Raw genomic sequence first — 115343 nt, 5'->3', positions numbered from 1 at the left:
GCGACCGGCCGCTCGGCGCGTTCGTGCTCTCCTCCATGAGCCGCCAGATGATCCACCTGGAGCGCCCCGACGACGCCCTGGAGCTCATCCACCTCGCCCAGTACGGCAGCCGCGACTCGGCCGGCGCCGCCACGCAGGCGATGCTCTACACCCTGGAGGCCCGCGCCTACGCCAACATGGGCCAGGTCAACAAGTGCCACCGCGCGGTCCGGATGGCCGAGGACACCTTCGCCGACGCCCGCCCGGGCGAGGAACCGGCCTGGATCAACTTCTTCACCGAGGCCGAGCTGCACGCCGAGAACGCGCACTCCTACCGCGACCTCGCCTACGTCGCCGGTCGCAGCCCCACCTACGCCTCCCTCGCCCAGCCCGAGATGCTCGAAGCCGTCGACGGCTTCCGCGACGACCCGGTCCACCAGCGCGCCTACGCGCTCAACCTGGTCGGCATGGGCACCGTCCAGCTGCTGATGCGCGAGCCCGAGCAGGCCGCGCACTACACCGTCGAGGCGATGGAAGCCGCCAGGCGGGTCCGCTCCGAGCGGGTCAACACCCGCATCCGCAAGACCACCCACGCCGCCGTCCGCGACTTCGGCGACGTGCCCGAGGTGGTCCAGCTCGCCGAGCGGCTTTCCGAGGAACTCCCGGAAGTCGCCGAGTCGGCATAACCGCGAAACCGCCCGGCGCCGTCACCGCGTCGCCCGGCCGGTCGTCTTCTTTCCCACCCGTATACATCCTTCACCGAACACCCGGATGGTTCATCTCCGCGTAACACGGGTGACTTCTTCGTCACGGCGGTGAAACATCCTATGGCATCGGGTGAAACCCGCTTCGGCCAACCTCAAGGCCAATACCGGCCCACCCCTGCACCGCCCGCACGGGCCGTTCGGATGACGAGGAGACGCCGATGGCACCAGCCATCATCACACTGGCCGCGGATGCGCCCAAGCTCGACTCCGGTAATACCGCATTTCTGCTTCTGAGCTCCGCGCTCGTGATGCTGATGACACCGGGGCTGGCGTTCTTCTACGGCGGCATGGTCCGTGTGAAGAGTGCCCTGAACATGCTGATGATGAGTTTCATCAGCCTCGGGATCATAACGCTGTTGTGGACCGGTTACGGATTCAGCTTCGCCTTCGACGGCGACAACGGCGGATTCCTCGGCGGCACGCGCTGGCTGGGCCTTCGGGACATCGCACCGGACGACCTCTGGGGCGCGACCGGCACCCCGATCTTCGCGTTCGCCGCGTTCCAGCTGATGTTCGCGATCATCACCCCCGCACTGATCAGCGGCGCGCTCGCCGACCGGGTCAAGTTCACCGCCTGGTCGCTGTTCATCGCCGTGTGGGCGACCGTCGTGTACTTCCCGGTGGCCCACTGGGTGTGGGGCGGCGGCTGGCTCGGCCAGAAGGGCGTGATCGACTTCGCCGGCGGTACCGCGGTCCACATCAACGCGGGCGCCGCGGCCCTCGGCGTCATCCTCGTCATCGGCAAGCGGGTCGGCTTCAAGCGCGACCCGATGCGCCCGCACAGCATGCCCTGGGTGATGCTCGGCGCCGGCCTGCTGTGGTTCGGCTGGTTCGGCTTCAACGCCGGCTCGGAGATCACCTCCGACGGCGTCGCGTCGACGGTCTTCATCAACACCCAGATCGCCACCGCCGCGGCCATGGTCGGCTGGCTGGCCTACGAGCGGCTGCGGCACGGCTCCTTCACCACCCTGGGCGCCGCCTCCGGCGCGGTCGCCGGCCTGGTCGCGATCACGCCCTCCTGCGCCTCGGTCAGCCCGCTCGGCGCGATAGCGGTCGGCGTCATCGCCGGTGTGATCTGCGCGGCGGCGGTCAGCCTGAAGTACCGCTTCAACTACGACGACTCCCTCGACGTGGTCGGCGTCCACATGGTCGGCGGCATCGTCGGCTCCCTGCTGATCGGCCTGCTGGCCACCGGCGGCGTCGGCCAGGACGTCAAGGGCGTCTTCTACGGCGGCGGCTGGCACCAGTTCGGCATCCAGGCGATCGGGGTCTTCGCGGTCCTCGGCTACTCCCTGGTCTGCTCCGCGATCCTCGCCAAGCTGATCGACATGGCGATGGGCTTCCGGGTCCCGGAGGAGGTCGAGATCAGCGGCATCGACCAGGCCGAGCACGCGGAGACCGCGTACGACTTCACCGGAGTCGGCAGCGTCTCCCACGCGGCCCCCGCCGGCCTCGAGACCGGCCTGACCAAGAAGGTGGACGCGTGAAGCTCATCACCGCCGTCGTCAAGCCGCACCGGCTCGACGAGATCAAGGAAGCCCTCCAGGCGTTCGGCGTCCAGGGCCTGACCGTCACCGAGGCCAGCGGCTACGGCCGCCAGCGCGGCCACACCGAGGTCTACCGGGGCGCCGAGTACACCGTCGACCTCGTGCCGAAGATCAGGATCGAGGTCCTGGTCGAGGACGCCGACGCCGAACAACTCATCGAGGTCGTGGTCAAGGCGGCCAGAACGGGCAAGATCGGAGACGGGAAGGTGTGGAGCCTGCCGGTCGACACGGCCGTCCGGGTCCGTACCGGCGAGCGCGGGCCCGACGCGCTCTGACGACCATCGCACCCCCGGTCGCAAGCCCCGGCCACCCCGAGCCGCGGCTCGACGACAAGACAGCGGAGCACCAGTGACCGAAAGCGTCGAAGCGCAAGGCCACGGTTACGCGGCGGCCCGGCTGCACCTCCTCACCGAGGAGGGGCAGTCCGGGCCGCCGCGCCGTGCCGCCCTGGCCACCCTCACCGACCGGTGGCTGGCCGCGCTGGCCACCGAGGCCGCCCAGGCGGTCGACACCACCGACTGGGCACTGGTCGCGGTCGGCGGTTACGGCCGCGGCGAGCTGTCCCCCCGCAGCGACCTCGACCTGGTGCTGCTGCACGACTCCCCGAAGTCCGTCGCCGCCCTCGCCGACCGGGTCTGGTACCCGGTGTGGGACCTCGGGCTGGCCCTCGACCACTCGGTCCGCACCCCGGCGGAGGCCCGTAAGACCGCCGCGGACGACCTGAAGGTCCAACTCGGCCTGCTGGACGCCCGGCACATCGCCGGCGACGCGGCCCTCACCTCCGGGCTGCGCAGCGCCGTCCTGGCCGACTGGCGCAACCAGGCACCCAAGCGGCTGCCCGCCCTGCACGAACTGTGCGCCGAACGCGCCGAACGCCAGGGCGAGCTGTCCTACCTGCTGGAACCCGACCTCAAGGAGGCCCGCGGCGGGCTGCGCGACGCCACCGCGCTGCGCGCCGTCGCCGCGTCCTGGCTCGCCGACGCCCCCCGCGAAGGGCTCGAAGAGGCCCGCACCCGGCTGCTCGACACCCGCGACGCCCTCCACCTGGTCACCGGCCGCGCCACCGACCGGCTCGCCCTCCAGGAGCAGGACCAGATCGCCGACGCCCTCGGCCTGCTCGACGCCGACGCCCTGCTCCGCCAGGTCTACGAGGCCGCCCGCCGCATCTCCTACGCCGCCGACGTCACCTGGCGCGAGGTCGGCCGGGTGCTGCGCGCCCGCGAGTCCCGCCCGCGCCGCCGCGGCCTGCTCGGCCGCGGCCGTACCCCCGCCCCGCAGACGGCGGCCGAGCGGGTCCCGCTCGCCGAGGGCGTCGTGGAGCAGGAGGGCGAGGCGGTGCTCGCGATGGCCGCCAAGCCCGACCGCGACCCCGTGCTGCCGCTGCGCGCCGCCGCCGCGGCCGCACAGGCCGATCTGCCGCTGTCCCTGCACGCGGTACGGCGGCTGGCGGCCGCGTCCCGGCCGCTGCCCGTGCCGTGGCCCGCGGAGGCCCGCGAACAGCTGCTCACGCTGCTCGGCGCGGGCGAGTCCACCGTGCCGGTCTGGGAGGCCCTGGAGGCCGAGGGGCTGGTCACCCGGCTCATCCCCGACTGGGAGCGGGTGCGCTGCCGCCCGCAGCGCAACGCCGTGCACCGCTTCACCGTCGACCGGCACCTGGTGGAGACGGCCGTCCAGGCGTCCGGCCTCACCCGCCGGGTCGGCCGCCCCGACCTGCTGCTGACCGCGGCCCTCCTGCACGACATCGGCAAGGGCTGGCCCGGCGACCACAGCGCGGCCGGCGAGGTGATCGCCCGCGACGTCGCCGCCCGGATCGGCTTCGGCGCCGCCGACGTGGACACCCTCGCCCTGCTGGTCCGCCACCACCTGCTGCTGATCGACACCGCCACCCGCCGCGACCTCGACGACCCGGAGACCGTCCGCATGGTCGCCGAGGCCGTCCGGGACACCTCCACCCTCGAACTGCTCGCCGCCCTCACCGAGGCCGACGCCCTGGCCACCGGCCCCGCCGCCTGGAGCACCTGGCGTGCCTCGCTCCTGGCCGACCTCGTGGACCGCGTCGCCGGCGCCCTGGACACCGGCGACCTGCCCGACAACGGCGACCGCGAGTCCACCGCCGAGGAGGAGCGGCTGGCGATCGAGGCCGCCCGCACCCGCGGCCCCGTACTGGCCCTGCACGCCAAGGCCGAGCCGCAGCCGGAGGGCGACGCCCAGGACGAGGCGCTGGGCGTCGAACTGCTCGTCGCGGTGCCCGACCGGCCCGGTCTGCTCGCCCACGCCGCCGGGGTGCTCGCGCTGCACCGGCTCACCGTGCGCGCCGCCGACCTGCGCTCGGTCGACCCGGTGGGGGAGGGCCCGGTGGCCCTGCTGAGCTGGCGGGTGTCCGCGGAATACGGTGCGCTGCCCGAGGCGGCCCGGCTGCGCGCCGACCTGGCCCGCGCCTTCGACGGCTCCCTCGACATCGAGGCGCGGCTGGCCGAGCGCGAGTCCGCCTACCCGCGCCGCCGCGGCATCGTGCCGCCGCCGGCCCGGGCCACCATCGCCCCCGGGCACACCTCGCACACCGCCACCGTGCTGGAGGTCCGCGCGCACGACGCTCCCGGGCTGCTGCACCGGATCGGCCTCGCGCTGACCGCGACCGCCGTCACCGTCCGCTCGGCGCGTATCTCCACCCTGGGCGCCAACGCGGTCGACGCCTTCTACCTCGTCGGCAAGGACGGCAACCCGCTGCCGCCGGCCCGCGCGGCCGAGGTGGCGAAACAGGTGGAGGCCGCCCTGCGGTGAGCGCCGATTCCGGCAGCTTCCGCCCGGGGCATCCGGCTCGGCGCGCGGGCCGGATACCCTGGAAGGCGACTGTCTCCGCCCCCGACCCCTGAGGACCTGCGACCACCGTGTTCGACACTCTGTCTGATCGCCTCGCGAATACCTTCAAGAGCCTCCGGGGCAAGGGCCGCCTGAGCGAGGCGGACATCGACGCCACCGCGCGCGACATCCGTATCGCGCTGCTGGAAGCTGACGTCGCGCTCCCCGCGGTGCGGGCCTTCATCGCCAACGTCAAGCAGCGTGCGCTCGGCGCCGAGGTCTCCCAGGCGCTGAACCCGGCGCAACAGGTGATCAAGATCGTCAATGACGAGCTGGTCACCATCCTGGGCGGTGAGACCCGGCGGCTGCGCTTCGCCAAGCAGCCGCCGACCGTGATCATGCTGGCCGGCCTCCAGGGCGCCGGCAAGACCACGCTCGCCGGCAAGCTGGGCCAGTGGCTGAAGAAGGAGGGCCACACCCCGCTGCTGGTCGCCTGTGACCTCCAGCGCCCGAACGCGGTGAACCAGCTCTCCGTCGTCGGCGAACGCGCCGGCGTCGCGGTCTACGCGCCCGAGCCGGGCAACGGCGTCGGCGACCCGGTCAAGGTCGCCCAGGACTCCATCGAGTTCGCCAAGACGCAGCAGTACGACATCGTCGTGATCGACACCGCCGGCCGGCTCGGCGTCGACCAGGAGATGATGCGGCAGGCCGCGGACATCCGCGACGTCACGCACCCCGACGAGATCCTGTTCGTGGTCGACGCGATGATCGGCCAGGACGCGGTGAACACCGCGGAGGCCTTCCGCGACGGCGTCGGCTTCGACGGCGTGGTGCTCTCCAAGCTCGACGGCGACGCCCGCGGCGGCGCCGCCCTGTCGATCGCGCACGTGACCGGCAAGCAGATCATGTTCGCCTCCAACGGCGAGAAGCTGGACGACTTCGACACCTTCCACCCGGACCGCATGGCGTCGCGGATTCTGGGCATGGGCGACGTCCTGTCGCTGATCGAGAGGGCCGAACAGACCTTCAGCCAGCAGCAGGCCGAGGAGATGGCCGCCAAGCTGGCGAAGGGCCCCAAGGAGTTCACGCTCGACGACTTCCTGGCGCAGATGGAGCAGGTCCGCAAGATGGGCTCCATCTCCAAGCTGCTCGGCATGCTGCCGGGCATGGGCCAGATCAAGGACCAGATCAACAACCTGGACGAGAAGGACGTCGACCGCACCGCCGCGATCATCAAGTCGATGACGCGCGCCGAGCGGGCCGACCCGCACATCATCAACGGCTCGCGCCGGGCCCGGATCGCCAAGGGTTCGGGCGTCGAGGTCAGCGCGGTCAAGAGCCTGGTGGAGCGGTTCTTCGAGGCGCGCAAGATGATGTCGCGGATGGCGCAGGGCGGCGGCATGCCGGGGATGCCCGGGATGCCGGGCATGGGCGGCGGTCCCGGCCGGCAGAAGAAGCAGCAGAAGCAGGCCAAGGGCAAGCGGCAGTCGGGCAACCCGATGAAGCGCAAGGCCGAGGCGGCCGCGGCCGCCGCCAAGCGCGAGCAGCAGCAACAGGGCGGCGAGGACGGTGGGCTCGGCCTGCCCGGCGGCAAGGACTTCGAGCTGCCGGACGAGTTCAAGAAGTTCATGGGCTGACGCCGCTCGCCTCCAGGGCGCGCGGCCGTGGCCGGCCGGGCCCCTGGCGAGCGCCCGGCCGGCGTGTCCGGCCGGGCGGGCGGGGCTGCGGTGGGCGGCTCTGCGCACGTGGACGGCGCGCGGCGTCAGGGGGCTTCCTGCGATGATGTGACCATGCGTATTTCGATCCGCGAGCCCCGGGCAGGTGACGCCGAGGCCCACCGCGCCGCCGTCCTGCGGTCGGACCGGCACCTGCGGCCGTGGAACCCGGTCGAGCCGGACGCGCTGCCCGAGCTGCTGCGGCGGCAGGGCGCCGGCCTGCGGACGTACCTGATCGTCGATGACGACGACGCGGCCGGGAACCCGGACGGGGCCGGGGGCGCCGGCGCGGCCCGTGGGACCGGCGGGCTGGTGGGCACCTGCAACGTCGCCAACATCGTGCTGGGCCGCTTCCGCAACGCCGCGCTCGGCTACGACAGCTACCTGCCGTACGCGGGCACCGGGCGGATGACGCTCGGTCTGCGGCTGGTGGTCGACCGCTGCTTCAGGGCGCGGCCCGACGGGCTCGGGCTGCACCGGCTGGAGATCAACGTCCAGCCGGACAACACCCGTTCACTCGCGATGGCCCGCCGGCTCGGCTTCCGCCACGAGGGCTTCTCGCCGCGGATGCTGTTCATCAACGACGCCTGGCGGGACCACGAGCGCTTCGCGCTGACCGCTGAGGAGTGGCAGGGCCCGACCGCCTAGCGCGGCAAGGCAGCCGGTCAGTGCGGCAAGTCAGCGCGGCAAGGCAGGGCGGCAAGGGCGCCTGGTTCGGCGCGGCAAGGGCGCCGGCCGGCTCACAGCAGGGACGCGAGCCCGGCGTCGGTGGCCACCCGCTCCAGCTCGTCCAGGGCGCGCACCGCCGCCTCGGCGGCCGCCGGGTCCCGCCCGGCCAGCCCGCTCGCCTCGAACTCGTCCTCGTCCAGGCGCAGGACGTCGCCGCCGTCGGCGGACACCCACAGGTCGAGGTCCAGGTCCTCGGAGAGCAGCGTGGCCTCCTCGACGGCGACCGGGCGGGTGATGTCGCAGTACCAGCCCTTCAGGGCGCCGGCCGGGTCGCGCACCTCCTTGATCGCGTACCAGCGGTCGCGCCAGTAGTGCTCGGTGAAGACGTCGCCGGGTTCGAAGCGGACGAAGCCGAAGTCGCGGACGGTGGGCAGCGACCAGGGCGCGGTGACGGTCACGCGGACTCCGTCGTCGGAGCGCACGGTGGCGTCGTAGCGGACCTTCTCCCGTCCGGCCTTGACCAGGCGGACGACGGCGGGGGTGTCGGGAGACAGGGGAGCGGGGTGCGTCGGCATGCGGCCACTCTCGCCCGAAGGACCCGGGAGCGGCCAGCCGTTTTCCGGGTGGCGGGCGGTGGTGCGGAGCTGCCGTGCCGCGGCTGGGCGTTCCCGGATTCGGGGTCAGGTGCGGGCGATCAGGTAGCGGAAGACGTTCTCCATCCGTACCGACCCGTCGGGCCGGCGGTAGGGGTGCAGGGCCTCGGCGAGTTCCTTGTCGACCTGCTGGTGGTCGGTGGCGGCGACGGCCGCGTCGAACAGCCCGGTGGACAGCAGGCCGCGGACCGCGCTGGGCAGGTCGGGGTAGCCGAAGGGGCACGAGACGCGCCCCGAGCCGTCGGGCCGCAGTCCGGCCGTACGCGCCAGGTCCTCCAGGTCGTCGCGGCCGCTGAGCCGCAGGGCGGGGGCCGCGGCGCCGCGCGGTTCGGCCAGCCGTGTGGCGACCTTGAGCACGTGGGAGGTCGCGCAGCGCTCGGGCGGGCCCCAGCCGGCCAGCACGACGGTGCTGCCGCGCCGCGCGGTGCGTGCCACCGCGGCGAGCGCGGGCCCGAGTTCGGCGGCGGGCGCGGCCGGTTCGAAGGCGGTGACGACGTCGTAGCCGCGGCCGGGCCAGGAGCCGGACCGGTCCGCGGCGGGCTCTCCCGCGCCGCTGGGGGCGTCGGGCGCGGGCGGCGGTGTCCTGCCGTTTCCGGCGCTCGCGGCCCCGCTGAGCGCGGGGGTCCTGGCCGCCAGGGCGGCCGTGCCGCGCGGTCGGTCGGTGCGCGGGTCCGCCGTGCGCAGGTCCGCGAGGCGCAGGTCGCCGGCGAGCAGTCGCGTACGGTGCTCCGGCGGGCGGTCGCGCTCCCTCGCCGCCAGGCGCTCGCGGGCCAGGGCCAGCCGTTCGGCGTCACGGTCGTGGCCGATGACGGCGGCGCCCCGCGCGGAGGCGAGCATCAGTGCCAGACCGCTGCCGCACCCGAGGCCGAGCAGCCGGGTGCCGGCCCCGACCTCCAGCCGGTCGTACACCGTCTCGTAGAGCGGAACGAGCATCCGTTCCTGGATTTCCGCCCAGTCCCGCGCCCTGCCCCGCGTGCCGGGCCTGGAGCCGCGATAGAGCGTAGCCGTCATGGAAGAGCTCCCATCAGCCGACCGGAACCGCTTTCTGCTCCCCGTGCTGTGGTGCCAGGGGCCGTACTCGTCCCTGCATGCCAGACAACTGCCGTTTCGCGCCCCCGTCCAGAGGGCGGGGGACGCGTTCTCGTGAACTTCCGGCGACGCCCGTGTTTCACGCGGCTCGCGTGCGCCGGCGTGCGCTCGGCGATGGCCGATTCACGCTGGGGTGGCACGGGGCCTTACCATCGGCCCATGGCTAAGGCTCCCGTTCTCACCCCTCAGGCGGACGACTTCCCGCGCTGGTACCAGGACCTGATCAACAAGGCCGAGCTGGCCGACAACGGACCGGTGCGCGGCACCATGGTGATCAGGCCGTACGGCTACGGTCTGTGGGAGCGGATGCAGGCCGACATGGACGCGCGGATCAAGGCGGTCGGCGCGCAGAACGCGTACTTCCCGCTCTTCATCCCGCAGTCCTACCTCACCCGCGAGGCCGAGCACGTGGAGGGCTTCGCGCCGGAGTTGGCGGTGGTGACGCACGGCGGCGGCAAGGAGCTGGAGGAGCCGATCGTCGTCCGGCCGACGTCCGAGACGATCATCAACGAGTACTTCTCCAAGTGGGTGCAGAGCTACCGCGACCTGCCGCTGCTGATCAACCAGTGGGCGAACGTGGTGCGTTGGGAGCTGCGGCCGCGGCTGTTCCTGCGCACCACGGAGTTCCTGTGGCAGGAGGGGCACACCGCGCACGCCACCCAGGACGACGCCCGCGAGTTCGCCTCCCGTATCCAGTACGACGTGTACGGCGACTTCATGGAGAACGTCCTGGCGATGGACGTGGTGCCGGGCCGCAAGACCGTCAAGGAGCGGTTCGCGGGCGCGATCAACACCCTCACCCTGGAGGGGATGATGGGTGACGGCAAGGCGCTCCAGCTGGGCACCAGCCACGAGTTGGGGCAGAACTTCGCGAAGGCGTTCAACACGTCGTACCTGTCCAAGGAGGGCACCCAGGAGCACGTCTGGCAGACGTCCTGGGGGAGCACCACGCGGATGATCGGCGCGCTGGTGATGATGCACGGCGACGACAACGGGCTGCGGGTGCCGCCGCGGCTGGCGCACGTGCAGGTCGTGGTGATGGCGATCAAGGACGACGAGGCCGTCGTGGCGAAGGTGCACGAGGTCGGCGAGAAGCTGCGCGCGGCCGGGATGCGGGTGGTCGTGGACGACCGCACCGACACCCCCTTCGGGCGCCGCGCGGTCGACTGGGAGCTCAAGGGCGTGCCGCTGCGGGTCGAGATCGGCCCGCGCGACCTGGCCGGCGGCACCGCGATGGTCGCCCGCCGCATCCCCGGCGGCAAGGAGCCGGTCTCCCTGGACGCGCTGGAGACCCTGCTGCCCAAGGCGATGGAAGAGGACCAGGCGCGGCTGCTCCAGGAGTCCCGCGACCGCCGGCTGTCCCGGACCGTGGACGTGGCCACGGTCGCCGAGGCCGCCGAGGCCGCGGCCACCGGCTGGGCCCGCATCCCGTGGGCGGACCTGGGGCCGGAGGGCGAGGCGAAGCTGGCCGAGCAGGGCGTCTCGGTGCGCTGCCTGGTCGCCGAGGACGGATCGGTGCCCGTCGCCGACGACGCACCCGGGACCGTGGCCATCGTGGCCCGCGCCTACTAGGTCCGCGGTAACCAGGCCGGCGCCACCGGGCCCGCCAGGCCCGCGTCGGGCCCCGGGTCGGGCGTCGGGCCTCGGGCTCATCCGCGCCGGCCGGTTCCCTCCGGCGTCCGCTGACCGATCAGCGGTGTACGGAATATGTTCATACGTCCGCGCTTGGGGCGGGTGCGCAGGTTCACCGGTGTTACTCCGGTCCCTCCGCACCCGCCCTGCGTCATGCGTATCCATGCGCAACATCCGGAACTGACCGATCAGTGCAAATTAATTGGGCTAGCCCGGAATCGGAACACCGGGGGCGCCCGGCTCGTTGTCACGGCGTGAGCACGACACCACCTGTTCTCGCCGCCGAGCTGGCAGTCGCCTGGGCCGATATTCAACGGCACCATCCCGAGCTGCCCGATCTGGCCGCGCCCGAGTCCCTGATCGGAGAGTCCTCGTCCGCCTGCGGCACCGAGCTCTCCTTCGAAAGGCTGCTGCACGAGGCTGTGCACGGGATCGCCGCGGCCCGCGGCATCCGCGACACCTCACGCGCCGGCCGCTACCACAACCGCAGATTCCTCGCCATCGCCGACGAGATGGGCCTGGACCACGCCGACGAGCCGCATCCCAGCAGCGGCTTCTCGCTCGTGGTGATGCGCCCCGACACCCGTAAGCGCTACCGGGGCACCATCGAGCGGCTGCAGCGCGCTCTGAAGGCGCACACCGTGGCCACCACCGCCGACACCGCCCGCTCCTTCCGTGGACCTGCCGCCCGGCACGGCTCCTCGGGCGGCGGCGTGCGCGTCAAGGCCGTCTGCGACTGCGGGCGGAATGTCCGGGTGGTGCCCTCGGTGCTGGCCCAGGCCCCGATCATGTGCGGAGCGTGCGGGCAGCCGTTCCGTATCCCGGAGGTCGTTGGGGTCGGCTGACTGTGGCACAATGTTTAGCTGAGAACTCGACAGCCGTGCAGGAACCCTCTCTCCTTCGGCTGACGCGTCCGTCGGGCGCACGACTTCCACAACCCCACGTGGGCCGTCCGTGTGCCCAAACACGTCAACTTCAGGAGAACCCACTCCCGTGGCAGTCAAGATCAAGCTGAAGCGCCTGGGCAAGATCCGCGCGCCTCACTACCGCATCGTCGTCGCCGACTCCCGTACCCGCCGTGACGGCCGGGCCATCGAGGAGATCGGTCTGTACCACCCCGTGCAGAACCCGTCGCGCATCGAGGTCGACTCGGAGCGCGCGCAGCACTGGCTCTCCGTCGGCGCGCAGCCGACCGAGCCCGTGCTCGCCATCCTGAAGCTGACCGGCGACTGGCAGAAGTTCAAGGGCGAGCCCGCCCCGGCCCCGCTGCTCCAGCCGGAGCCGAAGGCCGACAAGCGCGCGCTGTTCGAGGCCGCCGCCAAGGACACCGCCGACGAGCCGAAGGGTGAGGCGATCACCCCCAAGGCCAAGAAGGCCGACAAGGCTGACAAGAAGGCCGACGACGCCGAGGCCACCGCCTCTGCCGAGTCCACCGGGGCCTGAGCGTGCTTGAGGAGGCCCTTGAGCACCTCGTGAAGGGCATCGTCGACAACCCCGACGATGTGCAGGTCGGCATGCGGACCCTGCGCCGAGGCAGTGTGCTGGAGGTCCGGGTGCACCCCGACGACCTCGGCAAGGTCATCGGGCGCAACGGCCGCACGGCCCGCGCGCTGCGCACCGTCGTCGGCGCTCTCGGCGGCCGTGGTGTCCGCGTCGACCTCGTCGACGTGGACCAGGTGCGCTGAGCGCGCCCTGCCGTGCCCCGCACGTGCCGGCGTTCGCCGCGGGCACATCGGGTTTTCGTTGCACCGGGCCGGAGGCGGCTACACCGCCTCCGGCCCGGTGCGTTTCCGCCGCGCCCCTCAGGTGCGGTTCCCACCGTTCCCACAGCGGGAGTTGAGCAGGACGTGCAGCTCGTAGTCGGCCGGATCGGACGCGCCCACGGCATCAAGGGCGAGGTGAGCGTCGAAGTGCGCACCGACGAGCCGGAACTGCGGCTCGCGCCCGGCGCCGTACTGGCCACCGACCCGGCCGCCACCGGGCCGCTCACCATCGCCACCGGCCGGGTGCACAGCGGCCGCCTGATGCTGCGCTTCGAGGGCGTCAGCGACCGCAACGGCGCGGAGGCGCTGCGCGGCACCATGCTGATCGCCGAGGTCGACCCGGAGCAGACCCCGGAGGACCCCGAGGAGTTCTACGACCACCAGCTCATCGACCTCGACGTGGTGACCGTGGACGGCCGCGAGGTCGGCCGGATCACCGAGGTCTCGCACCTGCCGTACCAGGACCTGCTGGTGGTCGCGCGCACCGGCGGCGGCGAGGTGCTGGTGCCGTTCGTCATGGAGATCGTGCCCGAGATCGACCTGGACGCGCAGCGGGCCGTGATCGACCCGCCGCCCGGGCTGCTGGACGAGGCGGACGCCCAGGTGGCCAGTGCTCAGGCCGATGCCGATGCCGAGGTCGAAGCCGGTGAAGGTGCCGGTGCCGGCACCGAGAACGCCGCCAGGGACGAGGGTGACGCGTCCGGTGCGGACGACGCGCGGCGCGAGAGCGACGGCGCCTGACATGCGGATCGACGTCGTCACGATCTTCCCCGAGTACCTCGAACCGCTGGACGTCTCCCTGGTCGGCAAGGCCCGCGCGGCCGGCCGCCTCGACGTCCGCGTGCACGACCTGCGCGGCTGGGCGGGCGACCGCCACCACACCGTGGACGACACCCCGTACGGCGGCGGCCCCGGCATGGTGATGATGACCGGCCCCTGGGGCGAGGCCCTCGACCAGACCATCGCCGACGGGTACGAACAAGGCGCCCACGAGCCCGTGCTGGTCGTCCCCACCCCCAGCGGCCGCCCCTTCACCCAGGCGACCGCCGTGGCGCTGTCCCGGCGCCCCTGGCTCATCTTCACCCCGGCCCGCTACGAGGGCATCGACAGCCGCGTCACCGCCGAGTACGCCACCAGGATGCCGGTCCACGAGGTCTCCATCGGCGACTACGTCCTGGCCGGCGGCGAGGCCGCCGTCCTGGTCGTCACCGAGGCCGTCGCCCGGCTGCTGCCCGGCGTCCTCGGCAACGCGCAGTCGCACGCCGACGACTCCTTCGCCCCCGGCGCCATGGCCGACCTGCTGGAGGGCCCGGTCTTCACCAAGCCGCCGGCCTGGCGCGGCCGCGGCATCCCCGAGGTGCTGCTCAGCGGCCACCACGGGAAGATCGCCCGCTGGCGCCGCGACGAGGCGCTGCGCCGTACGGTCGCGCACCGGCCCGACCTGATCGAGCGCGCCGACCCCGCGGCCTTCGACAAGAAGGACCGCGAGATGCTCAGCATCCTGGGCTGGCAGCCGGGTCCCGACGGCCGATTTGGGCGCAACCCCGACGCCGTGGAAGAATGACCCGCTGTTGCCTGCCCGGCGCGCGCCCCTGCCACAGGGGGACAGCCGCCGCCCGGTGCCGGGCGACCGCACCGTAGGACAACCCGAACATCCAAGACGACATGCCGTCGATGACCTGTGGCATCGGCGAGGAAGCGACGAACGACCATGACCAACCTCATCGAGAGCGTCAACAGCGCCAGCGTGCGCACCGACGTGCCGGCCTTCCGCCCCGGCGACACCGTCAACGTCCACGTGCGCGTCATCGAGGGCAACCGCTCCCGTGTGCAGCAGTTCAAGGGCGTCGTCATCCGCCGCCAGGGCGCGGGCATCAGCGAGACCTTCACGGTCCGCAAGGTCAGCTTCTCCGTCGGCGTCGAGCGCACCTTCCCGGTGCACACCCCGATCGTCGAGAAGATCGAGGTCGTCACCCGCGGCGACGTGCGCCGCGCGAAGCTGTACTACCTCCGTGAGCTGCGCGGCAAGGCCGCGAAGATCAAGGAGAAGCGCGACAACTGATCGTTTGACTCTCCCTTGGGGCGGGCCGGATAAGCTTCCGCCCCGATGGACAGCGAAGCAGTGACCCCGGAGCGCGACCGTTCCCCCACCGCCGACGAGGCGGACTTGGAGGAGCGGTCGCGTTCCGTCATGAGGGAGCGCCTCGCCGACTGGTGGGACGACTGGAACCGCACGCTGCTGCTCGCTCTCGCCTGCTGCGCGGCGCTGCTGCTGGTCAGCCACTTCGTGGTGGAGCCTTTCGAAGTGCCCAGCTCCTCCATGGAGAACACGCTGCGGATCGGCGACCGGGTGCTGGTCGACAAGCTGGCGTACCGTTTCGGCGGCACGCCCCGCCGGGGAGACGTGATCGTGTTCGACGGCAAGGACTCCTTCTCCACCACCAGCGGCACTGACTACGTCAAACGCGTGATCGGTGTCGGCGGCGACCGCGTCACCTGCTGCGACGCCCAGGGCCGGGTCAGCGTCAACGGCCACGCGCTCGACGAGACCTACCTGCACCCCGGGAACGCGCCCTCCAGCGAGCCGTTCGACATCGTGGTGCCCCCGGGCCGGCTGTGGGTGATGGGCGACCACCGCGCGGACTCCGCCGACTCCCGCGAGCACCTCGGCGACCCTGGCGGCGGCACCGTACCGGTCGGCGAGGTGATCGGCCGCGCCGAGTGGATCGCCTGGCCGCCCGGCCACTGGACCCGGGTGCGCCGCCCCGCCGTCTTCTCCGACGTGCCCGCGCCGGCCGGCTCGCATGGGTAACCGGGGGCGGCCGCGTGGCACCGACGCGCCGCCCGCGCCGCCGGTCAGCGGCAGCCGGGTGGAGCGGCGCAAGCTGGCCCGCAAGGTCAAGCGCAAGAGGCGCCGTTCGATGGCCCGCGAGGTGCCGCTGCTGATCGTGGTGGCGCTGGTGATCGCGCTGGTGCTGAAGACCTTCCTGCTCCAGGCGTTCGTGATCCCGTCCGGCTCGATGGAGCAGACCATCCGGATCGGCGACCGGGTGCTGGTGGACAAGCTGACCCCGTGGTTCGGCGCCGAGCCACACCGCGGTGACGTGGTGGTCTTCAAGGACCCCGGCGGCTGGCTCCAGGGCGAGCCCGCGCCCAAGCCGGACCCGGTGGTGATCAAGCAGGTCAAGCAGGTGTTCACCTTCATCGGGCTGCTGCCGGCCTCCGGCGAGCAGGACCTGATCAAGCGGGTGATCGGCGTCGGCGGCGACACGGTGAGCTGCTGCGACGCCCAGGGGCGGCTGACGGTCAACGGCAAACCGCTGGACGAGCCGTATCTGTATCCGGGCAACCCGCCGTCGATGATCAAGTTCACCGTGCACGTACCGCTCGGTCGGTTGTGGGTGATGGGCGACCACCGCTCGGACTCGGCGGACTCGCGCTACCACATGCAGCAGGTCATCGACGGCAAGCGCACCGAGGGCACCATCGCGCAGAACCTGGTGGTCGGACGGGCCTTCGTGATCGGCTGGCCGATCGGCCACTGGGGGCGGCTGAAGGAGCCCTCGACCTTCGGTTCGGTGCCGCAGGCGGACGCGGCGATCCCCGCCCGCACAGCCGGCACCACTATGGTGGATGGGGCCGGCGGCTCGGCCAACAATGCTCAAAGGACCGACCCGCTCCCGACTCCTGCGGAACTCCCGCTCGTTATGGGAATGGTGGGCCTGCGCCGGTTCCGGGGCAGGCGTCGATATCGAATGAGGAGTGGATGTGGGGGACCTGGTGGTCGGTGCGCGGTCCGGTTCCGGCGAGCCCGAGAAGGGGGACGGCCCGGTGCCCCCTGCGGACGGCACGGAGGCCGATGGCGTGGTCCCCGAGGAGACGACTCGGAACGGTGCGCATGGCGTCCCGTCCGCCGGCAGGGTCCCCGGACCTTCCGACGGCGGCTACGCCGGCGGCTATGACCCCGGCCGGGACGCCGGGGCGGAGGGCGGATACCAGGCCGGCTACGACCAGGGCCCGGACTACGGCCAGGGCGCGGGGTACGAACCCGGGTACGTCCCGGTGGCGGGCACCAGGCCGGAGGACGTGGGCGGCGTGAGCGGCGACGGCGCGCGGCGCCACGACTCCGGCGGCCCCGACGAGCCCGGCGCCGCAGGTGGCGGCGGCGACTCGTCCGGCGGCGAGCCCGCACACGCCGCCGAGCGCAAGCCCCGCTCCTTCTGGAAGGAGCTGCCGCTGCTGATCGGCATCGCGCTGGTGCTGGCGCTGATCATCAAGACCTTCCTGGTGCAGGCGTTCTCCATCCCGTCCGACTCCATGAACAACACCCTGCTCAAGGGCGACCGGGTGCTGGTCGACAAGCTGACGCCGTGGTTCGGCTCCACGCCGAGCCGTGGCGAGGTCGTGGTCTTCCACGACCCCGGCGGCTGGCTGCCGGAGAACCCGCCGCCGAGCAGCAACCCGGCGGTGCGCGGCCTGCAGAAGACCCTCAGCTTCGTCGGCCTGATGCCGTCGGCCGAGGAGAAGGACCTGATCAAGCGGGTGATCGGGGTCGGCGGCGACACCGTCAGCTGCAAGGGCACCGGCCCGGTGATGGTCAACGGCAAGCCGCTGAACGAGCCCTACGTCTTCCCGGGCAACACCCCGTGCACCCCGGACATGCCGTTCACCGTCCACGTGCCCAAGGGCCGGATCTGGGTGATGGGCGACCACCGCCAGGACTCGCTCGACTCCCGCTACCACGTGGGCATGTACAAGGGAAAGCACACCGACGGCACCGTCTCGACCAAGCAGGTCGTCGGCCGCGCGGTCGTGGTCGCCTGGCCGATCAACCGCTGGGACTGGCTGGGCATCCCCGGCACCTTCTCCCAGTCGGGGATCAACGCGGCCGGCACCGCGGGCCCGGCCGCGGTCGGCGTGGCGGGTGCGATCCCGCTGGTGATGCTGCGGCGGCGCAGGCTGCTGCGCAAGCACGAGGCGGCGGGCGCGTCCGAGGGCGCGGAGGGCTGACCGGGGCGCGTACCGACGGGTAGGGTGCGGCTCCATGAGCGCGACACGTACGAGCAGCGGCAGAGCGATAGCCCAGGGCCGCGGCGGGACCGGGCACAGACTGTCCGGGATCGCCGTGGCCCTGGGCTGCGTGCTCTTCCTGGGCGGTTTCGGCTGGGCCGCGGTCGTCTACCGCCCCTACACGGTGCCGACCAGCTCGATGGAGCCCACGGTCAGCCCTGGCGACAAGGTGCTGGCCCAGCGGATCTCCGGCGACCAGGTGCACCGCGGCGACATCGTGGTCTTCAAGGACAAGCTGTGGGGAGACCTGCCCGAGGTCAAGCGGGTGGTCGGGGTCGGCGGTGACACGGTCTCCTGCTGCGACGCGCGCGGGCGGCTGATGGTCGACGGCAAGGCCGTCGACGAGACCTATCTGGCCGCGCCCGGCCTGGCGTCGGCGTCGAAGTTCGACACGAAGGTGCCCAAGGGCGAGCTGTTCCTCGTCGGCGACAACCGCGCCGTCTCCGAGGACTCCCGGCTGCGGCTGGACGACGCCCAGCGCGGCTCGGTGCCGGCCTCCGACGTGAAGGCCCGGGTGGAGGCCACCGCGTGGCCGCTGAGCCGGGTGGGGACGGTGCAGCGCACCTCCGCCTTCGACGGGCTCTCCGGCGGCGGAGCGTCCCCTCACGGCCCGCTGCGCTGGCTGGCGGCGGCGATCGTGGCCGGGGTGCTGCTGATCCTGGGCGGGGCCGCGTACACCCCGCTGGCCGGCCTCGTCCGGCGGCGGGCGGGCTGACGCTCCCACAGCGATACGGCGGTGTGCGGCTCCGGTGGTCTTCCGGTAGCGCACAATGGGGTCACGTACGGCTGAAGGGGAACATGCCATGAGCGCCGAGGACCTCGAAAAATACGAGACCGAGATGGAGCTGAAGCTCTACCGGGAGTACCGCGACGTCGTCGGCCTGTTCAAGTACGTGATCGAGACCGAGCGGCGTTTCTACCTCACCAACGACTACGAGATGCAGGTGCACTCGGTCCAGGGCGAGGTGTTCTTCGAAGTGTCGATGGCCGACGCGTGGGTCTGGGACATGTACCGGCCGGCTCGCTTCGTCAAGCAGGTCCGGGTGCTGACGTTCAAGGACGTGAACATCGAGGAGCTGAACAAGGCGGACCTCGATCTGCCGTCGGACGACTCGGGATTCAACAGCTGAGGATGGGATGGGCTCGGGTTGAGCCGGGACGGCCGGGGCGGGGTGGGCCGGCCGTCCCGGGTGGGTCGGGCCAGGGTGGGCCGGCTGTCCGGGGTGGGTCGGGTCGGCCCGGTGGGAGCGTCGTGGCGCGGCGCGGAAAGTTATCCACAGGCTGAGGTTCGAGATCATCTTCGTGAGGCCGCCTTCTGTCACAGTGAGTGACGGAGGTGGTACTCATGAACGCACGAGGTGCGCTGGGGCGGTACGGAGAGGGTGTGGCCGCCAGGACGCTGCGGGACGCCGGGCTGGACATCCTGGAGCGGAACTGGCGGTGGGGCCGGCGGGGCGAGATCGACATCGTCGCCGCCGACGGCGACGCGGTGGTGGTGTGCGAGGTGAAGACCCGCCGGGAGGGCGGCCACCAGCACCCCATGGCGGGGATCACCCCCGGTAAGGCGGCCAGACTGCGGTCGCTCGCCGAGCGATGGACCGCCGAGCACGGCGGGGCGCCGCCGGGCGGCGTCCGGATCGACCTGGTCGGAGTCGTGCTGCCCGCGCGCGGCGCGCCCCGGGTCGAGCATGTGCGGGGGGTGGCGTGATGGGCTTCGCCCGCACCTGCTCGGTCGCCCTGATCGGCGTGGAAGGCGTCGTCGTCGAGGTCCAGGCCGATCTGGAGCCGGGTGTGGCCGCCTTCGCCCTGGTCGGGCTGCCGGACAAGAGCCTGGTGGAAAGCCGCGACCGGGTGCGCGCGGCGATCGTGAACAGCGGCGAGACCTGGCCGCAGAAGAAGCTCACCGTGGGGCTGAGCCCGGCGTCGGTGCCCAAGGGCGGCTCCGGTTTCGATCTGGCCGTTGCCTGTGCCGTGCTGGCCGCGAGCGGCCGGATCGCGCCGAGCGCCATCGCCGACCTGATGATGATCGGCGAGCTGGGGCTCGACGGGCGGGTCCGCCCGGTGCGCGGCGTGCTGCCGGCCGTGCTCGCCGCCGCCGACGCGGGATACCGGCAGGTGGTGGTGCCCGAGCGCACCACCTCCGAGGCGGCCCTGGTGCCCGGCGTCTCGGTGCTGGGCGTGCGCAGCCTGCGCCAGCTTGTCGCGGTGCTCAACGACGAGGCGGTGCCCGAGGAGCCGGACGAGAGTGCCGGGCGGGAGCGGCCCGACCCGATGCTGGCGGGTCTGGCGGTGCCCGGCGGAGGTGCCGGCGCGGGGCTGGGCGCCGGCGGCGGACCGGGCGCGTTCGCCGGGACCGGGTTCGGCGGCGGTGGATTCGGCAGCGCGGAGTTCGCGGCCGCGGGAGGCGGCGGCCCCGGCGGGGACCAGCACCGTCCCGACCTGGCCGACGTCGCCGGGCAGCGGGCGGCCCGGCTCGCCCTGGAGGTCGCCGCGGCCGGTGGCCACCACCTCTATCTGAACGGTCCACCGGGCGCGGGCAAGACGATGCTCGCCGAGCGGCTCCCGGGCATCCTGCCGCCGCTGACCCGCCAGGAGTCGCTGGAGGTCACCGCGGTGCACTCGGTGGCGGGCATCCTCCCGACCGGCCGTCCCATGGTCGACGCCCCGCCCTACTGCGCGCCGCACCACTCGGCGACCATGCCCTCGCTCGTCGGCGGCGGCAGCGGCCTGCCGAGGCCGGGCGCGGTCTCGCTCGCCCATCGCGGAGTGCTGTTTCTGGACGAGGCGCCGGAGTTCAGCTCGCAGTCGCTCGACGCGCTGCGGCAACCGCTGGAATCGGGCCATGTCATCGTGGCCCGGGCCGCCGGGGTGATACGGCTTCCGGCCCGCTTCATGCTGGTGCTGGCCGCGAACCCCTGCCCGTGCGGGCGGTATTCGGTGCTCGGCGGGGGCTGCGACTGCTCGCCGAGCGCGGTGCGGCGTTATCAGGCCCGGCTGTCCGGCCCGCTGCTGGACCGGGTCGACCTGCGGGTGGACGTCGAGCCGGTCAGCCGCGCCGAGCTCATCGGACCGGGTGGCGTGGGCACATCCGGGGAGTCCTCGGCCGCGGTCGGCGCGCGGGTCCTCGAAGCCCGGGCCCGCGCCGCCGTCCGCTACCAGGACACCCCCTGGCGGCTGAACAGCGAGGTGCCGGGACATGAGCTGCGCACCCGCTGGCATGTCGCCGCGGGCGCCCTGCGCGCGGTCGAGCGGGACATGGAGCGTGGCCTGCTCACCGCCCGCGGCCTTGACCGGGTGCTGCGCGTGGCGTGGACGGTCGCGGACCTCGCGGGCGCGGACTGCCCGACTCCCGAACACGTGCTGCTGGCACTCCAGTTGCGCACCGGGGTGAACAGGGGAGTGCCGGCCGTGGCGGGAGGGGTGTGATGGCGGAGGAGGAGGGTGCCGAGGCGGAGTGGGCCGGGCGGTTGGGTGCGGCCGCGGAGCCGCCGGAGGCGGGCGCGGGGGCCGATGCGGAAGCCGGTGCGGTGGCCGCGGGCGCCGGCGCGGATACCGGTGGAGGCGGTGCCGGAGACAGCGGGAGCGGTGGCGGGGTCGGTGTGGCCGGCGGGGGTGGTGCGGCTGGTGTCCGGGGCCGTGCCGGCGGGCGGGCGGCTGCCGAGGAGGAACTGCGGGCGGCTTACGGGAGCGGTGAGTTGACGGGGGCCGGCGGCGCGGGTGCGGCGGTGGGGTGGCAGGAGCGGCTCGCCCGGGTCGCGCTGACCCGGGTGGCCGATCCCGGTGACAAGGTGATGGGCCGGGCGGTGCGGGATCTGGGTCCGCGGGCGGCGTTGCGGGCCGCACTCGGCGGGCGGCGGCTGCCCGGGGCCGGTGTCGGGCGGACGGAGAGCTACGGGATCAGGGCCGCGCGGGCCGACCCGGTGGCGGACCTGGCCGCGGCGCACCGGGCGGGTGGCCGGTTCCTGTGCCCGGGCGACGGCGACTGGCCCGGCCAGCTCGACGACCTGGACGTGCAGCGGCCGTACGGACTGTGGGTGCGGGGGAGACCGTCGCTGCGGCTGTGGGCCCTGCGTTCGGTCGCGGTGGTCGGCGCCCGGGCCTGCACGGACTACGGCAGGCACATGGCGGTCCGGCTCGGTGCGGGGCTCGCGGGCGCGGGATGGGCGGTGGTGTCGGGGGCGGCGTACGGCGTGGACGGAGCCGTGCACCGCGCCGCACTGGAGGCCGACGGTGCCACGATCGGCGTGGTGGCCAGCGGGATCGACGTGGCGTACCCGCGGGGGAACACCGACCTGATCGCGGGGATCGCCGAACGGGGCCTGCTGGTCGGTGAGTTGCCGCCGGGCGAGCATCCGACCAGGTCGAGGTTCGTGCAGCGCAACCGCGTCATCGCCGCGCTGACCCGGGGCACGGTGGTGGTCGAGGCCCGCTACCGCAGCGGGTCCCTGATCACCGCTCGGCGGGCGGCGGAGCTGGGCCGGATCACCATGGGCGTGCCGGGGCCGTGCACCAGCGCCATGTCGGAAGGGGTGCACGAACTGCTGCGCGGCGGCGCGGTGATGGTCACCGACGCGGCCGAAGTGGTCGAGCTGGTCGGGGAGATCGGTGCCGACCTCGCCCCGGTGCGGCGCGGACCCGTGCTGCCCAGGGACCTCCTGCGACCAGGCGCCGCGCGGGTGTTGGAGGCGCTGCCCGGCCGCGGGGACGCCGCGGAGCAGGACATCGCCGACACGCTGGGCATCTCGGCCGCCGACACGCTGAGCGGGTTGCACGAGTTGCGGGCCCTCGGGTTCGTCGTACGCGAGTGCGGGCGCTGGAGGTTGGTCCGTACCGCGCGTGACAACCCGGGAAGTGGGGCAGGTTGACGCGGCCGACACCCCATCAGGTGACAGGAAACCTCGCTGACCTGCGGTGTTCGCAGGGCGGACGGCGCGGCGGCGGGATGCGGCGCATTATTGCCCTCACGCCCCCACACGGTCCGGTGCGTTACCCCGCGCCCTTTCCGGACCACCCGCACCCGTAGAGGAACGTATCTGCGCATGTCCCACACGGATGCCGTAGCAATCAGCGACACTATGGTCACGCTACGCTCGCGGAGGTTTGATCTCCCGCCCACGCCAAGGCAGAACGGCTCACGACAACGTATGCCCCAGCACACCCCCGGGTCCGAACAGGCGACGGCAGTGGCCACCGCCCGGGCCACCCCCCGGCCCGCCGCACCCACCTCGCTCGACGCGTTGTGGCGGACCTACAAGTCCACGGGGGACGCGCGGCTGCGGGAACAGCTCATCCTGCACTACTCGCCGCTGGTCAAGTACGTGGCCGGCCGGGTCAGCGTGGGGCTCCCCGCCAACGTGGAACAGGCCGACTTCGTGTCCTCCGGGGTCTTCGGGCTGATCGACGCGATCGAGAAGTTCGATCCGGACCGGGCGATCAAGTTCGAGACCTACGCCATCACCCGCATCCGCGGCGCCATGATCGACGAACTGCGTGCCCTGGACTGGATTCCCCGTTCGGTCCGGCAGAAGGCCCGCGCGGTGGAGCGCGCCTACGCCACCCTTGAGGCGAAGCTGCGCCGTACCCCCAGCGAGCCCGAGGTCGCCGCCGAGATGGGCGTCGGCCTGGAGGAGCTGCACGGCGTGTTCAGCGCGCTCTCCCTCGCCAACGTGGTCGCCCTCGAAGAGCTGCTGCACGTCGGCGCCGAGAGCGGCGACCGGCTCAGCCTGGTCGACACCCTGGAGGACACCGGCGCGGACAACCCGTCCGAGGTCGCCGAGGACAGAGAGCTGCGCCGCCTGCTCGCCCGCGCGGTCAGCACCCTCCCCGACCGGGAGAAGACCGTGGTCACCCTCTACTACTACGAGGGGCTCACACTCGCGGAGATCGGTCAGGTACTGGGCGTCACCGAAAGCCGGGTCAGCCAGATCCACACCAAGTCCGTGCTCCAACTACGGGCGAAGCTCGCCGACATGGGAGCACGCTGAGCCGGACTGTCTACAGTGGGGTAATGCCGAGAATTCGAGCGGCCTCGGTGGCCGAGCACCGGACGATGCAGCGCCGCGCCCTGCTGGACGCCGCCCGCACCCTGCTGACCGAGGGCGGCACCGAAGCCCTCACCTTCCCCGCGCTCGCCGAGCGGACCGGGCTGGCCCGTTCGTCGGTCTACGAGTACTTCCGTTCGCGGGCCGCCGTCGTGGAGGAGCTGTGCGCGGTCGACTTCCCGGTCTGGGCCGCCGAGGTCGAGGCCGCGATGCAGGCCGCCGAGACCCCCGCGGACAAGATCGAGGCGTACGTCCGCAGCCAGCTCACCCTGGTCGGCGACCGCAGGCACCGCGCGGTCGTGGCGATCTCCGCCGGTGAGCTGGACGCCGGCGCGCGGGAGAAGATCCGCGCGGCGCACGGCGGCCTGGTCGCCATGGTGGTGGCCGCGCTGTCCTGCCTCGGCCACCCCGAGCCGCGGCTGACCGCCATGCTGCTGCAGGGCGTGGTCGACGCCGCCGTCCGCCGGATCGAGCTGGGCGCCGCCGAGCTGCCCACCGAGATCGTCGAGGCCGCCGTCGCCATGGCCCTGCACGGAGTCACCCGGTCGGCGGACAGCCCGGAATAGCCTGCCCGCACTGCCCTGTTGCCGCAGCTATGACTTCAGGAGCACAGCAACAGGACATCGGCCGGGTCGGCGTGTGGAACATGCGGCTGGGCCAAGGCGACAGCGAGTTCCAGGGTGAGAACCGCGAGGCCGCCGCCGAGCTGGACGAACTCGGCTACGGCGCGATCTGGCTCGGCGGCTCGCCGCCCGTCGCCAGTGCGGTGCCGCTGCTCGCCGCCACCCGCCGCATCACCGTGGCCACCGGCATCCTCAGCGTCTGGAACCAGCCCGCCGCGGAGGTCGCCCAGAACATCGCCGACCTGGAGGCCGGCACGGCCGAGCGGTTCCTGCTCGGCCTCGGGGTCAGCCACGCCCCGATCACCGAGGGCTACGCGCACCCGTACGCGAAGATGGTCGAGTTCCTCGACGGCCTCGACTCGGCCCCCGCCCCGGTCCCGGCCGGACGGCGGGTGCTCGCCGCGCTCGGTCCGCGGATGCTCAAGCTCGCCGCCGACCGCTCCGCCGGCGCGCACCCCTACCTGGTCACGGTCGAGCACGTCGCCCAGGCGCGCGCCGCCCTCGGCCCCGGCAAGCTGCTCGCGCCCGAGCTGGGCGTCGTCCTCGACTCCGACCTGGGCCGCGCCCGCGCGACGGCCCGCGGCGCCCTGTCGATGTACCTCCAGCTCCCCAACTACGTCAACAACTGGCGGCGGCTCGGCTTCACCGACGAGGACTTCGCGGACGGCGGCAGCAACCAACTGCTCGACGCGCTCTTCGCCATCGGGGACGCCGCCGATGTCCGCACCCGGGTCGCCGCCTACCACGAGGCCGGCGCCGACCACGTGGCGATCCAGGTGCTGCGCCCCGACACCGCCCTCCCGCGTGCCGAATGGCGCGAACTGGCCGCCGCGATGCCCCTGGACTGACCTCTGGACCGACCGGTTCCGCTACGCCCGGGCCGCCCCGTCCACCGGCAGCAGCCGCGACGGTCCGGCCCGGCGCAGCGCTGGCGGGAGCAGGGTGAGCGGGTCGAGGTAGACGTCGCCGCGCAGCAGCCCCCAGTGCACGCAGGCCGCCGGGCAGTGCGCCGGCATCTCGGCGGCGGCCTCGCCCAGCCGGTCCCCGGCGGCCACCCGCGCGCCCACCGCGACCGCGGCCCGTACCGGTTCGTAGGTGGTGCGCAGGCCGCCGGGCAGCGCGACGACCACCACCGGGACCCCGGCGACCGATCCGGCGAAGGCGACCTCGCCCGCGGCCGCCGCCCGCACCTCCGCGCCCGGCGCGGCCGACAGATCGACACCGCGATGCCCCGCCGCCCACGCGGTCGCCGGCGGCTCGAAGCCGCGCAGCACCAGCGGCCGCCCCCGCGCCCCCGGCCCCGCCACCGGCCAGCACCGCGCCGCCGGCCCGGGCGGCCCGGTGCAGCCCGCGCGCACCCGCGCCCCGGCGCCGTACCCCGACCGGACCGGAGCGGGGGCACCACCACCGGCGGCCCCACCGCCGGGCCGGCCGCCGTCCCCAACTCCCGAGCCGGCCCCGGGCCCCACGCCTCCGCCCGCCGCCAGTACCGCCACCATCACCGTCAACCACGCCGCCGTGTACGCCATGTCCCCACGATGACGCACCGCGCCCACCCCGCGATGATCTTGGTCCGCGGCCTGTGGACAAGTCGAGTGTCGCCTGCGACTCCAGCGGTCCCGTACACTTTCTCTGGCGACTCGGGTCACCGGGTCGACTTCGCACGCCCCGCCACCAACCCCGGACCTTGATGGTCACGGGCGGTGGCCGCGCCCCTCGGTCCCTTGTGGCACGGCGCGTCGGGACGTCAGGCGTGGCCGCCGTCCGGTGGCCGCGGTAACCGAGCACATCAAGGAGTACGGCCATGGCCGTCGTCACGATGCGGGAGCTGCTGGAGAGCGGCGTCCACTTCGGGCACCAGACCCGCCGCTGGAACCCGAAGATGAAGCGCTTCATCTTCACCGAGCGCAACGGCATCTACATCATCGACCTGCTCCAGTCGCTGTCGTACATCGACCGCGCCTACGAGTTCGTCAAGGAGACCGTCGCGCACGGCGGCTCCATCATGTTCGTCGGCACCAAGAAGCAGGCGCAGGAGGCAATCGCCGAGCAGGCGTCCCGCGTCGGCATGCCGTACGTCAACCAGCGCTGGCTGGGCGGCATGCTCACCAACTTCTCGACCGTCTACAAGCGCCTCCAGCGCCTGAAGGAGCTCGAGGAGATCGACTTCTCGGACGTGGCCGCCTCCGGCCTCACCAAGAAGGAGCTGCTGGTCCTCTCCCGCGAGAAGGACAAGCTGGAGAAGACCCTCGGCGGTATCCGCGAGATGCAGAAGGTGCCGAGCGCCGTCTGGATCGTGGACACCAAGAAGGAGCACATCGCCGTCGGTGAGGCGCGCAAGCTCCGTATCCCGGTGGTCGCGATCCTCGACACCAACTGCGACCCCGACGAGGTCGACTACAAGATCCCGGGCAACGACGACGCGATCCGCTCCGTCACGCTGCTCACCCGCGTGATCGCCGACGCCGTCGCCGAGGGCCTCATCGCCCGCTCCGGCGCCGCCACCGGCGACAAGAAGGCCGAAGGCGTCGCCGAGCCGCTCGCCGAGTGGGAGCGCGACCTGCTCGAGGGCGAGAAGAAGGCCGACTCCGAGCCGGCCACCGAGGCCGCCGCCCCGGCTGCCGAGGCCCCCGCTGCCGACGCCGCCGAGGCCGCTGCCCCGGCCGACGAGGCGCCCGCGGCTCCGGCCGCCGACGCCGCGCCCGCGGCCACCGAGGGCGACGACTCCACCGGAGCCTGATCACCCGCGGACGCGAGCGTCCGGGAACAGCACCACGCGTGACGACGGCGGGGGCCCAGCGCCCCCGCCGTTCACCCGTAGATCCACCGACCATCCGGGAAGAGACTCACACCCATGGCGAACTTCACCGCCGCCGACGTCAAGAAGCTCCGCGAGCTCACCGCCGCGGGCATGATGGACTGCAAGAACGCCCTCACCGAGGCCGAAGGCGACCTGGACAAGGCCGTCGAGATCCTCCGTGTGAAGGGCCAGAAGGGCGTCACCAAGCGCGAGGGCCGCTCGGCCTCCAACGGCGCGGTCGTCTCCCTCATCGCCGCTGACAACTCCGAGGGCGTCCTCGTCGAGCTGAAGTGCGAGACCGACTTCGTCGCCAAGGGCGACAAGTTCGTCGCGGTCGCCGACGCGATCGCCGCGCACGTCGCCGCCACCAAGCCGGCCGGCATCGACGCGCTGCTCAACTCCGAGATCAAGGACGGCCAGACCGTCCAGGCGTTCGTCGACGAGGCCAACGCCACCCTCGGCGAGAAGATCGTGCTGGACCGCTTCGCGCAGTTCACCGACGGCTACGTCGCCTCCTACCTGCACCGCACCAGCCCGGACCTGCCCCCGCAGGTCGGCGTGCTGGTCGAGCTGGACAAGGCCGACCCGCAGACCGCCAAGGACGTCGCGCAGCACATCGCCGCGTTCGCCCCGAAGTTCCTCAGCCGCGACGAGATCGACGAGGAGACCGTGGCGAACGAGCGCCGGGTCGCCGAGGCCACCGCGCGCGAGGAGGGCAAGCCGGAGGCCGCCCTGGCGCGTATCGTCGAAGGACGGGTGAACGGCTTCTTCAAGGAGAACGTCGTCCTGGAGCAGGCGTTCGCCAAGGACTCCAAGAAGACCGTGCAGAAGGTGCTCGACGAGGCCGGGGTCACGCTGAAGCACTTCGCGCGCTTCCGCGTCGGCGTCTGACGTCCGCTCGCACCGGCACCCGCCGGTCCGGCCGCGGACACCACTCGGCCGCGGCGGGCTGCCACCCACGTCCGCACGGTCGCCCCGCGGCCGCGCGGCGCAAGACAGACGGTCCCGCTGGGGCCGTACGCGGCCGGTCGCCCGCCGGCCGGCCGCAGAGGTGACGAGGAGGCCATTGCCGTACCGGGAACCGACAAGGACCCACGGCAATGGCCTCCTCGGTACGTGCACGAGGAGACCTCCCATGGATGATGGTGCCGAAGGCGCCGGCAAGGCCCGCGACCACACCCCCACCCACGACGACGACGGCGGACGGCGTCACGAAGGCCGCGACGGGTCCACTCCCCGCCGCTACCTGCTCAAGCTCTCCGGTGAGGCGTTCGCCGGAGGCGGCGGTCTCGGCGTCGACCCCGACGTCGTGCACGCCATCGCCCGGGAGATCGCCGCGGTGGTCCGCGAGGGCTACGAGATCGCGGTCGTGCTCGGCGGCGGCAACTTCTTCCGCGGCGCCGAACTCCAGCAGCGCGGCATGGACCGGGCCCGCTCCGACTACATGGGCATGCTCGGCACCGTGATGAACTGCCTCGCGCTCCAGGACTTCCTGGAGAAGGAGGGCATCGAGACCCGGGTGCAGACCGCCATCACCATGGGCCAGGTCGCCGAGCCGTACATCCCGCTGCGGGCCGTCCGGCACCTGGAGAAGGGCCGCGTGGTGATCTTCGGCGCGGGCATGGGCATGCCCTACTTCTCCACCGACACCACCGCCGCCCAGCGCGCCCTGGAGATCGACGCGGTGGCGATGCTGATGGGCAAGAACGGGGTGGACGGGGTCTACGACTCCGACCCCAAGCACAATCCGAACGCCGTCCGCTTCGACGCCCTGGAGTACGGCGAGCTGATCGCCCGCGACCTGCGGGTCGCCGACCTCACGGCGATCACCCTCTGCCAGGACAACAAACTGCCCATCCTGGTCTTCGAACTGCTCGCCGAGGGCAACATCGCCCGCGCCGTCAAGGGTGAGAAGATCGGCACGCTGGTCAACGACCAGGGCACCAGGGCGTGACCGGCGCGGCCGGTATGGACAACAGGCTGCCCGGTCCGAGACCGTGCAGGAACACGTGCGCAGGGGCCCCGACCCGACGGCTCTGCCTTCTGAATACCAGGAGCACATGGTGATTGAAGAGACCCTCCTCGAGGCCGAGGAGAAGATGGAGAAGGCCGTCGTCGTCGCCAAGGACGACTTCGCGGCGATCCGCACCGGCCGTGCGCACCCGGCGATGTTCAACAAGATCGTCGCCGAGTACTACGGCGCGGTCACCCCGATCAACCAGCTCGCCTCCTTCGCGGTGCCCGAGCCGCGGATGGCCGTGATCACCCCCTTCGACAGCAGCAGCCTGCGCAACATCGAAGAGGCGATCCGCAACTCCGACCTCGGTGTGAACCCCAGCAACGACGGCCGGATCATCCGGGTGGTGTTCCCGCAGCTCACCGAGGAGCGCCGGCGCGAGTACATCAAGGTCGCCAAGACCAAGGGCGAGGACGCGAAGATCTCCATCCGCAGCGTCCGGCGCAAGGCCAAGGAGACCCTGGACAAGCTCGTCAAGGACGGCGAGACCGGCGAGGACGAGGTGCGCCGCGCGGAGAAGGAGCTCGACGACACCACGTCGAAGTACGTGGCGCAGATCGACGAGCTGCTCAAGCACAAGGAAGCGGAGCTGCTGGAGGTCTGACCTCCGCGCGGCACACCGCGTGGAGATTCGCTTCTCCGCGCACACTGCCCCCTGCCCGGGTCGCACACCGGGGCGCGCATCTCCCGGCCGACCGCACCCGCCGACCACCACGCCGACCACCACCCTGACGACGACGCGAGGCGACGCTCCGTGAACGATTCTTCCTGGGGCGTTTCGCCACGTGCAGGTCACGCGGCGGGTTCCGCCACGGAGCCCGGGGTCAGGAGGAAGATCTCCACCATGCCGCCGCCACCCCCTTCGCCGCCCCAGGACCCGCCGCCACCGGGCCGGGGCCCCGGACCCGGCTCCGAGCCGCCGGCCGCCCCCGCGAAGAAGTCCGCCGGCCGGGACCTGCGGGCGGCGATAGGGGTCGGCGTCGGCCTCGGCGCGGTGGTGGTCGCGGCGCTCTTCGTCGTCAAGGCGGTGTTCGTCGGCATCGTGGTGGTCGCGGTGGTGATCGGCCTGTGGGAGCTGACCTCCCGGCTCGCCGAGCGCAAGCAGATCCAGGCGCCGCTGATCCCGCTGGCGATCGGCGGCACCGCCATGGTGATCGCGGGGTACCTGAAGGGCGCCGACGGCGCGTGGATCGCGATGGCGCTGACCGCGCTCGCCGTCCTGGTCTGGCGGATGGCCCAGCCGCCGGAGGACTACCTGCGCGACGTGACCGCGGCCGTCTTCGCCGCGTTCTACGTGCCCTTCCTGGCCACCTTCGTCGTCATGATGCTCGCCGCCGACGACGGCCCGCGCCGGGTGCTGGTCTTCCTCCTGCTCACCGTGATCAGCGACACCGGCGCCTACGCGGTCGGCTGGCGCTTCGGCAGCCACAAGCTCGCCCCCCGGATCAGCCCCGGCAAGACCCGGGAGGGGCTCTTCGGCGCGATCTCCTTCGCCATGGTGGCCGGCGCCCTGCTCATGCAGTTCTTCGTGGACGACGGCCGCTGGTGGCAGGGCCTGCTGCTCGGCCTCGCCGCCGCCGTCAGCGCCACCCTCGGGGACCTCGGCGAGTCCATGATCAAGCGCGACCTCGGCATCAAGGACATGGGCACCCTCCTCCCGGGCCACGGCGGCATCATGGACCGCCTCGACTCCCTCCTCCCCACCGCCCCGGTCGTCTGGCTCCTCCTCGTAGCCTTCGTCGGCCAGGGCTGACCACCCACCTGCGCCCGGCCCTGGCACGGCGCCGGCCGTACGAACAGGGCACTGCGCGGAGTCTGCGACACTGGTAGGCATCATGCCTGTACCCGGAGAACTGACGTTTGCCGTGCCGCGCGGGGCCAAGAAGCCGCCGCGGCATCTTGCCGACCTGTCGCCCGCGGAGCGGAGGGAGGCGGTGGCGGAGCTGGGGGAGAAGCCGTTCCGGGCCAAGCAGTTGTCGCAGCACTACTTCGCGCGCTACGCGGACGACCCGGCGGCCTGGACGGACATTCCGGCCGGGGCGCGGGGGAAGCTGGCCGGGGATCTGCTGCCGGAGCTGATGACGGTGGTGCGGCACGCGTCGTGCGATGACGGGGAGACCCGCAAGACGCTGTGGCGGCTGTTCGACGGGACCCTGGTCGAGTCGGTGCTGATGCGGTACCCGGACCGGGTGACGATGTGCATCTCGTCGCAGGCGGGCTGCGGGATGAACTGCCCGTTCTGCGCCACCGGCCAGGCGGGTCTGGACCGCAACCTGTCGACCGCGGAGATCGTGCACCAGATCGTCGCCGGGATGCGCGCGCTGCGCGACGGCGAGGTGCCCGGCGCGGGCCCCGGCGCCCCGGACCGGCTGTCGAACATCGTCTTCATGGGCATGGGCGAGCCGCTGGCGAACTACCGCCGGGTCATCGACGCGATCCGCCGCCTCACCGACCCGGCGCCCGACGGCCTCGGGCTCTCCCAGCGCGGCATCACCGTCTCCACGGTCGGCCTGGTCCCCGCGATGCACCGGTTCGCCGACGAGGGCTTCAAGTGCCGCCTCGCGGTGTCCCTGCACGCCCCCGACGACGAACTGCGCGACACCCTCGTGCCGGTCAACACCCGCTGGAAGGTCCGCGAGGTGCTGGACGCCGCCTGGCACTACGCCGACGTCTCCGGCCGCCGCGTCTCCGTCGAGTACGCCCTGATCCGCGACGTGAACGACCAGGCGTGGCGTGCCGACCGGCTCGGCAAGCTGCTCAAGAACCACCGGGTGCACGTCAACCTGATCCCGCTCAACCCCACCCCGGGCTCGAAGTGGACCGCCTCCCGCCCGGAGGACGAGCGGGCGTTCGTGGCCGCCCTCCAGGCGAACGGCGTGCCCGTGACCGTACGGGACACCCGCGGTCAGGAGATCGACGGGGCCTGCGGTCAGCTGGCCGCGTCCGCGCGCTGATACGGTGCGCAGGTGCGCTGGTCGCACCGCTTGAATGAACATCTGGACAAATGAACATCCGACAGGGGAGCGCCTGAGACGGCGCTGAGAGTGCGGCTGGGGCGACGGCGAGACCGTCGAGAAGCCCAGGCCGCAGACCCTCCCACCTGATCCGGGTCATACCGGCGTAGGGAGTCAGCACAGTGAAGAGCACCATTCGTCGGCGTGCCGTGGGCGCGCTCGTCCTCGCCACCGCGGGCGCCACCGTCCTCGCCGGCTGCGGCGGCTCGGGGTCCGGCTCCGGTTCCGGCTCCGGCAAGGCGTCCGGCGGCAAGCCGTCGAAGACCGTCACCCTGGTCAGCCACGACTCGTTCGCGGCATCCAAGTCGGTGATGGCGGAGTTCACCAAGGAGACCGGCTACACCGTCAAGGTGCTGCGCGGCGGCGACGCGGGCGCCGCGGTCAACCAGGCCATCCTCACCAAGGACCACCCGCGCGGCGACGTCTTCTTCGGCGTCGACAACACCCTGCTCTCCCGCGCCCTCGGCAACGGCCTGTTCGACTCCTACACCGCCAAGGGCCTGGACCAGGTGCCCGCCGACGTCCAACTCGACGCGGGCAAGCACCGGGTGACGCCGATCGACTCCGGCGACGTCTGCGTCAACTACGACCGCGCCTACTTCACCTCCCACCACCTCGCGCCGCCGCAGACCTTCGCCGACCTGATCAAGCCGCAGTACAAGAACCTGCTGGTCACCGAGAACGTCTCCACCTCATCGCCGGGCCTGGCCTTCCTGCTGGGCACCGCCGCCACCTACGGCGACGCGGGATGGCAGGCGTACTGGAAGAAGCTGAAGGCCAACGGCGTCCAGGTCGTCGACAGTTGGGAGCAGGCGTACGACAGCGCCTTCTCCGGGTCGGCCGCCGGGAAGAAGGCCAAGGGCGACAAGCCGCTGGTGGTCTCCTACGCCTCCAGCCCGCCCGCGGAGGTGGTCGGCGTCAACCCGCCGCCCGCGCAGTCACCCGTCGGGGTGGCCACTGGCACCTGCTTCCGCCAGATCGAGTTCGCCGGAGTGCTGCACGGCGCGAAGAACCCGGCGGGCGCCGAGGCGTTCATCGACTTCATGCTCAGCAGGACCTTCCAGCAGGACATGCCGCTCCAGATGTACGTCGACCCGGTGGTGAAGGGCGCCACCGAGCCGGAGGTGTTCATCAAGTACGGCGCGAAGGTCCCGCACCCGACGACGCTCGCGCCCGACAAGATCGCCGCGAAGCGGGACGACTGGGTGAAGTCGTGGAACTCGATCGTCCTGTAGCCGTCCGGAAGGCGGGGCCCGGCAACCTGGAGGCGGGGTCCGGCGCGCTGGAGGCGGGACCCGCCAAGCCTGAGGCGGGACCCGCCAAGCCTGAGGCGGGACCCGCCAAGCCTGAGGCGGGGCCCGCCGATCGGAGGGCGGGGCGCCGCCGCACCGCGACCGGGCTCGCCCTGGCCGCCCTGCCGCTGGCGTTCTTCGCCGCCTTCTTCGCCTACCCGGTGGCGTCCATCGTCGGCCGGGGCCTGCACCCGGGCGGCCACTGGCGGCTGGGCCGGATCGGCGACGTGCTCGGCGACGGCTCGGTACGGCACGTGCTGTGGTTCACCTGCTGGCAGGCCGGCGCGTCCACCGCGCTGACCCTCGCGGTCGCGCTGCCCGGCGCGTACGCCTTCGCCCGGCTGGACTTCCCCGGCAAGCGGCTGCTGCGGGCGGTGGTCACCGTGCCGTTCGTGCTGCCGACCGTCGTCGCCGGCTCGGCGTTCCTCGCGCTGCTCGGGCAGGGCGGCTTCACCGACAGCCTCTTCGGCGTACGCCTGGACACCTCCGTGTGGGCGATCCTGATCGCGCACGTCTTCTTCAACTACGCCGTGGTCGTCCGCACCGTCGGCGGCCTGTGGGCGCAACTCGACCCGCGCCAGGAGGAGGCCGCCCGCATGCTCGGCGCGGGCCGCCTCGCCGCCTGGCGCCGCGTCACCCTGCCGGCCCTCGCCCCCTCCGTCGCGTCGGCCGCGGTGATGGTCTTCCTGTTCACCTTCACCTCCTTCGGCGTGATCCAGATCCTCGGCGGCCCCACCCGCGCCACCCTGGAGGTCGAGATCTACCGGGAGACCGCCGAGATCTTCGACCTGCCCACCGCGGCCGTGCTCACCCTGCTCCAACTCGTCGCGGTCGTCGCGATCCTGGCCGTGCATGCCTGGACGGCCCGCCGCCGCGAGTCCGCGCTGCGGCTGGTCGACCCGGCCGGCACCGCGCACCGCCCGCGCGGCGCGGGCGAACGGATGCTGCTCGCCGCCGTCCTCGGGTCGATCGCGCTGCTGATCCTGCTGCCGCTCGGCGTGCTCGCGGCCCGCTCCCTCGACGGCCCGAACGGCTACGGCTTCGCCTTCTACCGCGCGCTCGGCTCCACCAGCGCCGACGGGACCTTCCTCGTCTCACCGCTGCACACGGTCTGGAACTCGCTGCGCTTCGCCGCCGCCGCGACCGTCATCGCCCTGCTGGTCGGCGGGCTGGCCGCAGCCGCGCTCACCCGCCGCAGCGGGCGGCTGATGCGCGGCTTCGACGGGCTGCTGATGCTGCCGCTGGGCACCTCCGCGGTCACGGTCGGCTTCGGCTTCCTGATCACGCTCGACAAGCCGCCGCTCGACCTGCGCGACTCCTGGCTGCTGGTGCCGCTCGCACAGGCGCTGGTCGGCGCGCCGTTCGTGGTACGGGTGATGCTGCCGGTGCTGCGGGCGGTCGACGAGCGGCTGCGGGAGGCCGCCGCGGTGCTCGGCGCGTCCCCGCTACGGGTCTGGCGCGAGGTCGAACTGCCCCTGGTCGGACGGGCGCTGGGCATCGCGGCCGGGTTCGCGTTCGCGGTGTCGCTCGGCGAGTTCGGCGCCACGGTCTTCATCGCCCGGCCCGACAGCCCCACCCTCCCGGTGGCCGTCTCCCGCCTGCTCGGCCGGGCCGGCGAGATGAACTACGGCCAGGCGATGGCCCTGAGCACCATCCTGATGGTGGTCTGCGCGGCCAGCCTGCTGATCCTGGAGTACCCGCTGTCCGGGCGTACGACGCCGCGCCGTAAGGACGCGCCGCGCCGTAAGGACGTGCCGGGCGGTAAGGACGTAACGGCCGCCGCGCAGGGCCTGGCTGCGGCTCCGCGGGCCACCGCATCCCGCACGGCGCCCGAAGCTCCCGCCGTGCTCGAGGCCCCCGCTACCCCTGCCCGCTCGGAGAGCCCACGATGACCGATGCCCTGCTGAGCCTGGACGCCGCCACCGTACGGTTCGGGGCGCGCACCGCACTGGACGCGGTGAGCCTGGACGCGGCCGCGCACGAGATCGTCTGCGTGCTCGGGCCCAGCGGCAGCGGCAAGTCCACGCTGCTGCGCGCGGTCGCCGGGCTGCAGCCGCTCGACGGGGGCCGGGTGCTGCTGGACGGCGCCGACCAGGCGGGTGTGCCCGCGCACCGCCGCGGGGTCGGGCTGATGTTCCAGGACCACCAGCTCTTCCCGCAGCGCGACGTCGGCGGCAACGTGGCGTTCGGGCCGCGCATGCACAAGATGCCGCGCGAGGCCCGGGACCGGCGGACCGCCGAACTCCTCGACCTGGTCGGCCTGCCCGGGGCCGCCACCCGCCCGGTCGCCACGCTCTCCGGTGGCGAGCAGCAGCGGGTCGCCCTGGCCCGTGCGCTCGCGCCCGAGCCGCGCCTGCTGATGCTCGACGAGCCGCTGGGCCAGCTCGACCGTTCCCTGCGCGAGCGACTCGTGGTCGAACTGCGCCGTTTGTTCGGGCAGTTGGGCACCACCGTGCTGGCCGTCACCCACGACCAGGGTGAGGCGTTCGCGCTCGCCGACCGGGTGGTGGTGATGCGGGACGGGCGGATCGAGCGCAGCGGCACCCCGCTGGAGGTGTGGCAGCGGCCCGGCTCCGAGTTCGTGGCCCGCTTCCTCGGGTTCGACAACATCACCGGGGGCACGGTCAGCGGCGCCGTCGCCGTCACCGCCTGGGGCGAACTGCCCGTCCCGGACGGGACCCCCGACGGCGAGCACCTGATCCTCGTCCGGCCCTCCGGGGTGCGGCTCGGCCCGCCCGACACCGCCGGGCTGCCCTGCGAGGTCACCTCCCGGACCTTCCGGGGCGGCCACGTCGGCGTCATGCTCCGGCCCGAGCGCGGCCCCGCCCTCGAAGCGGAGTGCGCCCTGCGCGAGGCCCCGGAACTCGGGGCGTCCGTGGGTGCCTCGTTCGAGGCCGCGGACGTCGTCGTGCTCAGCCCTGCGGGAGGCTGAGCCGGTCCGCCCGTCCTGCCCGGTCCCGTAGGTTCCCGGACCGTCCGCCGGTGGTGGGCCGGTCGCGCAGTTCCCCGGGCCCCCGTTGACGGCTGCTCGCCATCGTGGTCCGCACGGACAGGGGCGCTGGGGGCACCTTCCAGGCGAAGCTCTGGCGGGCCGGGTGCTCTTACGCGGAACCCAGGCGTTCCAGGGCCGCCGGGACATCGTCCACGCTGTCCACGAGGGCGACCCGTCCCCCCATCGAACGGCCCGCCGCCAAGGCGTTGAGCAGCGGCCAGACCGGCAACTCGTCCGTCCAGTACGCATGGTCCACCAGCACCATCGGCGCGGGCTCGCCGTGCGAACCGTAGTAGTTCGCGGTGGCCGCGTCGAAGACCTCCTGGACGGTGCCGGCGGCGCCCGGGAGGAAGACCGCGCCGGCCGAGCAGCGCGAGAGCAGGCCGTCCTCACGGGTGGCGTTCGCGAAGAACTTCGCGATGTGCGCGGCGAAGGCGTTGGGCGGCTCGTGTCCGTAGAACCAGGTCGGCAGGCCGTAGGACGGCCCGCCGTCCGGCCAGCGGTCGCGTACCTCGAAGGCCGTCGACGCCCAGGCGTCGACGGACGGGCTGAAGGAGGGGGTGCCGGCCAGCACGTCGAGCGCCTTGCCGAGCATGACGTCGTCGTACGCGGCCGCGTACGCCCCGAAGTTGGCCGCCTCCATCGCGCCGGGCCCGCCACCGGTCGCCACCGTCAGCCCGGACTCCGCCAGCGACCGGCCCAGCCGCGCGGCGCCCGCGTACGCCTCCGTGCCGCGCTCCATCGCGTGCCCGCCCATCACCCCCACGACCCGCGCGCCGCCGAGCCGTTCGTCCAGCACGTCGGAGACCGCGTCGTCGTGGATGGAGCGCAGCATCGAGGCGAACACGTCGCCCTCCGCGGAGGTCCGCAGCCACCACTCGTACGTCAGCGCGTCCGGCGTCGCGGCGTACCCGCCCTCGGCGAGGTCCGCGTACAGCTCCTCGGGCCGGTAGGGCGCCGCGCGGTACGGGTCGAACGGCAGGCCGGGCACCGGCGGGAAGACCAGCGCGCCGCCGGCCCGTACGTGCGCCAGGGCCTGCGGCTCCATCGGGCAGCCGAGGAACACCGCCTCCGACGTGTCGGTCACCAGCAGCGCGAAGGTCCGCGAGGTGAGGTCCACGGCCCGCACCCGGCAGTCCGCGAACGACCCGCCGAGCGCGACCGCGTCGAACTCCTCCAGCGTCTCCACCCCGCGGGCCCGGTGGATGGGCTCGGGTGCCGCGTCCGAGGGCTCCTTCGGCGGCTCCGGCGGGCCCGGCGGACGGCGGGCGCCGCGCGTGGGGCGGGGCAGCCGCGGATGGGGCGGATGGGGCGAATCGGGGGGAGTAGGCGCTGGCACGCGAGCACGATAGCGCGCTCAGGTGTGCGCCGGGCCGTGGCGAAGGAGGACCTCTGCGTCGCGCTGTTGACGCGGCGCCGCGCGGATGACCGCAGGCGGCGCCGCGTCATGTGCCCGGCGATCCGGGATACGGCGCTACGGCGTCGGGGACAGCGCCGCGACCAGCAGCGTGGGCACCAGGAAGGCGACCACCAGGGCGCCCGTGCGCACGGCCGCCGAGGCGCGCAGCATGGTGGCGGGCACCGCCAGCTCGCGGAGCGCGGCGGTGGTGGAGGCGCGCTCGGTGCGGGACTCCATGGCGGCCACCGCGGTCGAGGCCAGCACGCACACGCAGACCAGCGTCGCCGCGAACGTGGTCACCGGGCCCAGCGTCCGGCCGTTGTGCTGGTGCAGGCCGTATCCGGACAGCGCCACGGCCGCGGTCGCCGAGAGCAGGCCGAGCGGGCGGCCGAGCCGGCGCGCCTCGTGCTGGAGGCCGCGGCCGGACAGCAGCCGCAGCCCGCCCGGCCGGTACGCGGCGATCAGCCGCCCGCAGCCGTAGACCAGTCCCGGTCCCGCCAGCACCAGGCCCGCCGCGGTCAGCACCCAGCCGCCGACCGCGGCCGGGGCCATCGAGCCGAGCCCGCTGGGCAGCGGGAAGCTGTGCCCGTCGGGCGCCGTCACCTCGATCGCCAGACCCACGGCGACCAGCGCGACCCCCCACGGCAGCCCGCCCGGCATGTCCTCGGCGGACTTGCCTTCGGCCCGCAGCCGCGCCGCGCTCGCGACACCGGCGGTCAGCGGGACCAGCGCGAGCAGCGTCACCGCGCCGGCCGGCGGCAGGCTCCGGCCCGCCGCGAGCAGCCCGGGCCCGACGCCGTGGTACGGCACGCCCGTCACGTCGCCGCGCAGTTGGAGGAAGGCGAGCAGGGCCAGCACGCTGCCGAACGCGCTCACCACGGTCACCGTCGCCGCGGTCAGCAGCACCACGCCGTTGCGGCCGAGACCGACCGCGGCGAGGCCGGCCCGGGGCCACCCGCCGGACTGCGCGCGGCCCACCGCGACCGCGAGCTGCACGGTGACCACGAGGGGGACGACGCACCAGCCGAGCCGCGCGACCGCGTCCGACGTCCCGCCCTTCGGGTGGGCCAGCGCCCAGCCGAGGGCTGCCAGCAGGAGCAGGCCGCTGCCGCACGACGCGAGCGCCACCAGGGCCCATCGGCCCAGCGCGGCGGGCCGGGCCCCGCGCAGCAGCCGCAGGCTCAGCACGAGCCGCTCCGCGCCGCGACGCCGCCGTGCCCGCCCGGGTGTGCGCCGGGGGCGCTCATACGGTCGCCGGGCGGGGCGCGGACAGGTCCTGGTCCTGATCCTGGGCAGCAGTTCCGGCGCGGCCGTCGGCGAAGGGGATGACGCGGTCGGCGTGCGCGGCGATGTCGGGGTCGCTGGTGGCCAGGACGACGGTGATGCCGTGCGTGCGGGCCGCGCTGGTGAGGGTGCGCAGGACGTGGGCGCGGTCGTTGCGGTGCAGCGGGGCGGTCGGCTCGTCGGCGAAGACCACCGCCGGTCCGGTGACCAACGCCCTTGCCACGGCGACCCGTTGGCGCTTCGCGGCGGGCAGCCCGGTCGGGCGCCGGCGGGCGATGTCGCCGATGTCCAAGCGGTCCAGCCACTCACAGGCGGCGGCCCGGGCGGTCCTGCTGCTCTCGCCGCGCAGCAGCAGCGGCAGCGCGGCGTTCTCCCAGACGTTCAGCTCGGGCAGCAGCTGCGGGTCGGCGCCGATCCAGCCGAAGCGGTCGCGGCGCAGCCGCTCCCGGGCGGTCTCGGGCAGCGTGTGCACGGGGCCGCTGTTGAACCACACCTCGCCCTCGTCCGGGACGAGCTGCCCGGAAAGGCAGCGCAGCAGGGTCGACTTCCCCGAGCCGCGCGGACCGGCGAGCGCGAGGATCTCCCCGGCCCGCACGCTCACGGACACGCCGAGCAGCGCGGGCGAGCCCTGGTAGGAGTGGCGCAGGGCGCGAGCCCAGAGCACGTCGTTGTCGGGCGGGGCCTCCATGCCGTACCTCCGCGGATTGCGAGTTCACTCGGCCAACGAGCCCGGCGCCTGTCCGGTCACTCCCCGGCACGGTATGCATCCGACCCCAGCGAATCCTTGCAGGCGCAGCGGCGAACCCCCCGATCGGCCGAGCGCCCCCCGCCCGGCCCTGCGGCCCCCTACCGGAAGCAGGGCGCCCTACAGGGGCGCGGGGAACTGCGCGATCAGCCACCGCCGTGCCGCGCCGGGCCCGCGGGCCCAGCCCTCGCGGCGGGGCGCCCTACAGGGGCGCGGGGAACTGCGCGACCAGCCACCGCCGTGGCGCGCCAGGCCCGCAGGTCCAGCCCTCGCGGCGGGATCGCCGGACCACCGGCTGGTCGCGCAGTTCCTCCCCAAGAGCCTCGCCTGGGAGTCCCCAGGGCCCCTCACGGGTGAACGTCCTCCGCGAAAGTGCCCAGCGCCCCTGGGCACCGCCGCCCGCCAGGGCACCCCCGCCCCGGGGAGGGGGCGCCGTCAGAGTTTGGTCCAGGCCGTCCGCAGGACATCGCGGAGGATGTCCTCGATCTCATCGAAAAGCGGCTGCTCCGAGATGAGCGGCGGGGCGAGCTGGATGACGGGGTCACCACGGTCGTCCGCGCGGCAGTAGAGCCCGTTGTCGAAGAGCGCCTTGGACAGGAAGCCGTACAGGACGCGCTCGGTCTCCTCGTCGGTGAACGTCTCCTTCGTCGCCTTGTCCTTGACGAGTTCGATGCCGTAGAAGAAGCCGTTGCCGCGTACGTCGCCGACGATCGGGAGGTCGCTCAGCTTGTCGAGGGTGGCGCGGAAGGCGGCCTCGTGGTCGAGCACGTGCTGGTTGAGCCCTTCGCGCTCGAAGATGTCGAGGTTGGTGAGGGCCACGGCGGCGGAGACCGGGTGGCCGGCGAAGGTGTAGCCGTGCAGGAAGGTGTTGTCGCCGCGGTAGAACGGCTCGGCCAGCCGGTCGGAGATGATGCACGCGCCGATCGGGGAGTACCCGGAGGTCATGCCCTTGGCGCAGGTGATCATGTCGGGGACGTAGTCGAACTTGTCGCAGGCGAACATCGTGCCCAGCCGCCCGAACGCGCAGATCACCTCGTCGGAGACGAGCAGGACGTCGTACCGGTCGCAGATCTCGCGGACCCGCTGGAAGTAGCCGGGCGGCGGCGGGAAGCAGCCGCCGGCGTTCTGCACCGGTTCGAGGAAGACCGCGGCGACCGTCTCGGGGCCTTCGAAGACGATCTCCTGCTCGATCTGGTCGGCGGCCCAGCGGCCGAACGCCTCCGGGTCGTCGCCGTGGATCGGGGCGCGGTAGATGTTGGTGTTGGGCACCTTGCGGGCGCCGGGCACCAGCGGTTCGAACGGGGCCTTGAGCGCGGGCAGTCCGGTGATCGACAGCGCGCCCTGCGGGGTGCCGTGGTAGGCGACCGCACGCGAGATCACCTTGTACTTGGTGTGGTTGCCGGTGAGCTTGTGGTACTGCTTCGCCAGCTTCCAGGCGGTCTCCACCGCCTCGCCGCCGCCGGTGGTGAAGAAGACCTTGTTGAGGTCCCCGGGGGCGTATCCGGCCAGCCGCTCGGCGAGTTCGACCGCCTTGGGGTGGGCGTAGCTCCAGATCGGGAAGAAGGCCAGCTCCTGCGCCTGCTTGTAGGCGGTCTCGGCCAGTTCGTGCCGCCCGTGCCCGGCCTGCACCACGAACAGCCCGGACAGGCCGTCGATGTAGCGCTTGCCGTGCGCGTCGTAGATGGAGGAGCCCTCGCCGCGGACGATGGTCGGCACCGGGGCGTCCTGGTAGTCCGACATGCGGGTGAAGTGCATCCACAGGTGGTCGTACGCGGACTTCGACAGATCAGGCTGATCGGCGTTCGGAGCGGTCATGGCTATCTGGTTCCCCAGGTGTAGGTCTGCTTGCGGAGCTTGAGGTAGACGAAGGTCTCGGTGGAGCGGACGCCCGGCAGCGCGCGGATGCGCTTGTTGATCATCTCCAGCAGGTGGTCGTCGTCCTCGCAGACGATCTCCACCAGCAGGTCGAAGGAGCCGGCGGTGAGCACGACGTACTCGACCTCGTCGAGGGCCGCGAGCGCGTCGGCGACCGGTTCGAGGTCGCCCTCGACGTTGACGCCGACCATCGCCTGGCGGCGGAAGCCCACGGTGAGCGGGTCGGTCACCGCGACGATCTGCATCACGCCCTGGTCGAGCAGTTTCTGCACCCGCTGGCGCACCGCGGCCTCCGACAGCCCCACGGCCTTGCCGATCGCCGCGTACGGGCGGCGCCCGTCCTCCTGGAGCTGTTCGATGATCGCCTTCGACACCGCGTCGATCGAGGCGGAAGCGCCGTTCATGTCACGAGTGGCCACGCGCACCACTGTGCAGGAGAGGTCGACGGTCCCGCAAGCCCTTCACGATGAATTCCGTTGTGTTAAGCCTTCTGTAACACCGAATCGGTTGTTCTGGCCGGGCGGGTGTGTCGAATACGGCAGTTCTGGCGCTAAGCTGGGCAGCGTCTCACCCCATGGACATGGACCAGAAGGACCAGGGAGCAAGCGCCGTGACCGAACTCCGTACTCTGCGCAACCACATCGACGGAGAATTCCGCGACGCCGCCGACGGGCGTACCACCGAGGTGGTCAGCCCGGTCACCGGGCGGGCGTACGCGACCGCTCCGCTGTCCGGCCAGGCCGACGTCGACGCGGCGATGGCCGCCGCCAAGGCCGCCTTCCCGGGCTGGCGCGACACCACTCCCGCCGAGCGGCAGAAGGCGCTGCTCAAGATCGCCGACGCGATCGAGGCGCGCGCCGACGAGCTGGTCGCGGTGGAGAGCGAGAACACCGGCAAGCCGCTCGCGCTGACCGCGAGCGAGGAGGTCCCGCCGATGGTGGACCAGATCCGGTTCTTCGCCGGCGCCGCCCGGATGCTGGAGGGCCGCTCGGCCGGCGAGTACATGGAGGGCCTGACCTCCATCGTGCGGCGCGAGCCGGTCGGGGTGTGCGCGCAGGTCGCGCCCTGGAACTACCCGATGATGATGGCGGTGTGGAAGTTCGCCCCGGCGATCGCGGCGGGCAACACCGTGGTGCTCAAGCCGTCCGACACCACCCCGGCCTCCACGGTGCTGCTCGCCGAGATCATCGCCGGCGTCCTGCCCAAGGGCGTCTTCAACGTGGTGTGCGGCGACCGTGACACCGGCCGGCTGATGGTCGAGCACCCGGTGCCGGCGATGGCGTCCATCACCGGCTCGGTACGGGCCGGCATCGAGGTCGCCGGGTCCGCCGCCAAGGACGTCAAGCGGGTGCACCTGGAGCTGGGCGGCAAGGCCCCCGTGGTGGTCTTCGACGACCTCGACAGCGCGGCGCTGGCCAAGGCCGCCGAGGACATCGCGGTCGCCGGCTTCTTCAACGCCGGCCAGGACTGCACCGCCGCCTGCCGGGTGCTGGTGCAGGAAGGCGTGCGCGAGGAGTTCACCGCGGCGCTGGCCAAGGCCGCCGCCGGCACCAGGACCGGCCTGCCCGACGACGAGGACGTGCTCTTCGGCCCGCTCAACAACGCCAACCAGCTCGCGCAGGTCACCGGCTTCATCGAGCGGCTGCCCGCGCACGCCAAGGTCGAGGCGGGCGGCCACCGGGTCGGTGAGGAGGGCTACTTCTACGCGCCCACCGTCGTCTCCGGGCTGCTGCAGGACGACGAGGCCGTGCAGCGCGAGGTGTTCGGCCCGGTCATCACCGTGCAGTCGTTCACCGACGAGGAGCAGGCCGTCACCTGGGCCAACGACGTGGACTACGGCCTGGCCTCCTCGGTGTGGACCAAGGACCACGGCCGGGCGATGCGGATGTCCAAGAAGCTGGACTTCGGCTGCGTGTGGATCAACACCCACATCCCGCTGGTCGCCGAGATGCCGCACGGCGGGTTCAAGCAGTCCGGCTACGGCAAGGACCTGTCCGCGTACGGCTTCGAGGACTACACCCGGATCAAGCACGTCATGACGTCGCTGGAGGCGTGAGCAGGCGGTAGTGCCGTGACCGCACCGGTCCGGCCGTCATCCCGGTAATACGGGGGGCCGGGCCGGGGCGGGCCGAGGAAGGCCGCCCGCTCGGGCACCGGCCCGCGTTCACCCGGCCCGCGTTCACCCGTTCCGCGCCCCCGGCGGGCCGCCGACCACCCCGGTCCTGGCGGCGGCCCGTCGCAGGTGCGGCAGCACCCGCGCCAGGGGCACCGTGGACGGCACGGTGACGCCCAGCGCGGCGGCCACCCTGCCCTCCTCCGTACGCAGCGGCACCGCCGCGGCCACCTCGCCGAGCCGGAACTCCTCCTTGGCCAGCGCGAATCCGGCCTGCCGTATCCGCCGCAACTCCCGCTCCAGCGGCCCACCCGCCGGACGGGTGTGGGCGGTGAAGCGCTCCGTCGGGCCGACCGGGGCCGGCGGGCCCCAGGCGAGCAGCACCTTGCCGAGCGCGGTGGCGTGCAGCGGCAACCGGTCCGCCCCGCCGCCCGCGCCCGGGCCCGCGCCCTCCAGCACCAGCGCGGTGCCGCGCTCCAGCACGGCCACCTCGGCCCGGCCGCCGGTGGCGGTGGCGAGGTCCCGCAGCGGCTCGCGGGTCACCGCGCGCAGGCGGTGCGGGCACGGTGAGGTCCCGCCGATCGCCCACAGCCGGGTGCCGAGCCGGTACGAACCGTCGGCGAACCGCTCCAGGCCGCCCCACGCCACGAGTTCGCGCACCAGACGCAGGGCGGTGGGCGCGGGCAGGTCCGCGCGCCGCGCGATCTCGCTGAGCCGCAGACCGCCGTCGGGTGCCCGGCCGGTCCCCGTCCGCTGCGTGAACGCGTCGAGCACCGCCAGCAGCTTCGCGGACACGGTGCGCCCCGGGGTACGGGAGTTGCCGGACATCTCATTCGCCCTTCGCCGACTCGGCCGGGGGTACCCCCGCTTCCAGGGCGGAAGCGGCTTCCACCAGGCGGCCTCCACCAAGCGGCCTCCACCGGGCGGACCTCCCCCCGGGCAAGGCTTCCACCGGCCGCCTTCCACTGGGTGGAATGCGGCGCTGGCCGCCGAGCGCGCCCGCCCGCCACCCTCAACACCATGAACCTGGACCTGACTTCCGACCAGCTGCTGTCCACCACCCGCGCGGTACGGCTGCGGCTCGACCTCGACCGCCCGGTGCCGCGGCACCTGCTGGAGGAGTGCGTCGACCTGGCCGTCCAGGCGCCGACCGGCCGAAACCGGCAGCGCTGGCACTTCGTGATCGTCACCGACGAGGACAAGCGCCGCGAGGTCGCCGACATCTGGCGGGCCAGCGCGGCCGCGCCCGGCGACGCCGAGCCGCTGACCGCCCGCGACGTCCGGCGCGCCAACGTGGCGTCCGGCCGGATGGCGCGGGTCGGCGCCGGCTTCGCCCACCTCCACGCGAACCTGCACCGGGTGCCGGCACTGGTCGTCCCGTACGTGGAAGGACGCACCGACGGCGCCTCCGTGGAACGCCAGGCCGGCACCTGGGGCTCGATCCTCCCCGCCGTGTGGAGCTTCATGCTCGCCGCCCGGGAACGCGGCCTCGGCTCCTGCTGGACCACTGGCGGCCTGGCGTACGAGCGCGAGCTGTCCCGGGCGCTGGGCGTGCCGTACGAGCGGCTGATGCAGGCGGCGTTCATCCCCGTCGCCTACACGATCGGCACCGAATTCCGGCCGGCCCGGCGGGTGCCGCGTGCGGAGGTGCTGCACTGGCAGGGGTGGTGAGGCCGGGCGGTCAGGCGGGCCGGGACGCCACGCGCAGCAGCGCGTCCAGCCGGTTGCTGGTGATGGCGTCCACCCCGGCCGCGACCAGGCGGGACATCGAGCGCTGCCAGTCCGCGGTCCAGGCGGCGACCAGCAGGCCGCGGTCGTGCGCCCAGGCGACGGTGGCCGGATTCGCCAGCCCGAAGCGGAGGTTGAGCCAGCGCGGGCCGAGGCCGTCGATCAGCGAGTCGGCGGGGCGCGCGGAGGTCGTCCAGGTCATGGCGACCTCGGCCGACGGCTCCAGGGCGCGCACCTCGCGCATCGCGGCCAGCTCGCCGCAGTAGTAGACCCGGTCGGCCGCGCCCGCCTCCCGCACCGCGGTGATCGCCGCGGCCGCCTGCGGGACCTCGGTGAGGTCGATCAGCATCCGGGCCGGACCGGGCCGCCGAAGGAGTTCGGCGAGCGCGTCCGCGAAGGCCGGCACGCCGCCGCCGGTGGCCTCGGCCACCTCGTCGTAGGTCAGCGAGGTCACCGGCGCAGGGCGCCCCCACAGCCGCTCCAGGGTCGCGTCGTGCAGCAGCACCGGCACGCCGTCCCGGGTGAGGCGGACGTCCACCTCGACGACGTCGGCGCCCTTGTGCAGGGCGGAGCGCACCGAGGGCAGGGTGTTCTCGCGGTGTACGTAAGGGTCGCCCCTATGGGCGACGACCGTTACCCGGTGTCCAGGGCGCGGGGCCATGGCGTCAGCTCCGCGCGGCGGGGACGCCGGTGCCGCCGGTGGCGGCGTCGCCGGACGCGGCGGTGTACGCGTCGATCTCCGCCGCCAGCCGCGCCTTGCCCGCCGGGTCGAGGAACGACGCGTGCACCGCGTTCTTCGCCAGGTCCGCGAGGCCCGCCCGGTCCAGCTCCAGCAGCCGGGCGGCGACCGCGTACTCCGTGTTCAGGTCGGTGCCGAACATCGGCGGGTCGTCGCTGTTGACGGTGACCAGGACACCGGCCTCGACCATCCGCCGGATCGGGTGCTCCTCCAGCGTGGGCACCACCCGGGTGGCGATGTTGGAGGTCGGGCAGACCTCCAGCGGGATGCGGTGCTCGGCGAGGTGGTCCAGCAGCCGGGGGTCCTGAACCGCGCTGGTGCCGTGGCCGATCCGCTCCGCGCCCAGGACGTCCAGCGCGTCCCAGATCGTCTGCGGGCCGGTGGCCTCCCCGGCGTGCGGCACGCTGTGCAGCCCGGCCGCCCTGGCCCGGTCGAAGTACGGCTTGAACTGCGGCCGCGGCACCCCGATCTCGGGCCCGCCGAGCCCGAAGGAGACCAGGCCCTCCGGCCGCAGGTCCACCGCCAGGTGCGCGGTCTCCTCGGCCGACTCCAGGCCCGCCTCGCCGGGGATGTCGAAGCACCAGCGCAGCACCACGCCCAACTCCGCCTCCGCGGCCTTGCGGGCGTCCTCGATCGCCTCCATGAACGCCTGCGCGGGGATGCCCCGACGGGTCGAGGAGTACGGCGTCACGGTCAGCTCGGCGTAGCGGATCTGCTGCCGGGACATGTCCCGCGCCACCTCGTAGGTCAGCAGCCGCACGTCCTCGGCGTCCCTGATCAGGTCCACCACGGACAGGTAGACCTGGATGAAGTGCGCGAAGTCCTTGAAGGTGAAGTACTCGGCGAGCGCGGCCGGGTCGGAGGGCACCTTGGAGTCCGGGTGCCGGGCGGCCAGTTCGGAGACGATCCGCGGCGAGGCGGAGCCCACGTGGTGGACGTGCAGCTCGGCCTTCGGCAGCCCGGCGATGAAGGAGTCAAGACCGGCGCCGGCGGCGGGGACGGCGGCGGGGGAGGGGCCGGGGACGGTCTCGGGCATGCGGGGTTCCTCCGGAGGGGCGTGCGGGACGGGCCGGCGCGCGGCCGGTGCCGTTCATCGTAATGCGCCCCGCCCCCGGGTACGGGTCCGGCCGGCGCGGGGCGCAGCGAAAGGTCGGAGCACAGATTTCGTCGATTAACCAAAAGGCAACAACGGAATCCCTTGTTGGAGGCGGTCGGCTCTGCCAGGATCAGCCATCAATCCAGGCTTTGACCACGCTGGTACATGGATTCGCGACCCCGGCGGGGCGCCCCGGCCACCCCTGGCCGGTCCTCCCGGCCGGCCCCCGGCCACCCGCCCGGCGCCACCCGGCCGATCCCTCGGAAGGGCACCACCCATGGAGCTGTTCGAGACCCTCACACCGCCCCAGCGCGCCGCCATGGCGCGCAGCATGACCAGCGGACGAGGAGCGCTCGCCCGCCGTTCGCTGCTGCGGGCCGCCGGGCTCGGCGCGGTCGCCACCGTCGGCCTCACCGGCTGCGGCATCCCCGCGGCCGGCCGCAAGGGCGACACCGTCTCCACCGACCACTCGGCGCAGGAGAAGGTGGTCGACTTCTCCAACTGGACCGAGTACATCGACGTCACCGACGACGGCAAGCACCATCCGACCCTCGACGCCTTCACCAAGCGCACCGGGATCAAGGTCAAGTACACCGAGGACATCAACGACAACGTCGAGTTCTTCGGCAAGATCAAGCCGCAGCTCGCCGCGGGCCAGGACACCGGCCGCGACCTGATGGTGCTCACCGACTGGCTGGCCGGCCGGATGATCCGGCTCGGCTGGGTGCAGCAACTCGACTCCGCGAACCTGCCGCACGCCTACGCCAACCTGGAACAGCGCTTCCGCAGCCCCGAGTGGGACCCCGGCCGTGCCTACTCCTATCCCTGGCAGGGCATCGCCACCTGTATCGCCTACAACAAGAAGGCCACCGGCGGGCGGAAGATCAGCTCCGTCTCCCAACTCCTCGACGACAGCTCGCTCAAGGGCAAGGTCGCCATGCTCTCCGAGATGCGCGACACCATCGGGATGACCCTGCTCGACATGGGCGAGCTGCCCGAGAAGGTCACCGACGACACCTTCGACGCGGCCGTCGCCCGCATCCAGAAGGCCGTCGACAGCCAGCAGATCCGGAAGTTCACCGGCAACGACTACACCGACGGCCTCAGCAAGGGCGACATCGCCGCCTGCCTGGCCTGGGCCGGCGACCTGGTCCAACTGCGCCTCGACGACCCCGACATCGAGTACGTCTTCCCCGACTCGGGCTTCCTGTCGTCCACCGACAACCTGCTGATCCCCGACAAGGCCCGGCACAAGACGAACGCGGAACGGCTGATCGACTACTACTACGAGCCCGCGGTCGCCGCGCAGGTCTCGGCGTACATCAACTACGTGTGCCCGGTCGCCGGGGTGAAGCCGTACCTGGCGAAGATCGACCCGAAGCTGGCGAGCAACCCGCTGATCATCCCCGACGCGGCCATGGACGCCAAGGGCCACGACTTCCGCTCGCTCACCGACGCCCAGGACGCGCGGTACGAGGACAAGTTCTCCAAGCTCATCGGCGCCTGACCCCGGCCTGCTCCCGCACCCCCCGAGGACAACCCATGACGACCCCCAGCACGAGCACAGCGAAGTCCGCCGACGCCGCCGTCCGCCTCACCGGGATCAGCAAGTCCTACGGCGCCTTCACCGCCGTCCACCCGCTCGAACTGGCGGTGCCGGCCGGCTCGTTCTTCGCGCTGCTCGGCGCGTCCGGCTGCGGCAAGACCACCACCCTGCGGATGATCGCCGGCCTGGAGACGCCCAGCACCGGCGCGGTGCACCTGGGCGGCCAGGACGTCACCGCGCTGCCGCCGTACAAGCGCCCGGTCAACACCGTCTTCCAGAACTACGCGCTCTTCCCGCACCTGGACGTCTACGAGAACGTGGCGTTCGGGCTGCGCCGGCGCGGCATCAAGCCGGTGAAGAAGCAGGTCGGCGAGATGCTCGAACTGGTGCAGCTCGGCCCGCTGGCCCGGCGCCGGCCGCACCAGCTCTCCGGCGGCCAGCAGCAGCGCGTCGCGGTGGCCCGCGCGCTGATCAACCAGCCGAAGGTGCTGCTGCTCGACGAGCCGCTCGGCGCGCTCGACCTGAAGCTGCGCCGCCAGATGCAGCTCGAACTCAAGCGCATCCAGACCGAGGTGGGCATCACCTTCATCCACGTCACCCACGACCAGGAGGAGGCCATGACGATGGCCGACACCGTCGCGGTGATGAACGCCGGCCGGGTCGAGCAGATGGGCGCGCCCGCCGACCTCTACGAGAACCCCTCCTCCACCTTCGTGGCGAACTTCCTCGGCACCTCCAACCTGATCGAGGCCGAGGTCACCGGCGTCGCCGACGGCACCCTCACGCTCACCCGCGCCGGGCAGGAACTGGCGCTGCCCGCCGCCCGCTGCCGTACCGAGGCGGCCCGCGGCGACCGGGTGCTGGCCGGGGTCCGCCCGGAGAAGATCACCCTCGTGCACCGCGACGACGCGGCCGGCGTGCCCGCCGGCCGGAACCGGATATCCGGCCGGATCGTGGACTCCAGCTTCATCGGCGTGTCCACCCAGTACGTGGTCGACAGCCCGGTCGGCGCCGACCTGGAAGTCTTCGTGCCGAACGTGGAGCGCGACGCCCGGCTGGTGCCCGGCGCGCCGGTCGTCCTGCACTGGAACCCCGAGCACACCTTCGGTCTCGACGCGGGACAGGACATCGGCGCCGGCCTGGACGCGGGGCTGGACGACGCGGCCGGCGACGGCAGGACCGGCGGCGCCGAGTCGCGGGCCGGCGGCACCGACCGCACCGAGTCCGCCGAGGGGGCCGCCGTATGACCGCCGCCACCGAACCCCTGCCGCCGCCCGCCGCCGCGGCGCCCCGGCCGCCCAAGGCGCTGCGCCGGGCCGCCGCCCGCCGGCGCCGGGTTCCGTACCTGCTGCTGCTGGCCGGGGTGGCCTGGCTGCTGGTCTTCTTCGTCGCCCCGATGGTCTACCAGGCGTCCACCTCGGTGCAGACCGGCACCCTGGAGGACGGCTTCAAGGTCACCTGGCACTTCGCCACCTACTGGGACGCGCTGAGCGAGTACTGGCCGCACTTCGTGCGCTCCCTGGTCTACGCCGGCATCGCCACCGTGCTGTGCCTGGTGATCGGCTACCCGCTGGCGTACACCATCGCCTTCCGGGCCGGGCGGTGGCGCAACGTGCTGCTGATCCTGGTGATCGCGCCGTTCTTCACCAGCTTCCTGATCCGCACCCTCGCCTGGGAGACGATCCTCGCCGACCAGGGGCCGGTGGTGTCCTTCCTCAACGACGTCCACCTGCTCGACGTGACGTCCTGGCTGCGGATCACCCAGGGCGACCGGGTGCTGGCCACCCCGCTTGCCGTGGTGTGCGGCCTGACCTACAACTTCCTGCCGTTCATGATCCTGCCGCTGTACACCTCGCTCGAGCGGGTCGACGGCCGGCTGCACGAAGCGGCCGGCGACCTGTACGCCACCCCGTTCACCGTCTTCCGCAAGGTGACCTTCCCGCTGTCGATGCCCGGGGTGGTGGCGGGCACCCTGCTGACCTTCATCCCCGCCTCCGGGGACTACATCAACGCCGAGTTGCTGGGCTCCACCAACCAGCAGATGATCGGCAACGTCATCGAGTCGCAGTTCCTGCGGGTGCTCGACTACCCGACGGCCGCCGCCCTCTCGTTCCTCCTGATGGCCGTCATCCTCGCCGTCGTCACCCTCTACATCCGCCGGGCCGGAACGGAGGAGCTGGTCTGATGCGCCTGATCCGCCGGCTGCGCGCCAACCTCGTGGTGATCGCGGGCGTCCTCGCCCTCGGCTACCTCATCCTGCCGAACCTGGTGGTGCTCGCCTTCTCCTTCAACAAGCCCAAGAGCCGCTTCAACTACACCTGGAACCAGTTCTCCACCGACGCCTGGCAGCACCCCTGCGGCGTCGCCGGCATGTGCGGCTCGCTCACCCTCAGCCTGAAGATCGCGGTCTACGCCACCCTCGCCGCCACCGTGCTCGGCACCATGACCGCCTTCGCGCTCGCCCGCTACCGCTTCCGCGGCCGGGCCGCCACCAACATGCTGATCTTCCTGCCGATGGCGATGCCCGAGGTGGTGATGGGCGCCTCGCTCGGCACCCTCTTCCTCAACATGCGCATCCAGTTCGGCTTCTGGACCATCCTCATCGCGCACATCATGTTCTGCCTGAGCTTCGTGGTGACCGCGGTCAAGGCCCGCGTGATGAGCATGGACCCGCGGCTGGAGCAGGCCGCGCAGGACCTCTACGCCACCCCGACGCAGACCTTCCTGCGGGTCACGCTGCCGCTGGCCGCACCCGGCATCGCGGCCGGCGCGCTGCTGTCGTTCGCGCTGTCCTTCGACGACTACATCATCACCAGCTTCAACGCCGGCAACAGCGTCACCTTCCCGATGTTCGTCTGGGGCTCGGCGCAGCGCGGCACCCCGGTGCAGGTCAACGTGATCGGCACCGCCATGTTCGTGCTCGCGGTGCTGCTGGTGCTGGCCGGGCAGCTGGTCGGGGGCCGCAGGAAGGCGCGTGGCTGACATGGACCCGGCCCGCGCGCTCGCCGCCGCCCGCCCGCTGCCGTACTGGCTCGACGACCCGGCCCGGCCGGACGCCGAACCGGCCCTGGCCGGCGCCGAGCACTGCGACCTGCTGGTGATCGGCGGCGGCTACAGCGGGCTGTGGACGGCGCTGCTGGCGAAGGAGCGCGACCCGGACCGGGACGTGGTGCTGGTCGAGGGCGGCCGGATCGGCGCGGCCGCCTCCGGCCGCAACGGCGGCTTCTGCGCGGCCAGCCTCACCCACGGCACCGCCAACGGACTGGCGCGCTGGCCCGAGGAGTTCGCGACCCTCCAGGCGCTCGGCGAGCGCAACCTCGACGCCATCGAGGCCGCCGTCGCACGCTACGGCCTGGACTGCGAGTTCGAGCGGACCGGCGAGATCGACGTGGCCACCGCCGACCACCAGGTCGAGGAGTTGCGCGAGGCCCACGCCACCGCCGTGCGGCACGGCCTGGACCTGGAACTGCTCGACCGCGACCAGGTGCGCGCCGAGGTCGACTCGCCCACCTTCCGCGCCGGCCTGTACGACCGGAGCGGCGTCGCGCTGGTCCACCCGGCCAAGCTCGCCTGGGGCCTGAAGCGCGCCGCCACCCGGGCGGGCGTGCGGATTCACGAGCACACCCCCGCCACGGCCCTGGTCCGGCACGGCGCCGCGCTCGCCGTGCGCACCCCGTACGGCAGGGTGCTCGCCCACCATGTGGCCCTGGGCTCCGGCGTGTTCCCCTCCCTGCTGCGCCGCACCCGGCACCACACCGTGCCGGTCTACGACTACGCCCTGACCACCGAACCCCTCACCGCCGACCAGCGCGCCGCGATCGGCTGGCGCGGTCGGCAGGGCCTGGGCGACAGCGCCAACCGCTTCCACTACTTCCGGCTGACCGCCGACGGCCGCGTGCTGTGGGGCGGTTACGACGCGATCTACCCGCGCGGCGGCCGGATGAGCGCCGCGTACGACCACCGCCCGGAGACGTACCTGCGGCTGGCCCGGCACTTCTTCGCCTGCTTCCCGCAGTTGGAGGGGGTGCGGTTCAGCCACGCCTGGGGCGGCGCGATCGACACCTGCACCCGCTTCTCGGCGTTCTTCGGCACGGCGTACGGCGGGCGGGTCGCGTACGCGGCCGGGTACACCGGACTCGGCGTCGGCGCCACGCGGTTCGGCGCCGAGGTGATGCTCGACCTGCTGGCCGGGCGGCCCACCGAGCGCACCGCGCTCACCATGGTGCGCGAGCGCCCGCTGCCCTTCCCGCCCGAGCCGCTGGCCACCGCTGGGATCGGGCTGACCCAGTGGTCGCTGGCCCGCGCCGACCGCGCGCGGGGGCGGCGCAACCTGTGGCTGCGCGCCCTGGACCGGGCCGGTCTTGGCTTCGACTCGTGAGCGGCCCGCACCCGGCCCGCGCCGCCCCGGCTGTGAGCCGGATCACTACCAATGGGTAGCGAAACCCGCGTAATGATCCGGCCCCACCCCTGTCTCTCGTGTGACGGCAGACGCGTCACACGAGAGACGGAGGGGGCCCACGATGGCCGACACGGGCGCGAAGAGCGCGGTGGAGTGGCTGGCTTCGGTAGCGGACGACCCGCGGGGGTGCAGGTGGGAGTGGGAGCGCAGCGCGCTCGGGGTGGCGCTGCTGCCCGCCGGGCGGCAGTGGGACGTGCTGATCCTGCCCGGCAGGATCGGCTACCCCACGCTCGACGTGCTGACCCGGCTGATGGGCCGGACCGGCCCGGTGCTCGCCGACTTCGGCGACGCCCGGATGGGGTTCTTCGTGCCGCCGGGCACCGCCGCCCGCTGGCTCGGCACCGGGGTGCGGGGGGCCGGGCGCGGCACCTGGATCGTGGTGCCCTACCCCGGCCGGCCGACCGGGGGAGTGCGCTGGCTGGTCCCCCCGGACGGCTCCGGGCACCTCACCGACCCGGTGGTGCTGGAACTGGCGATGCACGAGGCGGCCGCCCAGCTCGCCGGCGGGTAGGTCCCGGGCCCTCCGGCCCGGCCCGGGTGCTTGTGGCACCCCGCCGCCCGTGGCGACACTGGCGGCAGACGACGACGGAAGGGTTCACCCCGTGACGACCTCGCACCTCACCCACTGGATCGCCGGCCGCGCCTGGACGGGCACCGCCGAGCGGCACGGCGACGTCTACGACCCGGCCACCGGCCGCATCACCGCGCAGGTGGACTTCGCCGGACCCGAGGTCGTGGACGAGGCGGTCGGCGCCGCCGTCGACGCCTTCCGCGAGTGGCGGAACACCTCCGTGGCCAAGCGCACCGGAGTGCTCTTCGCCTTCCGCGAGCTGCTCAACGCCCGGCGTGACGAACTGGCCGCGCTGATCGTCTCCGAGCACGGCAAGGTGCACTCCGACGCGCTCGGCGAGGTGGCCCGCGGCCTCGAAGTCGTCGAGTACGCCTGCGGCATCCCGCAACTGGCCAAGGGCAGCTACACCGAGCAGGCGTCCACCGGCGTCGACGTCTACTCGCTGCGCCAGCCGCTCGGCCCGGTCGCGATCATCTCGCCCTTCAACTTCCCCGCCATGGTGCCGATGTGGTTCTTCCCGCTCGCCATCGCCACCGGCAACACCGTGGTCGTCAAGCCGTCGGAGAAGGACCCGTCCGCCGCGAACTTCCTCGCCGGGCTGTGGCGCGAAGCCGGGCTGCCCGACGGGGTGTTCAACGTCGTGCACGGCGACAAGGCGGCCGTCGACCGGCTGCTGGAGCACCCCGACATCAAGGCGGTCTCCTTCGTCGGCTCCACCCCCGTGGCCCGCCACGTCTACGAGACCGGCACCCGCCACGGCAAGCGCGTCCAGGCCCTGGGCGGCGCCAAGAACCACATGCTGGTGCTGCCCGACGCCGACCTGGACCTCGCCGCCGACGCGGCCGTCAACGCCGGCTACGGCGCCGCGGGCGAGCGCTGCATGGCGGTGTCCGTGCTGGTCGCGGTCGACCCGGTCGGCGACGACCTGGTGGCGCGGATCAAGCAGCGCATCGCCACCCTCACCGTCGGCCCCGGCTCGGCGCCCGGCTCGGCGATGGGCCCGCTCGTCACCGGCGCGCACCGCGACAAGGTCACCGCCTACCTCGACGCCGGCACCGCCGACGGCGCCGTCCTCGCCACCGACGGCCGCAAGCACGCGATCGACGGCGACCCCGGCGGCTTCTGGCTCGGCCCGACCCTCTTCGACCACGTCCGCCCGGGCATGTCCGTGTACGACGACGAGATCTTCGGCCCGGTGCTCTCCGTGGTCCGCGTGCCCAGCTACGACGCGGGCCTGGCTCTGATCAACGCCAACCCGTACGGGAACGGCACCGCGCTGTTCACCTGCGACGGCGGCGCCGCCCGGCGCTTCCAGCACGAGGTGGAGGTGGGCATGGTCGGCATCAACGTGCCGATCCCGGTGCCGGTCGCGTACTACTCCTTCGGCGGATGGAAGTCCTCGCTGTTCGGCGACGCGCACGCCTACGGCGAGGACGGGGTGCGGTTCTTCACCCGCGGCAAGGCGGTCACGCAGCGGTGGCCCGACCCTTCGCACGCGGGCCTGAACCTGGGCTTCCCGACCAACTCCTGACCCCCCACCGACCCCGCGGGCGACGCTCAGACCCCGTCGTGGCCCGCGCGGGCGCCGTCCTCCGTGGCGTCGCCGCCCGTGCCGTCCCCGTCCGCATCCCCGTCCGCCTCCTCGTCCCTGCCGCCGCCGCGGCCGGCCGCCCCCGGCACCAGCCGCGCGGCCGCCGCGGCCGACAGCAGCGCCACCGCCAGGCACCAGCTCGCCAGCACGTCCAGCGGCCAGTGGAAGTCGCACCACACCAGCGCCACGCCCACCAGCAGCGCCAGCAGCACGGTGCCCGCGGCCAGCAGCGCGCGCACCGCCGTACGCCGGACGAACGGCAGCAGCACCAGCGCGGCCAGTCCGAACGCCATGGAGGACGTCGCGGTGTGCCCGGAGGGGAAGTAGCCGTAGTTCGGGTCGGCGTGCACCCGGCCGGGCGCCGGGCGGTCCACCCCCGACTTCACCGCACCCACCAGCACCGGCAGCAGGCACATCGCCAGCGCCGCCGCGCCCGGCGGCACCCACCAGCGCGGCAGCCCCGCCCGGCGCCCCAGACGGGCGGCCAGGACCAGCGCGACCAGCAGCACCGGCACGGCCACCGCGATGTCGCCGAGGTCGCACAGCAGGTGGGCGAGCCGGTCGTAGCCGGGATGCGCGGCGGCCGTGCGCCGTACGTCGCGCAGTAGCCGCCCGTCGTCGGTGACCAGCCGGCCGCCGGCCGACACCTGCCAGGTCAGCAGGCAGAAGGCGGTGACGGCGAGCGTGAAGACGGTGAGCAGCGCGAAGAGCGCCCGGAAAGGAGTCAGCCGCCCCGGAACAGGGGGGAGAGTTCCGGGGCGGCCAGGGCGATCGCCGTACCGTCCGTCCCGGGGGGTTTGGGACGAACGGCCAGCCGATCGGCGAGGATTGCCGGAGCCAAAGGTTCCGGCTGCTTCGTGCGCGAGGGCACTGCTGCGCCGGTGATGGGGATTCATCGGCGCGGTGTCGCCCGCGGCCTCCTCGCTGGGATTCGGCCACGTGCGGGGTGTTCCTCGGAAACCGTACGTCACAGGCGGCTCATCAGGGTCGTCGATCACCCGTCCGCCATCAGGCTCGCACACCTTCTTCACGACCCCGTCCCCCGTGTCGCACGGTTCACATCCGTCACACGGCCCGCCTGGTGTTCACACGCCGGCGAGGGCCTCCTCGATGATGTCCAGGCCCTCGTTCAACAGATCCTCGCCGATCACCAGGGGCGGCAGGAAGCGCAACACGTTTCCGTAGGTGCCGCACGTCAGCACGACCAGGCCGGCCGCGTGGCACGCCTTGGCGACCGCGCCGGTCACCGCCGGGTTCGGCTCCTTCGTGCCCGGCTGCACCAGCTCGACCGCGATCATCGCACCCCGGCCGCGCACCTCCCCGATCACCGGGAACTTCTCCTGCATCGCCCGCAGCCGCGGCGTCATCACCTCGCCGATCCGCCGCGCCCGCGCCGGCAGGTCCAGCTCCCGCATCGTCTCGATCGCGCCGAGCGCGGCCGCGCACGCCACCGGGTTGCCGCCGTAGGTGCCGCCCAGGCCACCGGAGTGCGCCGCGTCCATGATCTCCGCGCGGCCGGTCACCGCCGCCAGCGGCAGCCCGCCCGCGATGCCCTTCGCTGTGGTGATCAGGTCCGGCACCACGCCCTCGTCCTCGCACGCGAACCACTGCCCGGTCCGGCAGAAGCCGGTCTGGATCTCGTCCGCCACGAACACGATGCCGTTGTCCTTCGCGAACTGCGCCATCCGCGGCAGGAAGCCCTTCGCCGGCTCGATGAAACCGCCCTCGCCCGCGATCGGCTCGATCACGATCGCGGCCACGTGGTCGGCGCCGATCTGCTTGGTGATCATGTCGATCGCCTGCGCCGCGGCCTCCTCCGCCGCGTGCTCGGGCCCGGTCAGCCAGCGGTACCCGTACGCCAGCGGCACCCGGTACACCTCCGGCGCGAACGGCCCGAAGCCCTCCTTGTACGGCATGTTCTTCGCGGTCAGCGCCATCGTGAGGTTGGTCCGGCCGTGGTAGCCGTGGTCGAACACCACCACCGCGGGGCGCTTGGTGTACGACCGGGCGATCTTCACCGCGTTCTCCACCGCCTCGGCGCCGGAGTTGAACAGCGCGGACTTCTTCGCGTGGTCGCCCGGCGTGAGCCGCGCCAGCTCCTCGCACACCTCCACGTAACCCTCGTACGGGGTGACCATGAAGCAGGTGTGGGTGAAGTCGGCGAGCTGCGCCGAGGCGCGCCGCACCACGGCTTCCGCGCTGTTGCCGACCGACGTCACGGCGATGCCGGAGCCGAAGTCGATCAGCCGGTTGCCGTCCACGTCCTCCACGACGCCGCCGCCCGCGCGGGCCACGAACACCGGCAGCGTCACCCCCACCCCGTCGGCCACCGCGGCCGACTTCCGGGCCGCCAACTCCCGCGACTTCGGTCCTGGTACTTCCGTGACGAGCCTGCGCTCCTGCGGCACTTCGGTCATGACGGGCGCTCTCCTTACTTACGCTCTGACGCTGTTACGGCAACGTGGCGACGTCTTCCGTGGTCTTCTGTGGTCTTCCGAGTCCTCCCGGAGGGTAGGCCGGGCCCCGGCGCACCCGCATACGCCGATAGGTAACACTGCCGCCCGCGGTTTCGCCGGTTCGGACAGTGCGGGCGGCGGTGCCGTAATACGCCAAGATCCTTTTGCCGGCGTAGCGGCTCGACTACATTGTGCGCATCGGCGGTGATGGAGGGGCGAGGGGCAGGCACGCGATGGATGCCAAGGACCGCAACACCCAGGGCGCCCCCTACGGCCCGCCCCCTCCGCCGAGGCCCCCGAACACCCCGGTCCGGCGGCCGGCCGTGCCGCCGCCCGCACCCGCGCAGGCGCCGCCGCTGTCGGCGGTCGAACGCTGGCTGCGCACCCCGAGGGTGTCCGACGCGCCCGGCATCTACGCCTACGGGCACGTGCCCCGGCCGCCGGACGACCCCGACCGGATGACCGATCGCCGGCTGATCGGGGGAGCGGTGCTGGCGCTGGTGTGCGGGTTACTGCTGTGGTCGCTGATGCGCGACGGCTACATCCCGCTCTGGAAACGCCCGCTGACCCTTCTCACCCCGGGCACGTGGTGGCACAGCACCCCCCCGTCCCGGCTGGGCCAGTTCGCCGCGGCCTTTTACCAGTGCCTCTGGCTGGCGCTGCTCACCCACTACTTCGCCCGGATCGGCAGCTGGCGGGAGGTGGGCAGGCGCTATCTGCACGAGCCCCGTGCCAGAGCGGCGGCGGCCGCGGTGATCGGCGTGTGCGTATGGGTGCTGAGCGACAAGAAGTTCCTGCCGCTGATGTCGCTGATCCTGCCGTTCTATCCGCCCTCGTCGTTCCAGCACGGCGAGCAGGCGGCCCTGCGGGTGGAGTACGAGGTCGACGTGATCGTCGCGGTGCTCGTCGCGGTGGTCGCCGCCAGGTACGGGCGCTGGATCGAGCTGCTGCGCGGTCGCGGTGCCGCGAGCGGGCAGCAGCCGTACGGCGCCGGGGCCGTGCCGAAGCAGGGCCCCGGTGGCCCCGCGGCGCTCCCCGGCCCCGCCGAGTGGTCCGAGTTGCGCCAGGCGGGGTACGGCCTGGTGGCCGACCGGCTGGCGCAGGAGGTGCGGACCGGGCGGATGAACGACGTGGACTGCGTGCGGGTGCGGCAGTCGTGGCAGGCGGTGCACGGGCGGCCCGAGGGCGCGCGGGAGTTCGCGGACGTGGTGCTGCAACTCGGCGGGGCGGCGATGGCGCACCCGTCCGGCCATCGGGACCTGCCGCGGCGGACCGCGGACCACGACCTGCTCGCCGGCCAGGTGCGGATCGGCCGGGGCGTGGAGGACCCGCGCAACGGCTACCAGTACCGCGGCGCGGGTGTCGCCCTCGACCCGGGCGTGCTGGGCACCGGGCTGCTGGCCGTCGGGCCGCCTGGCGCGGACAAGGGCCGGCTGCTCATGCGCCCCGTCGTGGAGTCGCTGTGCCTGCAGGCGCTCGCCGGCCGCGCCGCGGTGGTGGCCGTCGCGGGCGCCGACGTCGACCTCGGCCCGACCGAGTCGTACGACATGGTGGTCTCGCTGGCCGACCCCGGCTCGCCGTGCGGCCTCGATCTGTACGGCGGCACCACCGACCCCGACCTGGCGGCCTGGGTGCTCGCCGAAGCGCTCACCGACGGGCCGGAGAACGAGCAGCGCCGGGCGGCCACGGCGCTCGGCCAACTGCTCGCCCCGTACGCCGCCGCGTACGGCCGGTTCCCCACCGTGCCCGTGCTGCGCGAACTGCTGGAGGGCCTGCCGCACGCCGTCGCCGAGCTGCGCGAGGCGGTCGACGCGGTGGGCATGCCGGGCCTGGTGCGTGAACTCGACGCGCGGGTGCGGCAGAGTGCCCGGTCCGGTGACGTCGGCACCGAACTCGCGGACCGGGTCGGGCTGCTCGACCGGCCCGCGTTCGCCGGGTTCTTCGACGGGTCGGGGCAGCGCCCGTCGTTCTCGATGCCCGCGCTGGCCCGGTCGGTGCGGGTCCGGGTCGTGCTGCCCGAGCACGGCCACACCGAGGCGTCCCGGATACTCGTCCGGCTGCTCCTCGCCCAGTTCACCGCCGCGGTCGCCGCGCGCCGGGACCGCTCGCTGTTCGCCTGCATCGTGGTCGACGACGCCACGCACGCGCTGTCGGAGGGCACGTTGCGCGCGCTGCCGTCGCTGCGCGGCCTGAACGCGGGCGCGATGTTCGGGCTCAGCTCGCTGGACGCGCTGCCGGAGGGGCTGCGCGGCGCCGTGGTCGGCGCGGTGGGCTGCCGGATGGTGTTCGCCGGGGTCTCACCCCGCGACGGCCGGTTCTTCTCCGAGACGTGGGGCACCATGCGGGTGCAGACCCGCGACATCACCCGGACCCCCGACCAGTCGGGCGGGCTGCCCCGGCGGCTGAGCCGGGGCGTGCGGCGGCTGTTCACCGGCGAGGTCGTCACCACCGAGTCGGTGACCGTCCGCGAGGTGGAGCGGGAGCGCTGGAGCGCCGCCGACCTGGCCCAGCAGGTGCCCGTGGGACACGCGGTGGTGTCGTTGACGACCACCTCGGGAGAGCACGCGCCGCCGGTTCTGGTCGATCTGCGAGCCTGAGCGAGGGTTGAGGTACGGTGCGGGGGAATCCAGGGTGTCGGCGACCGGTCGGCAGATCTCCGTCTCTGAACGGCACCAGGTAGGCATGCCTCTCACGCTCGCGTCGCTCGCGCACCACACGTCCCTCAAGCTCACCGTGCTCGCCGCGGGCGGCCGGCTGGGCGCCGAGGTGCGCTGGGTGCACACCAGCGAGCTGGAGGACCCGGCGCCGTATCTGGAGGGCGGGGAACTGCTGCTCACCACCGGGCTGAAGCTGGACACGGCCGACCCCGCGGCGGTGGCCGGATACGTCCGGCGGCTGGCGGCGGCGGGCGTGGTCGGGCTGGGCTTCGGCGTCGGGGTGGGACACGACGAGGTGCCGCGGGCCCTGGTCGCGGCGGCGGACGAAGTGGGGCTGCCGCTGCTGGAAGTGCCGCGGGCGACCCCGTTCATCGCGATCAGCAAGGCGGTGTCGGCGGCGGTGGCCGCGGACCAGTACCAGGCGGTGACGGCCGGGTTCGAGGCGCAGCGCGAGCTGACCAGGGCCGCGCTGGCCTCCGACGGCACCGGCGCCCTGCTGGCACGGCTGGCGGCGCACCTGAACGGCTGGGCGGCGCTGTACGACGCGTCCGGCGCGGTGCTGGCCGTGGCGCCGGAGTGGGCGGGCCGCAGGGCCGCGCGGTTGGGCGGCGAGATCGACCGGCTGCGGGCCGTCGCCGCGCCGGCGAGCGCGGCGGTGGCGGGTCCGGCCGGCAGCGAGGACCGGGTCGAGCTTCAGTCGCTGGGCACCGGGCGGCGCCCGCGCGGCTTCCTCGCGGTCGGCACCGAGGAGCGCCTCGACACCGCCGCGCGCTACGTGGTGCACGCGGCCGTCGCGCTGCTGACGCTCTCGCTGGAACAGTCCCGCGCCCTGGTCGCCGCGCAGGGCCGGCTCTCCGCGGCGCTGCTGCGGATGCTGCTGGCAGGCGAGGCGGCGCACGCCCGGGACACCGCGGGGCCGCTGTACGGCACGCTCCTGGACGCGCCGGTGCGGATGCTCATCGCCGAGCCGAGCGGAGCCTCCGCGGCCGCCGGGCCCGGGCCGGAGACGCCGGAGGTGCCGGACGCGCTGGCCCTGCTCGCGGAGCGCGCGGAGGCCGCGGCGGTCCGCGCCGCCGAGCCCCTGCTGGTCGTCTCCGAGGGCGAGCGGCTGATCGTGCTCGCCGCCGAGGGCGCCGCGGCGCTCACCGCGGCCACCGACCTGGCCGAGGCCGAGGACGGGCTCGCGGCCGGCCTGTCCGCGCCGCTGGACCCCGCCGACGCGCCCACCGCCCGCGGCCAGGCCGAGCGCGCCCTCGCGGTCGCCCGGCGGCGCGGGGTGAACCTGGTCGAGCACGGCGAGGTCGGCGTCGGCTCGGTCGTCCCGCTGCTCGCCGACGACGCGGTGCGGGCCTTCGCCGAGGGGCTGCTGCGGCCGTTGCGGGAGCACGACGCGACGTCGCGCGGGGACCTGGTGGCCTCGCTCGCCGCGTGGCTCGCCCACCACGGCCAGTGGGATGCCGCCGCCGCGGACCTCGGCGTGCACCGGCACACCTTGCGGTACCGGATGCGGCGGGTCGAGGAGATCCTCGGGCGCTCGCTGGACGACCCGGACGTCCGCATGGAGCTGTGGCTCGCCCTCAAAGCGGAAGCGTAGCCAGGGCGCCCTGACCCTTTGGGGTGCCCGGCCTCGTGGTCGCGGGGCCGTGCGGCGGGTGGCCGGGCTCGCTGCGGCAGACGGTCCCCGACCGGCGGGCCGAGGCACCCCGGCGGATCGGGGGCCCTGGCCAAGTTGTAGCGGAGGGTGGCGGGCGTGCTCCGCCGTGGACAAGGGAGGGGCGCGACGGCGCCGACTACTTTGGTCGCGCATCCGACGAAAGGGCGGGAACACCGTGACCACCACAGGCGCAGCCCCGTACGCGTTCTGGCTTGCCGGCCGCCCGGCCCGCGGCGAGGAGACGTTCGACGTGACCAGCTCGTGGGACGGCGGCCTGGTCGGCCGGGTCAGCGTGCCGGACGAGGACCAGGTCGAGCAGGCCGTCGCGGCGGCGGCCGGGGCGACCGACGCGTTCGCGGCGACCCCCGCCCACGTACGGGCCGCGGCGCTGGACCACGTGGCGAAGCAGCTGGCGGAGCGGGCCGAGGAACTGGCCGCCTTGATCACCGCGGAGAACGGCAAGCCGCTGAAGTGGGCGCGCGGCGAGGTCGGCCGCGCGGTGTCGGTGTTCCGCTGGGCCGCGGAGGAGGCGCGCCGCTTCAACGGCGGCGAGGCGCAGCGGCTGGACACCGACCCGGGCGGCGTCGGCCGGCTCGCGCTGACCCGCCGGTTCCCGCGCGGCCCGGTGCTGGGCATCGCGCCGTTCAACTTCCCGCTGAACCTGGTCGCGCACAAGGTCGCCCCGGCGCTCGCGGTCGGCGCGCCCATCATCCTCAAGCCCGCACCGGCCACCCCGCTGTCGGCGCTGCTGCTCGGCGAACTGCTCGCCGAGACCGAGGGACTGCCCGAGGGCGCCTGGAGCGTGCTGCCGGTGCCGAACGACAGGATGCCCGAGCTGGTGCGCGACCCGCGGCTGCCGGTGATCTCGTTCACCGGCTCCGACACCGTCGGGTACCAGATCATGGACTCCGTGCCGCGCAAGCACGTCACGCTGGAACTGGGCGGGAACGCCGCGGCGGTCGTGCTCGCGGACTGGTCGAGCGAACAGGACCTGGAGTGGGCGGCCACCCGGATCGCCACCTTCGCCAACTACCAGGCCGGCCAGTCCTGCATCTCGGTGCAGCGGGTCATCGCCGACGCGGCCGTGTACGACGCGCTCGCCGAGAAGGTCGTCGCCAAGGTGCGCGCCCAGGTCACCGGCGACCCCAACGACGCCGCCACCGACGTCGGCCCGCTGGTCAGCGAGGCCGCGGCCGAGCGCGTCGAGCAGTGGGTGGACGACGCCGTCGGCAAGGGCGCGAAGCTGCTCACCGGCGGCACCCGGGACGGGGCGACCTACGCGCCGACCGTCCTGGCGGACCTGCCGGGCGACGCGGTGCTGGCCACCGCGGAGGCGTTCGGGCCGGTGCTGTCACTGCACCGGGTCAACGGTGCCGAGGAGGCGTTCGCGGCCGTCAACGACTCCCGGTTCGGCCTGCAGACCGGCGTGTTCACCCATGACCTCCAGATCGCCTTCCGGGCCCACCGGGTCCTGGAGGTCGGCGGTGTGATCATCGGCGACGCGCCGTCCTACCGCGCCGACCAGATGCCGTACGGCGGGGTGAAGGACTCCGGGCACGGCCGCGAGGGCGTGAAGTACGCGATGGACGACTACACCTACGAGCGGGTGCTGGTGCTGACCGGGCTCGACCTGTAGGGCCCCGGGCGCCACCGCGGTAGGGCCGGGCCGTTGACAGCACGTCAGCGGCCCGGCCGTCCTTCTGTGGCTGGTATGCCGGACATGGGGTAGTACGGACACGGAGCACCGGTTCGAAGCCGGCCTACCCGGAGGTGACACACACCGTGTCCGCACCCACCGCAACACGCAACGTCTCAGAACGCGAAGCCCGACAGGTGGCCGAGGCCGCCCGCGAGCAGGACTGGCACAAGCCCAGCTTCGCCAAGGAGCTGTTCCTCGGCCGGCTCCGGCTCGACCTGATCCACCCGCACCCGCTGCCCGCGCCCGAGGCGGTGGCCAAGGGCGAGGCGTTCCTGGCGCAGCTCGGCGACTTCCTGCGCGCCGAGGTGGACAGCGCCCGGATCGAGCGCGACGCGCTGATCCCCGACGAGGTGGTGCGCGGCCTGAAGGAACTGGGCGCGTTCGGCATGAAGATCGACGAGTCCTACGGCGGTCTCGGCCTCACCCAGGTGTACTACAACAAGGCGCTGGCCATGGTCGGCTCGGTGAGCCCCGCGGTCGGCGCGCTGCTGTCGGCCCACCAGTCGATCGGCGTGCCGCAGCCGCTGAAGATGTTCGGCACCCAGGAGCAGAAGGACGCGTTCCTGCCGCGCTGCGCCCGTACCGACATCAGCGCCTTCCTGCTCACCGAGCCGGACGTCGGCTCGGACCCGGCCCGGCTGGCCACCACCGCAGTGCCCGACGGCGACGACTACCTGCTCGACGGCGTCAAGCTGTGGACCACCAACGGGGTCGTCGCCGACCTGCTGGTGGTGATGGCCCGGGTGCCGCGCTCCGAGGGCCACCCGGGCGGCATCAGCGCCTTCGTGGTCGAGGCGGACTCCGAGGGCATCACCGTGGAGAACCGCAACGCCTTCATGGGGCTGCGCGGCATCGAGAACGGCGTCACCCGGCTCCACCAGGTGCGGGTGCCCGCGGCCAACCGGATCGGCCCCGAGGGCGCCGGCCTGAAGATCGCGCTGACCACCCTCAACACCGGCCGGCTCTCGCTGCCCGCGGCCTGTGTCGGTGCGGCCAAGTGGTGCCTGAAGGTGGCCCGTCAGTGGTCGGCGGCCCGCGAGCAGTGGGGCAAGCCGATCGCCGAGCACGAGGCGGTCGGCTCGAAGATCGCGTACATGGCGGCCACCACCTTCGCGCTGGAGGCCGTGGTCGACCTGTCCTCGCAGATGGCCGACGAGGACCGCAACGACATCCGGATCGAGGCCGCGCTCGCCAAGCTCTTCGGCTCCGAGGCGTCCTGGAAGATGGCCGACGAGCTGGTGCAGATCCGCGGCGGCCGCGGCTTCGAGACCGCCGACTCGCTCGCCGCCCGCGGCGAGCGCGCGATTCCCGCCGAGCAGATGCTCCGCGACCTGAGGATCAACCGGATCTTCGAGGGCTCCACCGAGATCATGCACTTGCTGATCGCCCGCGAAGCCGTCGACGCCCACCTGTCGGTCGCCGGCGACCTCATCGACCCCGACAGCACGCTCGCCGACAAGGCCAGGGCGGGCGCCAAGGCCGGCGGGTTCTACGCCCGCTGGCTGCCGAAGCTCGTCGCGGGCCCCGGCCAACTTCCCACCTCCTACGCCGAGTTCGGCGACCTCGCCGGGCATCTGCGGTACATCGAGCGCACCTCCCGCAAGCTCGCCCGCAGCACCTTCTACGCCATGTCCCGCTGGCAGGGCCGGATGGAGCTGAAGCAGAACTTCCTGGCCAGGATCGTGGACATCGGCGCCGAGCTGTTCGCGATGAGCGCGGTGTGCGTGCGCGCCGAGTACCTGGCCGCCGAGGGCGAGCACGGCCCGGCCGCCCGGGGCCTGGCCGACGCGTTCTGCCGCCAGTCCCGGGTCCGGGTGGAGGAGCTCTTCGCCCTCCTGTGGGCCAACACCGACGGCCCCGACCGGCACCTGGCCAAGGCCGTCCTCGACGGCAAGGTCGAGTGGCTGGAGGAGGGCATCGTGGACCCCGTCCGGGACGGCGCGTGGATCGCCGACGCGACCCCCGGGCCGTCCACGGCCGACAACGTACGGCGCCCGGTGCGCTGAACCCCCGCGGGTCGGCTCGCCCGCGTGGCGGGCCGGCCGCGGCGGGCGCCGGCGCGGGCAGGGGCGTCAACCCGCCGCCCGGGCCCGCACCCCCCACCGGTTCCCACCGGCCCCCCGCGCGTCCGGCGCTCTCCACAGCCGCCGGGCGTACCCTGACCACCGCCCCGTGCGGACCGCCGCACCGGCCCGCGCACCGGGGCGCACACCGACCACCCGCCGTACACCGCCCGCCACCCGCCGCGACCCCGCCCGACCCGGGCCCGTGCGTGGACAAGGGGCCGGGCAGGACAGAATGACCCCATGACGGACGCTCTCGCAGACCCCCACTACCGCCCGCACGTCCCCGCCGGACCCGACGACGGGCCCCGGGACATCGTGATCCTCGGTTCGACCGGGTCGATCGGCACCCAGGCGATCGACGTGGTGCTGCGCAACCCCGACCGGTTCCGCGTGGTCGCGCTGTCGGCCGCGGGCGGGCGGGTCGCGCTGCTGGCCGAGCAGGCGCACCGGTTGGAGGTGCGCGCCGTCGCCGTCGCCGACGAGAAGGCGGTGCCCGCGCTGCGCGAGGCGCTGGCCGAGCGGTACGGCAGCCGGCCGCTGCCGGAGATCCTCGCCGGGCCGCAGGCCGCCACCGAGCTCGCCGGCCTGGAGTGCCACTCCGTGCTCAACGGCATCACCGGCTCCATCGGCCTGCGTCCCACGCTCGCCGCGCTGGCCGCCGGCCGGGTGCTGATTCTCGCCAACAAGGAGTCGCTGATCGTCGGCGGCCCGCTGGTGAAGGCGCTCGCCAGGCCCGGCCAGGTGGTGCCGGTGGACTCCGAGCACTCCGCGCTCTTCCAGGCGCTGCTGGGCGGCAGCCGGGCCGAGGTCCGCAAGCTGGTGGTCACCGCCTCCGGCGGGCCGTTCCGCGGCCGCACCCGCGCCGAGTTGGCCGGCGTCACCGTCGAGCAGGCCATGGCCCACCCGACCTGGGACATGGGGCCGGTGGTGACGATCAACTCCGCGACCCTGGTCAACAAGGGCCTCGAGGTGATCGAGGCGCACCTGCTCTTCGACGTGCCGTTCGACCGGATCGAGGTCGTCGTCCACCCGCAGTCCTACATCCACTCGATGGTGGAGTTCGCCGACGGCTCCACCCTCGCGCAGGCCAGCCCGCCGGACATGCGGATGCCGATCGCGCTGGGCCTGGGCTGGCCGCACCGGGTGCCGGACGCCGCGCCGGGCGTCGACTGGACGAAAGCGGCCACCTGGGAGTTCTTCCCGCTCGACAACGACGCGTTCCCTTCCGTCGCACTGGCCCGACATGTCGGTAGCCTCGGAGGCACCGCGCCCGCGGTGTTCAACGCGGCCAACGAGGAATGCGTCGAAGCCTTCCGCACCGGCCGGCTGCCGTTCACCGGGATCGTGGACACCGTGGCCAGGGTCGTCGAGGAGCACGGCACGCCGGCGTCGGGAACTCGACTGACGGTCGAGGACGTCCTCGAAGCGGAGACCTGGGCGCGGGCCCGGGCCGGTGAACTGGCGCAAGCAACGGAGGCAGCAGGCGTATGACGGCTCTCATGACGGTCCTCGGCATAGTCGTCTTCGCCGTCGGTCTGATGATCTCCATCGCGTGGCACGAGTTGGGCCACCTGACCTGGGCCAAGATCTTCAAGATCCGCGTACCGCAGTACATGGTCGGCTTCGGCCCCACCTTGTGGTCGCGCAAGAAGGGCGACACCGAGTACGGCTTCAAGGCGATCCCGCTGGGCGGCTACATCCGGATGATCGGCATGTTCCCGCCCGGTGAGGACGGCCGGATCACCGCCCGCTCCACCTCGCCGTGGCGCAGCATGATCGAGGACGCCAGGACCGCCGCGTACGAGGAGCTCCAACCGGGCGACGAGACGCGGATGTTCTACACGCGCAAGCCCTGGAAGCGCGTCATCGTCATGTTCGCCGGGCCGTTCATGAACCTCGTGCTCGCCGTCGCGCTGTTCCTCACCGTCTTCATGGGCTTCGGCATCAGCATGTCGACCACCGTGGTCGGCCAGGTCAGCGACTGCGTGATCTCGCAGGCTGACACCTCCCACCGCGACGCGAACAACCCGTGCCGCGCGTCCGACCCGGTGGCGCCGGCCAAGACCGCCGGGCTCAAGGCGGGCGACAAGTTCGTGGAGTTCAACGGCAAGCCGGTGAAGAACTGGTCGGAGCTGTCCGAGGACATCCGCAAGGGCGCGGGACCGGCCACCATCGTGGTGCTGCGGCACGGCCAGCGGGTCACCCTGCACCCGGACATCACCACCAACACGGTGGCCAAGACCGACAGCGACGGCAACCCGACCGACGGCAACCCGGTGAAGGCCGGCTTCCTCGGCTTCAGCCCGGCCAGCCACATCCAGCCGCTCGGCTTCGCCGACTCCGTCGACCACATGGGCGACATGGCCAAGCAGGGCGTCGACTCGCTGGTCTCGCTGCCCAAGCGCATCCCCGACCTGTGGAACGCGGCCTTCCACCACGCGCCGCGCAAGGCGGACTCGCCGATGGGCGTGGTCGGCGCGGCCCGGGTCGGCGGCGAGGTCTTCGCGATGAAGGCGCCCGCCATCGACCGGGTGGTGACGATGGTCATGCTCGTGGCCGGCTTCAACCTGTCGCTGTTCCTGTTCAACATGCTCCCGCTGCTGCCGCTGGACGGCGGCCACATCGCGGGCGCGCTGTGGGAGGCGATCCGGCGACACGCCGCCCGGGTCTTCCGCCGTCCCGACCCCGGACCGTTCGACGTGGCCAAGCTCATGCCGATCGCCTATGTCGTGGCCGGAATCTTCGTGTGCTTCACACTGCTGGTTCTGATCGCGGATGTGGTCAACCCGGTCAAACTGAGTTCGTAATGGCCCGAGCCGGGTGAGAGTCGTGGGCGGGGTGTCGTAATCTCGATGCTGGAGCCCGCCCACGACGGGACCTCGTTCCACACCTTGGGGATGCCACGCAGATGACCGCGATTTCGCTCGGTATGCCGGATGTTCCGACCAAACTCGCCGACCGCCGCAAAAGCCGTCAGATCCAGGTCGGGAGCGTCGCGGTGGGCGGCGACGCGCCGGTCTCCGTGCAGTCGATGACCACCACCCGCACTTCCGATATCGGCGCCACCCTCCAGCAGATCGCCGAGCTGACCGCGTCCGGCTGCCAGATCGTCCGGGTCGCCTGCCCCACCCAGGACGACGCCGACGCGCTCGCCACCATCGCCCGGAAGTCCCAGATCCCGGTCATCGCCGACATCCACTTCCAGCCGAAGTACGTCTTCGCGGCGATCGACGCGGGCTGCGCGGCGGTCCGGGTCAACCCCGGCAACATCAAGCAGTTCGACGACAAGGTCAAGGAGATCGCCAAGGCCGCCTCGGCGGCGGGCGTGCCGATCCGGATCGGCGTCAACGCCGGCTCGCTGGACCGCCGGCTGCTGGAGAAGTACGGCAAGGCCACCCCCGAGGCGCTGGTCGAGTCCGCGCTGTGGGAGGCGTCGCTCTTCGAGGAGCACGACTTCCGCGACATCAAGATCTCCGTGAAGCACAACGACCCGGTGGTCATGGTCAACGCCTACCGGCAGCTCGCGCAGCAGTGCGACTACCCCCTGCACCTCGGCGTCACCGAGGCGGGGCCGGCCTTCCAGGGCACCATCAAGTCCGCGGTGGCCTTCGGCGCGCTGCTCGCCGAGGGCATCGGCGACACCATCCGGGTCTCGCTGTCCGCGCCGCCCGCCGAGGAGGTCAAGGTCGGCATCCAGATCCTGGAGTCGCTGAACCTGCGCCAGCGCCGCCTGGAGATCGTCTCCTGCCCGTCCTGCGGCCGCGCCCAGGTCGACGTCTACAAGCTCGCCGACCAGGTCTCCGCCGGCCTGGACGGCATGGAGGTCCCGCTGCGGGTCGCCGTGATGGGCTGCGTCGTCAACGGCCCCGGCGAGGCCCGCGAGGCCGACCTCGGTGTCGCCTCCGGCAACGGCAAGGGGCAGATCTTCGTCAAGGGCGAGGTCATCAAGACCGTGCCCGAGTCGCAGATCGTCGAGACCCTGATCGAGGAGGCCATGAAGCTGGCCGAGCAGATGGAGGCGGCCGGTGCCGCGTCCGGTGAGCCGCAGGTGAGCGTCTCCTGACCGCACGTCTCCGGCCGGGTGCCGCGTTCGGGGCACCGAACGCGGCACCCGGCGCACCCGACCGCAGCCGCCCGCGGTGCCCGCTGACCTCGTCCGCCGAGGAGCGCGGACCGTACGGTCAGGCGCGCCCGTGCTGACCCAACCGACCGCCCGCGTCCTCGAACCGGGCGATCTCGACGCCGCCCTCGCGGTCCTGGACCGGGACCCGGTCGCCAACGCGTTCGTCACCTCGCGGGTCAACATCGCCGGCCTCGACCCCTGGCGGCTCGGCGGCGAGATGTGGGGCTGGTACTCCGCCGGCCGCCTCACCTCGCTCTGCTACGCGGGCGCAAACCTCGTGCCGATCTGCGCCACCCCCGAGGCCGTCAGCGCGTTCGCCGACCGCGCCCGCAGGGCCGGCCGCCGCTGCTCGTCGATCGTCGGCCCGGTCGACGCCACCGCCGACCTGTGGGCACGGCTCGAACCGTACTGGGGTCCCGCCCGCGAGGTGCGCGCCCGGCAGCCCCTGATGACCACCCGCGCGCTGCCCGCCGACGTGGCCCCCGACCCGCTCGTCCGCCGGGTGCAGCGCAACGAGATGGAGGTGATCATGCCCGCCTGCGTGGCCATGTTCACCGAGGAGGTCGGCGTCTCGCCGATGGCCGGCGACGGTGGGCTGCTCTACCAGGCGCGGGTCGCCGAACTCGTCTCCGCGGGGCGGGCGTTCGCCCGGATCGAGGACGGCGAGGTGGTGTTCAAGGCCGAGATCGGCGCTGTCACCCGGCACACCTGCCAGATCCAGGGCGTCTGGGTCGCCCCCTCGCACCGCGGCCGCGGCCTGTCCGAGACCGGCATGGCCGCGGTCCTGCACTACGCCCTGCGCGACGTCGCCCCGGTCGCCAGCCTCTACGTCAACGACTTCAACACCCCCGCCCGCGCCGCCTACCACCGCGTCGGCTTCACGGAAGTCGGCGCCCTGATGTCCGTGTTGTTCTGAGCCCCGGAGCAGAGCTCGCCCGGTGCCCGGGAGGAGGGGGCGGGCGGGAGGCGATAGGGTCGCGCGTCATGGAGAACGTGGTGGTCGGCCCGTGTGCGCTCAGCGAGCACGTGGACGAGGCGCTGGGCGTGCAGGCGGTGGCGTTCGGGCTCGGGCCGGAGGAGGTCGCGATCCGCCGGCAGATCGTGCTGCGCCACCTGGCGTGCAGGGGCGCGCGGGCGCTGGCCGCACACAGCACATCCGACGGCCGGATGGTCGGCTTCGTCTACGGCCTGCCCAACGACCGCGCGCACTGGTGGTCGAGCGTGGTCCAGCCGTACCTGCGCGCGCAGGGCAACGACGGCTGGCTCGACGACTCCTTCGTGATCACCGAACTGCATGTGCTGCCCGACTTCCAGTCCCGCGGCATCGGCCGCCGGCTGATCACCGAGATCACCGACACCGCCACCGAGCCGCGCAGCATCCTCTCCGCGATCGACGGCGAGAGCCCCGCCCGCCATCTGTACCGCGCGCTCGGCTACCGCGACCTGGCCCGCCCCGTGCACTTCCCCAGCGCGCCCCGCCCCTACGCCGTGATGGGCGCCCCGCTGCCGCTGTCGCGCCGCCCGGAATAACCGCTACGGCCCCCGCCCGCCCGCTGGATATCCTCGCCGGACCTTCGAGGAACACGGAGAACACGATGGTCCTGCGCATGTCCAGGCTGCTGCTCAAGACGTTGCGTGACGACCCGGCCGACGCGGAGACCACCAGCCACAAGCTGCTGGTCCGGGCCGGGTACGTACGCCGCTCGTCGGCGGGAGTGTGGAGCTGGCTGCCGCTGGGCAAGCGCGTGCTGGACAACGTGTCCCGGATCGTCCGCGAGGAGATGGACGCGATCGGCGGCCAGGAGGTGCTGCTGCCCGCGCTGCTGCCCCGCGAGACGTACGACGCCACCGGCCGCGCCGACGAGTACGGTGACCTGCTCTTCACGCTCACCGACCGCAAGGGGACCGACTACGTCCTCGGGCCCACCCACGAGGAGAGCTTCACCCTGTTGGTGAAGGACCAGGTCACCTCCTACCGCGACCTGCCGGTGATCCTCTACCAGATCCAGACCAAGTACCGCGACGAGGCCCGGCCCCGCTCCGGGGTGCTGCGCGGCCGCGAGTTCCAGATGAAGGACGCCTACTCCTTCGACCTCGCGGCGGAGGGGCTCGCCGAGGCGTACCGGCTGCACCGGGAGGCGTACACCCGGATCTTCCGCCGGCTCGGCCTGGACTTCCGGATCGTCTCCGCGGTGTCCGGGGCGATGGGCGGCTCGGCGTCCGAGGAGTTCCTGGCGCCCGCCGCGGCCGGCGAGGACACCTTCGCGGACTGCCCGGAGTGCGACTACGCCGCCAACACCGAAGCGGTCGTCTTCACCGCGCAGGTCCCCGCGGCGGCCGACCCCGGCCCGGTCGAGGAACTGGACACCCCCGGCACCGCCACCGTCGAGGCGCTGGCCGCCGCGGTGTCGGTGCCCGCCGCCGCGATCCTGAAGAACCTGCTGGTGAAGGTCGACGGCGAGATCACCGCGGTCGGCGTGCCCGGCGACCGCGAGGTGGACCTCGGCAAGCTCGCCGAGCACCTCGCCCCCGCCACCGTCGAGATCGTCACTGCCGAGGACTTCGCCGCCCGGCCCGACCTGGTACGCGGCTACGTCGGCCCGCAGGGCCTGAGCACGCTGGGCATCCGCTACCTCGCCGATCCCCGGGTCGCCGCCGGCACCGCCTGGGTCACCGGCGCCAACAAGCCCGGCCGGCACGCCGCCAACGTGGTGTGCGGCCGTGACTTCACCGTCGACCGCCACCTCGATGTCGTCACCGTCGAGGCCGGCGACCCCTGTCCCCGCTGCGGCGCCGGGCTGCGGCTGGACCGCGCCATCGAGATCGGCCACATCTTCCAGCTCGGCCGCAAGTACGCCGACGTCTTCCGCCTCGACGTCCTCGGCCCCGACGGCAAGCCGGCCCGCGTCACCATGGGCTGCTACGGCATCGGGGTCTCCCGCGCCGTCGCCGCCCTCGCCGAGCAGACCGCCGACGCCCACGGGTTGTGCTGGCCCGCCGAGGTCGCCCCCGCCGACGTCCACGTGGTCGCCGCGGGCAAGGGGGGCGCGGCCGAGCTTGCCGCCCGCGCGGCCGACGAACTCGACGCCGCCGGGCTGCGGGTCCTCCTCGACGACCGCGACGGGGTCTCGCCGGGGGCGAAGTTCACGGACGCCGAGTTGATCGGGGTGCCCCGTGTGCTCGTTGCCGGCCGCCGCGCGGCCGACGACGTCCTCGAACTCCGCGACCGCCGCACCGGCACCCGTGAGGACCTCCCCCTGACCGACGCGGTCGCCCGTCTCCGGGGTGCCTGACCCCCGGGGTCCGGTGTCCTGTCGGTTCAGGGACCACCCCCCGGTGGCGAGCCGGCCGCGCAGTTCCCCGCGCCCCTGGGTGATTGCCCCTTGCGGTCGGGCCTTCGCCATCCCTCCAGTGGGTGGCCTGGCGCTCAGCTCTCCCCCCGGCTTCGCCGGGAAGTACCCCCTGCCCCTGGGCCGGTGACGCTCTTTTCGCGGAAAAGCCGCGGAAATCCAGGGGCGCGGGGAACTGCGCGGGTAACCGGTCACCGGGTGGTACTCGGGAGCGGCGCGCGGCACGGCGCGGCGGGGAGCCGCGCGGGCGGCCACTGACCGGCCTGTGGCCGGGGACTGGCGTCGGCCAGGATGGCGTGTGGCCGAAGGGGCGCGGGGAACTGCGCGGGCAACGGGCCACCGGGTGGTACTCGGGAGCGGCGCGCGGCATGCCGTGGCGGGGAGCCGCGCGGGCGGCCACTGACCGGCCTGTGGCCGGGGACTGGCGTTGGCCAGGATGGCGTGTAGCCGAAGGGGCGCGGGGAACTGCGCGGGTAACCGGTCACCGGGTGGTACTCGGGAGCGGCGCGCGGCATGCCGCGGCGGGGAGCCGCGCGGGCGGCCACTGACCGGCCTGTGGCCGGGGACTGGCGTCGGCCAGGATGGCGTGTAGCCGAAGGGGCGCGGGGAACTGCGCGGCCTGCCACCGGCCGGCCTGTGGTCGGGGACTGGCGTCGGCCAGGATGGCGTGTAGCCGAAGGGGCGCGGGGAACTGCGCGGGCAACCGGTCACCGGGTGGCACCCGGGAGCGGCGCCCGGCACGCCTTGGCGGGGAGCCGTACCGTACGCGCGGCGCAGCGCGGCGGGGAGCCGAAACGGCTACAACCAGGTCGCGAACTCCAGGAGGAGTTCGCCGTCTTCGCGGCCACCGACCGCCAACCCCCACACGCCCGCCTCGACCGCACGGAAGAACGCCCAGCCGCGGAGCCGTTCCGGGTCCACCTCGAGGGAATCCGCCAGCTTCGCCAGGCGCCGCCGGGCCGCCGCCCGGGAACCCGGCTGCGCGGCGAGCGTGGAGAGCCGGTCCCGTACCAGCCACGCCAGGTCGTACGCCCGCTCGCCGACGAGCGGCTTGGGGTCGATCGCCAGCCATGGCATGCGGTCCCCGGCCAGCACGTTCCCGTGGTGGTAGTCGCCGTGCAGCAGCACCGCCTCGGGGGCGGTGCCGACCAGGCTCTCCCAGCGGGCCAGCGCCTCGTCGATCAGCGGCCGCGCGTCCTCGGCGTACGGCTGCCCGCGCCGCTCCCGCAGCAGCGGCACCAGCGCGCCGGTGTACTCCTCGACCGTGGTGAACGGGTGCGCGTCGGCGGGTGCCACCCACAGCCGCTGGAGCACCCCGGCGGCTTCGAGCATCGCCTTCGGTTCGGCGAGCGAGCGCAGCGACACGTCGGCGTGCAGCCGCTCCAGCAGCATCGCGCCCTGCTCCGGATCGGCCCGCAGCAGGCGTACGGCGCCGCGCCCGCCCCAGTGCGCGAGCGCCGCGTGCTCCTGCGCGGTCTCCCGGTTGACCATGCCGACCTTGAGCACCGCCGGCGTGCCGTCGTCCGTGCGGACCAGCACGATCATGCTGATCTGGCCGCCCGCGGCGAAGACCCGCTCCGCGGTGAGCCCCCACCGGTCGAGGTAGCCGGCGACAGTCTCCGGCAGCCGGGCCAGCCACGCGCGACCGGCCTCGCCCTCCCAGGCGGTGACGGTGCGGGTGAGCCGCTCGGGCGGTTCGAGGGCCAGGTCCGCCGACCGGTCGCCCTCGCCGCCGCCCTCGTGCGCCGCTGCGCTCATCGTGTCGCGTTCCCTCCGTCGTACGCCCCCTGCGGCCCGCCGGTCAGCGCTCCTCGGTCAACCCCGGGAAGGCTACGCCGCCGCCGGTCCAGCGCACGGCACGCACCGCCGCCTCGCGCAGCGCGCCCGCCGCGTCCTGCCGTATCCCGCCTATCGCCGCCGCCACCAGGTCGCCGTAGGCGCCCGCGACGTGCTCCTCCAGGTACCCGGCCAGCCGCAGCGCGTCGGCGGACCCGGTCACCGCGAAGGGGAGCCGGTAGCCGGCGGCCGCGGCCACCGGGACGGCGCCCAGGTCCGCCACGGTGCGGGCCATCGAGTCCCGGCGGGCGCGGTGCGCGTCGTACGCCTGCCGCGCCTCGGCCTTGCGGGAGTCGGCCACCTTGCCGCCGACCACGCTGTAGCCGTAGACGGCCGCGTGTTCTGCCGCGAGGGCGGCCTGCGCGGCGTCGACGATCGTGCTCACCGTGCGCTCACTTTCCGGCCGGGCGGCCGAGCAGGACGACATGGCCCGCGCCGGCCGCGGCCACCGAGGCCAGCAGCCGGGCGAGGGCGCCCGGCGCGTCGAGCAGTGTGGCGGACCGGCGGTCGGCGAGCGCGCGCTCGGCGGCGGCGAGCGCGGCCAGGGCCTTGTCGGCGGTGGCGGGCACGGCGGACGCCGAGCCCGTGGAGGTGGGAGTCGCCGGAGACCCCGTGCTGTTGCTGTTGCTGTTGCTGTTGCCGTTGCCGTTGCCGGACGCCGGAGACGACGGGGCGGCGGGGGCCCGGCCGCCGAAGGCCCGCACATGCGCGGCGGTGTCCGCCCGCAGCGGTGCCAGCCGCGCGGCCAGTGTCGGGTACGCCGCGATCACCGCGTCGTACCGCGCGACCAGTGCGGTGCTGTCCCGGGCCTCGCGTGCCTGCCGCGCCGCGTCCGGCGCGTCGTCGGCCCGCACGGCGGTGGAGGCACTGCCCCGGCCGCCGGAGCACCCCGCCACCACACCGACGGTTGCCATGGCCACGGCGCTACGCCGGGTCAGCTTCGGGATCATGACAGGGAGTGTAGGGGTGACGCGGCGGCGTCCGGGCGGCCGCCCCGCAGCGCGTTCGGGGGGTGGTCGAACTCGGGTAAAGTGCGGTCCAACACGCGACCTTCCATGACAACAGCAGACGCGGCCGAGGAGTCACCCGGATGAGCACCACCCACAGCGAGAGGCTGCGCGCACTGCTTGAGCCGCTGGTCGGCGAGGCGGGACTGGAGCTGGAAGAGGTCACGGTGTCGGCGGCGGGCAAGCGCCGGCAGCTGATGGTCGTCGTGGACGCGGAGGACGGCGTGCAGCTCGACGCCGTGGCCGAGCTGAGCCGCGCGATGTCGCAGGCCCTCGACGCGTCCGACGCCATGGGCGAGACCGAGTACGTCCTCGAGGTGAGCTCACCCGGCACCGATCGTCCGCTGACCGAGCCGCGGCACTTCCGCCGCAACGCCGGCCGCCTGGTCAAGCTCCAGCTCAAGGAGCGCGGAGAGCTGATCGCGCGGATCATGGCGGTGGACGACGAGGGCCTCGACCTGGAGGTCCCGGGCGTCAAGGGCCGCAAGCCCAAGCCGGCCCGGGCGGACTTCGGCGAGATCGCCAGGGCGCGGGTCGAGGTCGAGTTCAACCGCAAGAGCGGCGGCGCCGACGACAGCGCCGACGACGAGGTGGACGACGAGACGGACGGCGGCGACGAGACCGTCGAAGACGAAGACGACGAGAGCACTGAGGAGGCGTAGCCGTGGACATCGACATGAAGGCCCTGCGGGGCTTGGTGACCGAACGGCAGATCTCGTTCGACCTGCTGGTCGAGGCGATCGAGTCGGCACTCCTCATCGCGTACCACCGCGAGCCGGGCAGCCACCGCCGGGCCCGGGTCGAGCTGGACCGGACCAGCGGTCAGATCACCGTATGGGCGACCGAGGACCAGGAGGAGGCGGGGGAGGGCGCCGAGCCGCGCGAGTTCGACGACACCCCCAGCGGCTTCGGCCGGATCGCCGCCTCCACCGCCAAGCAGGTGATCCTGCAGCGGCTGCGCGACGCGGAGGACGACGTCACCTTCGGGGAGTACGCCGGCCGGGAGGGCGACATCGTCACCGGCGTCGTCCAGCAGGGCAAGGACCCCAAGAACGTGCTGGTCGACATCGGCAAGCTGGAGGCGATCCTGCCGGTGCAGGAGCAGGTCCCCGGCGAGGACTACGCCCACGGCACCCGGCTGCGCGCCTACGTGGTGCGCGTCGCCAAGGGCACCCGCGGCCCCTCCGTGACCCTCTCGCGCACCCACCCGAACCTGGTGAAGAAGCTCTTCGCCCTGGAGGTGCCCGAGATCGCCGACAACTCGGTGCTGATCGAGGCGATCGCCCGCGAGGCCGGGCACCGTACGAAGATCGCGGTGCGCTCCACCCGCTCCGGGCTGAACGCCAAGGGCGCGTGCATCGGCCCGATGGGCGCCCGGGTGCGCGCGGTGATGGCCGAGTTGCACGGTGAGAAGATCGACATCGTGGACTGGTCGGATGACCCCGCGGACATGGTGGCGAACGCGTTGTCGCCGGCCCGGGTCTCCCACGTCGAGGTGGTGGATGCCGCCGCCCGGTCCGCCCGGGTGACCGTGCCCGACTACCAGCTCTCGCTGGCGATCGGCAAGGAGGGCCAGAACGCCCGGCTCGCCGCGCGGCTGACCGGGTGGCGGATCGACATCAGGCCGGACACCGAGCAGCAGGACTGAGCCGGCGGCCTCCGCCGGACCGGCGAGGCTGTGAGTTCCGGACGAACAAGCGTCCGTTGACCCACTCGAAGGAGTGAGGTTGGCGCGGGGAGGTAGACTAAAGGGTGTCTGGTCGGACGCTGACGTCAGCATGCCCGGAGCGAACGTGCATCGGTTGCCGTCAACGCGCGGCCAAGAGCGATCTGCTGCGTGTGGCGGTGAGCGGGGGCGCGTGCGTTCCCGATCTTCGCGGTACGCTGCCCGGTCGGGGTGCGTATCTGCATCCTGCCCTTGCCTGCCTCGACCTGGCGGTCCGCCGTCGGGCGTTCGCCCGGGCCTTCAAAGGACCGGTCGCGCCGGACACCGCGGAGTTGCGCCGGTGCGTCGAGCAGGCAGCCCCGTAGGAACCGGTAGAACCCGTAAGAAGCAGAACGGCACGGATGCACCGTGCGGTCAGGTACCTCGCGAGATGGAAGTAGGTCGAGATTGCGATGAGCACTCGATGAGTACGCGATGAGTACGCCCATGAAGTAGCGACGGTCCGGCGGACGATCACCCCGGACCTAAAAGGAGCGAAGTGGCTAAGGTCCGGGTATACGAACTCGCCAAGGAGATGGGAGTCGAGAGCAAGGTCGTCATGGCCAAGCTCCAGGAACTCGGCGAATTCGTCCGTTCGGCGTCCTCGACGATCGAGGCGCCGGTTGTCCGCAAACTGACTGACGCTTTCCAGGGACCCGGCGGCGGTAGCGCCGGCAAGTCCGCTGCGAAGCCGTCCGCGCCGCGCAAGACGGCGCCCTCCCCGGCGGCGGGCCGCCCGGGAGGCACCCCCAAGCCGGCCGGCCCCACCCCGGGTACGCCGGCCCGTCCGGCTGCCCCGGCGGCGCCCAAGCCGGCCGGCGGTCCGGTGACCCCGGCCGCCCCGAGCGGTGGCGCCACGCCGCCGTCCGGTTCCGGCCCGCGCCCCGGCCCCAAGCCGGCCCCGGCGCCCAAGCCCGCGCCGGCCGCACCCGTGCCCGCCGCGGAGTTCCAGGCACCCCCGTCCGCGCCCACGACCCCGGCCGCAGGCCAGGGCCAGGGTCAGGGCCAGGCAGCCCAGGGCCAGCGTCCCGGTGGCGCCGCGCCCGGTCCGCGCCCGGCCCGTCCGGCCCCGGCCGGCGGTCAGCGCGACGCCGGTCAGCGTGACGGCGGCCGCCCCGGCGGCAACCGCCCCGCGTCCGGGCAGGGCGGCCAGGGCGGTGCCCGTCCCGGCGCTCCGCGCCCGGCCGGTCCGCGTCCCGGCAACAACCCGTTCACGTCCGGCTCCACCGGCATGCCGCGCCCCGGTGGCGCGTCGCGTCCCGGCGGCGGCCAGGGCGGTGCCCCGCGTCCCGCGGGTCCCGGCGGCGGCGCCCCGCGCCCCGGCGGCACCCCGCGTCCCGGTGGCGGTCAGGGCGGCCCCGGCGGCTCCCGTCCGTCCCCGGGCGGCATGCCCCGCCCGCAGTCCTCGGGCCCGCGCCCGAACCCGGGCATGATGCCGCAGCGTCCCGCGCCCTCCACGGGCGGCCGTCCCGGCGGTCCCGGTGGGCGTCCCGGCGGCGGCCCCGGTGGCCGTTCCGGCGGTCCCGGTGGGCGTCCCGGCGGCGGCGGCTTCGCCGGCCGTCCGGCCGGTCCCGGCGGCGGCGGTCGTCCCGGTGGCGGCGGTGGCGGCTTCGGCGGTCCCCGTCCCGGTGGCGGTGCCCCCGGCGGCGGTGGCGGCTTCGGTCCGCGCCCCGGCGGCTTCGGCGGACGTCCGGGCGGCCCGGGTGGCCGTGGCGGAACGCAGGGCGCCTTCGGTCGCGGCCCCGGTGGCCGTCCGGCCCGAGGCCGTAAGAGCAAGCGTCAGCGGCGCCAGGAGTACGAGGCCATGCAGGCCCCGTCCGTGGGCGGCGTGCTGCTGCCCCGCGGCAACGGCCAGACCGTGCGCCTGTCGCGCGGTGCCTCGCTCACCGACTTCGCCGAGAAGATCAACGCCAACCCGGCGTCGCTCGTCCAGGTGATGTTGAACCTCGGCGAGATGGTCACCGCCACCCAGTCGGTGTCCGACTCCACCCTGGAGCTGCTCGCCGGCGAGATGAACTACGTGCTGGAGATCGTCAGCCCGGAGGAGGAGGACCGCGAGCTGCTCGAGTCGTTCTCCATCGAGTTCGGCGAGGACGAGGGCGGCGAGGACGCCCTGGTCTCCCGTCCGCCGGTGGTGACCGTCATGGGTCACGTCGACCACGGTAAGACCCGCCTGCTCGACGCGATCCGCAAGACCAACGTGGTCGCGGGCGAGGCCGGTGGCATCACCCAGCACATCGGTGCCTACCAGGTCGCCACCGAGGTCAACGGCGAAGAGCGCGCGATCACCTTCATCGACACCCCTGGTCACGAGGCGTTCACCGCCATGCGTGCCCGTGGTGCGAAGTCCACCGACATCGCGATCCTCGTGGTCGCGGCGAACGACGGTGTGATGCCGCAGACGATCGAGGCGCTCAACCACGCCAAGGCCGCGGACGTACCGATCGTGGTCGCGGTCAACAAGATCGACGTCGAGGGCGCCGACCCGACGAAGGTGCGCGGTCAGCTCACCGAGTTCGGCCTGGTCGCCGAGGAGTACGGCGGCGACACCATGTTCGTCGACATCTCCGCCAAGCAGGGCCTGCACATCGACAGCCTGCTGGAGGCCGTGGTCCTGACCGCGGACGCCTCGCTCGACCTGCGGGCCAACCCGAAGCAGGACGCGCAGGGCATCGCGATCGAGGCCCACCTCGACCGCGGCCGCGGCGCCGTGGCGACCGTCCTGGTCCAGCGCGGCACCCTGCGGGTCGGCGACACCATGGTGGTCGGCGACGCGTACGGCCGGGTCCGGGCCCTGCTCGACGACAGCGGTGCCAGCGTGGAGGAGGCGGCTCCGTCGACTCCGGTGCTGGTGCTCGGTCTGACCAACGTGCCCGGCGCGGGCGACAACTTCCTCGTCGTCGACGAGGACCGCACCGCCCGGCAGATCGCCGAGAAGCGTGCCGCCCGCGAGCGGAACGCGGCGTTCGCCCGCAAGGGCCGCAGGTTCTCGCTGGAGAACCTGGACGAGGCGCTCAAGGCCGGTGAGGTGCAGGAACTCAACCTCATCATCAAGGGCGACGCGTCCGGTTCGGTCGAGGCGCTGGAATCGGCACTGCTCCAGCTCGACGTCGGCGAGGAGGTCGACATCCGCGTGCTGCACCGTGGCGTGGGTGCGGTCACCGAGTCCGACATCAACCTGGCGACCGGCTCCGACGCCATCGTCATCGGCTTCAACGTGCGCGCCGCCGGGCGTGCCACCCAGATGGCCGAACGCGAAGGCGTCGACGTCCGCTACTACTCGGTGATCTACCAGGCCATCGAGGAGATCGAGGCGGCGCTCAAGGGCATGCTCAAGCCCGAGTACGAGGAGGTGGAGCTCGGCACCGCCGAGATCCGCGAGGTCTTCCGCTCCTCCAAGCTCGGCAACATCGCCGGTGTGCTGGTGCGCTCCGGCGAGGTCCGGCGCAACACCAAGGCCCGCCTGCTGCGCGACGGCAAGGTCATCGCGGAGAACCTCAACATCGAGGGCCTGCGCCGCTTCAAGGACGACGTCACCGAGATTCGTGAGGGTTACGAGGGCGGTATCAACCTCGGCAACTACAACGACATCAAGATCGACGACGTCATCGCCACCTACGAGATGCGGGAGAAGCCGCGCGGCTGATCCCACGGCTCGCCGACGGCGGGCAGCACCACCGGTCCGGGGCCGGTCGACGGCAGAAAAGCCGTCGATCGGCCCCGGCCGTCGCCTGTACCGTTCACAGTCATGTATGTAGGAACGCTCCGCTTCGACCTGCTGCTCGGTGACGTACGGTCGCTGAAGGAGAAGAGGTCCGTCATCCGCCCGATCGTCGCCGAGCTGCACCGCAAGTTCGCGGTGAGCGTGGCCGAGACCGGCGACCAGGACCTCTACCGCAGGGCCGAGATAGGGATCGCGACGGTGTCCGGCGACCTCGGGCACGTCAAGGACGTACTCGACCGGTGCGAGCGCTGGATGGTCGCCCGCCCGGAGGTGGATCTGCTGTCGACACGGCAGCGTATCCACGGCGGCGACGACGACTGACCGGACGACGGACCGAACCAACCGAGTGAAGAGAGAAGAACACGATGACCGACACCGCGCGGGCGCGAAAGCTGGCGGACCGCATCCGGGTCGTGGTCGCGGAGACCCTTCAGCGGCGGATCAAGGACCCGCGGCTGGGGTATGTGACGATCACCGACACCCGGGTCACCGGTGACCTGCGGGAGGCGACGGTCTTCTACACGGTCTACGGGGACGACGAGGAGCGCGCCGCCTCCGCCGCCGCCCTGGAGAGCGCCAAGGGAGTGCTGCGCTCCGAGGTCGGCCGGCAGACCGGGGTGCGGTTCACCCCGAGCCTGGCGTTCGTCGCCGACGCGCTGCCCGACAACGCCCGCACCATCGACGACCTGCTGGCCAAGGCCCGCGCGGCCGACGAAGAGGTGCGCAAGACCGCCACCGACGCCCAGTACGCCGGCGAGGCGGACCCGTACCGCAAGCCGGCCGAGGACGACGACCTCGACGACGAGGCCGGCACCGAGGGCGCGGAAGCCGCCTCGGACGACGACGGCCCGGCCGCCGCGGCCGGCGACGAGGACGGTCGCACCCAGGCATGAGTCCCAGGAAGGAAGGCCCGTCGGGCTTGGTCGTCGTCGACAAGCCCGGCGGGCTCACCTCGCACGGCGTGGTGTCCCGGATGCGCCGGCTGGCCGGCACCCGGCGGGTCGGCCACGCGGGCACCCTCGACCCGATGGCGACCGGTGTGCTGGTGATCGGCGTGGAGCGCGCCACCCGGCTGCTCGGCCACCTCGCGCTCACCGAGAAGGAGTACGCCGCCACCATCCGGCTCGGCCAGTCCACGGTCACCGACGACGCCGAGGGCGACGTCACCTCCGAGGCGTCCGCCGCCGAGGTGACCCGGGCCGCCGTGGACGCGGGGGTCGCCGCGCTCACCGGGGCGATCCTCCAGGTGCCGTCCAAGGTCAGCGCCATCAAGGTCAACGGGGTGCGGTCCTACACCCGGGTGCGCGAGGGCGAGGAGTTCGAGCTGGCCGCCCGGCCGGTGACGGTCAGCGCCTTCACCGTGCGGGAGATGCGGGTGCCCGACGGCGCGCCCGGCCTGCTGGACCTCGACGTCACCGTGACCTGCTCCTCCGGCACGTACATCCGCGCGCTCGCCCGCGACCTGGGCGCCGGCCTCGGCGTCGGCGGCCACCTCACGGCGCTGCGCCGCACCCGGGTCGGGCCGTACGACCTGACGGGGGCGCGCACGCTGGAGCAGCTGGAGGAGACCTTCGAGGTGCTGCCGATCGAGCGGGCCGCGGCTGCCGCCTTCCCCCGCTGGGACGTCGACGCCGACCAGGCCCGGCTGCTCGGCAACGGGGTCAGGATCGGCACTCCGGCGCTCGGCGCGGGCACCCACGCGGCCTTCGGGCCCGACGGCCGCTTCCTCGCGCTGGTCGAGGAGCAGCAGGGCCACGCGAAGATCGTGGCGGGCTTCGCGCAGTAGCCGGCAGGGTGCGGGCGGGTACGGGGACGCCTTCCCGTACGCCTGCCCTGCCGTGCGCGGGGAGGTCCCGCCGTACACCGGCCCTGACGCGTGCGGGAGGTCCCGCCGTACGTCTACGTCGACGCCTGCCCTGCCGTGCGACGGGACCGCCTGTCCCCTTGGCGGCCCCGCCCCACGACCCCCTCCAACCCCCCTGAGCTGTCCTTGTCCACCCGAGCCCCCGAAATCACCCGGATGGCCGGGCGCTCGGAGTGAACGGAGGGTCGCACGGGGGGCGCGTTCTTCCGGCGATCTTGGCGCCGGATCTTCCGCCACCTACCGTCGATAGCGGGACGAAACGGGGCGCAGGGGGGCGCGGGCGGAGTGGGGGAGAGCCGGTCATGGCAGCGGTGCGCAGTGGTGGCAGGACCCGGGCGTGGGCCGGGTGGGCCGGGCATGCCGGCGAACAGGCCGGCGGACGAACCGGCGCGCAGGACGGCGCGGGCGGCGCGGGCGGTGGCGCGGGCGCGCTGATCCGGGTCTGCGACCTGGCCGGACGGCCGCGCGGCACCGGCTTTCTCGCCGACCGCGACGGCACGCTGATCACCAGTCACGAGGCGGTCGACGGCCTCGCGCGACTGGTGCTGCACGCCCCCGGCGAGCAGGTGTGCCTGGTCGAGGCCGAGGCGGTCACCCCGCTGCCCGGGTACGGGCTCGCGCTGGTCGCCACCGAGGGCCTCGACGTACGCCCCCTGCCGATCGCGCCCACGGGTCCCGGGCACCCCGAGCGGCGGGCCGTGCTGCGGCTGCCGCAGGCCGCCGCGGCGACCGTGCTGGGCACCACCGCGGTCACGTACACCGCCACCGACCGCTTCCATCTGATCGAGGGCGTCTACGAGTTGGCGCTCGACGGCGCCGACCTGGCCGAGGCGGGCCCGCAGGCGTCCGGCACCCCGGTGGTCGACGCGGCGACCGGCGCCGTCCTCGCGGTGGTGGTGACCGCCCTGCACGCCGGGCACCGCGCCGGCGGCTTCGCGGTGCCGCTGCACGCCGCGTCTTCGCCCCCTCCGCTGGCCGAACTGGTCGCCCGGGCCGCCGCGACCGTGCCGGCGTACGGCCCGCACCTGAACCTCGCGGGCGCCCTGCACCTGGCCGCCACCAGCGTCGGCTCGGCCGGCAGCGCCTCGGAACCCTGGCGCGACCCGGTGGCCAGACCCCGGATCACCGCCGCGCTCGACGACTTCCTCGGCCGCCGCGGCGAGGCCGCGCCGCTCGCCCTCGGCCTGGTCGGCGAGCCCGGCACCGGCCGCAGCACCGAACTCGCCGCGCTGGCCGCCCGCCGCCACGAAGCCGCCCACCCGGCCCCGACGGTCTGGCTGCGCGGCGCGGAGCTGCGCCCGGGCGACGGCAGCGTCAAGGACGCCGTGGAACGCGCGTTGCGCACCGCAGCCCGGGTGGTCAGCGCGGCCGGCCACGCCCCCGGCGAGCCGCAGCACGCCCCGCTCGCGTACGGCATGGCCGATCCCACCGAGGATGTCGCCCTCCTCGCGCGCACCGCCGGCCGCCCCCTGGTCGTCCTGCTCGACGCACCCGAGGAGATGCCGCCCGTCCTCGCCCACGAACTCGCCGGGTGGGCCGCCGCCACCGCCGGCTGGCTGCGGACCAGCCGGGCCCGGCTGGTCGTGGCGTGCCGACCGGAGTTCTGGGAACAGGCCGGCGCGATGCTGCCGGCCGAGCTGCTGTACGTGCCGGGGGCGCGCGGGGGCGAGGGCGCGGAGGCCGAACCCGGCGCGCCCGTACGGCCGTTGCCGCCCTGCGTGCGGCTGGGGGACCTGGCCGGGACGGAGGCGGCCGAGGCCCGCGAGCGGCACGGCCTGCCCGACGCCGCCCTGCGCCCCCGGGACGCCGGGCACCCGCTCACGCTGCGGCTGCTGTCCCAGGTGCGGGCCGCGCTCGGCGAACTCGCCGAGGAGGGGCCGGCGCCGAGCCGCGCGGAGGTGTTCGCCGCGTACCTGGACGCGGCGTGCCTGCGGATCGCGGTGCGGCTGGGCGCCGCGACACCGACCTCGCCGCCGGTACGCGGCCGGGGGCTGCGCCGGCTGGCCGCCCGGGTGGCCGGGCAGGCCCACGAAGCGGCCCGGCGCTGCCTGGGCCCGGGGCAGGGGGAGCTGGACCGGGAGGCGTTCGAGGAACTGTTCCCGTGGCGTACGGGGTGGGCGTCCGCGGTGCTCGCCGAGGGCCTGCTGGTGCCGGCCGGGGCGGGATACCGCTTCGCACACGAGGAGTTCGGCGACTGGGTCCAGTCCCTCCACCTGGACCTGGCGACGGCACTGAACGCCCTGGTGCACCGCTGGTCGCCGTCCGCCGGGCACCCCGTGCCGCCGCTCGTGCCCGGGGACGCGCCGGTGCGGCTCCCGTCGCGGGCGGGTGGGCGGTCCGCCGGGGCCGGCGGCGGCTCGGGGGCCGGCGTTGGGGTGTACGGCGGGGCGTACGGCCGGTCGGTGCCGGTGCCGCCGGTGCCGCCCGCGCCGCCGGTCGGCCCCTCCGGCCGCCCCCGCTCGCTGCCCGTGCCGAGGCACCGGGCCGGGCCGGTGGTGGACGCGCTGCTGCTCGCCTCGCCGGAGTCGCGCGCGGCGCATCTCGGGGCGCTGGTCGAGGTGCTGGACGACGGGCGGCCCGGGTGGGCGGGACCGGCTCACCCGGTGCGGCCGGTGGGCCCGCCGGCAGCGGCCGCGACTGCGGCCTGGGGCCGCCATCCGGCCGGACCGGAGCCGGAAGGCACGGACCTGGACGCGGACACGGTGCCCAACGTGCGGGGCCGGGCGCTCGTCCCCGCGCGGGTGGCGGAGCCGGCGCCGGGGGAGCCCTGGGGGGCCGGGCGGGCGTCGCTGGTGCCCGCGGTGGCGCCCGGCGCGGACCGGCGCCGGACCGAGGCCCAGTGGTGGGCCGCGCACCTGCTGCGGGAGGCGCTGCTGCGGGTGGAGGACGCCGGGCCCCTGCTGCCCGTACTGCGCGCGCTGGCCGGGCGGATCGTGGTGCGCTCGATCGCGGCCGGCGGTTTCGTCCCCGAACGCCTGGGCGTTCTGGGCGAGTTCGGGCCGTGGTTCTGGCGGGCGGTGCCGCTGGCGGAGCCGGACCGGCTGGAACTGCTGAGGGTGCTGCTCCCGGCGGACGGGCCGCCCGGCGCCGGGCGGGAGGACCGCTTCCTGGGCGTGGTGTCGGATCTGGTGCGCGAGCAGGGCGGGCAGGCGGTGCCCGAGGTGTGCGGGTGGTTCGACGACGACCGGCCGCTCCAGGCGGCGCACCCGTTCGCGGTCGGCGGGCGCCTCACCGTCGCCTCCGCCGCGCAGGCGCTCCTGCACACCCACAGCCGCCGCGCCCCCGACGCGCTGACCGAGGCGCTGGTGGACGCCGGGCACCCCGGCGCCGACGCGGTGCTCGTCGCGCTCGCCGAGGACCATCCGGGAGCGATCTGCCGGGCCGTCGACCGCTGGGCGCACGACCCGCGCCCGGACCGCCGGGTCGCCGCCGCCACGTACGGCGCCCGGGTCGCGCGCTTCGCCCGCGGGCCCGCCGATCGCGAACTGCTCCGGTACGCGGCGCTCGCGCTGCTCGCCCGGGCCGACGAAACCGGTCTGCACGGCGCGGCGTTGGGAGTGCTGGTCCGGGACCCCGCGACGCGGGTGCGCTATCTGCCGGCGGCGCTGCGCGGGTTCGCCGCAGGCGATCCGGGTCTCGCGCCCGACGCGCTGGTCGAAGCGATGGACACGCACCCCGAGATGGTGCTCGACGCGTTTCGGACGAGGTTGCGCGCCGCGGGCGGTGACGGGGGCGAGAGCGAGGGCGGGTGCGAGGGCGTCGGGGAGGGTTCGGCGGGCGCAGCGGCCGGGCGTCGTACGGCGTTGCGTGCGGCCGAGGTGCTGGCCGCGCTCGCCGCCGTCAGGGAACCAGTGCTCGCGCGCAGGGCCGCCGTCCTCGTCCAGGACCACCTCCAGCAGCACCCGGAGGCCGCGCCCGACGTCGCCCGCTACCTCGACCTGCGGCTCGAACACGGCCCCGGCGCAAGGCCGTTGCTGCGCACCCTCACCGCCGCCCTGCTGCGCGACCACCCCGCACCGATCAGGTCGGCCCTGCTGCCGGTCTTCGCCACCCCCGGCACCCACCTGTCCCAGCCGCTGCGCCACGAACTGCTCGACGCCGCCCTGGAGACCGAGCGCGACCCCGACGTGCTCGCCGCGCTCCTCTCCGCCGCCGCCCTCGCCGCCCCCACGCAACACCCCCTGCTCACCCGCGACCTCGTCCACCGCCTCGCCCTGCTGCTCACCCGCACCCCCCAGGGCGCCGCCCGCTTCGACCGCACCGTGGTCGCCCTCGCCGCCGAGCACCCCTCCTTCGCCCACCTGCTGCGCACCTGGCTGACCGACACCACCTGGGACACCCTGCTGGGCCCGAGCGCCCGCCATGACCTCCTCGTCGCCTCCTGAGCCCGCCCGGCCACCGCGTCCACCGTTGCCCTCGCGCGCCCAACTACCCGCGCCGGCCGCCGGGTTCTCCGTCCCGACGGTGGGGATGGCCGGAACGGATCGGTCGGAGGGCGCCGGAGGCGACACGTCGGCGACGGCGGAAGGTCTGGGCGGTGAAGAAGCGTTGCCCTTACGGGTAGGGGCCGTTGAGGGCGGTCGCGCGACCCGCGACCGGTTCCCGGAGCAACCCCCCAGGGGGTGGCGGCCGCCGGAAGGAGCTGGCAATGGGCATGGGGATCGAGGGGATTGACGGGAACGACGGGATCGACGCCATGGCGCTGGCGGTGGCGCCGCTGGACAGCGCCGTGGCCGCCGATCCGTCCGTGGCCGGGGCGAAGGCGGCGAACCTCGCGCGGGCGGCCGCCGCGGGCCTGCCGGTGCTGCCGGGCTTCGTCCTGGTCGCCGCCGACCGGGCGCCGGGTGCCCCGGCGGGGACCGACGCGCTGCGGGCGGCCTGGGAACTGCTGGTGGCGGGCGAGGCGAGCGGGGACCGTACGGGCGGCCCGGGCGGTGCGCGCCGCACGGGCAGCGCCGGCCGCGCAGCCATCGACACGGCGCCCACGGCGGGCGGCGGCGGCCCGGGACCTCACGACCCGGCCGCGCTGGTGGTCCGCTCCTCCTCCGCGCACGAGGACACCGAGGACTCCTCGATGGCGGGCCGGTTCGACTCGGTGCTCGACGTACGCGGCTGGGAGGCGTTCACGCGGGCGGTCCGGCAGGTGCTGGACTCCGCGCTGCGGGCGGCGCCGGACGGCGGCGCGGGCGCTGCCGACCCGCTGCACGGGATGGCGGTGCTGGTGCAGCCGATGCTCAGGGCGGCCGCAGGCGGCGTGATGTTCGGCGCCGACCCGGTGGAGGGCAGGTACGACCACATCCTGGTCAGCGCGGTCACCGGCGGCCCCGACCGGCTCGTGGACGGCAGCACCCAGGGCGTGCGCTACCAGCTCACCCGCCGCGGAAGTCTGTTGCACACCGAGCCGGCCGCACCGCACGGCACCGGCCCGCTCGGCCGCCGCCGGCTGGCCCAGCTCGTCCGGCTGGCCCGCCGTACCGAGAAGGTCTACGGCGGCCCGCAGGACGTCGAGTTCGGCTTCGACGACGGCGGGCGGCTGTGGCTCTTCCAGGCCCGGCCGATCACGGCGATGGCGGCCCGCCCGGCCAGGGGAGCGCGGCTGCTGGGCCCCGGACCGGTCGCCGAGACGCTGCCGGGTGTCCTCCAACCCCTGGAGGAGGACCTGTGGCTGGCCCCGATGAACCAGGGCCTGACCCTCGCCCTGGACATCGCGGGCGCCGCGCCCCGCCGCAAGTTGCGCAGGCTGCCGGTCGCCACCGCCGTGGACGGCCGGGCCGCCGCCGACCTGCTGCTGCTCGGCGCGGTGCCCGCCGCCCACCCGGTGCTGAACTTCATCAACCCCGCTCCCGGCGCCCGGCGGGCCGCCGCGGCCTGGCGGGTCGGCCGGTTGCGTACGGCGCTGCCGCTGCTCGCCCGCGACCTGATGGCCGACGTCGACCGCCAGTTGCACCACTTCACCGCGCCCCGGCAGATGCTCAGCGGCGAGCTGCTGACCGCGGTCGCCTGGGGCCGTACGGTGCTCGCGTCGCTGCACGCGCAGGAGTCGCTGACCGGCGCCCTGCTGGACACCGACACCGGGAGCACCGCCGCGGGCGAGGCGCTCGCCGTGCTCGCCGAGGGCCGTGAGAGCGGCCGCTCCGACCTCGAACTGGTCCGCCGGCACCCGGTGTTGCTGACGCTGCTGCCACCCTCTCTCGGCAAGCGCCCCGGCCTGCCGGAGCACGTCGGCTGGAACGGCGTGCCGCGAGGCGTCGGTTTCCTGTCCGTACGGGAGGGGCTGCGGCTGCGCATCCGGTGGGTGCAGGAGATGCAGACGTCGATGGTGCGCGAGATCGGCAGCCGGATCGACACGCACTGCGCGCCCGAAGAGCGGGGCCGGATCGCCCGGCTGCGCTGGCGTGAGCTCATGGCCGTGGCCGACGGCGGCGCCCGCCCCACCGGCCTCGCCGAGCGCTCGCCGCGGCCGGAGACCGCGCCCTTGCCCGCGGCCTTCCGGATCGCCGCCGACGGGAGTCCGCAGGCGGTGCGCATCGGTCGCGGCGGCGGGGGTCGCGGTGCCGACGGCGGCGGTCAGGGCGCGGGCGGCGGCCACGGCACCGGTACGGCGTGGGACGGCGAGGGCCCGCGCCCGCCGCACCCGGTCCTGGTGGTCCGCACGCTCGACCCCGCGCTCGCGCCGCTGCTGCCCGGCCTCGCCGGGCTGGTCGCCGAGACCGGCAGCGTGCTGTCCCATCTGGCGGTGCTGGCCCGCGAGTATCACGTGCCGACCGCCGTGGGGGTCCCGCGGGCCGTCGAGCGCCTCACCCCGGGCACGGTTCTCACGGTGGACGGGGGGACCGGTGCGGTGGGGACGGTCGAGGCGCCGTACGCCAGGCCGGCCGCACCCGAACCCGCAGCTGATCCCACACCCGAACCCGCACCCGCACCCGAACCCCTCGCCGTATCCGAGCCGCCGGCCGAGCGGGCCGCCGAACCCGTTCCCGTGGCCGCACGGACCGCCCCACCGCCGGACTCCGAAGGGCCCACCGGTCCCGACGGCGACGCGCGGGGCAAGGGCGAGGGAGCGGCGGCATGAAGTACGTCAGCTACCTGTTCGGCGGCCTGTCCACCCTCGCCGCCGCGATCTACCTCGTCGTCTACCTCTACCGGTGGGAGTGGCAGCGCGCCGTGCTCTGCGGGGTGCTGCTGCTGGCCGTGGAGGGCTTCCTGGTGTGCGTGATCCTGCTCGGCCGGATGGGACGGCTGGAGCGCCGGCTGAACGACTCGGACGCCCGTGCCGAGGAGATAAGGCGGCGGCTGGAGCACTCCCGGGAGCAGTCCGCCACGCACCCCTTCCGCTGGCTGGGCGCGGACCAGCGGGACGGCGCCGGGCGCGGCGACGGCAGCACGGGGACGTTCGTCTTCGTGCCGATCCTGATGGTGACCGGTGCCGCGCTGTCCGGCGTGGCCTGGGTGATCCAGCGGATCGCGGCCGCCACCGCCCGGCCGGGGGCCGAGCGCCGCCTCGCCGGGCGGCTGGCGCCGCTGGCCGCGCCCGCGGGCGGAGTGCACGGCGCCGTCCCGCAGTTGGAGGACCAGCCCGCGGTGCCGCCCGCGCGCAGACTGCGCGTGCTGCTGTCCGTGGTCGGCGCGGTGGCCGCGGTGGCCCTGCTGATCTGGGGCGTCCACGCGCTCGCCGACGCCACCGAGACGCGGGAGGAGGCGCGGCCGAGCGCGGCGGCCACCACCGTCGTCTTCCAGGTCAAGGTGCATGGCAGTTCCGGCGCCGCCGCCCGCGAACTGGCCGCCCGCGACCTGTGGGAGGGCTGCCGGCGCTCCACTTCCGCGCCGAGCCCCGACGCGAGCCTGGGCGTGCTCTCCGACGGCGTCTACGCGGGCGTGATCCGCCCGGCCCTGAGCCCGCACGACGTGATGCGGCTGCGCGGCTGCCTGACCGACGCGACCGCGAACCGCGCCACCGCGAAGATCCTGGGTGACGGCCAGGCCGCCCTCCCGCACTGACGCCTCCTCACCTGGGCACGGCCGCGCGCCGGTACAGCCCTCCGGCACGGTTTCTCCGGCACGGTTCTCCGGCACAGCCCGGCTCGGACACGGCCGTCCCGGGCCGGCAGCGGGTAGCCTGCTCGTACGGCGTCGCCCCTGGGGAGGGACGGCGGCCACCGTCCCCCGTTTTCCACCCAGGTGGTGAACAGCGCCTTGTCCCAGGCCCCTCCTTCGCCTTCCCCGTCATCTTTCGCCTCGCCGTCGCCGTCGTCGGCGCCCCCGTCTCCGTCGTCGGGTCCACCGCTCGCGGCCGCTCCCGCGCTGCCGGTCCCGGCGGTCGCGGCGGTCCCGGTCGTCTGGTCCGGGCGTGTGCTGGTCCGCCGCGCCGCCAAGGTGCTGGTCTGCTGCCTGCTCGGCTACGGCGTGCTGTGGGCGGGCGCGGCCGGGGGCATGCTCGCGCTGACCGCGTGGGCCCGCCAGGACGCGTCCGGCGGTCGGCACACTCCCGCCGGGATCAACCACTTCCTCAAGGTCGACGGCAAGGTCTACCGCGGGTCCGCGCCCACCGCGGCCGGCTACCGCGAACTCGCCGCCGACGGCATCCGTACGGTGGTGGACCTGCGCGCCGAGGACCTGTCCGCCCGGGAGGTGACGCTCCCCGCCCGGGCCGGGCTGACCGCCGTCCGGTTGCCGGTCCGCGACGGCCAGACCCCCACCGAGCGGCAGGTCGACGACTTCCTGCGGATCGTGAAGGCGTCCGACGGACCGGTCTACGTGCACTGCGGCGCGGGCGTCGGCCGAACCGGTGTGATGATCGCCGCCTACCTGGTGCGTACCGGGCAGGCCACCGCGGAGCAGGCCGCGGTGCGGACGGTGGCGGTCGGCCCGCCCTCCGTCGAGCAGGTCTACTACGTCCTGCACGCGGGGCGGCACGGCAGCCGTCAGCCGCCCGCCCTGGTCAGCGGGATCAGCCGGCTGCTCGACGCGCCCCGCCGGATCAAGGCGTCGCTGTGAGGCGGCGCCCGGCGGCATGGCAGGCTTGTCCGTAGCGCGGGCGCGTGCCGCGTGGGCCGCGGGCACGCGGTGACGGAAGACAGCGCGAAGAGCAGGGCGAAGACAAGCGCGCGAACCAGCGTGCAGACAGCGAAGACACGGCCGGACAGCAGTCGAACAGCAGAAGCGGAGCGTCAAGGTGCAGCGGTGGCGGGGCTTGGAGGACGTTCCCGGTGACTGGGGCCGCAGCGTCGTCACCATCGGGTCGTACGACGGTGTGCACCGCGGCCACCAGCTCATCATGGGGCGGGCGGTGCAGCGGGCCCGCGAGCTGGGGCTGCCGTCGGTCGTGGTCACCTTCGACCCGCACCCCAGCGAGGTGGTCCGCCCCGGCAGCCACCCGCCACTGCTGTCCGCGCACCACCGCCGGGCCGAACTCGTCGCGGAACTCGGCGTGGACGCGCTGCTGATCCTCCCGTTCACCAGCGAGTTCTCCAAGCTGACGCCGAGCGAGTTCGTCCGCACGGTGCTGGTCGACGGCCTCCACGCCAAACTCGTCGTGGAGGGGCCCAACTTCCGCTTCGGCCACAAGGCCGCCGGCGACGTGGACTTCCTGTCCGCGCTCGGCCTGAAGTACGACTACGACCTCGAAGTGGTGGACCTGTTCGTGCGCGGTACGGCCGGCGGCGGCGAGCCGTTCTCCTCCTCGCTGACCCGGCGGCTGATCGCCGAGGGCGACGTCGCGGGCGCCGCCGAGGTGCTGGGCCGCCCGCACCGGGTGGAGGGCGTGGTGGTGCGCGGCGCCCAGCGCGGCCGCGAACTCGGCTTCCCCACCGCCAACGTGGAGACGCTCCCGCACACCGCGATCCCCGCCGACGGCGTCTACGCGGGCTGGCTGCACGTCGAGGGCGAGCCGATGCCCGCCGCGATCTCGGTCGGCACCAACCCCACCTTCGACGGCACCGCCCGCACCGTGGAGGCGTACGCCATCGACCGGGTCGGGCTCGACCTCTACGGCCTGCACGTCGCCGTCGACTTCCTCGCCTACCTGCGCGGCATGGAGAAGTTCGACACCGTCGAAGCGCTGCTGGAACGCATGGCCGACGACGTCAAGCGCGCCCGCGAACTGGTCGAGGCGGCGGAACCGCCCCGCGCCTGAGGGCGGCGCGGCCGGCAACCGGTCGCAGTACGGCCGGCAACCGGTGGGAGCGCGGCCGGCAACCGGTCGCAGTACGGCCGGCAACCGGTGGGGGCAGGGCAGGCGTTGACGCTCCTGTCGGCTGTCAGTGGTCGTTGCGAGACTTCGGGTATGACCGCGAAGGACTACACGCCGCTCGCCCGGCACATCCAGCTCGCGTCGGCGTCGGAGCGCACCGGCCGCCCCGAGCTGCCCCGGACGGGTGGCGAGCGCGCGACGCTGACCGCCTTCCTGGACTGGCACCGGGAGACCTTCGCGCTGAAGTGCGCCGGCGTCGCCGCCGACCGGATGTCCGAGAAGGCGGTCCCGCCGTCGGGGCTGAGCCTGCACGGCCTGGTCCGGCACCTCGCCGGGGTCGAGCGCTGGTGGTTCTGGCAGCACTTCGCCGGTGAGGACCTGCCGACGCTGCACTACTCCGACGACGCGCCCGACCAGGACTTCGAGTGGCTCGACGGCGACGTGGCCGAGGCGCTCGCGCTCTGGCGCGGCGAGTGCGAGCACGCCCGCCGGATCGTGGCCGCCGCGCCCTCGCTCGACGCGACCTGCCGTTCCCTGGTGACGGGCAAGGAGATGTCGCTGCGCTTCATCCTGGTCGACCTCATCGCCGAATACGCCCGGCACAACGGCCACGCGGACCTGCTGCGCGAGCGGATAGACGGTGCGATGGGCTTCTGACCGGGGGCCGGGGCCGGGGCCGAGGGCGGGGGCCGAGAGCGGGACCCGGAGGCCGGGGCCACCGGTCGGGGTAGGAGCCGGGGCCGGGGGAGTGGTCAGGCCGGGCGGACGAGGCGGGCCTCGTAGGCGTAGACGACGGCCTGCACGCGGTCGCGCAGTTCGAGCTTGACCAGGATGCGGCTCAGGTGGGTCTTGACCGTGGCCTCGGCCAGGTGCAGGGTGCCCGCGATCTCCGTGTTGGACAGGCCGCGGCCGACCTCGACCAGGACCTCGCGCTCGCGGGCGGTCAGCCGTGCCAGCCGGTCGTCGCCCGACGGGTGGCCGGTGCGGTCGTCCGCCGACGGCAGCTGGTGGGCGAAGCGCTCCAGCAGCCGCCGGGTGATCCGCGGCGCCACCACCGCGTCGCCCGCGGCCACCGCGCGGATCGCGGCGAGCAGTTCCTCGGGCAGCGCGTTCTTCAGCAGGAAACCCGAGGCGCCCGCCTTGAGCCCGGCGAAGGCATACGCGTCCAGGTCGAAGGTGGTGAGGATCAGCACCCGTGACCGCGGGCAGCTCTCCACGATCCGCGTCGTCGCCTCGATGCCGTCCATGCCCGGCATCCGTACGTCCATCAGCACCACGTCCGGCCGCAGCGCCCGTACCTGGCGTACCGCCTGCGCGCCGTCCCCCGCCTCGCCGACCGGCGTCATGTCCGGCTGCGCGTCGAGCACCATCGTGAACGCCATCCGCAGCAGCGGTTCGTCGTCCACGAGCAGCACCCGGATCGGCGCCGACGCCGTACCCGTGGCATCCCCGCTGCTGCCGTTGCCGCTGCTGTTGTCCGGGTGGCCCGTGCCCACGCCGGTGCCGCCTGCGCCGGTGCCGCCCAGGCCGGTATCGCCGGTACCGCCCGCGCCGCCTGTTGCGCCCGGCCCGTTCACAGCGCCTCGGGTGTGGCCAGCGCGAGCACCGTCGTGACCTGCCAGCCGCCGCCGGGGCGTGGGCCCGCGGTCAGCTGCCCGCCGTAGGCCGCGGCCCGCTCGCGCATGCCGGCCAGGCCGTGACCGGCGGCCCGGGCGGGGGCGGACGGCGATTCCGGCTGGGGCGACCGGCCCGGCCGGTCAGGTCCGTACGGTTCGTGTGGCCCGTACGGTTCGTGCGGGTCGGAAGAGCCGGGCGGCGTTACGGGAGGCGTCGTGCCCGCGCCGTCGTCCATGACGCTGACCGCCAGCGCGTGGGGCTCGCAGGACAGCCGCACCTCCGCCCGGGCACCCGAGGGCGCGTGCTTCAGGGTGTTCGTCAACGCCTCCTGCACCAGCCGGAAGGCGGTCAGCTGCGCCGCGGCCGGCACCACGGCGGGCTCGCCCGCGACCTCCAGCCGGGTCGGCAGCCCCGCCGCCCGCACCTGCTCGGCGAGCGCCTCGAGTTGGGCGATCCCGGGCATCGGGTGCCGCAGCGCGTCCGGCTCGTCGGCCCGCAGCACTCCCAGGAAGCGGCGCATGTCGGTCATCGCCTGCCGGCCGGTCGACGACGTCTGCCGCATCGCCGCCGCGGCCCGGTCCGGTGACCGCTCCATGGCGAACGCGGCGCCGTCCGCGAGGGCCACCATCACCGACAGGTTGTGCGTCACGATGTCGTGCATCTCCCTGGCGATCCTGGCGCGTTCGCCGGCCACCGCGAGCTGGGCGCGCTGGTCCCGCTCCCGTTCCAGCCGCACCGCGCGATCCTCGAGGAACTCCATGTGCTGCCGCCGGGAGCGCATGTTGGTACCGATCACCGAGGCCGCGACGGCCATCGCCGACAGCGAGACGAAGCTCGCCACCGCGCGGTCGTGCATCGACCACCGCACGGTCGCCAGCACGATGCCCGACTCCAGGACCGCGAACGCGGCCAGCAGGCGGGCCAGGCTGCCGACCTGGGCGGCCACCGTGTAGAGCGCGACCAGCAGTACCCCGTCCGCCGGTGTCTTCACGCCGGCCAGCCACTGCGCGAACGCCACCGTGGCCACCGCGCCGAACACGACCATCGGTGCCCGCCGCCGCCACGCCAGCGGTACGACCAGTCCGCTCTGCACGAGCAGCGTCGGTACCGGGGCGTGGCGCAGCACGCCGTGCTGGAGCGCGGTGAAGAACAGGAACATCCCGAGCGCGAACAGCGCGTCCACCGGCAGGTGTTCGGCCGGCCTCCGCCGCTCCGCCGGACCCCACCCGAACCGGTCCGCGACGGCCCGCACCGCACGGGACACGCCTCCCGCACGGGACACGCCTCCCGCACCGGACACGCGTCCCGCACCGGACACGCGTCCCGCACCGGACACGCGTCCCGCACCCGACGCGTGTCCGGCACCCGATGAGCGTCCGGCACCCGTCAGCCGCTTCGCACCGCGCAGCCGTCCCCGGCCGGGCGGGCGTATCGTCGGGACCGATTCGGTCGGCAGGCTCATCGGGCACTCCGGGGACGGGACTTCCGGGGGTGATACTGCGGCGGAGCGGGCACGGAGGAGGCCGGGCCTACGCGTCGCGGCGCTTCAGCAGGACCGCCGCACCGGCCAGCGCGGCGGCGGCGTACGCACAGAAGACCACGAAACCCGGCCACGGGGCGAGCGTGTGACTTTCCTGATGGATGGCGAACACCGACTGCCCGGCCGTACTGGGCAGCCACTGGCTGACATGGTCGCTCCACGAGGTCGGCAGCGCCTCGGCGAGCACCGGGAGGATCATCAGCACCCCGAAGAGGGTGGCGATGCCGCCCGCCGTGTTGCGGATCAGCGCGCCGATCGCCACCCCGAGCAGCCCGACGACCGTCAGGTACAGGGCCGTGCCCAGCACCGCCCGCGGCACGCCCGGATCGGTGAGCGACACCCCGACGTGCCGGGAGGTCAGCAGGGACTGGCCGGCGAGGAACGCCACCAGCGCGGCCACCGTCATGAGCGCCCACACCACGGCCGCGAACACTGCCGCCTTCGCCCACAGCACCGGCAGCCGGCGCGGCACCGCCGACAGCGACGAGCGGATCATCCCGGTCGAGTACTCGCCGCTGACGGTGAGCACACCGAGCACGCCGACCGCGAGCTGCGCGAGGAAGAAGCCGCGCAGGCTGGTCGCCACCGGGTCGAACGTGGCCCGCTCGTGTGGCGCCAGGTGCGGCCAGCGGCTCGCGGTGATCGCCGTGAAGAGCATCCCGAAGCCGATCAGCGCCACCATCGCACCGATCAGCGTCCAGAACGTGGACCGCAGTGTCCGGAGCTTGATCCACTCCGAGTACAGCACCCGTGCCTGCGTGACGCCGGTGCCGCCGCCGGACCGGTCAGGTCCGAGGGCCGCCCCCTCGCCGCTCCCGCCCCGGCCCGCCGGGGCCGCGATCGTGCCCGTACCCGTACTCATGCCGGCTGCCTCTCGGTCTCGTGCCGCGGAGTCTGGTACTCCACGGCGTCCTTCGTCAGCTCCATGAACGCGTCCTCCAACGAGGCCTGCTGCGGGGTGAGTTCGGCCAGTGCGATGCCCGCGTCGGCCGCGATCCGGCCGATCCGGTCGCTGGTCAGCCCGGACACCTCCAGCACCTGCCGGGTGTCGGAGGCCACTGACACGCCCGGTCCGCCCAGCAGGCCGCGCAGCCGCTCGGCCTCGTCCGACCGGACCCGTACCGACCCGCCGCCCGCGCCCGCGACGAACTCCGTCACCGAGGTGTCCGCGATGAGGCGGCCGCGGCCGATGACGATGAGGTGCTCCGCGGTGAGCGCCATCTCGGACATCAGGTGGGAGGAGAGCAGGACCGTACGGCCCTCGGCGGCGAGGTTCTTCAGGAGGGTGCGAATCCACAGCACGCCCTCGGGGTCGAGCCCGTTGACGGGTTCGTCCAGCACGAGCGTGGCCGGGTCGCCGAGCAACGCGCTGGCGATGCCGAGGCGTTGGCCCATGCCCAGGGAGAAGCTGCCGACGCGCTTGCGGGCCACCGCGCTCAGACCGACGGTGTCGAGCACCTCGTCCACCCGGCTGCGGGGGATGCCGGTGGTCACGGCGAGGGCGAGCAGGTGGTGGTAGGCGCTGCGGCCGGTGTGGATGGCGCGGGCCTCCAGCATCGCGCCCACCTCGCGCAGCGGTGCCGGATGGTCGGCGTACGCCTTGCCGTTGACGGTCACCCGGCCTGAGGTCGGCGAGTCCAGCCCGAGGATCATCCGCATCGTGGTGGACTTCCCCGCGCCGTTCGGGCCGAGGAAGCCGGTCACCGCGCCCGGCCGCACGGTGAAACTCAGATCGGCGACGGCGACACGCTCGCCGTACCGCTTGGACAGGGCATGGGCTTCGATCATCGAAGGCTTCCTCGGACGATGGGCCGCCGTGCGGCGGTTGGGCGCCCGCTGATGCGAGCTGTTTCCATCGTCGTTTCCCGCGGTCCGCCGGGCGACGGCCCACGGGCGGACCTTCGGACGGCGGTGTGCGCCTGCGGGCGGACGGCGCGTACGACCCGTGTCGTACGCCGACCGGGGGCCGGACCGGCGCGGGCCCGGAATACGGCAGGGCCGCCGCCGTGGTGGTCCACGGCGGCGGCCCTCGGTTCGCGCGTCCGCCCTGACGTCCCCTGACGTCCCGGAGCGCGGGCCGTCAGTGCTGTTGCGGCGGCGCCGGGTATCCGTACTGCGGCGGCTGTCCGGGCTGAGCCGGTTGCCCCGGCTGTCCCGGTTGCCCGTCCTGGCCCGGCTGCGGCCAGCCCTGCTGGGGCTGCGGGGCCTGCGGCTGGGAGGACTCCGGCTGGAACCCCGGCTGGCCCGGCCCCTGCTGTGCCGGCGGGTACGGCTGCGGGGGGCCCTGCGGCGCCGCGCCGTACTGGCCCGGCGGGACCTGGCCGGGCGGCATCGGCTGGGCGGCGCCGTAAGGGCCGGGCTGCCCTGGCTGCCCGTACGGACCGGCGGGCTGACCGGGTTGGCCCGGCTGTCCCGGCTGTCCCGGGGCCGGGTACGGCTGCGCGCCCCCGTCCTGCGGGCCGCCGTACGGTCCCGGCGGCGGGTACTGCTGCGGCCCGGGTTGGCCTGGCTGGCCGGGTTGACCGGGTTGGCCTGGCTGCTGGCCCTGGTAGCCGGGCTGTCCCGGCATCGGCGGCGCCTGCACCGGCGGCGGGTTGCTGCCGTCCTGTGTCCACAGGCCTTGTGCCTGCTGGGCCCGTACGAAGTCCTCGGCGACCATGGCGGAGAGGTTGAAGTACGCCTCTCGGGTCTTGGGTCGCATCATGTCGAGGTCGACTTCGGCGCCGGCGGCGAGGTGTTCGTCGAAGGGGACGACCTGGACTCCGCGGCAGCGGGTCTGGAAGTGCGCCACGATGTCGTCGACCTTGATCATCTTGCCGGTCTCGCGGACGCCGGAGATGACGGTGATGCTGCGGGCGACGAGTTCGGCGTATCCGTGGGCGGACAGCCAGTCGAGGGTGGTGCTGGCGCTGGAGGCGCCGTCGACGGACGGTGTCGAGACGATGATCAGCTGGTCGGCCAGGTCCAGCACCCCGCGCATGGCGCTGTAGAGCAGGCCGGTGCCGGAGTCGGTGAGGATCACCGGGTACTGGCGGCCCAGGACGTCGATGGCGCGGCGGTAGTCCTCGTCGTTGAACGCCGTGGAGACGGCCGGGTCCACGTCGTTGGCGATGATCTCCAGACCGGAGGGCGCCTGCGAGGTGAAGCGGCGGATGTCCATGTAGCTGTTGAGGTACGGGATGGCCTGGACCAGGTCGCGGATGGTCGCGCCGGTCTCCCGGCGCACCCGGCGGCCGAGCGTGCCCGCGTCCGGGTTGGCGTCGATCGCCAGGATCTTGTCCTGCCGTTCGCTGGCGAGGGTGGAGCCGAGCGCGGTGGTGGTCGTGGTCTTGCCGACCCCGCCCTTGAGGCTGATGACCGCGATCCGGTAGCAGGACAGCACCGGCGTACGGATCAGCTCCAGCTTCCGCTTCCGCTCCGCCTCCTCCTTCTTGCCGCCGAGCTTGAACCGGGACGGCTGCGCGTTGGCACCGGGCTTCTTCGGCCTCGGCTGGTTGCGCAGCAGCCGGTCCGAACTGAGTTCGACGGCCGCGGTGTAGCCGAGAGGCGCGCCGCCCTGCGTGGTGCGCTGGCGCTGGTCGGGCGTCACGGTCGGCCAGCCGCCGGCCCGCGGGTCGACGGGCGCGGCCGGCGCCGCCGGAGCGGCCTCCGGCATGGCGGGTTGACCGGGTTGACCGGGTTGGCCCGGCTGCCCGGGGCCGCCCTGCTGCGGGAAGCCGTACGCGCCGTGCTGGGGGAGCGGCTGGAGCGAGCCCGCCTCCGGCTGCGGCTGTCCGGGCTGCCGAGGGAAGCCGTAGCCGCCGTCCGGCCCGGGCTGCTGTCCGACCTCGGCGGCCGGCGGAAGCTGCGGCTGCCCCGCCTGCGGCTGCCCGAACTGCGGTTGCTGGGGCTGGGGTTGCTGCGGTACGGCGGCGGGCGGCGCGGACTGCTGCGGGGACAGCCCGGTCGGTACCGGCGCCGGGGCGTACGGCTGCGGGTTCTCCGCGGCCGGCAGCGCGGGGGCGTGCGGCTGGCCCGGCTGCGGCGCCGGCGAGCCCTGCTGGGGGAAGCCGTATCCGGCGGGTCCGGGTTGCTGGGGGGCGGGTTGGGGGTGCTGCGGTGCGGCGGGTGCCGCAGGCGCGGCCGGGGGCTGCGGCTGCGCGTACCCGGTCGGCCCGGCGGGCGGTGCCGCGGCGGCGGGGGAGTACTGCTGGGGGAAGCCGTATCCGGCGGGTCCGGGTTGCTGGGGGGCGGGTTGGGGGTGCTGCGGTGCGGCGGGTGCCGCAGGTGCGGCCGGGGGTTGCGGCTGGGCGTACCCGGTCGGCGCCGGAAGTCCGTAGCTGGACTGGGGTACTTGGGGGGCGGGCTGCGGACTCTGTGCCGCGGCAGGTGCGGAAGGCGCGGCGGGTGCGGCGGGAGCAGCGGGTGGCTGCGGCTGGGCGTACCCCGTCGGACCGGGCAACTGCTCGGCGGGCGCGGCCACTTGCGGTGCCTCGGGTGCGCTCGGGCGCGGCGGGAAGCCGTAGCCGCCCGGGCCCTGCGGCGGCTCGTTCGGCTGCGCGGCCGGCGGCGGGAAGCCGTAGGCCTCCGGGAGCACCGGCTCGCCGACCGGCGGCGGGAAGTTCAGGGGAGCAGCAGCGGCCGGTGCGGCGGGTGCCGGTTCCTCGGCGCGCTGGAACTGCGGGGGCAACGGCGGCACCGGGCCGCGGGGGGCGTCCGGCGTCCACGGCTTCGGGTCGGCGGTCGGCGGCACGGGCAGCGGGGTCCACACCGGGGCGCGCTTCTGCGGCGGCGCGTCCTCCACCGGGGGTGCCGCGGGTGCTGAGGGCGCCTCGGGCGCCTGCTGGGCGGCCGGCCTCGCGTCCTCGGGCTCGGGGGCCGCCGGCTTGGCGTCCTCCGGCTCCGGCGCGGGCCTGCTCGCCTTCGCCATCATCGCGTCCGCCCGCTCCTCGATCTCCCGCCGCATCGCCGCGGCGCTGAAGCGGAGCGTCGAGTCGGCCGGCCGCGGGCGCTCCGGTTCGGCGCCATGCGGCGGCTCGTCGGCGCCGGTGTCCGTCGTCGGCCCCGGCACCGAAGTGGGCGCCGCCGAGGGCACGTCGGGGGCGTCGGTACGGGCCCACACCGGCTTCGCGTCCTCCGGCTCCGGCGCTTCGGCCGCCACCGGTCCGGGCTCGGGGGCGGCGGTGGGCGGCGGAATGGACGGCACAGCCGACGCGGACCACGAGGGCCTCGCGTCCTGCGGCTCCGGCGCGGGCTCCTCCGCCCGCTCGGGCTCGGCGGCCGCCGGACGCGAGATCGACGGCACCGAACTCGCCGACCACGAAGGCTTGTCCGCGGCCGGCTCCGGCCGCGGACCCGTGTCCGCACCCCTGTTCAGGCCGGCGCCGGCATCCGCGCCGGCGCCCTCCCCCCGCAGCGTGCCCGAGCCCACCTGCGCACCCGATCCGGACCCGGAAGCGGAACCCGAGCCGGAACCCAGACCCGGCACCGGCGGCAGCGAAGCAGCAGACCACGACGACGCGTCGCTCGACGCCGCTCCCGCGTCGGACGCGGGCCGCGGCTCCCAGACCGGTCCGCGGGGCGCCGCGCCGTCAGCGTCGCCCGCGTGGTCCGCCGTGCCCGTGGCGGCGGGCGCGTCCTGCTCCTGCTCGCGCACGTCCCGGTCCGCGTCGGCGTCGGCGTCCGCCGCGTCGTCGGTGCCGCTGTCGCTGCCGCTCTGCATGTACCAGGCCGGAGGGGTGAAATCGAAGCGGTATTCCCCGGTGATGTCCGAGACTTCACCCCCGGAGGGGCCCTCGACAGGGGCGGCCCCGCCCACGCGGTTGTCGTCCCGATCGCTGCTCACAATGCCTCCTGGTCTGCGTCGGGGAGTCACACGTCACCGTCTCCCCACCCCGTGCGCCGCCGGCCGCCTCTGCGCCCCACGGCCCCGCCACTCTGACGGACAGCCTAATAGCCGGTCGACGTACGCCGTCAGGCCGTTCGGACGCCCTTTCCGCTCCTTCCCGCCCGAACCGCCCCGGACACGTCGCGGCCCGCACCACTGCGCGTAACGCCCCCGCACCACCGCGGTCCACCGCCCGCGCCCCCAACCGCCCCGCGGACGGACCCCGTTGCGCCGTACCCGGCGCCGCGCGCCACCGCCCGCCGGGTCTTGCCGGCATCGGGGCGGCGACGCGCGTATACGATCGTCGTCATGCGCCCCGGGCGGATCATCTTTCTCAACGGCACGTCCAGTTCGGGCAAATCGAGCATCGCCCGCGAACTGCTGGCCATCCTCGACGGCGACCCCTACTTCCACATCCCGCTCGACGGGATCAACGCCATGCGTGCGGCCAAGGAGATCGCGCCCGACGCGCTCGACGCCGTCCTCACCCGGACCCGGATGGGATTCCACCGCGCCGTGGCCGGCATGGCCGCCGGAGGCAACGACCTCGTCGTCGACCACGTGCTGAGCGAGCCGTGGCGGCTGGACGACTGCCTGACCGTCCTCGCCGACGTCGAGGTCTTCCTGATCGGCGTGCACTGCCCGCTGCCCGAGCTGAAGCGCCGCGAGGAGTCCCGCTCCGACCGCCCGCCGGGCCTGGCCGCCTACCAGTACACCCGGGTGCACGCGCACGGCCTGTACGACTTCGAGTGCGACACCGGCACCGCGTCACCGCGCGAGTGCGCGGAACTCGTCAAGGAGTACGTCGAGTCACGCGTCGCCTGCGGCCGGCCGCCGACCGCGTTCCGGCGGCTGCGCGCGGCCCGCGCGGCACGTGCGGCCAGGTCGCTCGTGTGACCCACCACCCGGTCCTCGCGTGACCCGCCCGGCCGGTGCCGGGCCGCCCGGCAGGCCGCCGGGCGGCGTCTCCCTGCCGAGGTGACCCGCGGGTAAGGGGGTCGACGCACCCTGGTACCCTGGGTGACGGTCACGTGTGTGCACGCACCACGTGACAGCGCCTCGCGAGTCATGTGAGATTCCCCCGCGATGTAGACCGGGGGCGCTCGGAGGCCGTAGACACCATGAGGAGTCCGTATGTCGCTCGACGTCGAGACGAAGAAGCAGATCATCGCCGAGTTCGGCACCAAGGAGGGCGACACCGGCTCCCCCGAGGTCCAGGTCGCACTGCTGTCGCGCCGGATCTCGGACCTGACCGAGCACCTCAAGACCCACAAGCACGACCACCACTCGCGTCGTGGTCTGCTGATCCTGGTCGGCCAGCGCCGCCGTCTGCTGCAGTACCTGGCCAAGAAGGACATCACGCGCTTCCGTGAGCTCCGCGAGCGCCTCGGCATCCGTGCCGGTGCGGCCGGCGTCCGCTAGGAAGCCGTACAGGGAGCGGTCCCCGTCCAACGGGACCGCTCCCTTTTCCGTACAGCGGTTCCGAGCAACCGTTCGACGGTTCTTCGACGGTTCCGGGGCACCCGCCCGCGGGCCGCGCACATGACGTGCGCGATCCGGCCCGCGTCTGGTGCAATGGGGCTGTTGACAACGAATGAGGAGGAGCGTCCTCCTATCCGCCGCATACGCCGGTCCTCGGTAGTGGCCCCCAGGTGGCAGCCGCCACCGGAGGCTTCGATCGAAGACCGGCCCCGGCTGGACGACGCACCTCCACCGAAGGCCCGGCAGGGACACGCCCTGCGGGCAAAGACGAGGAGAATTCCCATAGTGGAGAACGAGACCCACTACGCCGAAGCCGTGATCGACAACGGTACCTTCGGCACCCGCACCATCCGCTTCGAGACGGGCCGGCTGGCCCGCCAGGCCGCCGGCTCCGCCGTGGCCTACCTGGACGACGACACCATGGTGCTGTCGGCGACCAGCGCCTCGAAGCAGCCCAAGGAGCACTTCGACTTCTTCCCCCTCACGGTGGACGTCGAGGAGCGCATGTACGCGGCCGGCCGCATCCCCGGCTCCTTCTTCCGCCGCGAGGGCCGCCCCTCCGAGGACGCCATCCTCACCTGCCGCCTGATCGACCGCCCGCTGCGCCCGTCCTTCGTCAAGGGCCTGCGCAACGAGATCCAGGTCGTCTGCACGATCATGGCGCTCAACCCCGACCACCTCTACGACGTGGTCGCCATCAACGCCGCCTCCTGCTCCACGCAGCTGGCCGGCCTGCCGTTCTCCGGCCCCATCGGCGGTGTCCGGGTCGCGCTGATCAAGAACCAGTGGGTGGCCTTCCCGACCCACAGCGAGCTCGAAGAGGCCGTCTTCGACATGGTCGTCGCCGGCCGCGTGCTCGACGACGGCGACGTCGCGATCATGATGGTCGAGGCCGAGGCCACCGCGCACACCATCAAGCTGGTCGAGGGCGGTGTCGAGGCGCCGACCGAGGAGGTCGTCGCCGCCGGCCTGGAAGCCGCCAAGCCCTTCATCAAGGTGCTGTGCAAGGCGCAGTCCGAGCTGGCCGCCAAGGCCGCCAAGCCCACCGGCGAGTTCCCGATCTTCCTGGACTACCAGGACGACGTGTTCGAGGCCCTGGAGTCCGCGGTCACCGGCGAGCTGGCGCAGGCGCTGACCATCCCCGGCAAGCAGGCCCGCGAGGCCGAGCTGGACCGGGTCAAGGGCCTGGCCGCCGAGAAGCTGCTGCCGCAGTTCGAGGGCCGCGAGAAGGAGATCTCCGCCGCCTACCGCGCGCTGACCAAGAAGCTGGTGCGCCAGCGCGTCATCCGCGACAAGGTCCGCATCGACGGCCGCGGTGTCACCGACATCCGTACCCTGGCCGCCGAGGTCGAGGCCATCCCGCGCGTGCACGGCTCGGCGCTGTTCGAGCGCGGTGAGACCCAGATCCTGGGCGTCACCACCCTCAACATGCTCCGCATGGAGCAGCAGCTCGACACGCTCGCGCCCGAGACCCGCAAGCGCTACATGCACAACTACAACTTCCCGCCGTACTCCGTCGGCGAGACCGGCCGCGTCGGCTCCCCCAAGCGCCGCGAGATCGGCCACGGCGCGCTCGCCGAGCGCGCCCTTATCCCGGTCCTGCCCACCCGCGAGGAGTTCCCCTACGCGATCCGGCAGGTCTCCGAGGCACTGGGCTCCAACGGGTCCACCTCGATGGGCTCGGTGTGCGCATCCACCATGTCGCTGCTGAACGCCGGTGTGCCGCTCAAGGCCCCCGTCGCCGGTATCGCCATGGGCCTGATCTCCCAGGAGATCGAGGGCGAGACGCACTACGTCGCGCTGACCGACATCCTCGGTGCCGAGGACGCCTTCGGCGACATGGACTTCAAGGTCGCCGGCACCAAGAAGTTCGTCACCGCCCTCCAGCTCGACACGAAGCTCGACGGCATCCCGGCGTCGGTGCTGGCCGCGGCCCTCAAGCAGGCCCGCGACGCCCGCCTGCACATCCTCGACGTCATGAACGAGGCCATCGACGTCCCGGACGAGATGTCCCCCAACGCCCCGCGGATCATCAGCATCAAGATCCCGGTGGACAAGATCGGCGAGGTCATCGGCCCCAAGGGCAAGATGATCAACCAGATCCAGGAGGACACCGGCGCCGACATCTCCATCGAGGACGACGGCACCGTCCTGATCGGCGCCACCGAGGGCTCCCAGGCCGAGGCCGCCCGGGCGACGATCAACCAGATCGCCAACCCGACCATGCCCGAGGTCGGCGAGCGGTACCTGGGCACCGTCGTGAAGACCACCACCTTCGGTGCCTTCGTCTCGCTGATGCCCGGCAAGGACGGACTGCTGCACATCTCGCAGATCCGCAAGCTCGCCGGCGGCAAGCGCGTCGAGAACGTCGAGGACGTCCTCGGCGTCGGCGCCAAGGTCCAGGTCGAGATCGCCGAGATCGACCAGCGCGGCAAGCTCTCCCTGATCCCGGTCATCGAGGGTGAAGAGGGCGACGACGAGAAGAAGGACGAGTCGGCCAAGTGACGACCCGCTCCACCGCAGTGACGGCCCGCCCCTCCACCAAGGGGCGGGCCGTCCGCACACGGACCCTGCTGCCCGGCACCGACGGCACCGGCACGGTACGCCGCTCCGTGCTGCCCGGCGGCCTGCGCGTCGTCACCGAGACGCTGCCCACCGTGCGCTCGGCGACCTTCGGCATCTGGGCCGGCGTCGGCTCCCGCGACGAGACCCCCGTGCTGGGCGGCGCCACCCACTACCTGGAACACCTGCTCTTCAAGGGCACCGAGCGGCGCAGCGCCCTGGACATCTCCGCGGCGATCGACGCCGTCGGCGGCGAGATGAACGCCTTCACCGCCAAGGAGTACACCTGCTACTACGCCAGGGTGCTCGACACCGACCTGCCGCTCGCCATCGACGTGGTCAGCGACATGCTCACCGGGTCCCTGATCCGCCAGGAGGACATCGACGCGGAACGCGGCGTCGTCCTGGAAGAGATCGCCATGACCGAGGACGACCCCGGCGACCAGGTGCACGACCTGTTCACCACCGCGCTGCTCGGCGACTCCCCGCTGGGCCGCCCCGTCCTCGGCACCGTCGAGACCGTCAACGGCCTCACCCGCGACCAGGTCGCCCGCTTCTACCGCAAGCACTACGACCCCACCCGGCTGGTCGTCGCCGCGGCGGGCAACATCGACCACGCCACCGTCGTCCGCCAGGTCCGCCGCGCCTTCGAACGCGCCGGCGCCCTGACCGACGCCGACGCCGTACCCCGGCCGCCGCGCACCGGCAGCCGTACGATCCGCGGCGGCGGACGCGTCGAGATCCTCGACCGCCGCACCGAGCAGGCCCATGTCGTCCTCGGCATGCCCGGCCTGTCCCGCACCGACGAGCGCCGCTGGGCGCTCGGCGTCCTCAACACCGCGCTCGGCGGCGGCATGAGCTCGCGGCTCTTCCAGGAGGTCCGCGAGAAGCGCGGCCTGGCGTACTCCGTGTACTCCTACACCTCCTCCTACGCCGACTGCGGCATGTTCGGCGTCTACGCGGGCTGCCAGCCGCGCCGCCTGCCCGACGTGCTCAAGATCTGCCGCGACGAACTGCACCACGTCGCCGAGCACGGCCTGACCGACGAGGAACTGCGCCGCGCCATCGGCCAGCTCTCCGGCTCCACCGTGCTGGGGCTGGAGGACACCGGCGCCCTGATGAACCGGATCGGCAAGAGCGAGCTGTGCTGGGGCGAGCAGCTGTCCGTGGACGACCTGCTGGCCCGGATCGCCGCGGTGACCCCGGGCGAGGTGCGCGAGGTGGCCCGCGATGTACTGGGACAGCGTCCCTCGCTGGCGGTCATAGGGCCGGTGAAGGAGAAGCAGGCCGCGCGGCTGCACGAAGCGATCGCGTAAGCCGTCACCCCGCCTGTCACCACGCCCGTCGGCCGCCAGCCGGCACGTACAGGCACCGTGTAACAACCGCACACCCTGCTGCGTGACCCTTACACCCGGAGGACTCCCCAACGATGAGCAAGCTGCGAGTGGCCGTCATCGGTGCGAAGGGCCGGATCGGTTCCGAGGCGGCCCGCTCCGTCGAGGCCGCCGACGACCTCGACCTGGTCGCCACGATCGGCCGCGGCGACCCGCTGGAGGCGCTGACCGACGCGGGCGCCCAGGTCGCCGTCGAACTCACCCACCCCGACTCCGTCCTGGGCAACCTGGAGTTCTGTGTCGGCCACGGCATCCACACCGTGGTCGGCACCACCGGATGGACACCCGAGCGGCTGGCCACCCTCCGCGGCTGGCTCGACGCCGCCCCCGGCACCGGTGCCCTGATCGCCCCCAACTTCTCCATCGGCGCCGTCCTCACCATGCGGTTCGCCCAGCAGGCGGCCCCCTGGTTCGAGTCCGTCGAGGTCATCGAGCTGCACCACGACAAGAAGGCCGACGCGCCCAGCGGCACCGCCACCCGCACCGCCCAGCTCATCGCCGCCGCGCGCACCGAAGCCGGCCTCCCGCCTCAGCACGACCCCACCACCCACGGCCTCGACGGCGCCCGGGGCGCCGACGTCGACGGCGTCCCGGTGCACTCGGTACGGCTGCGCGGCCTCCTCGCCCACCAGGAGGTCCTCCTCGGCGGCACCGGCGAGACCCTCACCATCCGCCACGACTCGCTGCACCACAGCAGCTTCATGCCCGGCATCCTGCTCGCGGTCCGCACCGTACCGGGCGTGCCCGGCCTCACCTTCGGCCTGGAGCACTTCCTGGCCGACGGGCCCGCCGCGGCGGACGGCTCCCCGGCCACCGGGCACCAGGGAGCCTGAACCGATGCGCGCCAAGCTCAGCTACACCGTCTCCGCGGTCGTCCTCGTCTTCTACTTCGTGCTCGTCGGCGACCGCGGGGTGCTGCTGATCGCCGACGGCCGGCCGGTCACCGTCGCCTTCGGCGTCGCCGTCCTGGTCCTTCCGCTGATCGGCGCCTGGTTCCTGTGGCACACCACCCAGTTCGCCCGACACGCCGGACGGCTCGGCCGCGAACTCGAAGCCGAGGGCGGGCTGCCCGTCGACGAACTGGCCCGCACCCCCAGCGGCCGTATCGACCGCGCCTCCGCCGACGCGGTCTTCGCCAAACGCCAGGCCGAGACCGAGGCGGCCCCCGACGACTGGCGCAACTGGTTCCGCCTCGCGGTCGCCTACTTCGACGCCCGGGACACCCCTCGCGCCCGCAAGGCGATGCAGCGCGCCATCCGGCTCCACGACGCCGAGGAAACCGCCGCCACCCCCACACCCGGAACATCCCCGGCCGCCGGCCGGACCGGCGACCGCACCCCCAACGGCGCGTAACCGTACGACGAGGGCCTCAGGAGTCCGGCGCCGCACCCGCTGAAAGGTGAGCGGGGAACGGGAGCACGTCGGCACCGGCGGGACGGCTCGACCGGGGGAGCGGCTACCGCAGCTCCAGGGACCAGCCCTCGATCGCGTCCGCCGCGACGTCGAACGCCTCGGACCGCCCGAGGAAGTCCGCGTTGTGATCGGTCATCAGGGGCCGCAGCGTTGACCCGCGCCGGCTGATCAGCAGCGCCTGCCCCTGCACGCTGCGCGGCAGCCCCAGCACCCGCACCGGCTGCTGCGCCGTGCGCACCGACGTCACCTGCTGCCAGGGCACCGTGACCGTGCCGAAGTACCCGACCTGCCGCAGGCCCTTCCCGCTCAGCCACACCCCCATCCGCAGCAGCCGCAGCGTGGCCGCGATCACCAGCGCCGCGAGCAGCACCAGCACGCCACCCCCCTGCACGCTCTTCGCCGCGACCATGATCAGCGCGGCGAACAGCAGGTACGCGGCGAGCATCAGCGCCAGCGCGGCGATCGCGACCCGCCAGGGTCCGGGGCGGTACGGGCGCATCCAGCGGTCCTGGACGTCGTGCGGCAGCGGACGGCCGGTCGCGTACTCGTCGTCGACGGTGGCTACGGAGCGGAAGGGCAAGGACACGCGGAGAATCCTCTTCGGCTTCTGTCAGGTGCGGGGGCTCTGACCGGTGAGGTTATCCGTCCCGGCCACCGTGGCCAAGCTCCGGGGCGGGCCCGGTGCCTGCGACCGCCGGTCGGACCCACCCCATAAGCTGAGCGGCGCACAACAGACAACAGGAAGGACCCGCCGGTGTCCACCGACCCGCCCTCCACCGAGGCCGCCCCCGCCCGCTTCCGCGACGACGTCACCGTCGAGCTCGTCAAGCACAGCGCGTCCGACTCCGACGTCCTGTGGGCGGCCCGCGTCTCCACGGCGGGCGAGCAGTCCCTCGAAGAGTTGGCCAAGGACCCCGACCGCTCCAAGGGCCTGATCAACTACCTCATCCGGGACCGCCACGGCAGCCCCTTCGAGCACAACTCGATGACCTTCTTCATCAGCGCCCCGATCTTCGTCTTCCGCGAATTCATGCGCCACAGGGCCGGCTGGTGCCTCGCAGGTGACACGGAGATCACCCTGGAGAGCGAGGCGGGCGGGCTTCGCCGGCGCACCATCAGGGATCTCTACCAGCAGTGGCACCACGGGGTCGAGGACAGTCTGCCGACCCCGGCCGGTGGTGCCACCTGGCACGGGAAGGCCGGTAAGTGGATGGCGCAGGCCCGCCACGCGGGCAAGAACCACTACCTGGGGCTATACGACAGCCGGGAGGCGGCCGACAGCGCGGTCGCAGAGTTCCGTGAAGAGCATCCGACCACCCGGGTGAGGCGGCTGGAGTCCGTCCGGCGCAACCACGTGCGGTGCTATGACGAGGACACTCTCCGTGCCCAGCGCGCCCGGATCGTCGATGTCATGGAGTCCGGCACCAAATCTCTGATCCGGATCACCACCGAGAGCGGTCGGACTCTGCGCTGCTCGGTGGACCACGCGATCCTCACCCCCGACGGTTGGCGGAAGGCCGGCGAACTGGCGTCCGGAGATGCCGTCATGGTCGCGGGCACCGCCGCACGCCCATCGACGGGCCTGGTCCCGCCCAGCCTCCGCCGCGGCATCGGCGTCTGGACGTCGATGCAGCGCGAGCGGCTGATCGGCGAGACCGACACCTGTCACTTGTGTGGCGGCAGCTTCCCCCGCGCCTCCTTGGCGCTGGACCACAAGGTCCCGGTCGTTGCCGATCTGACGAAAGCGCTCGACGCCGGCAACCTCGCCCCCGCCTGCGAGGACTGCCATGCAACAAAGAGCGCCACGGAGCAGGCACTCGCCCAGCGTGGAGGGAAGGTTGCGGTCGCGGTTCCGGACCGCATCACTTCCGTCGTCGAGGACGGCGAGGAGATGACCTACGACCTGTCTGTCGCCGGTCCGTGGCACAACTTCCTGGCCGGCGGGATCGTGGTGCACAACTCCTACAACGAGGAATCCGGCAGGTATCGCGAGCTTCAGCCGGTGTTCTACCTGCCGGGGGCGGATCGGAAGCTGGTGCAGCAGGGCCGGCCGGGCAAGTACGAGTTCGTCCAGGGGAGCGAGGAGCAGCGGACAGCGGCACTCGCCGTGATGGCGGAGTCGTACCAGCAGGCGTACGCGGCGTATCAGGAGCTGCTGGCGGCCGGTGTGGCGCGGGAAGTGGCGAGGTCGACGCTGCCGGTGGGGTTGTTCTCGTCGATGTACGCGACGTGCAACGCGCGGTCGCTGATGCATTTCCTCGGGTTGCGCACCCAGCACGAACTCGCCCGGGTCCCGTCGTTCCCGCAGCGGGAGATCGAGATGGTCGGCGAGCTGATGGAGGCGGAGTGGGCGAAGCTGATGCCGCTCACCCACGCCGCGTTCAACGCGAACGGCCGAATCGCCCCGTAAAAAATGTCCGAAGTGTTCGGATTGCAGGCATTCGCGAAGTTCATCTAGGCTGCGGAAACGGACTCCGGTGCTGCTTGAACCCCCGAGCAGGCAGCGCTGGAGTCCTCACCGTGGGTCCCGCCGCCCGCACCCGCAGGTACCGTGGCTGCACAGCCGCACACACACCCAGTAACGTGGGATGCATGGCTCCGACTTCCACCCCTGACGCCCCCTTCGGGCGGGTGCTGACCGCGATGGTCACGCCGTTCACCGCCGACGGCGCGCTCGACGTCGACGGCGCACAGCGGCTCGCCGCCCACCTCGTGGACCAGGGCAACGACGGACTCGTCGTCAACGGCACCACGGGCGAGTCGCCCACCACCAGCGACGACGAGAAGGACCGGCTGGTCCGAGCCGTACTCGAAGCGGTGGGTGACCGCGCACACGTCATCGCCGGCGTCGGCACCAACGACACCGCGCACAGCGTCACCCTCGCCCGCCAGGCCGAGCAGGCCGGCGCCCACGGCCTGCTCACCGTCACGCCGTACTACAGCAAGCCCCCGCAGGAGGGCCTGTACCGGCATTTCACCGCCATCGCCGACGCCACCGGCCTGCCGGTCATGCTCTACGACATCCCCGGCCGCAGCGGCGTCCCCATCGACACCGAGACCCTGGTCCGGCTCGGCGACCACCCCCGGATCGTCGCGAACAAGGACGCCAAGGGCGACCTCGCCGCCGCGAGCTGGGCGATCGCCCGCAGCGACCTCGCCTGGTACTCCGGCGACGACATGCTCAACCTGCCGCTGCTGTCGATCGGCGCGGTCGGTTTCGTCTCCGTCGTCGGCCACCTGGTCTCCACCGAGCTGCGCGCCCTGCTGGAGGCGTACACCAGCGGGGACGTCGCCAAGGCCACCGAGATCCACCAGTGCCTGCTGCCCGTCTACACCGGCATGTTCCGCGCCCAGGGCGTCATCACCACGAAGACCGCCCTCGCGCTGCGCGGACTGCCCGCAGGCCCGCTCCGGCTCCCCCTGGTCGCCCTCGGCGACCAGGAGACCGAGCAGCTCAGGAAGGATCTCGCCGCCGGCGGGGTACACCTCTGAGCACGCCCGGAGCACACAGGACTTCACAACTGAATACAGCAGCACTTCGCGAAATCCGCCGGACACTGACCCGAGCGGATCACGCGCGGACCACGAAAACGTCGGAAAAGAAATCCGAACGCGGCACCACCATTCGAACATCGGAACAGCGTCGCGCCGGCCACGGCCCCCACGAGGGGCCCTCTGGCATGCGCGGTAAGGAGAAACCCTTTGAGTCATCCGCACCCTGAACTCGGTCCCCCGCCGGCACTCGCCGAGGGCGGTCTGCGCATCACACCGCTCGGCGGCCTGGGTGAGATCGGCCGCAACATGACCGTCTTCGAATACGCCGGCCGGTTGCTGATCGTCGACTGCGGTGTCCTCTTCCCCGAAGAGGAACAGCCCGGAGTCGACCTGATCCTCCCGGACTTCACTTCCATCCGTGACCGGCTGGACGACGTGGTCGGCGTCGTCCTCACCCACGGCCACGAAGACCACATCGGCGCCGTCCCCTTCCTGCTCCGCGAGAAGGACGACATCCCGCTGATCGGCTCCAAGCTCACCCTCGCCCTGGTCGAGGCGAAGCTCCAGGAACACCGCATCCGCCCGTACGCCCTTGAGGTCAAAGAGGGCGACCGGGAGCGGATCGGCCCCTTCGACTGCGAGTTCGTCGCGGTCAACCACTCCATCCCGGACGCGCTCGCCGTCGCCATCCGCACCCCGGCGGGCAACGTCGTGGTCACCGGCGACTTCAAGATGGACCAACTCCCGCTCGACGGGCGCCTCACCGACCTGCCGACCTTCGCGCGGCTCGGCGAGGAGGGCATCGACCTGCTCCTCGCGGACTCCACCAACGCCGAGGTCCCCGGCTTCGTGCCGCCCGAGCGCGACATCTCCCAGGTGCTGCGGCAGACCTTCGCCAAGGCGGAGAAGCGGATCATCGTCGCCAGCTTCGCCAGCCACGTGCACCGCATCCAGCAGGTGCTCGACGCCGCCCACGAGCGCGGCCGCAAGGTCGCCTTCGTCGGCCGCTCCATGGTCAGGAACATGGGCATCGCCCGCGACCTGGGCTATCTGAAGGTGCCGAGCGGGCTCATCGTCGACGTGAAGGTGCTCGACGACCTTCCCGACGAGAAGGTCGTCCTGGTCTGCACCGGCTCCCAGGGCGAGCCGATGGCCGCGCTGTCCCGGATGGCCAACCGCGACCACCAGATCCGCATCGTCGAGGGCGACACCGTGGTCCTCGCCTCGTCCCTCATCCCGGGCAACGAGAACGCGGTCTACCGCGTCATCAACGGCCTGACCCGCTGGGGCGCGAACGTCGTCCACAAGGGCAACGCGAAAGTGCACGTCTCCGGCCACGCGTCGGCCGGCGAGCTGCTGTACTTCTACAACATCTGCAAGCCGCGCAACCTCATGCCGATCCACGGCGAATGGCGCCACCTGCGTGCCAACGCCGACCTCGGCATGCTGACGGGTATCCCCAAGGAGCGCACCGTCATCGCCGAGGACGGGGTCGTCGTCGACCTCGTCAAGGGCAAGGCGAAGATCGTGGGCAAGGTCCAGGCCGGCTACGTGTACGTCGACGGCCTCTCGGTCGGCGACATCACCGAGACGCACCTCAAGGACCGCCGCATCCTGGGCGAGGAAGGCATCGTCTCGGTCTTCGTCGTGGTCGACAGCAGTACGGGCAAGATCGTCGGCGGCCCCAACATCCATGCCAGGGGCTCCGGCATCGACGACGACGCCTTCGCCGCGGTCATCCCCAAGATCGAGGAGGGGCTGTCCCGTTCGGCCTCCGACGGGGTCATGGAAGCCCGGCAGATCCAGCAGCTCATCCGCCGCTCGGTCGGCAAGTGGGTCTCCGACACCTACCGTCGGCGCCCGATGATCCTGCCGGTGGTCGTGGAAGTCTGACGCGCCGTCAACCTCGGTGCGGGGAGCGGGGGGGGGGGGGGGGGGGGGTGGCGGGGGGGGGGGGGGGGGGGGCGGCGGCCCCCCGCCCCCCCCCCCCCCGCCCGCCCGGGCCGGGCCCGGGGGGGGTTTATGAGGTCGATAAG

Annotated in this window: 94 protein-coding genes, 4 pseudogenes and 1 riboswitch (1 of these 99 running past the window's edge); of the genes and pseudogenes, 76 read left to right on the top strand and 22 right to left on the bottom strand. The window is 73.4% G+C overall.

The window, feature by feature from the left end; all coding sequences use genetic code 11:
* The 6 genes from ACIPAE_RS19415 to ACIPAE_RS19390 all read left to right on the top strand — a co-directional run.
* A protein-coding gene (locus tag ACIPAE_RS19415; RefSeq protein WP_366414146.1) for a hypothetical protein crosses the window boundary here: on the top strand, positions 1-665 show its end. 799 nt of this gene lie to the left of the window's left edge; the window shows 665 of its 1464 coding nt (coding positions 800-1464); the start codon falls outside the window, past its left edge; its stop codon occupies positions 663-665.
* Between the two features lie 239 nt (positions 666-904).
* Positions 905-2233, top strand: coding sequence for an ammonium transporter (locus ACIPAE_RS19410; RefSeq protein ID WP_329364221.1), 1329 nt, complete (start codon positions 905-907; stop codon positions 2231-2233).
* The gene (locus ACIPAE_RS19405; RefSeq protein WP_328469991.1) at positions 2230-2568 is read left to right on the top strand and encodes a P-II family nitrogen regulator; all 339 of its coding nucleotides are present in this window, start codon (positions 2230-2232) and stop codon (positions 2566-2568) included. Before ACIPAE_RS19410 ends, ACIPAE_RS19405 begins: the two co-directional genes overlap by 4 nt.
* Positions 2569-2641: 73 nt before the next feature.
* Entirely contained in the window at positions 2642-5074 is a 2433-nt protein-coding gene (locus ACIPAE_RS19400; protein WP_402446629.1) for a [protein-PII] uridylyltransferase, read from the top strand.
* A 107-nt stretch (positions 5075-5181) separates the two neighbouring features.
* Entirely contained in the window at positions 5182-6729 is a 1548-nt protein-coding gene (ffh, locus tag ACIPAE_RS19395; protein WP_329364216.1) for a signal recognition particle protein, read from the top strand.
* A 153-nt stretch (positions 6730-6882) separates the two neighbouring features.
* A complete protein-coding gene (locus tag ACIPAE_RS19390) occupies positions 6883-7455 on the top strand; it encodes a GNAT family N-acetyltransferase (protein ID WP_402446625.1) in 573 nt (190 codons plus the stop codon).
* 92 nt (positions 7456-7547) lie between these two features.
* Here ACIPAE_RS19390 and ACIPAE_RS19385 read toward each other — a convergent pair whose 3' ends face one another.
* Together ACIPAE_RS19385 and ACIPAE_RS19380 are read right to left on the bottom strand one after the other, a co-directional pair.
* On the bottom strand, positions 7548-8051 hold the full coding sequence (locus tag ACIPAE_RS19385) for a DUF402 domain-containing protein (protein WP_329364211.1): 504 nt from the start codon (positions 8049-8051) through the stop codon (positions 7548-7550).
* A gap of 105 nt (positions 8052-8156) precedes the next feature.
* A complete protein-coding gene (locus tag ACIPAE_RS19380) occupies positions 8157-9140 on the bottom strand; it encodes an SAM-dependent methyltransferase (RefSeq protein WP_402446622.1) in 984 nt (327 codons plus the stop codon).
* A 237-nt stretch (positions 9141-9377) separates the two neighbouring features.
* Between ACIPAE_RS19380 and proS the strand changes: the two genes are divergently transcribed.
* The 18 genes and pseudogenes from proS to ACIPAE_RS19290 all read left to right on the top strand — a co-directional run bounded on the left by proS (position 9378) and on the right by ACIPAE_RS19290 (position 25195).
* Positions 9378-10790 (top strand): proline--tRNA ligase, encoded by a 1413-nt coding sequence (proS, locus tag ACIPAE_RS19375; protein WP_366414476.1) that lies wholly within the window; start codon positions 9378-9380, stop codon positions 10788-10790.
* 314 nt (positions 10791-11104) lie between these two features.
* Complete coding sequence (locus ACIPAE_RS19370; protein WP_328470008.1) at positions 11105-11695, top strand: hypothetical protein; 591 nt, start codon at positions 11105-11107, stop codon at positions 11693-11695.
* 148 nt (positions 11696-11843) lie between these two features.
* Complete coding sequence (gene rpsP, locus ACIPAE_RS19365; RefSeq protein ID WP_328470010.1) at positions 11844-12293, top strand: 30S ribosomal protein S16; 450 nt, start codon at positions 11844-11846, stop codon at positions 12291-12293.
* 2 nt (positions 12294-12295) lie between these two features.
* On the top strand, positions 12296-12535 hold the full coding sequence (locus ACIPAE_RS19360) for an RNA-binding protein (RefSeq protein ID WP_093716568.1): 240 nt from the start codon (positions 12296-12298) through the stop codon (positions 12533-12535).
* A 162-nt stretch (positions 12536-12697) separates the two neighbouring features.
* Positions 12698-13354: a ribosome maturation factor RimM gene (gene rimM, locus ACIPAE_RS19355; protein WP_402446617.1), complete on the top strand. Its 657-nt coding sequence runs from the start codon at positions 12698-12700 to the stop codon at positions 13352-13354.
* A 1-nt stretch (position 13355) separates the two neighbouring features.
* Positions 13356-14177 (top strand): tRNA (guanosine(37)-N1)-methyltransferase TrmD, encoded by an 822-nt coding sequence (gene trmD / locus ACIPAE_RS19350; protein WP_329364200.1) that lies wholly within the window; start codon positions 13356-13358, stop codon positions 14175-14177.
* A gap of 147 nt (positions 14178-14324) precedes the next feature.
* Entirely contained in the window at positions 14325-14675 is a 351-nt protein-coding gene (gene rplS, locus ACIPAE_RS19345; RefSeq protein WP_328470019.1) for a 50S ribosomal protein L19, read from the top strand.
* Positions 14676-14720: 45 nt separating this feature from the next.
* Positions 14721-15425 (top strand): signal peptidase I, encoded by a 705-nt coding sequence (gene lepB, locus ACIPAE_RS19340; RefSeq protein WP_329364198.1) that lies wholly within the window; start codon positions 14721-14723, stop codon positions 15423-15425.
* Entirely contained in the window at positions 15418-16575 is a 1158-nt protein-coding gene (gene lepB, locus ACIPAE_RS19335; protein ID WP_402446612.1) for a signal peptidase I, read from the top strand. The genes lepB (ACIPAE_RS19340) and lepB (ACIPAE_RS19335) overlap by 8 nt, the downstream gene beginning before the upstream one ends.
* Positions 16576-16675: 100 nt before the next feature.
* A complete protein-coding gene (gene lepB / locus ACIPAE_RS19330) occupies positions 16676-17623 on the top strand; it encodes a signal peptidase I (protein WP_402446902.1) in 948 nt (315 codons plus the stop codon).
* 34 nt (positions 17624-17657) lie between these two features.
* Positions 17658-18398: a signal peptidase I gene (gene lepB / locus ACIPAE_RS19325; RefSeq protein ID WP_328470025.1), complete on the top strand. Its 741-nt coding sequence runs from the start codon at positions 17658-17660 to the stop codon at positions 18396-18398.
* Positions 18399-18486: 88 nt separating this feature from the next.
* Positions 18487-18813, top strand: a complete 327-nt coding sequence (locus tag ACIPAE_RS19320; protein ID WP_033173060.1) for a DUF2469 domain-containing protein — start codon at positions 18487-18489, stop codon at positions 18811-18813.
* A gap of 172 nt (positions 18814-18985) precedes the next feature.
* Positions 18986-19391: pseudogene (locus ACIPAE_RS19315) on the top strand (YraN family protein).
* Positions 19391-21109, top strand: coding sequence for a YifB family Mg chelatase-like AAA ATPase (locus tag ACIPAE_RS19310; protein ID WP_402446609.1), 1719 nt, complete (start codon positions 19391-19393; stop codon positions 21107-21109). Before ACIPAE_RS19315 ends, ACIPAE_RS19310 begins: the two are co-directional and overlap by 1 nt.
* Positions 21109-22548: a DNA-processing protein DprA gene (gene dprA, locus ACIPAE_RS19305; protein ID WP_402446606.1), complete on the top strand. Its 1440-nt coding sequence runs from the start codon at positions 21109-21111 to the stop codon at positions 22546-22548. Before ACIPAE_RS19310 ends, dprA begins: the two co-directional genes overlap by 1 nt.
* A gap of 279 nt (positions 22549-22827) precedes the next feature.
* A complete protein-coding gene (gene whiG, locus ACIPAE_RS19300) occupies positions 22828-23667 on the top strand; it encodes an RNA polymerase sigma factor WhiG (RefSeq protein WP_329364189.1) in 840 nt (279 codons plus the stop codon).
* Positions 23668-23732: 65 nt separating this feature from the next.
* Positions 23733-24290: a helix-turn-helix domain-containing protein gene (locus tag ACIPAE_RS19295; RefSeq protein ID WP_328474587.1), complete on the top strand. Its 558-nt coding sequence runs from the start codon at positions 23733-23735 to the stop codon at positions 24288-24290.
* Between the two features lie 29 nt (positions 24291-24319).
* Positions 24320-25195: an LLM class F420-dependent oxidoreductase gene (locus tag ACIPAE_RS19290; RefSeq protein ID WP_402446603.1), complete on the top strand. Its 876-nt coding sequence runs from the start codon at positions 24320-24322 to the stop codon at positions 25193-25195.
* 21 nt (positions 25196-25216) lie between these two features.
* Here the strand turns inward: ACIPAE_RS19290 and ACIPAE_RS19285 are convergent, their stop codons facing one another.
* Positions 25217-25876 (bottom strand): peptidoglycan DD-metalloendopeptidase family protein, encoded by a 660-nt coding sequence (locus tag ACIPAE_RS19285; protein WP_402446601.1) that lies wholly within the window; start codon positions 25874-25876, stop codon positions 25217-25219.
* A 275-nt stretch (positions 25877-26151) separates the two neighbouring features.
* Here ACIPAE_RS19285 and rpsB point away from each other — a divergent pair, with 275 nt between their 5' ends.
* The 9 genes from rpsB to ACIPAE_RS19240 all read left to right on the top strand — a co-directional run bounded on the left by rpsB (position 26152) and on the right by ACIPAE_RS19240 (position 36402).
* A complete protein-coding gene (rpsB, locus tag ACIPAE_RS19280; protein ID WP_329364182.1) occupies positions 26152-27087 on the top strand; it encodes a 30S ribosomal protein S2 in 936 nt (311 codons plus the stop codon).
* 114 nt (positions 27088-27201) lie between these two features.
* Positions 27202-28038: a translation elongation factor Ts gene (gene tsf, locus ACIPAE_RS19275; protein WP_329364180.1), complete on the top strand. Its 837-nt coding sequence runs from the start codon at positions 27202-27204 to the stop codon at positions 28036-28038.
* Positions 28039-28282: 244 nt separating this feature from the next.
* Complete coding sequence (gene pyrH, locus ACIPAE_RS19270) at positions 28283-29101, top strand: UMP kinase (RefSeq protein ID WP_328470044.1); 819 nt, start codon at positions 28283-28285, stop codon at positions 29099-29101.
* Positions 29102-29210: 109 nt separating this feature from the next.
* Positions 29211-29768 carry a ribosome recycling factor gene (gene frr, locus ACIPAE_RS19265; RefSeq protein ID WP_103890462.1) on the top strand — a complete coding sequence of 186 codons (558 nt, stop codon included), beginning with the start codon at positions 29211-29213 and terminating at the stop codon, positions 29766-29768.
* 240 nt (positions 29769-30008) lie between these two features.
* Positions 30009-30917, top strand: a complete 909-nt coding sequence (locus tag ACIPAE_RS19260; RefSeq protein ID WP_402446598.1) for a phosphatidate cytidylyltransferase — start codon at positions 30009-30011, stop codon at positions 30915-30917.
* A gap of 82 nt (positions 30918-30999) precedes the next feature.
* Positions 31000-32118 carry a 23S rRNA (adenine(2503)-C(2))-methyltransferase RlmN gene (gene rlmN, locus ACIPAE_RS19255; RefSeq protein WP_402446596.1) on the top strand — a complete coding sequence of 373 codons (1119 nt, stop codon included), beginning with the start codon at positions 31000-31002 and terminating at the stop codon, positions 32116-32118.
* A gap of 53 nt (positions 32119-32171) precedes the next feature.
* A riboswitch (TPP riboswitch) is annotated at positions 32172-32308 on the top strand.
* A complete protein-coding gene (locus ACIPAE_RS19250; protein WP_402446593.1) occupies positions 32301-33413 on the top strand; it encodes a thiamine ABC transporter substrate binding subunit in 1113 nt (370 codons plus the stop codon). (Overlaps the previous riboswitch by 8 nt.)
* Before the next feature lie 170 nt (positions 33414-33583).
* A complete protein-coding gene (locus ACIPAE_RS19245; protein ID WP_402446898.1) occupies positions 33584-35362 on the top strand; it encodes an ABC transporter permease in 1779 nt (592 codons plus the stop codon).
* Positions 35359-36402, top strand: coding sequence for an ABC transporter ATP-binding protein (locus tag ACIPAE_RS19240; protein WP_402446590.1), 1044 nt, complete (start codon positions 35359-35361; stop codon positions 36400-36402). The genes ACIPAE_RS19245 and ACIPAE_RS19240 overlap by 4 nt, the downstream gene beginning before the upstream one ends.
* A gap of 169 nt (positions 36403-36571) precedes the next feature.
* Here ACIPAE_RS19240 and ACIPAE_RS19235 read toward each other — a convergent pair whose 3' ends face one another.
* The 5 genes from ACIPAE_RS19235 to ACIPAE_RS19215 form a co-directional block, all read right to left on the bottom strand.
* Positions 36572-37669, bottom strand: coding sequence for an LOG family protein (locus ACIPAE_RS19235; protein WP_402446896.1), 1098 nt, complete (start codon positions 37667-37669; stop codon positions 36572-36574).
* A 267-nt stretch (positions 37670-37936) separates the two neighbouring features.
* Positions 37937-39049 carry a hypothetical protein gene (locus ACIPAE_RS19230; protein ID WP_328470052.1) on the bottom strand — a complete coding sequence of 371 codons (1113 nt, stop codon included), beginning with the start codon at positions 39047-39049 and terminating at the stop codon, positions 37937-37939.
* Positions 39050-39104: 55 nt separating this feature from the next.
* Positions 39105-39833, bottom strand: a complete 729-nt coding sequence (locus ACIPAE_RS19225) for an ATP-binding cassette domain-containing protein (protein ID WP_328470054.1) — start codon at positions 39831-39833, stop codon at positions 39105-39107.
* A 492-nt stretch (positions 39834-40325) separates the two neighbouring features.
* Complete coding sequence (locus tag ACIPAE_RS19220; RefSeq protein WP_328470056.1) at positions 40326-41705, bottom strand: aspartate aminotransferase family protein; 1380 nt, start codon at positions 41703-41705, stop codon at positions 40326-40328.
* 2 nt (positions 41706-41707) lie between these two features.
* Positions 41708-42169 carry an Lrp/AsnC family transcriptional regulator gene (locus ACIPAE_RS19215; protein WP_329373841.1) on the bottom strand — a complete coding sequence of 154 codons (462 nt, stop codon included), beginning with the start codon at positions 42167-42169 and terminating at the stop codon, positions 41708-41710.
* A 206-nt stretch (positions 42170-42375) separates the two neighbouring features.
* Between ACIPAE_RS19215 and ACIPAE_RS19210 the strand changes: the two genes are divergently transcribed.
* Positions 42376-43821 (top strand): gamma-aminobutyraldehyde dehydrogenase, encoded by a 1446-nt coding sequence (locus tag ACIPAE_RS19210; protein WP_366413221.1) that lies wholly within the window; start codon positions 42376-42378, stop codon positions 43819-43821.
* A gap of 123 nt (positions 43822-43944) precedes the next feature.
* On the opposite strand, the gene ACIPAE_RS19205 is transcribed toward ACIPAE_RS19210, so the two are convergent.
* Positions 43945-44706, bottom strand: coding sequence for an IclR family transcriptional regulator (locus tag ACIPAE_RS19205; protein WP_402446586.1), 762 nt, complete (start codon positions 44704-44706; stop codon positions 43945-43947).
* A gap of 192 nt (positions 44707-44898) precedes the next feature.
* Between ACIPAE_RS19205 and ACIPAE_RS19200 the strand changes: the two genes are divergently transcribed.
* Positions 44899-45549, top strand: a complete 651-nt coding sequence (locus ACIPAE_RS19200; RefSeq protein ID WP_329364159.1) for a nitroreductase family protein — start codon at positions 44899-44901, stop codon at positions 45547-45549.
* Between the two features lie 10 nt (positions 45550-45559).
* On the opposite strand, the gene ACIPAE_RS19195 is transcribed toward ACIPAE_RS19200, so the two are convergent.
* Positions 45560-46267 carry a glycerophosphodiester phosphodiesterase gene (locus ACIPAE_RS19195; RefSeq protein WP_402446582.1) on the bottom strand — a complete coding sequence of 236 codons (708 nt, stop codon included), beginning with the start codon at positions 46265-46267 and terminating at the stop codon, positions 45560-45562.
* A gap of 4 nt (positions 46268-46271) precedes the next feature.
* The gene (locus ACIPAE_RS19190; protein ID WP_402446580.1) at positions 46272-47381 is read right to left on the bottom strand and encodes an adenosine deaminase; all 1110 of its coding nucleotides are present in this window, start codon (positions 47379-47381) and stop codon (positions 46272-46274) included.
* Between the two features lie 337 nt (positions 47382-47718).
* On the opposite strand from ACIPAE_RS19190, the gene ACIPAE_RS19185 reads away from it, so the two are divergent.
* The 7 genes from ACIPAE_RS19185 to ACIPAE_RS19155 all read left to right on the top strand — a co-directional run bounded on the left by ACIPAE_RS19185 (position 47719) and on the right by ACIPAE_RS19155 (position 55548).
* A complete protein-coding gene (locus ACIPAE_RS19185; RefSeq protein WP_328470068.1) occupies positions 47719-48948 on the top strand; it encodes an extracellular solute-binding protein in 1230 nt (409 codons plus the stop codon).
* 35 nt (positions 48949-48983) lie between these two features.
* Positions 48984-50234, top strand: a complete 1251-nt coding sequence (locus tag ACIPAE_RS19180; RefSeq protein ID WP_402446577.1) for an ABC transporter ATP-binding protein — start codon at positions 48984-48986, stop codon at positions 50232-50234.
* On the top strand, positions 50231-51172 hold the full coding sequence (locus ACIPAE_RS19175) for an ABC transporter permease (protein ID WP_329364148.1): 942 nt from the start codon (positions 50231-50233) through the stop codon (positions 51170-51172). Before ACIPAE_RS19180 ends, ACIPAE_RS19175 begins: the two co-directional genes overlap by 4 nt.
* Positions 51172-51969, top strand: coding sequence for an ABC transporter permease (locus ACIPAE_RS19170; RefSeq protein ID WP_329364146.1), 798 nt, complete (start codon positions 51172-51174; stop codon positions 51967-51969). The genes ACIPAE_RS19175 and ACIPAE_RS19170 overlap by 1 nt, the downstream gene beginning before the upstream one ends.
* A gap of 1 nt (position 51970) precedes the next feature.
* Positions 51971-53365 carry an NAD(P)/FAD-dependent oxidoreductase gene (locus ACIPAE_RS19165; protein WP_402446893.1) on the top strand — a complete coding sequence of 465 codons (1395 nt, stop codon included), beginning with the start codon at positions 51971-51973 and terminating at the stop codon, positions 53363-53365.
* Positions 53366-53507: 142 nt separating this feature from the next.
* Positions 53508-53957, top strand: a complete 450-nt coding sequence (locus ACIPAE_RS19160) for a hypothetical protein (RefSeq protein WP_329364144.1) — start codon at positions 53508-53510, stop codon at positions 53955-53957.
* Between the two features lie 91 nt (positions 53958-54048).
* Positions 54049-55548 carry a CoA-acylating methylmalonate-semialdehyde dehydrogenase gene (locus tag ACIPAE_RS19155; RefSeq protein WP_329364142.1) on the top strand — a complete coding sequence of 500 codons (1500 nt, stop codon included), beginning with the start codon at positions 54049-54051 and terminating at the stop codon, positions 55546-55548.
* A 26-nt stretch (positions 55549-55574) separates the two neighbouring features.
* Here the strand turns inward: ACIPAE_RS19155 and ACIPAE_RS19150 are convergent, their stop codons facing one another.
* The gene (locus ACIPAE_RS19150; RefSeq protein WP_402446574.1) at positions 55575-56255 is read right to left on the bottom strand and encodes a phosphatase PAP2 family protein; all 681 of its coding nucleotides are present in this window, start codon (positions 56253-56255) and stop codon (positions 55575-55577) included.
* Positions 56256-56693: 438 nt separating this feature from the next.
* Positions 56694-58025, bottom strand: coding sequence for a 4-aminobutyrate--2-oxoglutarate transaminase (gene gabT, locus ACIPAE_RS19145; protein WP_328470080.1), 1332 nt, complete (start codon positions 58023-58025; stop codon positions 56694-56696).
* A 272-nt stretch (positions 58026-58297) separates the two neighbouring features.
* Between gabT and ACIPAE_RS19140 the strand changes: the two genes are divergently transcribed.
* The 10 genes from ACIPAE_RS19140 to ACIPAE_RS19095 all read left to right on the top strand — a co-directional run bounded on the left by ACIPAE_RS19140 (position 58298) and on the right by ACIPAE_RS19095 (position 73556).
* Positions 58298-60661, top strand: a complete 2364-nt coding sequence (locus tag ACIPAE_RS19140) for an ATP/GTP-binding protein (protein WP_402446570.1) — start codon at positions 58298-58300, stop codon at positions 60659-60661.
* Positions 60662-60746: 85 nt separating this feature from the next.
* Complete coding sequence (locus tag ACIPAE_RS19135) at positions 60747-62315, top strand: PucR family transcriptional regulator (protein WP_366413230.1); 1569 nt, start codon at positions 60747-60749, stop codon at positions 62313-62315.
* A gap of 235 nt (positions 62316-62550) precedes the next feature.
* On the top strand, positions 62551-64011 hold the full coding sequence (locus ACIPAE_RS19130; protein ID WP_402446568.1) for an aldehyde dehydrogenase family protein: 1461 nt from the start codon (positions 62551-62553) through the stop codon (positions 64009-64011).
* Positions 64012-64157: 146 nt separating this feature from the next.
* The gene (locus ACIPAE_RS19125; RefSeq protein ID WP_402446567.1) at positions 64158-66080 is read left to right on the top strand and encodes an acyl-CoA dehydrogenase family protein; all 1923 of its coding nucleotides are present in this window, start codon (positions 64158-64160) and stop codon (positions 66078-66080) included.
* Positions 66081-66380: 300 nt separating this feature from the next.
* A complete protein-coding gene (gene dxr / locus ACIPAE_RS19120) occupies positions 66381-67631 on the top strand; it encodes a 1-deoxy-D-xylulose-5-phosphate reductoisomerase (RefSeq protein ID WP_402446565.1) in 1251 nt (416 codons plus the stop codon).
* Positions 67628-68947 carry a site-2 protease family protein gene (locus ACIPAE_RS19115; RefSeq protein ID WP_329364127.1) on the top strand — a complete coding sequence of 440 codons (1320 nt, stop codon included), beginning with the start codon at positions 67628-67630 and terminating at the stop codon, positions 68945-68947. Before dxr ends, ACIPAE_RS19115 begins: the two co-directional genes overlap by 4 nt.
* A 101-nt stretch (positions 68948-69048) precedes the next feature.
* Positions 69049-70203 (top strand): flavodoxin-dependent (E)-4-hydroxy-3-methylbut-2-enyl-diphosphate synthase, encoded by a 1155-nt coding sequence (ispG, locus tag ACIPAE_RS19110; protein ID WP_328470094.1) that lies wholly within the window; start codon positions 69049-69051, stop codon positions 70201-70203.
* Positions 70204-70333: 130 nt separating this feature from the next.
* Positions 70334-71179, top strand: a complete 846-nt coding sequence (locus ACIPAE_RS19105; RefSeq protein WP_329364126.1) for a GNAT family N-acetyltransferase — start codon at positions 70334-70336, stop codon at positions 71177-71179.
* 68 nt (positions 71180-71247) lie between these two features.
* A complete protein-coding gene (locus ACIPAE_RS19100; RefSeq protein WP_402446562.1) occupies positions 71248-71793 on the top strand; it encodes a GNAT family N-acetyltransferase in 546 nt (181 codons plus the stop codon).
* A 65-nt stretch (positions 71794-71858) separates the two neighbouring features.
* On the top strand, positions 71859-73556 hold the full coding sequence (locus tag ACIPAE_RS19095) for a proline--tRNA ligase (RefSeq protein ID WP_402446559.1): 1698 nt from the start codon (positions 71859-71861) through the stop codon (positions 73554-73556).
* Positions 73557-74411: 855 nt separating this feature from the next.
* Here the strand turns inward: ACIPAE_RS19095 and ACIPAE_RS19090 are convergent.
* The 3 genes from ACIPAE_RS19090 to ACIPAE_RS19080 are packed head-to-tail and all read right to left on the bottom strand — an operon-like array spanning position 74412 to position 76399.
* Positions 74412-75371 (bottom strand): aminoglycoside phosphotransferase family protein, encoded by a 960-nt coding sequence (locus tag ACIPAE_RS19090; protein WP_329364124.1) that lies wholly within the window; start codon positions 75369-75371, stop codon positions 74412-74414.
* A 43-nt stretch (positions 75372-75414) separates the two neighbouring features.
* A complete protein-coding gene (locus ACIPAE_RS19085; protein ID WP_329364123.1) occupies positions 75415-75876 on the bottom strand; it encodes a ferritin-like domain-containing protein in 462 nt (153 codons plus the stop codon).
* A complete protein-coding gene (locus ACIPAE_RS19080) occupies positions 75842-76399 on the bottom strand; it encodes a hypothetical protein (protein ID WP_402446556.1) in 558 nt (185 codons plus the stop codon). Before ACIPAE_RS19080 ends, ACIPAE_RS19085 begins: the two co-directional genes overlap by 35 nt.
* Positions 76400-76539: 140 nt before the next feature.
* On the opposite strand from ACIPAE_RS19080, the gene rimP reads away from it, so the two are divergent.
* The 13 genes from rimP to ACIPAE_RS19015 all read left to right on the top strand — a co-directional run bounded on the left by rimP (position 76540) and on the right by ACIPAE_RS19015 (position 94595).
* Positions 76540-77118, top strand: coding sequence for a ribosome maturation factor RimP (gene rimP / locus ACIPAE_RS19075; RefSeq protein ID WP_329364121.1), 579 nt, complete (start codon positions 76540-76542; stop codon positions 77116-77118).
* 2 nt (positions 77119-77120) lie between these two features.
* The gene (gene nusA / locus ACIPAE_RS19070; protein WP_328470110.1) at positions 77121-78104 is read left to right on the top strand and encodes a transcription termination factor NusA; all 984 of its coding nucleotides are present in this window, start codon (positions 77121-77123) and stop codon (positions 78102-78104) included.
* Between the two features lie 104 nt (positions 78105-78208).
* Positions 78209-78487 (top strand): YlxR family protein, encoded by a 279-nt coding sequence (locus tag ACIPAE_RS19065; RefSeq protein WP_328470112.1) that lies wholly within the window; start codon positions 78209-78211, stop codon positions 78485-78487.
* 173 nt (positions 78488-78660) lie between these two features.
* Entirely contained in the window at positions 78661-81807 is a 3147-nt protein-coding gene (infB, locus tag ACIPAE_RS19060) for a translation initiation factor IF-2 (protein ID WP_402446551.1), read from the top strand.
* A gap of 102 nt (positions 81808-81909) precedes the next feature.
* Positions 81910-82206, top strand: coding sequence for a DUF503 domain-containing protein (locus ACIPAE_RS19055; protein WP_328470118.1), 297 nt, complete (start codon positions 81910-81912; stop codon positions 82204-82206).
* A gap of 44 nt (positions 82207-82250) precedes the next feature.
* The gene (rbfA, locus tag ACIPAE_RS19050) at positions 82251-82778 is read left to right on the top strand and encodes a 30S ribosome-binding factor RbfA (RefSeq protein ID WP_329364111.1); all 528 of its coding nucleotides are present in this window, start codon (positions 82251-82253) and stop codon (positions 82776-82778) included.
* Positions 82775-83671, top strand: coding sequence for a tRNA pseudouridine(55) synthase TruB (gene truB / locus ACIPAE_RS19045; RefSeq protein WP_402446547.1), 897 nt, complete (start codon positions 82775-82777; stop codon positions 83669-83671). Before rbfA ends, truB begins: the two co-directional genes overlap by 4 nt.
* A gap of 380 nt (positions 83672-84051) precedes the next feature.
* The gene (locus ACIPAE_RS19040) at positions 84052-88134 is read left to right on the top strand and encodes a serine protease (protein WP_402446545.1); all 4083 of its coding nucleotides are present in this window, start codon (positions 84052-84054) and stop codon (positions 88132-88134) included.
* 263 nt (positions 88135-88397) lie between these two features.
* Positions 88398-90821 carry a PEP/pyruvate-binding domain-containing protein gene (locus ACIPAE_RS19035; protein ID WP_402446542.1) on the top strand — a complete coding sequence of 808 codons (2424 nt, stop codon included), beginning with the start codon at positions 88398-88400 and terminating at the stop codon, positions 90819-90821.
* Positions 90818-91747, top strand: a complete 930-nt coding sequence (locus tag ACIPAE_RS19030) for a hypothetical protein (protein WP_402446539.1) — start codon at positions 90818-90820, stop codon at positions 91745-91747. Before ACIPAE_RS19035 ends, ACIPAE_RS19030 begins: the two co-directional genes overlap by 4 nt.
* Before the next feature lie 351 nt (positions 91748-92098).
* Positions 92099-92743, top strand: a complete 645-nt coding sequence (locus tag ACIPAE_RS19025; protein ID WP_402446536.1) for a dual specificity protein phosphatase family protein — start codon at positions 92099-92101, stop codon at positions 92741-92743.
* Positions 92744-92921: 178 nt separating this feature from the next.
* The gene (locus ACIPAE_RS19020; protein ID WP_329364101.1) at positions 92922-93881 is read left to right on the top strand and encodes a bifunctional riboflavin kinase/FAD synthetase; all 960 of its coding nucleotides are present in this window, start codon (positions 92922-92924) and stop codon (positions 93879-93881) included.
* 150 nt (positions 93882-94031) lie between these two features.
* Positions 94032-94595, top strand: a complete 564-nt coding sequence (locus ACIPAE_RS19015; protein ID WP_402446532.1) for a DinB family protein — start codon at positions 94032-94034, stop codon at positions 94593-94595.
* 95 nt (positions 94596-94690) lie between these two features.
* Here the strand turns inward: ACIPAE_RS19015 and ACIPAE_RS19010 are convergent, their stop codons facing one another.
* From ACIPAE_RS19010 to ACIPAE_RS18990, 5 genes are all read right to left on the bottom strand, one after another.
* Positions 94691-95359: a response regulator transcription factor gene (locus ACIPAE_RS19010; RefSeq protein WP_329373837.1), complete on the bottom strand. Its 669-nt coding sequence runs from the start codon at positions 95357-95359 to the stop codon at positions 94691-94693.
* A gap of 152 nt (positions 95360-95511) precedes the next feature.
* Positions 95512-96819, bottom strand: a complete 1308-nt coding sequence (locus tag ACIPAE_RS19005; protein WP_402446530.1) for a histidine kinase — start codon at positions 96817-96819, stop codon at positions 95512-95514.
* A 265-nt stretch (positions 96820-97084) separates the two neighbouring features.
* On the bottom strand, positions 97085-97957 hold the full coding sequence (locus ACIPAE_RS19000; RefSeq protein ID WP_328470140.1) for an ABC transporter permease: 873 nt from the start codon (positions 97955-97957) through the stop codon (positions 97085-97087).
* The gene (locus ACIPAE_RS18995) at positions 97954-98883 is read right to left on the bottom strand and encodes an ABC transporter ATP-binding protein (protein WP_328470142.1); all 930 of its coding nucleotides are present in this window, start codon (positions 98881-98883) and stop codon (positions 97954-97956) included. Before ACIPAE_RS18995 ends, ACIPAE_RS19000 begins: the two co-directional genes overlap by 4 nt.
* Before the next feature lie 292 nt (positions 98884-99175).
* The gene (locus ACIPAE_RS18990; RefSeq protein WP_402446526.1) at positions 99176-102919 is read right to left on the bottom strand and encodes an SCO5717 family growth-regulating ATPase; all 3744 of its coding nucleotides are present in this window, start codon (positions 102917-102919) and stop codon (positions 99176-99178) included.
* A 351-nt stretch (positions 102920-103270) separates the two neighbouring features.
* On the opposite strand from ACIPAE_RS18990, the gene ACIPAE_RS18985 reads away from it, so the two are divergent.
* From ACIPAE_RS18985 to ACIPAE_RS18960, 6 genes are all read left to right on the top strand, one after another.
* Entirely contained in the window at positions 103271-103858 is a 588-nt protein-coding gene (locus tag ACIPAE_RS18985; protein WP_329364091.1) for an AAA family ATPase, read from the top strand.
* Positions 103859-104095: 237 nt separating this feature from the next.
* Positions 104096-104383: a 30S ribosomal protein S15 gene (rpsO, locus tag ACIPAE_RS18980; RefSeq protein ID WP_033173003.1), complete on the top strand. Its 288-nt coding sequence runs from the start codon at positions 104096-104098 to the stop codon at positions 104381-104383.
* Positions 104384-104728: 345 nt separating this feature from the next.
* Positions 104729-106948, top strand: a complete 2220-nt coding sequence (locus ACIPAE_RS18975; RefSeq protein WP_329364089.1) for a polyribonucleotide nucleotidyltransferase — start codon at positions 104729-104731, stop codon at positions 106946-106948.
* Entirely contained in the window at positions 106945-108321 is a 1377-nt protein-coding gene (locus ACIPAE_RS18970; protein WP_329364087.1) for a pitrilysin family protein, read from the top strand. Before ACIPAE_RS18975 ends, ACIPAE_RS18970 begins: the two co-directional genes overlap by 4 nt.
* A gap of 113 nt (positions 108322-108434) precedes the next feature.
* Positions 108435-109232, top strand: a complete 798-nt coding sequence (gene dapB / locus ACIPAE_RS18965; RefSeq protein ID WP_329364086.1) for a 4-hydroxy-tetrahydrodipicolinate reductase — start codon at positions 108435-108437, stop codon at positions 109230-109232.
* A 4-nt stretch (positions 109233-109236) separates the two neighbouring features.
* Positions 109237-109752, top strand: coding sequence for a hypothetical protein (locus ACIPAE_RS18960; protein ID WP_402446519.1), 516 nt, complete (start codon positions 109237-109239; stop codon positions 109750-109752).
* 103 nt (positions 109753-109855) lie between these two features.
* Here the strand turns inward: ACIPAE_RS18960 and ACIPAE_RS18955 are convergent, their stop codons facing one another.
* Positions 109856-110398, bottom strand: a complete 543-nt coding sequence (locus ACIPAE_RS18955; RefSeq protein WP_329364083.1) for a hypothetical protein — start codon at positions 110396-110398, stop codon at positions 109856-109858.
* A gap of 168 nt (positions 110399-110566) precedes the next feature.
* Between ACIPAE_RS18955 and ACIPAE_RS18950 the strand changes: the two are divergent.
* From ACIPAE_RS18950 to ACIPAE_RS18930, 5 genes and pseudogenes are all read left to right on the top strand, one after another.
* Positions 110567-110863 (top strand): annotated as a pseudogene (locus ACIPAE_RS18950) (FAD-dependent thymidylate synthase); the annotation flags it as partial.
* Positions 110843-111760, top strand: a pseudogene (locus ACIPAE_RS18945) (HNH endonuclease); the annotation flags it as partial. The pseudogenes ACIPAE_RS18950 and ACIPAE_RS18945, both read left to right, overlap by 21 nt.
* A gap of 12 nt (positions 111761-111772) precedes the next feature.
* A pseudogene (thyX, locus tag ACIPAE_RS18940) lies at positions 111773-112222 on the top strand (FAD-dependent thymidylate synthase); the annotation flags it as partial.
* A 182-nt stretch (positions 112223-112404) separates the two neighbouring features.
* A complete protein-coding gene (gene dapA / locus ACIPAE_RS18935) occupies positions 112405-113304 on the top strand; it encodes a 4-hydroxy-tetrahydrodipicolinate synthase (protein ID WP_328470160.1) in 900 nt (299 codons plus the stop codon).
* A gap of 210 nt (positions 113305-113514) precedes the next feature.
* Positions 113515-115200, top strand: a complete 1686-nt coding sequence (locus tag ACIPAE_RS18930; RefSeq protein ID WP_328470162.1) for a ribonuclease J — start codon at positions 113515-113517, stop codon at positions 115198-115200.
* The last annotated feature ends 143 nt before the right edge of the window (positions 115201-115343 follow it).

The sequence above is a fragment of the Streptomyces sp. NPDC087270 genome (genome assembly GCF_044744625.1).
Lineage (GTDB): Bacteria > Actinomycetota > Actinomycetes > Streptomycetales > Streptomycetaceae > Actinacidiphila.
Note: the sequence above shows the minus strand (reverse complement) of the source record. Positions and strands in the feature narration are given on the sequence as shown.

Bases quoted from the DNA above. Each gene is read 5' to 3' on its own strand.
- ACIPAE_RS19410 (WP_329364221.1), top strand. From the start codon at position 905: ATGGCACCAGCCATCATCACACTGGCCGCGGATGCGCCCAAGCTCGAC.
- ACIPAE_RS19390 (WP_402446625.1), top strand. From the start codon at position 6,883: ATGCGTATTTCGATCCGCGAGCCCCGGGCAGGTGACGCCGAGGCCCAC.
- ACIPAE_RS19385 (WP_329364211.1), bottom strand. From the start codon at position 8,051: ATGCCGACGCACCCCGCTCCCCTGTCTCCCGACACCCCCGCCGTCGTC.
- ACIPAE_RS19380 (WP_402446622.1), bottom strand. From the start codon at position 9,140: ATGACGGCTACGCTCTATCGCGGCTCCAGGCCCGGCACGCGGGGCAGG.
- proS (WP_366414476.1), top strand. From the start codon at position 9,378: ATGGCTAAGGCTCCCGTTCTCACCCCTCAGGCGGACGACTTCCCGCGC.
- trmD (WP_329364200.1), top strand. From the start codon at position 13,356: ATGCGGATCGACGTCGTCACGATCTTCCCCGAGTACCTCGAACCGCTG.
- rplS (WP_328470019.1), top strand. From the start codon at position 14,325: ATGACCAACCTCATCGAGAGCGTCAACAGCGCCAGCGTGCGCACCGAC.
- lepB (WP_329364198.1), top strand. From the start codon at position 14,721: ATGGACAGCGAAGCAGTGACCCCGGAGCGCGACCGTTCCCCCACCGCC.
- lepB (WP_402446612.1), top strand. From the start codon at position 15,418: ATGGGTAACCGGGGGCGGCCGCGTGGCACCGACGCGCCGCCCGCGCCG.
- lepB (WP_328470025.1), top strand. From the start codon at position 17,658: ATGAGCGCGACACGTACGAGCAGCGGCAGAGCGATAGCCCAGGGCCGC.
- ACIPAE_RS19320 (WP_033173060.1), top strand. From the start codon at position 18,487: ATGAGCGCCGAGGACCTCGAAAAATACGAGACCGAGATGGAGCTGAAG.
- ACIPAE_RS19310 (WP_402446609.1), top strand. From the start codon at position 19,391: ATGGGCTTCGCCCGCACCTGCTCGGTCGCCCTGATCGGCGTGGAAGGC.
- dprA (WP_402446606.1), top strand. From the start codon at position 21,109: ATGGCGGAGGAGGAGGGTGCCGAGGCGGAGTGGGCCGGGCGGTTGGGT.
- whiG (WP_329364189.1), top strand. From the start codon at position 22,828: ATGCCCCAGCACACCCCCGGGTCCGAACAGGCGACGGCAGTGGCCACC.
- ACIPAE_RS19295 (WP_328474587.1), top strand. From the start codon at position 23,733: ATGCAGCGCCGCGCCCTGCTGGACGCCGCCCGCACCCTGCTGACCGAG.
- ACIPAE_RS19290 (WP_402446603.1), top strand. From the start codon at position 24,320: ATGACTTCAGGAGCACAGCAACAGGACATCGGCCGGGTCGGCGTGTGG.
- ACIPAE_RS19285 (WP_402446601.1), bottom strand. From the start codon at position 25,876: ATGGCGTACACGGCGGCGTGGTTGACGGTGATGGTGGCGGTACTGGCG.
- rpsB (WP_329364182.1), top strand. From the start codon at position 26,152: ATGGCCGTCGTCACGATGCGGGAGCTGCTGGAGAGCGGCGTCCACTTC.
- tsf (WP_329364180.1), top strand. From the start codon at position 27,202: ATGGCGAACTTCACCGCCGCCGACGTCAAGAAGCTCCGCGAGCTCACC.
- pyrH (WP_328470044.1), top strand. From the start codon at position 28,283: ATGGATGATGGTGCCGAAGGCGCCGGCAAGGCCCGCGACCACACCCCC.
- ACIPAE_RS19260 (WP_402446598.1), top strand. From the start codon at position 30,009: ATGCCGCCGCCACCCCCTTCGCCGCCCCAGGACCCGCCGCCACCGGGC.
- rlmN (WP_402446596.1), top strand. From the start codon at position 31,000: ATGCCTGTACCCGGAGAACTGACGTTTGCCGTGCCGCGCGGGGCCAAG.
- ACIPAE_RS19240 (WP_402446590.1), top strand. From the start codon at position 35,359: ATGACCGATGCCCTGCTGAGCCTGGACGCCGCCACCGTACGGTTCGGG.
- ACIPAE_RS19225 (WP_328470054.1), bottom strand. From the start codon at position 39,833: ATGGAGGCCCCGCCCGACAACGACGTGCTCTGGGCTCGCGCCCTGCGC.
- ACIPAE_RS19220 (WP_328470056.1), bottom strand. From the start codon at position 41,705: ATGACCGCTCCGAACGCCGATCAGCCTGATCTGTCGAAGTCCGCGTAC.
- ACIPAE_RS19215 (WP_329373841.1), bottom strand. From the start codon at position 42,169: ATGAACGGCGCTTCCGCCTCGATCGACGCGGTGTCGAAGGCGATCATC.
- ACIPAE_RS19205 (WP_402446586.1), bottom strand. From the start codon at position 44,706: ATGTCCGGCAACTCCCGTACCCCGGGGCGCACCGTGTCCGCGAAGCTG.
- ACIPAE_RS19200 (WP_329364159.1), top strand. From the start codon at position 44,899: ATGAACCTGGACCTGACTTCCGACCAGCTGCTGTCCACCACCCGCGCG.
- ACIPAE_RS19195 (WP_402446582.1), bottom strand. From the start codon at position 46,267: ATGGCCCCGCGCCCTGGACACCGGGTAACGGTCGTCGCCCATAGGGGC.
- ACIPAE_RS19190 (WP_402446580.1), bottom strand. From the start codon at position 47,381: ATGCCCGAGACCGTCCCCGGCCCCTCCCCCGCCGCCGTCCCCGCCGCC.
- ACIPAE_RS19185 (WP_328470068.1), top strand. From the start codon at position 47,719: ATGGAGCTGTTCGAGACCCTCACACCGCCCCAGCGCGCCGCCATGGCG.
- ACIPAE_RS19180 (WP_402446577.1), top strand. From the start codon at position 48,984: ATGACGACCCCCAGCACGAGCACAGCGAAGTCCGCCGACGCCGCCGTC.
- ACIPAE_RS19175 (WP_329364148.1), top strand. From the start codon at position 50,231: ATGACCGCCGCCACCGAACCCCTGCCGCCGCCCGCCGCCGCGGCGCCC.
- ACIPAE_RS19170 (WP_329364146.1), top strand. From the start codon at position 51,172: ATGCGCCTGATCCGCCGGCTGCGCGCCAACCTCGTGGTGATCGCGGGC.
- ACIPAE_RS19165 (WP_402446893.1), top strand. From the start codon at position 51,971: ATGGACCCGGCCCGCGCGCTCGCCGCCGCCCGCCCGCTGCCGTACTGG.
- ACIPAE_RS19160 (WP_329364144.1), top strand. From the start codon at position 53,508: ATGGCCGACACGGGCGCGAAGAGCGCGGTGGAGTGGCTGGCTTCGGTA.
- gabT (WP_328470080.1), bottom strand. From the start codon at position 58,025: ATGACCGAAGTGCCGCAGGAGCGCAGGCTCGTCACGGAAGTACCAGGA.
- ACIPAE_RS19140 (WP_402446570.1), top strand. From the start codon at position 58,298: ATGGATGCCAAGGACCGCAACACCCAGGGCGCCCCCTACGGCCCGCCC.
- ACIPAE_RS19135 (WP_366413230.1), top strand. From the start codon at position 60,747: ATGCCTCTCACGCTCGCGTCGCTCGCGCACCACACGTCCCTCAAGCTC.
- dxr (WP_402446565.1), top strand. From the start codon at position 66,381: ATGACGGACGCTCTCGCAGACCCCCACTACCGCCCGCACGTCCCCGCC.
- ACIPAE_RS19115 (WP_329364127.1), top strand. From the start codon at position 67,628: ATGACGGCTCTCATGACGGTCCTCGGCATAGTCGTCTTCGCCGTCGGT.
- ispG (WP_328470094.1), top strand. From the start codon at position 69,049: ATGACCGCGATTTCGCTCGGTATGCCGGATGTTCCGACCAAACTCGCC.
- ACIPAE_RS19100 (WP_402446562.1), top strand. From the start codon at position 71,248: ATGGAGAACGTGGTGGTCGGCCCGTGTGCGCTCAGCGAGCACGTGGAC.
- ACIPAE_RS19095 (WP_402446559.1), top strand. From the start codon at position 71,859: ATGGTCCTGCGCATGTCCAGGCTGCTGCTCAAGACGTTGCGTGACGAC.
- ACIPAE_RS19090 (WP_329364124.1), bottom strand. From the start codon at position 75,371: ATGAGCGCAGCGGCGCACGAGGGCGGCGGCGAGGGCGACCGGTCGGCG.
- ACIPAE_RS19085 (WP_329364123.1), bottom strand. From the start codon at position 75,876: ATGTCGTCCTGCTCGGCCGCCCGGCCGGAAAGTGAGCGCACGGTGAGC.
- ACIPAE_RS19080 (WP_402446556.1), bottom strand. From the start codon at position 76,399: ATGATCCCGAAGCTGACCCGGCGTAGCGCCGTGGCCATGGCAACCGTC.
- rimP (WP_329364121.1), top strand. From the start codon at position 76,540: ATGAGCACCACCCACAGCGAGAGGCTGCGCGCACTGCTTGAGCCGCTG.
- ACIPAE_RS19055 (WP_328470118.1), top strand. From the start codon at position 81,910: ATGTATGTAGGAACGCTCCGCTTCGACCTGCTGCTCGGTGACGTACGG.
- rbfA (WP_329364111.1), top strand. From the start codon at position 82,251: ATGACCGACACCGCGCGGGCGCGAAAGCTGGCGGACCGCATCCGGGTC.
- truB (WP_402446547.1), top strand. From the start codon at position 82,775: ATGAGTCCCAGGAAGGAAGGCCCGTCGGGCTTGGTCGTCGTCGACAAG.
- ACIPAE_RS19040 (WP_402446545.1), top strand. From the start codon at position 84,052: ATGGCAGCGGTGCGCAGTGGTGGCAGGACCCGGGCGTGGGCCGGGTGG.
- ACIPAE_RS19035 (WP_402446542.1), top strand. From the start codon at position 88,398: ATGGGCATGGGGATCGAGGGGATTGACGGGAACGACGGGATCGACGCC.
- ACIPAE_RS19030 (WP_402446539.1), top strand. From the start codon at position 90,818: ATGAAGTACGTCAGCTACCTGTTCGGCGGCCTGTCCACCCTCGCCGCC.
- ACIPAE_RS19015 (WP_402446532.1), top strand. From the start codon at position 94,032: ATGACCGCGAAGGACTACACGCCGCTCGCCCGGCACATCCAGCTCGCG.
- ACIPAE_RS19000 (WP_328470140.1), bottom strand. From the start codon at position 97,957: ATGAGTACGGGTACGGGCACGATCGCGGCCCCGGCGGGCCGGGGCGGG.
- ACIPAE_RS18995 (WP_328470142.1), bottom strand. From the start codon at position 98,883: ATGATCGAAGCCCATGCCCTGTCCAAGCGGTACGGCGAGCGTGTCGCC.
- ACIPAE_RS18985 (WP_329364091.1), top strand. From the start codon at position 103,271: ATGCGCCCCGGGCGGATCATCTTTCTCAACGGCACGTCCAGTTCGGGC.
- rpsO (WP_033173003.1), top strand. From the start codon at position 104,096: ATGTCGCTCGACGTCGAGACGAAGAAGCAGATCATCGCCGAGTTCGGC.
- dapB (WP_329364086.1), top strand. From the start codon at position 108,435: ATGAGCAAGCTGCGAGTGGCCGTCATCGGTGCGAAGGGCCGGATCGGT.
- ACIPAE_RS18960 (WP_402446519.1), top strand. From the start codon at position 109,237: ATGCGCGCCAAGCTCAGCTACACCGTCTCCGCGGTCGTCCTCGTCTTC.
- dapA (WP_328470160.1), top strand. From the start codon at position 112,405: ATGGCTCCGACTTCCACCCCTGACGCCCCCTTCGGGCGGGTGCTGACC.